Here is a 105,796-nt window from a genome sequence, read left to right on the forward strand (position 1 = left end):
GCACGGTCGGGGTGGCCAGCGTGGCGCCCTGCGCGGGCAGTGCGACCGCCCCGGCGACCAGCTCGCCGGAGCTCCCGTTGTGCTCCCAGAGAGCTACGTGCACCGCCCAGTCCGTGCGTCCGAGTTCGGAGAACTCCCTCGTCCCGTCCAGCGGGTCGACGATCCAGACCCGCCGGGCGGACAACCTCACCGGATCGTCCACACCTTCTTCCGAAAGGACGGCGTCGTCCGGCCGTTCGGCGGTGAGCGCCGCCACCAGGAAGTCATGGGATTGCTTGTCACCGGCAGCTTTTCGCTCCTCGGCGGGAGCTCCGGCGAGCTCGCTGCGGACGTCGAGCAGCAGCTCGCCCGCCTCGGTCGCCAGCCGCGCCGCCAGCGCGTGGTCGTCGGTCAACGCTCCCGGCTTTCCAGCAGTTCGATCACGGCGTCGGCGTGTTCCTCCGGGGTCCGGTCCGGCGTCAGCCGCAGGTCCGGGTTCCTGGGCCGCTGATACGGGCTGTCGATGCCGGTGAAATGGGTGATCTCACCGGCGCGAGCCTTCGCGTACAGGCCCTTGGGATCCCGGCGCTCGCAGTCCTCCAGCGGGGTGTCACAGAAGACCTCGAAGAAGTCCAGCCCCTGATCGGTAGCCACCTTGCGGGCCAGTGCACGATGCTCGGCCAGCGGGCTGATCGCGGGAACCAGGACCACCTGGCCGGAATCGGCCAGAATGGACGCGACGTACGCCAGCCTGCGCTGGTTCTCGGCCCTGTCGGCCATCGAGAACCCGAGATCGGAGTTGAGACCGTGCCGCAGGTTGTCACCGTCGAGAACGTAGGCGGGAATGCCCTTTTCGAGGAGCTTTTGCTCGACCAGCATCGCCACCGAGGACTTGCCCGACCCGGACAATCCGGTGAACCACACCGTGCGGCCCTTCGTCAGGCGGTCCTCGGACGTGCACAGCGATTCGTGCCGCACCGTGTTCGGGCTGGCGGTCCGCGCCGACACGAAGGGCAGGATCATGCCCGCCGCAACCGTGCCGTTGGTGTTCGGGTCGATCAGGATGAACGAGCCCGTCGCCGAGTTTCGGCTGTATTCGTCGAGCAGTAGCGGCACCTGGCTGCGCAGCGAGATCCGGCCCAGCTCATTGAGTTTGAGTGCGGTCGCCGACTTGTCGCGGTGCAGGGTGTTGACGTCGAGCCGGTAGTCGAGGCCGGTGACCTTGACCCGCGTTGTGCGGGTGGTGTGTTTGATGACGTAATCGCGGCCCGGTTCCAGCGACTCCGCGTCCGCCATCCAGCAGACCGTGGCGTCGAAGTCCTGCGCGACCCGCGGCTGATTGTTCGGCCGGGCGATCATGTCACCGCGCGAGATGTCGATGTCGTCAGCCAGGCTCACCGACACCGCCATCGGCGGAAACGCCTCCTGCACCGCCCCGCTCGGACCTTCGATCTCCGTGATCCGGGACGTCTTGCCAGTGGGCAGCACGACGATCTCATCGCCGGGTCGCATCACACCGCTGGCCACGGTGCCCGCGTAGCTGCGATGGTCGGCGTGTTCGCGCGTCTGCGGCCGGATGACGTACTGCACGGGGAACCGGACGTCGACGAGGTTGCGGTCGCCGGCGATGTAGACCTCTTCGAGGTGGGCGAGCAGCGACGGCCCCTCGTACCACGGCGTGGCGGCCGACTTGGTGACGACGTTGTCGCCGTTGAGCGCCGACAGCGGGATCGTGGTGACGTCGTGCACGTCCAGGCGCGCGGCGAAGTCGTGAAAGTCGTCGCGGATCTTCTCGAAACGCTCTCTGTCCCAGTCGATCAGGTCCATCTTGTTGACCGCGAGCACGATGTGCCGGATGCCCAGCAGCGACGCCAGGAACGCATGGCGGCGGGATTGCTCCAGCAGCCCGTGGCGGGCGTCGACGAGCACGATGGCCAGCTGCGCAGTCGACGTGCCGGTGACCATGTTGCGGGTGTACTGGATGTGCCCCGGCGTGTCGGCGATGATGAATTTCCGCTTGGCCGTGGCGAAGTAGCGGTAGGCGACGTCGATCGTGATGCCCTGCTCACGCTCGGCGCGCAGGCCGTCGGTGACCAGGGCCAGGTCCGTGTAGTCGTGTCCGCGTTCCTTGGAGGTGCGTTCGACAGCGGCCAGCTGGTCCTCCATGACGGCCTTGGAGTCATAGAGCAGCCGGCCGATCAGCGTGGACTTGCCGTCGTCGACCGAGCCGGCGGTCGCGATGCGCAACAGTGTGGTGGACGCGCTCATATTATTTACCCCGTCGCTTCGCTCGCCCCGTGTCAATCCCCCGTCGCTTCGCTCGCCCCGTCATCAGAAGTACCCCTCGCGCTTGCGGTCTTCCATCCCCGCCTCGGAGATGCGGTCGTCGGCGCGGGTGGCGCCACGCTCGGTGAGCCGCGAGATCGCGGTCTCGGCGATGACCTCCGACACCGTCGCCGCGGTGGACTCCACACAACCGGTGCACGTCACGTCGCCGACGGTGCGGAACCGCACGGACTTCTCGATGATCGGTTCGTCCTTGCGCGGCTGGAGGTGCTTGTGCACCGCGAGCAGCATGCCGTCACGCTCGAACACCTTGCGCTGATGCGCGTAGTAGATGGACGGTAGCTTGATCTTCTCGGCGCCGATGTAGGACCAGATGTCGAACTCGGTCCAGTTCGACAGAGGGAACGCGCGGATGTGCTCACCTTTGCGGTGCCTGCCGTTGTACAGGTTCCACAGCTCCGGACGCTGGTTCTTCGGGTCCCACTGGCCGAACTCGTCGCGGAAGCTGAACACCCGCTCCTTGGCGCGCGCTTTCTCCTCGTCGCGGCGGGCACCACCGAAGGCGGCGTCGAATTTGTTCTCCCGGATCGCACGCAGGAGCGTGAACGTCTGCATCGGATTGCGCGACGGGATGGTCTCGACCACGCGGCCGGCGTCGATGTCGTCCTGCACCTTGGCCACCACCAGCCGCACCCCGGACTCGGCGACGAGTTCGTCGCGCGCGGCCAGCACCTCTTCGAAGTTGTGGCCGGTGTCGACGTGCATGACCGGGAACGGCAGCCGGCCCGGCCGGAACGCCTTGATCGCCAGGTGCAGCATCACGATGGAGTCCTTGCCGCCGGAGAACAGCAGCACCGGGCGCTCGAACTCGGCGGCCACCTCCCTGATGATGTGGATCGCCTCGGCCTCCAGCGCCCGCAGGTGGCTCAGCTCGTAGCGCCCCGCGTTCTGGGTGAGCTCGTCGGTCGCGGTCATTGATTCCCCGTAAAGTTGGTAGATTTGACCATATTTATGGGCATAACCGGGAATTGTGCCGGAAACCCGTGCGGGCTGTCAACGAACAGTCGCCGAAATTGCATTCCAGCAGCGATCGTGCGGTCAGACTCAATCGGTCGCTGCAACACCTGATTGGTTTAGGGGTGTTGTTCGATGGGGTTTCGCAAGCGTGGCAGCAACGACGTTCCGGATGGGGCTCGTGAGGTCTTCCTGGAGGCGTTGGGGTCGGGGTTGTCGCAATCGGCGGCGGCAACGGTGGCTGGGGTTTCTCACACGACGGGCTGTAGTTGGGCCAAGGCTGCCGGAGTGCCCGCGAATCTGAAGCACCGCGGTATCCGGTATCCCTTGGCGATCCGCGACTCGTTCTGGGCGGCGATGCAGGCGGGAGCCTCACCGACGCAGGCAGCGGTGATCGCCGGCGTGTCGGAGAACATGGGTCAGATCTGGGTGAACCAGGCTGGTTATGTGCCCAGAACCCAGGCCCCCGATGCTCTCCCGTCCGATGAGATCGCGCCCCCGCGGCCGCGAACGCCACTGACGTTCACCGAGCGTTGGCGGCTTGAGGAACTCTTGGAAACCGGCCACCTGCCAGCGCAGGCTGCTGCGGCGTTGGGGCGCCACAAGGACACCATCAACCGAGAGATCGAGCGGGGTCAAACCTGCTCGGGGTACCGCGCTCGGGTGGGCCAGGACGTCGCCGAGGCCCGTCGCAAGCGGCCTAAGGACCGCAAATTGCAGGCCAACCCTGTCTTGCTGACCGAGGTGGTGGCACGCTTGGAAAAGCACGACAGTCCCGAGCAGATCGCGGGTCGGTTGCGTCTCGATTTCCCCGATGATCCGGAGATGTGGGTGTCACACGAAACGATCTACCAGGCCCTCTACGTCCAGCCCCGCGGAGAGCTGGCCCGACTGGTCAAAAAAGCTTTACGCACTGGACGTGTGCACCGTAAGGCGCAGGGCCGCAACACTATTGACCGCAACAGGTTCAAAGACGGGATGATCGGTATCGCTGAACGTCCCGCCGAAGCTGACGACCGTGCGATCCCGGGTCACTGGGAAGGCGATCTGATCCTGGGCAGCACCGCCTCAGCCTCGGCGATCGGCACCCTCGTCGAGCGCACCACCGGGTTCGTGGTGCTGCTGCACCTGCCCGAGGACCGCACCGCGGCCACCCTCGCCGAGGCCATGTCGATCAAGGTCCCCGAAATCCCCGAGATCCTGCGCCGCTCGCTGACCTGGGACCAGGGCAGCGAGATGGCTCTACACACCAAGATCACCGAAGCCACCGGGCTGCCGATCTACTTCTGCGACCCACACAGCCCCTGGCAGCGCGGCACCAACGAGAACACCAACGGCCTGCTCCGTCAGTACTTCCCCAAAGGCACCGACCTGTCGTTCTACGGCCCGGGCTGGCTCGACCAAGTCGCCGCCGAACTCAACGCCCGACCCCGCAAACGACTCGGCTGGCGCACACCCGCCGAAGAACTCGACCGACTACTGTCAGACCCGTCCACATTCGTTGCAGCCACCGCTTGAATCCAAGGCGAGTGAGGACCTGCTGGAATGCAATTTCGGCGGATTACGGCGTGACCTCGTTGAGCCTGCCGGTGGCGACGTCGAAGACGAACCCGCGCAGCGACTCGTGCTTGGTGACGAACGGGCTGGCGTCGATACGCCGCAGTGACTGCCGGACGTCCTCGTCCGGATCCTGGAACGCCTCGGCGGCCCACTCGGGTTTGATGCCGATCTCGTCCTGGATCTGCTGCTTGAAGCCGTCATCGGTGAACGTCAGCATTCCGCAGTCGGTGTGGTGGATCAGGATGATCTCCCTGGTGCCGAGCAACCGCTGGCTGATGGCCAGTGAGCGGATCTCGTCATCGGTCACCACGCCGCCGGCGTTGCGGATCACGTGCGCCTCGCCGTCCTTGAGGCCGAGGATCCGGTAGACGTCGAGCCGCGCATCCATGCACGCCACCACGGCCACGTGCCTGCTCGGCGGCAGCGGCAACGGCCCGGAGAAGGTCTTGGCGTACTCCTCGTTGTTCTTCAGGTACTCATCTGTGACCGACATGGCGCGAAGCTAACAGCACGCCCGCCCGAAGTCACGGTTCAGAATCATGCAGATTGTGCACCGCCGAAACTGAGCTTGTGCGCGATCCTCCTGCCATCTGTGACACACAACCTCAGTCTCGACGGCGGATCAGCGCTGCAGGTCGTAGACGGTCGTCCCGCCGACGTCCATCGGGGCGAAGTTCTGCTCCACCCATGCGGTGATGTCGCCCGCCGACCCGGAGTTCCGTCCCGGCCCGCCGTGTCCCCCGGCGATGAAGTAGCGGACCTGACGGTCAGCCACGTAATCCTGGAACTGTTGCAGGGTCGGCGAGTTGTCGCCGCCGGTGAACCCACCGATGGCCATCACCGACGTGCCCGTCTGCAACTCCAGCTCGCCCGCAACCATCGAGCCGACACTGGCCGCCGCCCAACGACTGTCGGTCGCCTGGACAAGGTGCTGCAGTTCGGTGTTGTCCGCCACCGATGCGCCGGGCCCGCCGGGCCCGGGCGGTCCGCCGAGGTCGACGTCGGTTCTGGCCGGCCCCGACATCGCCACCGGACCGTCGTGTGCGTTGCCCGCGGTCTCGATCGCGTACGCCGCGGGCGCTGCGGCGCCGAACAGGATGGCCGCGGCGGCCACCGCCGCGGTGGCGCGGCCCAACCGGTGCGCACCGACCGCGATGACGGCAGCAGCCACAATCGAGCCGATGAGCACGACCCAGCGCAACCACGGCTGCCAGTCCGGGGTGCGGTCGAGCAGGATGAACGCCCACACACCCGTCCCGGCGGACATCACCGCCAGGGTGGTCCGTGGCGCGAAATGACGCCTGCCGCGCCACAATTCGACCACGCAGATGCCGATCAGCGCCGCGATCCCCGGCGCCAGCGCCACCGTGTAGTACGGATGGATGATGCCGTCCATGAAGCTGAAGACGACACCTGTGACGAGCACCCAGCCACCCCACAGCAGCAGGCTCGCCCGCACGGCGCAGGTGCGCGGCGCACGGCGGGTGAACCACAGACCCGCGACGAGGCCGATCAGCGCAGCGGGCAGCAGCCACGAGGCCTCGGCACCCATCGAGGCGCCGAAGAGCCTGCCGAGTCCGGGGTCACCGCCGAAGAACAGGTTGGCTCCCCCGCCCGGACCGCCGGGGCCGCCCGGAGGAGCACCCGCTCCGCCGCCGGGGCCGCCCTCACCGCCCATCACGCGTTGAATCCCGTTGTAGCCCAAGGCGAGCTGCAGCAGGCTGTTGTCGGTGGAGCCGCCGATGTAGGGGCGCGAATCGGCGGGCCACAGACTGACCATGGCCAGGAACGAGCCTGCCGTTGCGACCATGGCGAGCGCGCCGGTCAACAGTGTGCCGATCCGCCGCCACAGCCCGACCGGCGCGGCGACGAGGAAGGCCAGCGCGAGCCCCGGCATGACCAGGAACGCCTGCAGCATCTTCGTCAGGAACGCGAAGCCGAGGACGATACCGACCAGGACCATCCATCGGGTGCCACCGGTCTGGATGGCCCGGACCGTGAGATAGGCGGCCACCACCAACAGCAGCACCAACAGCGCGTCGGGGTTGTTGTAGCGGAACATCAACGCGGCCACCGGCGTGACGGCCAGCGCCGCACCGGCGATCAGGCCTGCGCCGGGCCCGCTGACACGGCGCACCGCCGCGAACAGCACCGCCACCGAGGCGACCCCCATCAGCGCCTGCGGCAGCAGCATCGTGAACGGACTGAAGCCGAACAGCCGACCCGACAATGCCATCACCCACAGCGCGGCGGGCGGCTTGTCGACGGTGATCGCGTTGCCGGCGTCCAGTGAGCCGAACAGCCACGCCTTCCAGTCCTGGGTGCCCGCCTGCGCGGCGGCGGCGTAGTACTGATTGGCCCAGCCCGCGGACCCGAGCCCCCAGAGGTAGAGCACCGCGGTGGCGCCCAGCAGCGCCAGCAGCGCGGGCCACATCCAGCGCGGCCGCTCGGTCGCGACGGGCTCGGCGTCCGCGGTGGTGCGCGGCGCCAGGTCAGCGGTGGCAGTCATTGTGTGGATCCTTCGGTATGGGTGCGGCGGGGATGGAACACCCAGCCGCGCAACAGGACAAAGCGCACCACTGTGGCGAGCAGATTGGCCGTCACGAGAACACCGAGTTCGACCAGGTGGTGCGGGGATGCGGTGGCGGCGTGCAGCAGGCCGAGAGCGCCGCTGGTGATCGCCAAGGCGATACCGAAGACGATCAGGCCCTCGACGTGGTTGCGGGCCAGATGCGGGCGGCCACCGATACCGAACGTGAAACGCCGGTTGGCCGCGGTGTTGCCGATCGCGGTGAGCAGCAACGCGATCAGGTTGGCCAGCTGCGCACCGGCCCAACCCTGCAGCAGCATGAACAGCAGGATGTACGCGAGGGTGGACGCGATTCCGACGGTGCCGAACCGCACCGCCTGGCGCAGCAGCGACCGCGGTGGGGCCGCGGCACGCGAGTTGCCCAGCTGAGCCGCGATCGCGTTGACCGGGATGGCGCCGCTGGCGAAACCACGCAGCAGCCGGCCGATACCCTTCAGGTCCGCGGCGGCGGTGGCCACGATGTCGACCCGGCTGTCGGGGTCGTCGACCCAGTCGACCGGGACCTCGTGGATGCGCAGACCGCTACGCTCGGCCAGCACCAGCAGTTCGGTGTCGAAGAACCATCCGGTGTCCTCGACGTACGGGAGCAGCTGCGCCGCGACGTCGGCGCGGATCGCCTTGAAACCGCACTGGGCATCGGAGAAGCCCGCCGAGAGCGTGGATTTCAGGATCAGGTTGTAGCAGCGGGAGATGATCTCGCGCTTCGGCCCGCGCCGCACCCGGGCGCCGCGAGCCAGCCGGGTGCCGATCGCGAGATCGGAGTGGCCGGAGATCAGCGGCGCCACCAGTGGCGCGAGCGCGGCCAGGTCGGTCGACAGGTCGACGTCCATGTAGACGAGCACCGCGGCGTCCGATTCCGCCCACACCTGGTGCAGAGCACGTCCGCGCCCTTTCTCCTCGAGCCGCACCACGCGCACACCGGACAGCTCGGCAGCGAGCTCCGCGGCGATGCGGGGCGTGTCGTCGACGCTGGCGTTGTCGGCGATGGTGATCCGGGCCGGGAACGGCACGGACTCGCTCAGGTAGCGGTGCAGGCGGTGCACCGAATCGGCGAGCGCGGCCTGCTCGTTGTAGACGGGGACGACGACGTCGAGCACAGGTGCGCCCGTCGCACGCGCCACCAGGGCGGCGTTGGGGCGGGCTCCGAAAGGGCGTTCCGCGCAGCGGAGCCCGGACTGCAGGGCGAGGTCTGTCATGGCATCCATGGTGTTTTCCGGACGTGTGCTCATCGTGGGCCGCAGCTATGCGCCGCCTGTGAGATTTCCGGCCCCCTGGGTGAGGTCGTAGACGACGGTGCCGTCGACGGTCAGCTCCAGGTAGCGCGCCTCGACCCAGTCCCGGATCGCGGCCGATTCCGTGGTTTCGGTTCCGCTCCGGCCCATCATCAGGCGGGGACCGACGACGAAGTAGTGGATGCGTCCGGCCTGGACGTCGGCGACGAACTGCTCGAGTGTCGGCGACGGGTCGGTGCCGTTGAAGCCGCCGACGGCCATCACAGGCGCGCCGGAGGCGAGCTGATATCCCGCCGCGTTGTTCGACCCGACTACCGCTGCGGCCCAGGTGAATTGACCCGCATCGGTGGTCAGCAGCCGGATCAGGTCGGGGTGCGGGTTCGGTGAGCTCAGCAATCCTCCGCCGGGGAAGCCGCCGGGGGGACCGCCGTGTCGCGACGGCCCCACCGAGGGAAGGGCCCCGCTGTGCGGCGAGGCCGCGGTGGCGACGGAGAACGCGGCCGGCCCGGCCAGACACGACGTGACCGCGAGCGCGGCAACCAGGCGGGCCGCGCGGCGGTGCAGTCGGCCCACGACGAGCAGTAATACCGTGGCGCCCACTCCCCCGACGGCGACGGCGGCCCGCAGCCACGGCATCCAATCGCTGTGCCGGGCCAACAGCACGGCCGCGAGGACCGTCGTGACGAGCACCGCACCGGCCATCGCGGTGGCGGACCGCACGTCACGGCGGTTCTGCCACAACAGGTTTGAGCCGATTCCGATCCCGGCTCCGATCGCGGGCGCGAGCGCGACCGTGTAGTAGGGGTGGACGATGCCGTTCATGTAGCTGAACACCAGCGCGGTGACCACCAACCAGCCGGCCCAGAGGATCAGCGACGCGCGGGTGCGATCGGTCCGGGGCCGTCCGCGGGTGAGGACGAATCCGGCGGCGAGACAGATCACCGCGGCGGGCAGCAGCCATGCGATGTCGGCTCCCATGCCGAAGCCGAACAGCCGGCCCCAGCCGACGTCGTGGTTGAGGTTGCCGAGCCCGCCGGGTTCGTTTCCGGTCAGCCTGCCGATACCGTTGTAGCCCAGGGTCAGTTCGGTGATGCTGTTGGTCTGCGAACCTCCGATGTAGGGCCGCGACTCCTTCGGCCACAGCTCGACGAGCAGCAGATACCACCCGGCCGACACCACGGCGGCGCCGGCCGCGGTGAGCGCGTCGAGGATCCGGCGGCCCACCGGGCGGTGCCCGGCGAGGAGATAGGCCGCCGCGAACGCGGGAAGCACCAGCAGCGCCTGCAACATCTTGGTGAGGAAGCCGAACCCGATCGCGACCCCTGCGGCGATCAGCCACCACCTGCTTGCGCCCTTCTCGCAGGCGCGTTGCGTGCAGTACTCCGCGATGACGAGCAACAGCACCAGTAGCGCGTCGGGGTTGTTGAACCGGAACATCAACGCCGCCACCGGCGTCAGGGCGAGTACGGCGCCGGCGAGCAGCCCGGCGCCGGGGCCGCTCGCGCGGCGCACCGCGGCGTAGAGCACCGCCACCGCCGCCACCCCCATCAGGGCCTGCGGAACGAGCACACTCCACGGGTTGAAGCCGAACAGGCGCGCCGAGAGGTCCATCACCCACAACGCGGCGGGCGGCTTGTCCACTGTGATCGCGTTGGCGGCGTCGCTGGAGCCGAACAGCATCGCCGTCCAGTTCTGGGAACCCGCCTGTACCGCCGCGGAGTAGTACGCGTTGGCCCATCCGCTGGCGCCGAGGTTCCACAGGTACAGCACCCCGGTCGCGACCAGCAGCCCGCCGAGGGCCATCACCTGTCGCGAGAAGACGTGAAATCGCGTGCCGTGGCGCTGTTGCGTGCGAGTTTGTGTCTTCTCGGCAGGGGTCAGCAGGGTCACTCACCCGATCATGGGTGCGTCGGCTAGGCGTCCGATTGGCCGGAGCTGTGTCCCGGCTGTGAATCGCCGGGCAGCGTGACGACGAATTCCGTTCGGCCAGGGACGCTGTGCACATCGATGGTGCCGCCATGCGCACGCACGACCGCGGCCACGATGGCCAGGCCGAGCCCGGTACTTCCACCGCCCCGGGAGCGCGACGTGTCTCCGCGCCGGGAGCGCGACGTGTCACCGCGGGCGAACCGCTCGAACACCTCGGGTTGCAGCCCGTCCGGGATCCCGGGGCCGTCGTCGAGCACCGTGAGCACCGCCGATCCGCCGTCTCCTACTCCGAGCGAGGTCGTCACGACGGTGCCCGCGGGAGTGTGGATCCGGGCGTTGGCCAGCAGGTTGGCCAACACCTGGTGCAGCCGCGCCTCGTCTCCCTGAACCGTCACCGGTTCGTCGGGCAGGTCGAGCTCCCAGGCGTGATCGGGTCCGGCGACGTGCGCGTCGCTGACCGCGTCGACGACAAGGCGGGTCAGGTCCACCGTCTCGCGATCCAGCGGGCGGCCGCTGTCCAGGCGGGCCAGCAGCAGCATGTCCTCGACCAGCTGGGTCATCCGCTCGGTCTCGGACTCCACGCGGTTCATGGCGTGGGCCACGTCCTCGGGCAGCTGCGCCTGCTTGCGCTGCGCCAGCTCGGTGTACCCGCGGATGGCGGCCAGCGGGGTGCGTAGTTCGTGGCTGGCGTCGGCGACGAACTGCCGCACCCGCGTCTCGCTGGCGTGCCGCGCCGACAACGCGCCGGCGATCCTGTCGAGCATCCGGTTCAGCGCGGTGCCGAGCTGGCCCACCTCGGTGTGCTCGGCCGCGGGGTCGACCTTGACGATCGGCGTCGGCAGGTTCACCTCGCCGCGGTCGAGCTCGAGGTCGGCCACCTGCCGCGCGGCCGCGGAAACCCTTGCCAGAGGCGCGAGTTGGCGCCGGACGATGACGATGCCGGCCGTACCCGCAGCGACCAGCGCGACCGCCCCGACGGCGCCGAAGATCACTGCCACCCAGAACAGCGTGTCGTCGACGTCGCCGGTCGGCAGCCCGGCGACCACGACCTGTCCGGGGATGTGCGCGGGAAACGCGACCACGCGGTAGCGGCCCAGCCCGTCGAGGTCGACGGTGTGCGGACGCTCGTCCACGGCGACGGCAGCCAGCTGCCCGGCAGCCGTGGCCGACACCTGGGCGCGCGAGCCGTCGGCGGTGATCACGCCGGCTTCCTCGACCTGTCCCGCCGACACCAGCGCACCGACGGTGTAGATGGCCTGACCGGGAGCGTTCAGGAACGCCGGCCCCGGCCCCTGGTCGTCGCGGATCACGATGCGGTGACCCTGCCCCGGCGGTGGCGGCGCCACCATCGCGCCGGGCGGTGGCATCGGCGGCGGACGCATACCGGGCGGTGGTGGCGGGCCGAGCTCGAAGATCACCGACGACCGCCTGCCAGCCTCCACCACCTGCTCGTCGAGCTGATTCATCAGAAAGCGTTGCAGCGCAAACTCGGTCGCGACGGCTATGCCGGCACACGCCGCTGCCAACAGCAGCACCTGGATGACGATCAGGCGGCTGCGCAGTGACCAGCTGCGTGGGGAGCGGAACACCGACCCCCGGCGCTCAGCGCGCGGGTTTGAGGACATATCCGGCGCCGCGCAGCGTGTGGATCATCGGTTCCCGCCCACTGTCGATCTTCTTCCGAAGGTAGGACACGTACAGCTCCACGATGTTGGACCGGCCGCCGAAGTCGTAACTCCACACCCGGTCCAGGATCTGCGTCTTGCTCAGCACCCGCTTGGCGTTGCGCATCATGAACCGAAGCAGCTCGAACTCTGTTGCGGTGAGCGTGATCGGGTCGCCGCCGCGGGTCACCTCGTGGCTGTCCTCGTCGAGCACGAGGTCCCCGACGACGATCTTGGCCCCACTGGTGTCGGTGCTGACCCCGGTGCGCCGCAACAGTGCGCGCAACCGCAGCACGACCTCCTCGATGCTGAACGGTTTGGTCACGTAGTCGTCGCCGCCGGCGGTCAGACCGGCGATACGGTCCTCCACCGAGTCCTTGGCGGTGAGCAGCAGCAGCGGCAGGCCGGGAATCTGCTCCCGCAGCTTGCGCAACACCTCCAGTCCGCTCATGTCGGGCAGCATCACGTCGAGCACGACCACGTCGGGCGGGTTGTCACGGGCGATCGCAATGGCGGTGGCCCCGTCGCCGGCGGTGGAGATCTCCCAGCCCTCGTAGCGCAGCGCCATCGACACCAACTCGGCCAGCACGGGTTCGTCGTCGACGACGAGCACGTGGATCGGGCTGCCGTCGGCGCGGCGCATCTCGACCCGCGCGGGGTCGTCCCCGTGCGCACTCTGCGGGTTGGCCATTGCTCCATTATCGAACCGTGCGCTAGGCGCCGACTGTGCCGTTCCTATGTGCGCGCTGTGAAGTGCACGTGACAGCCGGGGCTGACCGGGCGCACAGCGGATACACATCGACGGGGGCCAGTCTGGTGGCATGAGCACCGAGAATCTGCGCTCCGACGACGCCGTCTGGGGCAGCCCCGACCCTGAGCCCCGCCCCTGGGGTGTTCGGGAGACACTGATGGCCGCCGGCATCGCCGCCGTCATCGCCGCACTGGGCGGCGCCGCGATATACGCGGCGACGGGGCACTCGTCGCCGCAGTTCACCGCCCCTCCCGGGCACCATGCAGAAGGCCCGCCGGCGACGGCGTGATGGTCCGGGGCGCGCAGGACGGGACGACGGCCATGGGCACCGAGGTGCTCGACCCGCTGCGCGCGCCCCACTGATCGACGGCACGTCAGCCACGCCGAAGCCGCATCGCCGGGCTGTAGCACCACATATCTCCTAACCTGGGGCGCATGCAGCCCCGCGGTGGACGTCCCGGATGACCCGCTTCCTCGCGCGGCGACTGCTCAACTACGTCGTGCTGCTGGGGCTGGCGTCGTTTCTGACGTTCACCCTGACCTCGATGACGTTCTCGCCGCTCGACAGCCTGCTCGAACGCAATCCGCGGCCGCCGCAGGCCGTCATCGACGCCAAGGCCGCCGAGCTGAACCTCGACAAGCCGATACCGGTTCGCTACGGCGACTGGGTGGCCGGGGCGGTCCGCGGCGACTTCGGCACCACCGTCGGTGGCCAGCCGGTGACCGACGAGCTGTGGCGGCGCATCGGCGTGAGCCTGCGGCTGGTGATCATCGGCTCGATCGTCGGCACCTTCCTGGGCGTCGTGGCCGGCGCGTGGGGCGCGGTCAGGCAGTATCGGCTCTCGGATCGCGTCATCACGACGTTGGCGCTGCTCACCTTGAGCGCGCCGACCTTCGTGATCGCCAACCTGCTGATCCTGGCGGCGCTGAACGTGAACTCCTTCCTCGGGTTGCAGGTGTTCGAATACACCGGGGAGACGTCCTCGGATGCGGTCGGTGGCGGCTGGAACCAGTTCGTCGACCGGCTGCAGCACCTGGTGCTGCCCACCTTCACGCTGGCGCTGGGGGCGATCGCCGGGTTCAGCCGGTACCAGCGCAACGCGATGCTCGACGTGCTCAGCCAGGACTTCATCCGCACAGCGCGGGCCAAGGGGCTGACCCGGCGGCGGGCGCTGTTCAAGCACGGGCTGCGGACCGCGCTGATCCCGATGGCCACGCTGTTCGCCTACGGCGTGGGTGGGTTGTTCACCGGCGCGGTGTTCGTCGAGAAGATCTTCGGCTGGCACGGGATCGGTGAGTGGTTCGTGCAGGGCATCGGCAGCCAGGACACGAACATCGTCGTCGCGATCACCGTGTTCACCGGGGTGACCGTGCTGCTGGCCGGGTTGTTGTCCGATGTGCTGTACGCGGCGCTGGATCCGCGGGTGCGTGTGTCGTGACCGTCAGCGCACCGCAGGAGTTCGTGTCGCGCCGCACGCTGGTGTGGCGCCGGTTCCTGCGCAACCGGGCGGCGGTGCTGTCGTTGTTCGTGCTGGCCGCGCTGTTCATCGGCTGCTATGCGCTGCCGCCGCTGCTCCCCTACTCGCACACCGATCTGGACTATTACGCGCTGCAGCAGCCGCCGTCGACCACGCACTGGTTCGGCACCAATGCGCTGGGCCAGGATCTGTTGGCGCAGACCTTGCGCGGCATGCAGAAGTCGATGCTGATCGGCGTCTGCGTGGCGTTCCTGTCGACGGCGATCGCGGCGACCGTCGGCGCCGTCGCCGGCTACTTCGGCGCCTGGCGCAGTGCCGCCCTGATGTGGATCGTCGACCTGCTGCTGGTCGTGCCGAGCTTCCTGCTCATCGCGATCGTCACGCCACGCACCCGCGAATCCGGGACCATTCTGTGGCTGATCCTGCTGCTGTCCGCGTTCAGCTGGATGATCAGCGCGCGCATCGTCCGGGGGATGACGATGAGCCTGCGTGAACGTGAATTCGTCACGGCTGCAAGGTATATGGGGGTGAGCAACCGGCGGATCATCGTCCGGCACATCCTCCCGAACGTGGCCTCGATCCTGATCATCGACACCGCTTTGAACGTCGGCCTTGCGGTACTGGCCGAAACCAGCCTGAGTTTCCTCGGTTTCGGGGTGCAGCCACCGGACGTGTCGCTGGGCACGCTGATCGCCGACGGGACCCGGTCGGTGACGACGTTCCCGTGGGTGTTCCTGTTCCCGGCCGGGGTGCTGGTGCTGATCGTGTTCTGCGCCAACCTCGTCGGAGACGGGTTGCGTGACGCACTGGATCCCGGGGTGCGGCCCGCGCGACGTAAGAGAGACAGCCACCGATGAGCGCTCGCGCGAAGAGAGACAGCCAACGATGAGCCTGCTCGAGGTCCGCGGTCTCACCGTCACCTTCCCCACCGACACCGATCCCGTGCCCGCGGTGCGCGGCCTGGACTATCACGTCGAGGCCGGTGAGGTCGTCGCGCTGGTGGGGGAATCCGGCGCTGGCAAGTCGGCCGGGGCGATGGCCGTCGTCGGACTGCTCCCCGAGTACGCCGAGGTGTCGGGTTCGGTGCGGCTGCACGGCAAGGAGCTGCTCGGCCTGACCGACCGGCAGATGTCGCAGGTGCGCGGCGCCAACATCGGCACGGTGTTCCAGGACCCGATGTCGGCACTGACGCCGGTCTACACCGTCGGCGACCAGATCGCCGAGGCCGTCCGGATCCACCGCCGCGACATCGACAAGGGAGCCGCGCGGAAACGCGCCGTCGAACTACTCGAACTGGTCGGCATCGCGCAGCCCGCGCGACGGGCCAGGGCTTTCCCACACGAACTGTCCGGCGGCGAGCGCCAGCGCGTGGTGATCGCGATCGCGATCGCCAACGACCCCGACCTGCTGATCTGCGACGAACCGACCACCGCGCTCGACGTCACCGTGCAGGCACAGATCCTCGACGTGCTGCGCACGGCACGCGACGTCACCGGCGCCGGGGTGCTGATCATCACCCACGACCTCGGTGTGGTCGCCGAGTTCGCCGACCGGGCACTGGTCATGTACGCCGGACGCGCCGTGGAGACCGCGCCGGTCGCGGAGCTGTACCGCGCTCGCCGCATGCCGTACACGGCCGGGCTGCTGGGTTCGGTACCGCGGCTGGACGCGCACCAGGGCAGCCGGTTGGTGCCCATCCCGGGAGCGCCGCCGTCGGTGACCGCGTTACCGCCGGGCTGCCCGTTCGCGCCGCGGTGTCCGCTGGCCATCGACGAATGCGACGCCGCCGAACCGGACCTGCAGCCGGTGGGCCCGGACCATCGGGTGGCCTGCATCCGCAACGAGCTCGTCGCCGGCCGCAGCGCCGCCGACCTCTACGGCGTGTCGATGACGCCGCCGACCGAGGTAGCGCGGCCCGACGACGCCGTCGCGCTTCGCGTCACCGATCTGACCAAGACGTATCCGTTGACCAAAGGTGTGGTTCTGCGGCGCCGGATCGGCGAGGTCCGCGCCGTCGACGGCATCAGCTTCGAGCTGCAGCAGGGCCGCACGCTGGGCATCGTGGGAGAGTCAGGGTCGGGCAAATCCACCACGCTGCACCAGATTCTGGACCTGAGGACTCCGCAGGCAGGCACCGTCGAGGTGCTCGGGCGGAATGTCGCCACACTGGACCGGCGGTCCCGGCGGGCGCTGCGCGCAGATCTGCAGGTGGTATTCCAGGATCCGGTGGCCTCGCTGGATCCGCGCCTGCCTGTTTTCGATGTTCTTGCAGAACCGTTGCAGGCCAACGATTTCGACAGGAACGCCGTCCGTGACCGGGTCGCCGAACTGCTCGCGGTAGTGGGGCTGCGCCGCGAGGACGCCGGCCGGTATCCGGCCGAGTTCTCCGGCGGGCAGAAACAACGCATCGGCATCGCCAGGGCGCTGGCGCTGCGCCCGAAGATCCTCGCCCTCGACGAACCGGTGAGCGCGCTGGACGTGTCGATCCAGGCGGGCATCATCAACCTGCTCCTCGACCTGCAAGATCGGTTCGGGCTGGCCTACCTGTTCGTCTCCCACGACCTGTCGGTGGTCCGGCACCTGGCCCACCGGGTGGCGGTGATGCACAAGGGCGTGATCGTCGAGCAGGGCGACGGCGACCAGGTGTTCGACAGCCCGCAGCACGAGTACACCCGGCAGCTGCTTGCGGCGGTCCCTCGCGCGCAGGCCGATCGCCGTTAGAGTCTGTCGGCATGACCTACTTGAGGCCGCGGGCTGGGCGCGCCATTGCGCCGCGAGCAGGGGGCGCCATTGCGCCGCGAGCAGGGGGCGCCATTGCGCCGCGAGCAGACACAAACTCGCACGCTTCGCCACTGAAAAGTGCGACTTTGCGTCTGCTCGCGGTGGGATCGGTGGTGGCGCTGTTGGTCAGTGGGTGCTCCAGCGGCCAGAACGACGTCCCGTCCACCGGCGGTAGCGCCGAGCTGGGCGCCACCGCCGACATCAACCCGCAGGACCCGGCCACGCTGCAGCAGGGCGGCAACCTACGGCTGGCGCTGACCGGCTTTCCGTCGAACTTCAACAACCTGCACATCGACGGCAACCTCGGCGAGATCGGTCGCATGTACCGGCCCACGCTTCCCCGCGCGTTCTTCATCAAGCCCGACGGAGAGATGACGGTCAACAGCGACTACTTCACCGACGTCGAGCTGACCAGCACCGACCCCCAGGTAGTCACCTACACCATCAACCCGAATGCGGTGTGGACCAACGAACGACCAGTGACCTGGGAGGACATCGCCGCTCAGATCAACGCCACCAGCGGCAAGGACAAGCGGTTCCTGTTCGCGTCCCCGAACGGAAGTGAGCGGGTCGCGTCGGTCACCAGGGGTGTCGACGACCGGCAGGCGGTGGTCACTTTCGCCAAGCACTACGCCGACTGGCGAGGGATGTTCGCCGGGAACGGGATGCTGTACCCGAAAGAGATCACGCAGGATCCCGAGGCGTTCAACAAGGGCTTTCTCACCGGTCCCGGCCCGTCGGCGGGGCCTTTCATGATCACCACGGTCGACCGCGGCGCCCAGCGAATCACCTTGGAGCGCAACCCGAAGTGGTGGGGCACGCCTCCCGTGCTGGACCGCATCACCTACACCGTGCTCGATGACGCCGCGATGCTGCCCGCACTGGAGAACAACGCGCTGGACTCGATCGGCCTGGGGACTCTGGACGATCTCGAACGTGCCCGTCGCGCCCAGGGTGTCACGATCCGCCGTGCCCCGGCCCCGAACTGGTATCACCTGACCCTCAACGGCGCCGAGGGCGCGTTGCTGTCCGATCCGGCGCTGCGGGCGGCGATCACCAAGGGCATCGACCGGCAGGCCATCACTGCGGTGTCGCAGCGCGGACTGACCGATGATCCGGCCGCGCTGAACAACCACATCTACCTGGCGGGCCAGGAGGGCTACCAGGACAACAGCATCGGCTTCGACCCTGAGGCCGCCAAGCGCGAACTCGACGCGCTCGGCTGGACACTCAACGGCCAGTTCCGGGAGAAGGACGGGAAACCGCTGACGCTGCGCGACGTGTTCTACGACGGCGCCAGCACCCGCGCCATCGCCCAGGTCGCGCAGAACCAGCTCGCGCAGATCGGCGTCAACCTGGAGTTGGTGCCCGCCGCGGGCGGTTCGTTGTTCCCCGACTACATCACGCCGGGTAACTTCGACATCGCCCAATTCGCCTGGGGTGGAGACGCTTTCCCACTGGGCGGGTTGACCCAGATCTACGCCTCGAACGGTGAGAGCAACTACGGCAAGATCGGCAGCCCGCAGGTCGACGCCAAGATCGAGGAGACGCTCTCCGAGCTGGATCCCGCCAAGGCACGCACGCTGGCCAACGAACTCGACAAGATGATCTGGGAGATCGGGCACAGCCTGCCGCTGTTCCAGGCGCCCGGCAACGTGGCCGTGCGCAGCAATCTCGCCAACTACGGTCCTGCCGGCATCGGGGACATCAACTACTCGGCGATCGGCTTCATGAAGTAGCGAGTTGGCGCACCACCCGCGGGATCGCGCCCGGCACCGCCGACTCCGCGCGGGCGGCCACCGTGATCGCACGGACCAGCAGCCGCACCGTCAGGTTGGCCGGAAGAGCATCCAGTTCTGTTGACCGCGAAGGTAAGTCGTGCGACTGCCCGGCCTGGACCGCCTCGCAGATCCGCAGCGCTGCATGCTCGCGGGTGTCGAGGATGCTGTGGCCGGCGGTGGGCAGCTCGAGGAGCGCCGCATCGGGAATCAGGTCGGCGATGCGGCGCGCCACCTCCGGTGGGGTCGTCAGGTCCCGGCCCCCCGACACCACCACCGTGGGCCACGCGAACCCGGGCATCTCCGAAGTGAGATCGTAGGGCTCGGCCACGAAATCGACGTCCCCGGTGGCCATCTGGCGCAGCGCCACCGAGGGGTCGAGCGGGCCGCCGTCGGGGACGGCGCCGTAGTTCAGCTCCCGGTAGGCGATGCGCTCGACGAGGTCGGGCTCGTGGCGGTACGCGGTTTTGCGTTCCGTCACCAGCTTGGTGACGGACTCGGCGACCCTCCACAGCCAGTCACGGCGGGCCAGCAGCAGGTCGAGCTGGCGGCCCAATCCCTCGGGGCCGGCGAGTTCGTACAACCCGATGGCCAGCAGCACGTCCTCGGAGCGCAGGACACCGTCGGCGGCCAGCCGCCGCATCCGCGGTGCCAGGTCCGCGCCGTCCCAGAGCACCCGGCGCGTCTGCGCCCGTACCGCATCGATGTCGTCGGCCGAGAGCAGCGGCGAGTCGAGCACCATGGACTGCACCCGTCCCGGGTGCCGCACCCCGACCCCGGCGGCCAGATAGGAGCCGTAGGAGGTGCCATACACCGAGGCGCGCTCGACCTGCGCGTCGTCAAGCACCGCCGCGATGTCGTCGACGGCGGCGTCGACGGTCAGCGCTTCCGGAGGCAGGTCGGCGCCTGAATCATCGTGGCGGGACAAGCCGACACCACGGTGTTCCACCATGATGACGTCCAGCCCGGCCACGGCGGCGCGGCGGCGGAACGCCCGGTACAGCGCGATGGAGGCGGCTCCGGGTCCGCCGGGGATGATGACCAGCGGATGTGCCGACTTGCGGCCGGTCCGCACGTAATACACGTCGAACTTCTCGTCAGCGTCCCCCACGCCGGGGCGGACGGGCCGACGGACCGGACGCACCCCGGGCAGCGCGGCGAGTTTGTCGTGCGCCCGGCGACGTCTGCCGTTCATCGTCATCACTCTCATTGTGCCCCGCACGCGGGGCTCAGGCGCGGCGCAGGCTATCCCGCGATCAGCTCGATGTGCTGGGCGGTTCGCACACCGGCATACCGTTGCGGGCTGCACGTCAGGATGATGACCTGGCCGTCTCCGGCGACCGCGTCGAACACCTCGGCCATCTTCGTCAGCCGTTCGGTGTCGGTGAAGCCGAGCGCGTCGTCGATCACGACCGGCACGCTGTCCTCCTTGGCGACCAGCGCCGCACCCGCCAGCCGCGCGACGATACCCAACTGCTCCTTGGCCCCGCCGGACAACGATTCGTAGGGCACGGTTCGCCCGGACAGGGTGCGGTTGCCGATGCACAGCGAGCTGTCGACGTCCACCTCGAAGCTGTCCCCGAACACGATGCGGCCCAGGCGTTCCACCTCGCCGCGGAACGGGTCGACGTAACGCTGCCGCATCGCGTCGCGGTGCCTGCCCATGACGGACCTGAGCAGCTCGGCGGCCCGCGCCCGGCGCTGCACGCGCACGAACTCGGCCTCGGCGCGGCCACGTTCGGTCTCGGCCGCGTCGAGGCCACCCTTGCGACCCTCGGTTCCGTACACCTTCAGCTGCGCGGCGATCTCGCGCAGCGCCTCGCCGACCTCGTGGTGACGTGCGCCGACCTCGGCGGCGGCGCGCTCTGCGTCGACGAGGGCCGCCGCGACGGCCTCCGGCTCGTGGCCGGCCAACTCCGCGCCGACCCGTGCGACGGCGGCCTCGGCGGCGGCCGCCGCCTCGGCGTCCGCTTCTGCCTTGACGGCCAGCTCGTCATCGCTTGTCGCCGCCCGCTGTTCGGCCAGCCGCGCGCCCGCAGCGGCCAGCTCGGCCTGGGCGGCCTGCAGCTTCTCCAGCAGCCGCGCCGCATGCAACCCCCGCTTGGCGGACAGCTTGGCCGCCTCCTCGGCGACTTTCCGGTGCGTCTCGCAGTCGCGGATGGCCTGCTGATGGGCCGCGGTGGCCTCGACGAGCTCCAACCGCTGCGCCGCAGGATCCAGCGATCCCCTGGTGTCAGTGTCGAAAAGCCCCTCCTCGGCGGGTGTCCGGGCCTGCAGGTCGGCCAGCCGTGCGCGCAGCTGGTCGACGGAGTCGTCGGCGGCCAGCGCCTCAAGGATGGCGCGGATCTGCCGGCCGGCGGCGCTCAGCTCGTGGCGGCGGCGATCGAGTGCGCGCGCCGCCTCGACGTCGTCGACGCCGGCCGCCCGCAGCGCGTCGGCCAGCCGGGCCGCCGCGGTGTCCAGCGCCGCCGCGGTGGCGGCCGCCGAGGCTCCGGGAATCACCTGCACGGACAGCACACCGGGAAGGTCGATGCCGGTGGCTGTCCCGACCGCCGCGGCCCAGGTGTCGCCTGCACGCAATGTCATGTCCGCGTCGCCGATGCGAACCTCGACGTCGGCGGCGGCGGTTACCTCGATGTGGGCCGAGGTCTGCTCGACGGCCGCGGTGGCCCGCTCCACGGCTGCTGCCGCGGTTTCGATGTCGGCCAGCAGCGCGTCGGTGAGCGTGATCGCCGTCAGATCGCGCTGCACCGCCTCGAGTTCGCGCCCGTGCCGCTCGATCGTGGCGATCCGGCCGGTGAGACGATCGGCCTCTTCCCGATCGGCCAGCCGCTGCACCGCGACACGGGCCGCGTCGACACGCTCCTGGCAGGCGGCGAGCGCCGACCGCGCCTTTCCGGCCGCTTCCTCGGCCGCCACCTGCATCTCGTTGGCGGTGTCCAACTCGTCGGCGGCGGTATCGGATTCGGTCTGCAGAGAAGTCACCGTCGCGCTGCGCTCGTCGAGGTCGGCGCGGGCGCGCCGCCGCTGCGCCAGCGCCGCCTTGGAGGCCGCATGCACCGATCGGGCCGCCTCGGCACGCGCCGTCGCCTGGTCGAGCTCACCCTGGAGCACCGCCACCGCCGCAGCGGCGTTCCGGGCGGATTGGAGTCGTTCTGCGGCAGAAGCGGTTTCGACTGCCAACTGCGCCATGTCAGTGGTGAGCGCGGCATGCCTGCGCACCGCTTCGTCGACCTCGGCCATCGCCGCAGCGCAGCGCGCCACCTCCTCGTCGGCGGCGCGCAGCCGTGCGGTGGCGGCCGCCCATTCACCGGTGGCGCGGCCGGTGGAGGTGAAGTACCGCCGGTACTCCTCCTCCACCCGGTCGACCAGCAGGCTCTCGACATTCCCTGCGCCTGTCGCAGAGACGTCGTCGACCTCGCCGGCCACCACGTCGAGCGCGCGGGACAGCGCATTGCACCCGGACAGGTCCGCCGCCGACGTCGGCGCCGACTGCAGCACCCGCTGCGCCTGCCACAGATCCAGGTCGACGGATTCCGCGAGGATGGCCCGCACCCGCTCGTGCGCCTCGTCCCCGGTGAGCTGCTCACGCCGGGGCGTCAGCACCGTCAGCTCCGTCTCGGGGCGCTTGTGGAACCGCTTGCGGTACACGAACCGGTAAGGGCCGGCGGAGATCTCGGCCGTCACCTCCGCACCGACATCGGCATGGGTGGGCTTGACCTGCTTGACCTCTTTCTTGCTGGAGCGGTCCTTGGATTCCAGCAGCAGGTCGAGCGCTTCGAGCATCGAGGACTTGCCCGCCTCGTTGGGGCCGCTGACCACCACCACACCGCGGTCGGGAAACTCGATGTCGCGGTGGGTGATTCCGCGATAGTTGGTCAGAGCCAGCCGGTGCAGCTTCACGCCGCGCCCCCTTCCACCAGGCGCAGCAACAGCGCCAGCGCCGCACGGGCGTCCTCGGCGTCCTCACCGGCGGACCGCGCCGCGACCACCAGCTCGTCGACCGCGGCGGCGGCAAAGCCACCGATCCCCAGGTCGTCGAACTCGCCGTCGGCGGGCATCACGGCGATGTCGGTCTGGTTGTCCCACGGCACCAGCGCGGCGAACAGCCGCGCATAGCGGTCCAGGCAGGCGTCGAGCGCGGCCTTGTCGGTGACCGTCAGCGATCCGGTGAGACCCAGCCGGATGACCGTGCGCTCCTTGTCGGGCATCTGGTCGAGGTTGATGTCGAGGTCGGCCACATCCCGTTTGTCGTCCACGGCGTGGCGCAGCGACATGAACCGCCAGGTGCCGACGCGGTGCGCGTCCACCTGAACCGGCCGACTCGCGTCGGCCTCGTCGATCTCCACGACGAGCACCTGTCCGGGGTCGGGTTCGATGTCGTCGTAGTTGGTGACCTCTGGTGAGCCCGAATACCAGATCCGCCCGGTCGAGCCGACGCTCATCCGGGAGTGCTTGTCCCCCAACGCAACATAGTGGACGGCGCCGCGCGCGATCGCCGCCTCCACACCGGCGAGCGCGATCAGCGACGCCCGGTCCTTGTCGGGTACCAGGATGTCGACGGCGCCGTGGCCGACCACGACGCGCGTCACCGCGGGTGAGGCGTCGAGTCCGTCGAGCACCGCACCGACCAGGTCGGTGGTGGGGGCCTTCGAGGACCAGGGCGCGGCGACCAGCTCCAGCCCCGGCCGGACCTCGTACACGCCGGGCCGGTCGAGCACCACCACGTTGTCGGGCTTCTCGGACCGCAACAGCGCGCTGGTGTACACCGACGACGCGTCGAGCGGGTCGTGGTTTCCGGGCAGCAGATAGACCGGAACCGGGATTGCGCGCATCGCTTCGAGCGCGGTGCTGACCTCACGCGGGGCCAGCTGGTTGTGCTCGAACACGTCCCCGGCCACGACGACGAACTCTGCGCCCACGTCGGCGGCCAGCGGACCCAACGCGGCCACCGCGGCGCGCCGGGACGCCGAATAGCGCGGCTGCGCATCGCCGTTGAGGTAGTGCCGGGTCATCCCGAGCTGCCAGTCAGCTGTGTGCAGAAATCGCATCTCGACCCGCCCCTTCCGCATCGTCGCCGGCTGTATCTCTCATGGCACCGCTACTGTAGGGCCGGCCTCCGACAAGTCCGTGGACGCGCACCGGCATGGCCTACGGTTAATGGATGAGCGACCGACATCGCACGCTTGTCTTGCTCCGCCACGCCAAGTCGGACTATCCGGACGGGGTGGTCGACCACGACCGTCCGCTGGCGCCGCGCGGTGTGCGCGAGGGCGCGCTGGCCGGTGAATGGATCAGAGCGAACGTGGGTGCGGTGGACGCGGTGCTGTGCTCGACGGCGACGCGCACCCGGCAGACGCTGGAGCGCACCGGCATCACCGCGCCGGTGCAGTACGTGGACCGGATCTACGACGCGACGCCCGGCATCGTGATCGAGGAGATCAACGACGTGCAGTCCCGGTTCGGCGAAGTGGTATCCACCCTGCTCGTCATCGGGCACGAGCCGGTGATGTCGGCGCTGGCGCTGAGCCTGGCCGACGAGCCGAGCAGCGACACCCCTGCCTACCAGCAGATCTCGGCGAAGTTCCCGACCTCGGCGGTAGCGGTGCTGCGCACCGCGACACCGTGGGCAAGCCTCGCGCTGCGGGGTGCGGAGTTGGTCGACTTCCACGTCCCCCGCTGAGCGCGCGACCCCGTCAGGCGCGGGTGGCCAGCGTCAACTCCATGAGTTTTATCGCCATCCCGCAGGCATCCATGCCGGGGGTCTGCGGATTCACCCACCAGCCGACGACACCGGCGGCGTCGCTGGCGACCCCGCACGCTCCGTTGGGATCGTTGGGCCGCATCACAAATGACTGGATGCCGGCGACCGACCGGTTCTCGATCTGGTACTCCAGCTGTTCGGCCACGCTGCGCTCGTTGTCGAGGCTGCCGGTCTCGAACCAGAAGCGGGTGATGTCGACCAGCCCGGCCGGGTTGGCGGCCTGCCAGCGGCAGATCGCCCCCACGAACGTGCTCTGGATGTCCAGGGGGTCGGCACCGACCGTCTCGGCGAGGATGTCCTCGGTGAGAACCTCACACTCCTTGAGCAGGTTCGGGTACTTGCGCTCGGAGTTGTCGTTGCGGGGCACGTCGCCGCTGCCGGACTTGGCGGCGGTACCGGCGACCGTCTGGCTGCAGCCGGTCAGCATGACCAGTGATGCGAGCGCGGCGATCGCTCCTGTGAGCACACGTCGGGTCATTTCGAGTTCACAATCGACTGGCGGGTGAGTTCCTTGGCCACCTCGCAGGCGTCCGGGAACGGCGGCTGCGCGTAGCTGATCGACCATTCGATGAAGTCGTCGTTGAACTGGATACCGACCTCGCACAGATTGACGCCGATCTTCGGGTCGGGGTCCTCGTTGATTCCGATGAAGCCGTCGTGGCCCTCGATGTTGATGTCCTCGACGCTGGTGCGCGACAGCTCCATCGTCTTGCGTTCCCGGCCGATCGGGCTGCCGCGGAACCAGGAGAACGAGAAGTGCGGACCCAGGATCGAGCCCCCGGACAGCCACTGGCACCCGACGGACGTCTTGGCGGTGTTCACCAGGCCCGGGACCTCGGTCAGCTGGGCGATCGTCTCGTCGCTGATCCCGCCGCACTCGGGGAAGAACGGTCCGTGCGAAACGCTCTGTTGCGGCGCCTCGGTCGACGGCACCACCGGGCCCGTGGGCTCGGAGTCGGAGCACGCGCCGAGCACCGGGATCATGGCCGCGGCAGCGACGGCCAGGGCCTTCACCGGTCGACGATGTCCGCGGAAGCTGGGGGTCACGCCATGCACTGTAGCGGCAGCCCTGGGGGTCAACCACCGACATGCCGACTGACCAGCCCATTTATCGGATTCTCAGGTGCGCCATCCGAACAGCGGCACCGCCCGCCGGGTGTGCGACAGTAGCGGGATGCTCTGGGGGCTGCTCCGACGGTATGCCTGGCCGTACCGTCGCCTGCTGTCGGTGGTGGCGGCACTGCAGGTGATCAGCACGCTCGCGACGCTGTATCTGCCCACGGTCAACGCCGCGATCATCGATGACGGTGTGACGCAGGGCGACCTCCGGCGCATCGTCGAACTCGGCGCGGTGATGCTCGCCGTGACCGCGCTGCAGGTGGCGTGCGCGGTCGGCGCCGTCTACTTCGGGTCCCGCGCCAGCATGGGGGTGGGCCGCGACCTGCGCTCGACGCTGTTTCACCACATCACCGGCTTCTCGGCCGAGGAGACCGCGCGGTTCGGCGCCCCGTCCCTGCTGACCCGTACCACCAACGACGTGCAGCAGATCCAGTTGCTGGTCCAGCTGACGTGCACGATGCTCATCACCGCCCCGATCATGTGCGTCGGCGGCATCTTCATGGCCGTCCACCAGGACGCCGGCCTGTCCTGGCTGTTGCTCGTCAGCGTGCCGCTGCTGGCGTTGACCAACTACTGGATCGTGTCGCACCTGCTGCCGATCTTCCGGCGGGTCCAGCGTCAGATCGACGGGATCAACCGGGTGATGCGCGAACAGCTCACCGGACTGCGGGTGGTCCGCGCGTTCGCGCGTGAACCGTTCGAGCGCAACCGTTTCGCCGAGGCCAACACGGCGTTGGCGGGCAGCGCGCTGGAAGCCGGCCGCTGGCAGGCGCTGATGCTTCCGGCGACCACGCTGGTGATCAACGTGTCCAGCGTGGCGCTGATCTGGTTCGGCGGGATGCGCATCGACACCGGCCACATGCAGGTCGGCTCGCTGATCGCGTTCCTGTCGTACTTCATGCAGATCCTGGTCGCGGTGTTGATGGCGACGTTCATCCTGGTGATCATCCCGCGCGCTTCGGTGTGCGCGGAGCGGATCACCGAGGTGCTGGCGACCGAACCTGCGATCACCAACTCCCCCGCGGCGGTGTCACCGTCGACCGTCGGCGGCGAGATCCGGTTCGACGGCGCGACATTCAGCTACGCCGGCGCCGACCGGCCCGTGCTGCAGGATGTTTCCTTCACCGCACGCCCGGGCACCACCACAGCGATCGTCGGGTCCACCGGGTCGGGGAAATCCACGCTCGTTTCGCTGGTCTGCCGGCTCTACGACGTCACCGGCGGTGCGGTGAGCGTGGACGGAGTCGACGTGCGCGACTGGGACATCGAGCGACTGTGGGGCGCGATCGGGCTGGTGCCGCAACGCGGTTACCTTTTCGCCGGGACGGTCGCCGACAATCTGCGCTACGGCAAGTCCGATGCGAGTGACGAACAGATGTGGGAGGCACTGCGCGTGGCGTGCGCCGACGACTTCGTCCGCGCGCACCCCGAGGGCCTGTCGATGCGGGTGGCTCAGGGCGGCATGAACTTCTCCGGCGGCCAGCGCCAGCGGTTGGCCATCGCCCGCGCGGTCATCAGCGACCCGGTGATCTACCTTTTCGACGACTCGTTCTCCGCACTCGACGTGCACACCGACGCCCGCGTCCGCGAGCGCCTGCGCGAGGCTTCCGCCGACGCCACCGTGATCATTGTGTCGCAGCGGATTTCGACCGTCGCCGGCGCCGACCTGATCGTGGTCGTCGACGACGGTCGGGTGGTCGGGTCGGGCGTGCACGGCGAGCTCGTGCAGACCTGCGAGACGTACCGGGAGTTCGCCGACTCCCAGTCGGTGTCGGCGGGAGAGCGATGACCGGGCCACTGGCGCGCTCGATGCGGATGGCCGAACCACCCCAGACCCGCTCGCGTGACTTCACGGGGTCGGCGCTGCGGCTCTTCAGAAGGCTCACCCCACAACGGGGAATGACCGTCGCGGTGATGCTGCTCGGCGTCGGCGGCATCGCGATCGGTGTGATCGGCCCTCGCATCCTCGGGCACGCGACCGACCTGCTGTTCAACGGCGTCATCGGCCGTCAACTGCCCGCGGGCCTGACCAAGGAGCAGGCCGTCGAGGCGGCCAGGGCCCGGGGTGACGGCACCTTCGCCGACCTGTTGTCCGGTATGGACGTGGTCCCCGGCCAAGGGGTGGACTTCGGCGCGGTGGGCCGCACCCTGGCGCTGGCGTTGGCCCTGTATCTGGTTGCGGCGCTGATGGTCTGGCTGCAGGCACTGCTGCTCAACATCGTCGTGCAACGGACCATGGTGGCCCTGCGCGCCGACGTCGAGGACAAGGTGCACCGGCTGCCGCTGCGCTACTTCGACTCTCGCCAGCGCGGCGAGGTGCTCAGCCGGGTCACCAACGACGTCGACAATCTCCAGCAGTCGCTGTCGATGTCGATCACCCAGCTGCTGACCTCGGTGCTGACCGTGATCGCGGTGCTGGTGATGATGTTGACGATCTCGCCGCTGCTGACCCTGCTCACCGTGGTCACGGTGCCGCTGTCGCTGTGGGTCACCCGCTCGATCGCCAAGCGCTCCCGCACGCTGTTTGTCGCCCAGTGGACCAACACCGGCAGACTCAACGCCCACATCGAGGAGACCTACAGCGGGTTCACCGTCGTCAAGACATTCGGCCACCGCGCCCACGCCGAGGATCAGTTCCGTCAACTCAACGACGACGTCTACCACGCCAGCTTCGGCGCCCAGTTCCTGTCCGGGCTGGTCTCCCCGGCGACGATCTTCATCGGCAACCTCAGCTATGCCGCGGTCGCGGTGGTGGGTGGCCTGCAGGTGGCGACCGGACAGATCACCCTCGGCAGCATCCAGGCGTTCATCCAGTACGTCCGCCAGTTCAACCAGCCGCTCACCCAGATCGCCGGGATGTACAACACGATGCAGTCCGGGATCGCCAGCGCCGAGCGGGTCTTCGACCTTCTCGACGCCGAGGAGGAGCCGTCGGAGGCTGATCGGCGGCTCGCCGCCGACAGCCCCGCCGTCCTGCCTGCGCGCGACGGCCGGCCGGGCGGCCGTGTGGAGTTCGATCGGGTGTGGTTCGGCTACGAGCACGGAGCACCGGTGATCGAGGATCTCTCGCTGGTCGCCGAACCCGGCACCACGGTCGCGATTGTCGGACCGACCGGCGCGGGCAAGACGACGCTGGTGAATCTGCTGATGCGGTTCTACGACGTCGACTCCGGCCGGATCCTTCTCGACGGCGTGGACATCTCGACGGTGAGCCGCGCCTCGCTGCGCTCGCGCATCGGGATGGTGCTGCAGGACACGTGGCTGTTCGCGGGCACGGTGTACGAGAACATCGCCTACGGGCGGCCTGAGGCCGGACGCGACGAGGTGATCGACGCGGCCAAGGCGGCGTACGTGGACCGCTTCGTGCACACCCTGCCCGACGGGTACGAGACCCGTATCGACGACGGTGGCACGAACATCAGCGCCGGCGAGAAGCAGCTCATCACGATCGCCCGCGCGGTGCTTGCGCAGCCGCAGCTGTTGATCCTCGACGAGGCCACCAGCTCGGTGGACACCCGCACCGAGGTGCTGATCCAGCACGCGATGGGGCGGCTGCGCCGCGAACGCACGAGTTTCATCATCGCGCACCGGCTTTCGACGATCCGTGATGCCGACCTGATTCTGGTGATGCAGGCGGGCAGGATCGTCGAGCGCGGCACCCACGAGGAGCTGCTGGCGCGGGGTGGCGAGTACGCGGCGATGGTCAACCGGTGATGACACGGCGGCGAGCCGCCAATCAGGCACCGCGGCGAGCCGCCGATCAGGCACCGCGGCGAGCCGCCAATCAGGCACCGCGGCGAGCCGCCGATTAGGCACTCTGCTCAATTGAATTCGCCGGACGGCAGCCCGCAGCTCGGGGCACCATGACGCCATGAGCCGGACCGTGCACACGTTCTGCCGGTACTGCCTGGCCGCGTGTGGTGTCGAGGTGACGGTCGAGGGCAACCGCGTGGTGAAGATCTCGGCCGACAAGCAGAACCCGCACAGCTGGCGGGACTTCTGCGCGAAGGGCCGCACCGCGCACCAGGTGGTCGAGCATCCCCGCCGGATCGTCGCCCCGATGAAGCGGGTGGGCGATCGCTACATCGAGACGAGTTGGGACGAGGCGATCGACGACATCGCCGCGCGCCTGAACGCCGCCATCGATGCCGACGGACCGGATGCCGTCGGCGCGTATTACGGCAACCCGGCCGGCTACTCGTCGTCGAACCTGATGTTCATGAACGGCTGGCTCGACGCCGTCGGGACCTTCAACCGGTACGCGGTGGGGTCGGTCGACCAGAACGCCATGCACGTCGTCGCGGAGAAGATGTACGGGTCCGCGTTGCTGGCGCCGGTCTCCGATGTGGACAACTGTGACTTCTTCCTGTTGATAGGTGCGAATCCGGCTGTCAGCGCGTGGAATTGGCTGGAATCGGTGCCTGGCGGGTGGCGCCGCGCCCTGGCCCGACAGCAGCAGGGCGCCACGATCGTCGTCGCCGACCCGCTGCGCACCGAGTCCGCCGGGAAGGCCGATGTGCACGTGGCGGTGCGGCCGGGACAGGACTGGGCGCTGCTGCTCGCCATGATCAAGGTCATCCTGGACGGGGGTCTGGAACATCGCGGCGACTGCAGCGACCTGGCAGTCGGCGTCGACAGGTTGCGCACGCTGGTCGCCGAGGTCGACCTCGACGATCTCGCCATGCGCTGCGATGTTCCGCGCACCCAGATCATCGACGTGGCAACGGCGTTCGCGACATCGCCGCGGGCGATGGTGGTGACGCGGACCGGGGTTTCGCTACATCTCGCCGGTACGGTCGCCGAATGGCTCGGCCATGTCCTCAACGTCATCACCGGCCGGATGGACCGTCCAGGCGGACGACGGTTCGAGCCGGGTTACGTCGACGCGCTGCGACTCGCCGAACTGGCCGGTACGAAACCGCACACCAGCCGGCTGCGCGGACGGCCGCTGGTGGCAGGCGCGCACGCGTTGAGCGAGCTGCCCGACGAGATCACCACCCCCGGCCGCGGGCAGATCCGCGCGCTGATCGTCAACAGCGGTAATCCGGTGATCTCCGGACCCGACGGCGCCAAGCTGGATCACGCACTGTCGCAACTGGATCTGCTGGTGGCGATCGATTTCGTGCAGCGCGAGAGCCACCGCCACGCACACTGGCTGCTGCCCGCCGTGCACTGGCTGGAGCGTGACGACCTGCTCGCATTCACCAGCAGTCTTCACGACGAGCCGTACCTGCACTACGGTGTCCGCGCGGTCGACCCGCCCGCACAGGCCAGGCAGGAGTGGCGCATCTTCGTCGACCTCGCGTTGGCGATGAACCGGCCGCTGTTCGGGGTGCCCGGGCTCAACCGGTTTGTCCGCGCCAGCAGGCGGCTGGCGCGCCTGACGCGCAGGCCCGGCCTCGAGTTCGGGCCACGGTGGGTCGACCGGTTGATTGTGGCCACGGGGCGAAAGGTCAACGGACGCAGGATCAGGTGGCGTGACATCCTGGGTCATCCGCACGGCTGGGTGCTCGGGCCGCGGGAGTTCGGACACTTCCGCGAGGCGTTGCGCACTCCCGACAAATTGGTGCACGTCGCGCCGCCCGAGTTCCTGGCACGCGCGCGCGAGTTGCTCGCCGAACCGGTGCCGCAGCCACCGCCGGGTTACCCGTTCCAGCTTGCCAACCGCCGGAACCGGCATTCGATGAACTCGTGGCTCAACGACCTGCCCGGGCTGCATCCGTCGGGCAAGGGCAGCGAGGTCGTCATCCATCCCGACGACGCGGCGCGACTCGGCATCCGGGACGGCGACCGGGTCAGGGTCTCCTCCCCCGTCGGCGCGGTCGAACTCGGCGCCTCGGTCAGCGACCAGCCGCGGCCCGGTGTGGTGGTCATCGACCACGGCTGGGGATCAAGGGTTTTCGACCCGCGCGGCGGAGCGGACGCGCAGGGCTACGGGGTCAACCGCAACCTGCTCGTCGACGGCGGCCCGGTGGACCCGCTGTCCCAGACCGCGGCGCTGAACTCGAGCTACGTGGCGGTCACCCGGGTCTAGAGCTGCGGCCCCGCCGAGCGCAGGTCATCGACCTCGCGCATGGCCTCGCGCAGCTTGCCGAGCCATTCGTCGGCGTGTTCGCCGACCAGCCGCACCGACCAGACGAGGGCGTCGGAGCGGGACCGGGCAACGCCCGCGTCGACGAGCGTGTCGAGCACCTGCCGCTCCGGTTGCCGCAGCCGGGTCATCACCGGGACCGCCAGGTGGGTGAACAGGATGCGTTCCGTTTGACCGTCGCTGTGGACCTCGACCCCCCACGCCACCTTTCGGCCGTAGCGGGCCTCGGCTTCGTCGGCGATCTGCATGCGCTCCGAGCGCGTCTGTTCACGGAAGCGGGCAGCCCGGCCGGAGGCACGAGCCTCGCTTTCGGGGTTGTCGGCCTCGGGGAGACGACCGATGACGGTGATCTCTTCGCGGTCGACGATGACCTCCGGGTCACCGGCGAACCAGCCCTCGGGCAGGCGACCGGCGAACCAGTCGGCGGCGTCGGCCGCATCGGGTTGATCGGCCTGCTGCCAGCCGCCGGGGCGGCTGGAGCGTCGGCCATGAGGATGATGTCGCATGATTACATGCTTACACCGTTACAAGCCTGACAGGCCGGCGTTCACCCAGGGCTGAACCACCAGCTCAGTTCCGCTTCAGCACCACAGCAGCGCCGCCGGCGACGACCATCACGACCAACAGCACCACCGCCCAGCCCGCGCCCAACAGCCACCAGACGAGTCCGAGTGCGATCAGCGCCGGGGACAATGCGAACAACACCATCGCGGGATGCTGCTTGATGACGGCCAGGGCGCCCTGGGCGCGCTGACGGTCGATTTCCTTGGCCATATCCCCAGAATGCCAGCTGACCCGCGGGGTGACCGCGCATAGGGTTGACCTGACACAACCTCGAGGAGGAGACGGTGACAGGACCCGGACAAGGTAGTTGGCAGCCCGACCCCGAGGGTCGCTTCGACTACCGGTGGCATGACGGACAGCAGTGGACCGACCAGGTGTCCCACCAGGGACAGGTCCACCGGGCACCGTTCGGCGGCGCGCCCACCCCGCAGGCACAGCAACAGGCGCCGCAGCATCAGGCGCCGCAGCATCAAGCGGCGCAGTATCAAGCTCAGCCGGTCCCCGGCGGCGGGGACGGATTCGCCGGTATCAGCGGCGAACTCGTCGACGGACGCTTCAGCGAAAAGGAAGCCAAACCGATCGCGAACCAGAACTCGAAGCTGCTCCGGGTGCGCCTGGGCGAGCCGTTCATGGCCAGGCAGGGCTCGATGGTGGCCTATCAGGGCAATGTCGATTTCGCCTTCGAGGGTGGCGGCGCGTCGAAATTCATCAAGAAGGCGCTCACCGGCGAAGGACTGCCGTTGATGCGCTGCGCCGGCCAGGGCGACGTGTTCCTCGCCGAACGGGCCTACGACGTGCACCTGCTCAACCTGACCAACTCCGGGCTGTCGATCAGCGGCAAGAACGTGTTGGCGTTCTCGTCGAGCCTCGACTGGAACATCGAACGGGTCAAGGGCGGCAGCATGGTCGCCGGCGGGCTGTTCAACACCACATTGCGCGGTACCGGCTGGGTCGCGCTGACGACCGACGGCCCACCGGTGGTGCTCAACGCCGCCGAGGCGCCGACGTTCGCCGACACCAACGCGGTGGTGGCCTGGTCGGCGAACCTGCAGACGCAGCTGAAGACCAGCTTCAAGGCAGGCGCGCTGATCGGTCGCGGCTCGGGTGAGGCGATGCAGGTGTCGTTCTACGGCGAAGGATTCGTGATCGTCCAACCCTCCGAAGGGATTCAGGTCACCACGGCCGGTTAGGTCAGAGCTCGAGCAAGACGGTGACCGGGCCGTCGTTGACGAGCTCAACCCTCATGTCGGCACCGAAGACGCCGGTCTGCACGTCCGCGCCGAGGCGGCCAAGTGCGGCGGCGAACGCGTCGACCAACGGTTCGGCCACCGCGCCGGGCGCCGCGGCGTTCCATGTCGGCCGCCGCCCCTTGGCGGTGTTGCCGTACAGGGTGAACTGGCTGACCACCAGGATCGGCGCGCCGATATCGCCGGCCGACTTCTCGTCGTCGAGAATCCTCAATTGCCAGAGCTTTTCGGCCATCCGCTGGGCCTTGGCGTCGTCGTCGTCGTGCGTCACCCCGACGAACGCGAGCAGCCCCTGACTCTGGGGGCGGATCTCACCGACCGTCTCGCCCGCCACCGTGACGCGCGCCGAGGCCACCCGCTGCACCAGAACGCGCATCGGCTACAGCGACCCGAGTATCTGCTTCATCGCGTCGATCTCACGCTGCTGGGTATCGATGATCTCGTGGGCCAGGTGTACAGCCTCCCGGTCCCGACCGGTGTCGACCTCGGTCTGCGCCATCGTGACCGCGCCCTCGTGGTGGGCGATCATCCCGGTCAGGAACAAGCGAGCGGCCTCGACCCCCTCTGCCCGGCGGAGCTGCTCGAGCTGTTCCTCGGTCATCATGCCCATCGCCGCGTGTGCCGACGGGTCGCCGCCCATACCGTGCCCTTCGTGGCCAGACGGCGCGCCAGTACCCCACTTGGCGAGCCACTGCTGCATCGTCGCGATCTCCGGGCCCTGCGCGGCCTTGATCTGGTTGGCCAACTCGGTCACGCGGGGGTCGATGTCGCGCTTGGCCAGGATGATGTCACTCATCACGATGGCCTGCTCGTGGTGCGGGACCATGTCGCGGGCGAAGGCGATGTCGGCGTCGGTGTGTGCGCCACCGGCCGGCATCGTCTCGTGCTCGGCCTCATGCTGGTGGGTGGTGTGGTCGTGATCGGCCGACTGGGTCCCCACGTCGCTGCATCCGGACAGCAGCAGCGCGAAGGTGGCGCCGACGGCGCCCGCTCCCATCAGCAGACCGCGTTTCGACGACAAGCTCGTGCTCCCTCCAGTCAATTTACATACCCTAGGGGGGTATGCTACAGATAGGTAATGCAGCCGCGAGGAGGAGCCCGATGAGCACCACCATCACCGTCGAGGGTATGAGCTGCGCCGGATGCGCGAATTCGGTGCGCGCCGAGCTCACCCACATCCCCGGTGTTCGCGAGGTCGATGTCGACATCTCCAACGGTACGGTGACGATCGACAGCGACAACCCCGTCGACCCCGCGGCCATCCGCGAAGCGGTCGAAGAGGCCGGCTACACGCTGGCGGGATGACCGACATGGCCGCCCCGGTGAAGATCGCCGCGTTCCTCGCCATGCTCGCCGTGGTGTTCGCGGCGTCGCTGTGGGTCGGCCACGCCCTCGGACCCGCACCCGACGCCGCAGTGCCCGCGACAAGCGAGCCCCATCTCCATGGAGGCGAGCATCAATGAACACCATCGAACTGTCCATCGGGGGAATGACGTGCGCGTCGTGCGCGGCGCGGGTCGAGAAGAAGCTCAACAAACTCGACGGCGTGACCGCCACGGTGAACTTCGCGACCGAGAAGGCCCGCGTGGCCTTCGGCGACGAGGTCTCCCCCGGGCAGCTGGTGTCGGCTGTCGAGTCGGCCGGCTACCAGGCGGAACTGCCGGAGCGCCCGGACGAGCCTGCCGAACCCACCGATGATCCGACCGCGGCGCTGAAGCGGCGATTACTGATCTGCGTGGCGTTGTCGGTGCCGGTGATCGCCATGGCGATGGTCCCGGTGCTGCAGTTCACGTACTGGCAGTGGCTCTCACTGACGCTGGCCGCGCCGGTAGTGGTGTGGGGCGCGTGGCCGTTCCATCAGGCGGCGTGGACAAACCTTCGCCACGGCACCGCCACCATGGACACGCTGATCTCGATCGGCACGCTCGCGGCGCTCGGCTGGTCGATCTACGCGCTGTTCTGGGGCACGGCGGGCATACCGGGGATGACACATCCGTTCGAGCTGACCATCGCCCGCACCGACGGCACCTCCAACATCTACCTCGAAGCGGCCGCCGGCGTGACGACGTTCATTCTGGCCGGACGGTACTTCGAAGCGCGGGCCAAGCGGCGGGCCGGCGCTGCGCTGCGCGCGCTGCTGGAACTGGGCGCCCGCGAAGTGACCGTACGCAGAGGCGGTGCGGAACAACGTATTCCGATCGAGCAGTTGGTGATCGGCGACGAGTTCGTGGTGCGTCCGGGCGAGAAGATCGCCGCAGACGGCACGGTGGTGGAGGGCGCCTCGGCAGTCGACGCGTCGATGCTCACCGGCGAGTCCGTGCCCGAGGAAGTGCAGCCGGGCGATCAGGTTGTCGGTGCGACGGTGAATGTCGACGGCCGGCTGGTGGTTCGCGCCGACCGCGTGGGTTCCGACACGCAGCTGGCGCAGATGGCTCGCATGGTCGAGGACGCGCAGAACGGAAAGGCTCAGGCGCAACGGCTGGCCGACCGGATCTCCGGTGTCTTCGTCCCGATCGTGATCGCGTTGTCGGTGGCCACGCTGGGGTTCTGGATCGGTAGCGGATTCCCTGTCGCGGCGGCGTTCACAGCGGCGGTGGCGGTGTTGATCATCGCCTGCCCCTGCGCGCTGGGCTTGGCCACGCCGACGGCGCTGATGGTCGGGACAGGCCGCGGCGCACAGCTGGGCATCCTGATCAAGGGACCCGAGGTGCTGGAGGACACGCGACGGGTGGACACGGTGATCCTCGACAAGACCGGCACCGTGACCACCGGGAGCATGACGCTGGTCGACGTTTTCGCGGCCGAAGGCGAACAGCCCGACGAGGTCTTGCGGGTCGCCGGCGCAGTGGAGAGTTCGTCGGAGCATCCGATCGCCCGCGCCATCGCCGCGGGCGCACAGGAGAAGTTCGGCGAGTTGCCCGCGGTTACGGCCTTCACCAACCTGCGCGGGCTCGGCGTGTCGGGCCAGGTGGACGGACGCGCGGTGCTACTGGGCCGCCTCCGCCTGCTGGCCGACCGGTCGCACGAAATCCCAAGCGAGCTCGAGGTGGCGGTGGCCCGGGCCGAATCCGACGGCAGGACCGCGGTCGTCGTGGGCTGGGACGGACAGGCCCGTGGCGTGCTGATGGTGGCCGATGCGGTGAAACCGACTTCAGCCGAGGCGATTTCCCTGCTGAAGAGGCTCGGTCTGACGCCGATCATGGTGACCGGCGACAACGAGGCAGTGGCTCGCGCGGTCGCCGCTGAGGTCGGTATCGACGAGGTGATCGCCGGGGTGCTGCCGCAGGACAAGGTCGACACGGTCAAGCGGCTGCAGCGCGACGGCAAGGTGGTGGCGATGGTCGGTGACGGCGTCAACGATGCCGCCGCGCTGGCGCAGGCCGACCTCGGGTTGGCGATGGGCAGCGGTACCGACGTCGCGATCGAAGCCAGCGATCTGACGCTGGTCAGCAACGACCTGCGGGCGGTACCGGACGCGATCCGGCTGTCCCGCAAGACGTTGAGCACGATCAAAGGCAACCTGTTCTGGGCGTTCGCCTACAACGTCGCGGCGCTGCCGCTGGCCGCAGCCGGACTACTCAACCCGATGATCGCCGGCGCTGCAATGGCTTTCAGCTCGGTGTTCGTGGTGAGCAACAGCCTGCGCCTGCGCGCGTTCACGCCGTCGCGCTGACTACGGGGCCGCCTCAGCTGTCGTCGCAGTCAGAGACGCTCAGGGGTCGAGAAACCTCATAGGACGTTCGGCGATCCGGAAGACTCGACGCAACAGTGGTTGCCCGTTAATGAGGTGACGCACGGCGCCGTCCAAGCTAGGTTGACGCTCATCTCGACCTCGGGGGTGGGTGATGGCTAAAGACTCGGATAGCAATTTCGGAGAGCCGCTGTTCGCAGCATTTCCAGAGTGGCGTGCACTCGCTCGGCGAGAAGTGAACGGCTGTGGCGAGGAGATGGTTGTCATCGATGTGAGTGCGCCGGCTGCCGCGGACGTCGGCGAGGGTTTGTGGATCACATGGGGCGACGGGGAAATCACCGTCGGACTCGGCGACTATCACCAGCACTTCGGTGGATGGCCGGGCGAAAACTTCTGGCTCGGCGAGGACGGCGCCCTGGAATTTGTGCAGGGAATCGTCGATGAACGGCTCGCGTTCGCAACGCTGTTCAACGATGACGAGGCTGTCGCCTACACGATGATGGAGACCGGCGAGCTGGGCCGGCCCGTGGTGAGCGACCGTCCCTACAATCGCATGCGGGTGCGCTCGTGGAATGGCACGTTCGACGCAGACCCCTGACGACAAGCCACATCGCCGCGAGTGCTGATCTTGTGCGTGACACGGTATTTGCGTGGCAATTTCGGGTGACCGCGTCCCACGTCACGGGCCCCCCGGGGTTCATGGTCCTTGGCCGTCTTCGGGGAGGTCGTCTTCGGGGAGGTCGTCTTCGGGGAGGTCGTCTTCGGGGAGGCCGTCTTCGGGGAGTAGGTGGCGTTCGGGGTGGTGGTAGCCGTTGACGCGGTGTTGGCCTGTGTCGAGGTCCGGTGGCGGGAGCCATTCGGTCTGATTCTTGCCGTTTTTGCGGGTGCGCCAGCCGGTGTTGTCGAGCATGCGGTGATCGCACGGGCATGCCAGGGTCAGGTCGTCGATGTTGGTCAGTCCGCCGTCGACGAAATCGGCGCTGGCGTGGTGGGCCTGGCACCAGTACCCGGGTGCGGTGCAGCCCGGTCGCGTACACCCGCGGTCGCGGGCGTGCAGCACGATCCGCTGCGCGGCGTTGGCCAACCGTTTGGCCCGGCCCAGGTAGAGGGACTGGCCGCTGTGTTGGTCGTAGACGTACAGGTAGTGGTGGGCCCGGGCGGCCAGCCGGATCAGATCCGGCATCGGCAACAGCGATCCGCCGCCGGTGACCGCCACCCCTGCGCCTTTCTCCAGCTCCTGCAGCGTCGTGGAGACGATCACCGTCACCGGTAACCCGTTGTGGGTGCCCAGTTCTCCGGATTCCAGCAGGCGGCGCCCGACGGCCAGGAAGGCGTCGTGGTTGCGCTGAGCCTGGGTACGGGTATCAGAGCCCCGCCGTTCGGGCTGTGGATCGTGGTCCTCAGCCGGCGCGTCGCCACCATCATCACCTGACGTGTTGCCGTGACCCGCCGTGCTGCTGGGGGCCACGCCATCACCTGACGTCTCGCCGTCACCCGATGCGTCGGCGTGGTCCGAGGTTTCGGTGTCGCGCGGCGTGCCGCCGGATGTGCTGTCCTCGGTGTGTTCAGACTCGGGCAGGTTGGCTCCGGGGGCGGCTTCTTTGGCGAAGATCGCCTGCCAGACGGCCAGAGCTTCGGGGGTCAGGGTGCCCGAGATGGTGGCGGTGCCGTCGGAATGTTGCTTGCTGATCCGGATGCCGCGTTTGCGGGCCCGCTCTTTGTCGCAGGGTTCGGGGCCGTCCTGGTCGATCATCATCATCAACCGCCCCGCTGCCTCGTCGAGTTCCTCGGGCCCGAGTCCGGCGCCCTTGCGGGCCAGCTGCCGATCGGCTTCGGCGCGGGTGTCGACATCGACCCAGGCCGGCAGGTCTTTGTGGAACTTCGCGATGATCGCCACGTGCTCCTCACCAAGCAGGCCCTGGGCCTGCGCAGCAGCAGTGGACTCCCACAACGGCGGCAACGGCGTCCCGGTCAGTCCGCGCCGCGGACCCAGGGTCTTGGCCCGCCTCAACCGTCGGCCCGCGTCAGCACCACTGACCCGCAACGCCGTGATCAGCACCTTTTTCCAGCTGCCCTCACCGAGACGGGCCGGTTCAGTCTCGGCGATCACCGAGGCGATCAACGCCTGTTCGGCCACCGGCAGCCGGCGCAGGTTGCGTTCCAGCCGGGCATCCAGACCCACCCGCTCGGCCGCACTGAGCGCGTCGTAGTCCAACGCCAGGATCGACTCCACGACCGTATCGAGGGCATCGAAAGCCCCCAACACGTCCTCCCGCGAACAACCCATACATCGAACACTAGTTCGAAGATCTGACAGCACCACCCGGAAATGTGACCAAAGAAACCACAGTGACCAAAGAAATTTCAGAGGTTGGTGGTTCGGCGTGCCCGGAAGGTCTTCACATCAGACTTGAAGCCTTTCAGGTGCTTGCCGCCGGCGAACGACCATGTGAAGCGTTCGTCCTCACCGACCGCCTCGCGCGTCGCCTCGGCCACCAGGACCGAGCCGGGACGCGCCGCCCCCGTCACGCGGGCCGCGAGGTTCACCGGGCTGCCGAACCAGTCCCCTGCCCGACTCACCGCCAAACCGGTGGCAACCCCGGCACGTAACCGGGGGAAGTCGTCGTCGTCCTCGGTTTCGTCGACCAGGCGCAGAAGGGTGTCGAGCAGCGGCGCAGGCTCCGGACTGACCAGCATCACCTCGTCGCCGATGGTCTTGATGAATCGCACTGGCGCGACAGCGAACTCGCGGGTCATATCCGCCAGCCGCTTCGACAACTGCTCGAGGTCTTCGGGCGGGACCGCCTCCCCGAGACGGGTGAACCCGACGAGGTCGGCGAAACCGATCGTCACCAGCCGCGCGCCGGGGAGGTGCTGCCCCTCGGCCCGTTCGGTCGCATTGACCGCCTCGGTCTCGATGGCGTGGCGCAGTTGCAGCAGCAGCACCTCCTGGATCATCGGTCCCAGCAGCGGCGCCAGGCCAGCGACGAGCGCCTCGGATTGCTGAGCGATCTCCAATTCCGTTGCGCCCGGGCGTATCACAGCGGCCAGCGCGGCATAGCGCATCGCCTCGGCCGCACGCGACAACCCGTCGCCCAGGAGGCGGGTGATCTGCACGAGCTCGTCGGGGTCGATTCCGGCGTCGAGGAAGTCACGGGTGAACTTGGCGGCCTCGGCGTCGGCGCGCAGAAACACCTGAGCATCCGCGTCATCGACCCGCGGCAGCCCCATCGCGCGCTGAATCCGCTCGAACAACTCCAGGTCGACACCGGCATCGGCCGCAGCCTGCCGCGCCGACACGTACTGCCCGTCGTCGCCGATGACCCGTCGCGACGCCAGCAGCATCGGGGCCGGGTTGCCGCTGATCTGGTCGATGCCGACGCCCCGTCCGATCAACCAGCGGATCAGCTCCGCGCGCTCGCTGCGCGCATCACCTTCGAGCCCGTCGAGCAGCTCCGATGTCTCCAGATCGAGGTCTTCGGCCACGGGCCCAACGTATACGGAATAGTTCAGAGGCATGGCGCCCCCGACGCTGCAGAGCTTCCCGCCGCTCGTGGCTCCCGGCGCGCGGATACTCATCCTCGGCAACATGCCCGGTGTCGCATCATTGCAGGCGCAGCGCTACTACGCCCACACCCGCAATGCGTTCTGGGGCATCACCGGCGAGCTCTTCGGGTTCGATCCGGCCGCCCCGTACGACCACCGCGTCGCCGTGCTGACCGCCGCCGGCGTCGCGGTGTGGGACGTACTGAGGCACTGCCGCAGAGCCGGCAGCCTCGATTCTGCGGTCGAGCCGGACAGCATGGTGCCCAACGACTTTGCCGCGTTCTTCGCCGACCATCCAGCGATCATCCATGTGTACTTCAACGGCGCAGCCGCCGAGAAGAACTATGGCCGCCTCGTCACCGCGCCGGCCACCGTGAGCTACACCCGGCTGCCGTCGACCAGCCCGGCGCACACGATGTCCTTCGACCGGAAGCTGGCGGCGTGGCGGCAGATCACGGCCGCCGTCCGTGCGTAGCGGCATACTCCCCCGGTGTGCTGCCCAGCATCGCCCGGAAATCGTTGATTAAATGCGCCTGGTCGTACCACCCCAGCCGGACCGCGAGGTCGGCGAAATCCACAGCAGGATCGGTCTCGATCTCCAGCGCCGCGTTCTGGAGGCGGTACCGGCACAGCACCCATTTGACGGATACACCGACGTAGCGGCGGAACACGCGCTGAGTGGTCCGCACGCTCCACGGCGAGTGGCTCATCACCTGCTCCACCCGGTGGATCCCGCTGTCGTCCCGGATCCGGTCCACCACGGCGGCCAGCGCCCGATACGTGTCGTCAGGTTCCGCGCCGTGGGCGATCAGCCGGTCGAACTCGGCCGCCGCGGCGTCGACGTCATCCGGCACAAGGACCGGCCCGCCGAACAAGTCGTCCACCGGCTGTATCCGGCCGGTCATCGTCGACGCGTCACCGCCGAACCTCGCGGTGAACCCCCCTGGCCGAAACCGTGCCCCGACCACCCATCCCCGCTCGCTGATGGTGGTGCGAAAGACCTGCTCGACGACACCGTGAACGAGGGTGTTCGGCAGCGGAAAGCCATGCCGGGCACCGTCTTCGCCCCACTCGCGGGTGATGTGCATGGCCGGAAACGTGATGACCGAGGTGTCGAAGGGGTCGCGTCCGCGCAGGTCCCACGCGACAGACCAGAAGTGTTCGACGTACCGCCCGGTCCGGCCGTCGGCGGCCCACCGCCGCAGGTCGAACACCGACGAACTGGCCGGGCGCCCGACCACACCGCGCAACGGCTCGCCGGCTGTCGCGTTTTTCCAAGCACCCACGGCATCGAGGCTACGAAACTCGGTCGCATGACTGTCTCACCCATCCCCGCCGGCTACACCAGCCTGACCCCGTTCCTCTGTGTCGACGGCGCGTCCACGGCGATCGACTTCTACACCGAGGTGTTCGGCGCGGCCCTTGTCGAGAAGATGGACGGCCCCGACGGCACCGTCGCGCACGCCGAACTGGACTTAGGCACCGGACGTCTGCAGCTCGGCGACCCGGCGGACGCGTACGGCATCGCCGCACCCGACACCAGCTCCGACACCGTCACCTTCTCGATCGCGCTGTACTGCCCCGACGTCGACGACGTGGTCGCCAGGGCCGCGAAGGCCGGCGCGACCGTCCGGGAGGCGCCGCAGAACTTCGCCACCGGGGACCGCTTCGCGTCGATCCGCGATCCGTTCGGTGTCCGCTGGACCGTGATGACCCGGGTCGAGGACCTCTCGGCCGAGGAGCGGGACCGCCGTCTGGGCGAATGGGCGGCCCAGAACGTGTAGGCGCTAGCCTCACGGCATGTCCTGCGTGTTCTGCGCCATCGTCGCCGGCGAAGCTCCTGCCATCCGGATCCACGAGGACGACGACTACCTCGCCATCCTCGACATCCGCCCGTTCACGCGGGGGCACACGCTGGTGCTTCCGAAGGTGCACACCGTCGACCTGACCGACACGCCCGCGCAGACCCTGGCAGGCATGACGGCCCTCGGCCAGCGCATCGCCAAGGCCGCCCGCACCTCCGGACTGCACGCCGACGGCAACAACATCGCCGTCAACGACGGCAAGGCCGCATTCCAGTCGGTGTTCCACGTCCACCTGCACGTGGTGCCGCGCCAGGCCGGCGACAAACTGTCGTTCGCGAAGGGCATCCTGCTGCGTCGCGACCCCGACCGCGAGGAAACCGGACGGCTGCTGCGTGAGGGTCTGGCGCAACTGGACGCCGCCGAGCAGGATTGACCGCATGGGCGTCGCACTGTGGGTCGAACAGAACATCGGGACTCGGCTGCTGATGTTGCACGACAAGCTCTACAAGAGCACCGGCGGACGCATCGGGCACCGCATTCCGTTACCAGGCGTCGCACCGTCGCTGCTGCTGCACACCGTGGGCGCCAAGACGGGAAAGCAGCGGACCAACACGCTCTCGTACTTCCCGGACGGCGGCAGCTACTACGTCGTCGCGTCCAAGGGCGGTGACCCGAAGGCGCCCGGCTGGTACCACAACCTCAAGGCCCACCCCGACATCGAAATCAACATCGGGCCAAAGCGATTCGCGGTCACAGCCACCCCGGTGACCGCCGGCGATCCTGACTATCCGCGGCTGTGGAAGATGGTCAACGACGGCAACTCCCACCGCTACGACGGTTACCAGAAGCGGACGTCGCGCAAGATCCCGCTGGTCCGGCTGACACCCAAGCCCTAGAAGATCTCCTTGGCCAGCAGTTCCAGCGTGGCCTCGCGCGCCGGCGCGGTGGCCGGGTCCACGCCGCGGAACGCCGACGCCACCGGATGCACCATCACCTCGTCGACGCCGAACTTCTCGGCCAGAGCCCGCAGTTGGTCGCCCGCCTCCGCGGGAGAACCCACGACGGCCTGACGCAACCCGGCGTCGATGACCGCCTGGGCGCGGGGGCTGACGTCCTGCGCCTCGGCATCCTCGACGAGGTCGAGCGGCACCATCGGCTGGCCGGTCCGCAGCCGGGCCATCATCTGCAGGTTCGGCAGGATCAGACGCATTGCGTCGTCACGGGTTTCGGCGACGGCGGCGTTGACGGTCAGGAACGTCACCGGCTCCGGTGTCAGATCGCTGGGCCGGAAGTTGTCGCGGTAGTACTGCAACGCCTCCTCGGTGCCCTGACCCGCGAAGTGGTGGGCGAACACATACGGCAGCCCTTTGGCCGCGGCCAGCTGCGCGGAGTACATCGAGGAACCCAGCAGCCACAGCCTCGGCTCGGTGACCGCGGCCGGGGTGGCCTTGAGGATGTAATTGTCGCGCATCAGGTCCCGCGGTAGCGGCACCCGCACACCCTTGCTGCTCATCAGCGCGACCACGTCGTCGAGGTACTGCGGGAAGGCCTCGATGTCGCGCTCGTCGCGGCCCGCCGCACCACGCAACGCCAGCGAGGTCACCGGGTCCGAGCCCGGGGCGCGCCCGATGCCCAGGTCGATGCGCCCGGGGTGCGCCGCCTCCAGCAGCGCGAACTGCTCGGCGACGGCCAGCGGCGCGTGATTGGGCAGCATCACCCCACCGGAACCGACTCGCATGGATGCGGTGTGCGCGGCCAGGTGGGCGATCAGCACCGGCGGGCTGGTGGCCGCGACCGAGGGCATGTTGTGGTGCTCGGCGACCCAGTAGCGGGTGTATCCCAGCCGGTCAGCGGTCTGTGCGAGCAACGTCGATGCGGCGATCGCATCGGAGGTGCTCTGGTCGGAGCGCACAGGGACGAGGTCGAGGACAGAGAGACGCATCATCGGATCAACGCCACGCGACGCCGTTCCGTTCCCTCACTCCGCCCGCGAGATCGCGAGGGCCGTGGCGAAGATGTCGTCCATCATCGCCGGGGTGAGCCTGCCGGTGAAAGTGTTCTGCTGGCTGGGGTGATAGCAGCCCAGCAACGTGACGTCTCCCGCAGGGGTCTGCAGCGTGGCCGTGACACCGTGCCCGAACTTCGGCGCGGGTGCGCCCACCGCACCACCCGCCCGGCGGATCATCGCCAGCGCCACCTGCCAGGCGAAGCCGCCCAGCGCCACGATGACGCGCACATGGCCGGCCGTGAGCCGCCACTCGGCGTCCAGCCACGGCGCGCACGTGCTGCGCTCGGCCGGCGTCGGCGCGTTGCCCGGCGGCGCGCAACGCACCGCCGCGGCGACCCGGATGTCGTTGAGCACCAAGCCATCCGCGCTGTCGGTAACCGTCTGCTGGTTCGCCAGCCCGGTACGGTACAACGACCCGAACAGGAAGTCGCCCGAGCGGTCGCCGGTGAACACCCGGCCGGTGCGGTTGGCGCCGTGCGCGGCCGGGGCGAGGCCGACGACGAAGATGCGGGGCCGCGGCGAACCGAACCCCGGCGCGGGCCTGCCCCAGTACGGCTGGTCGGCGTAGGACCTGCGCTTCTCGACTGCCACGTCTTCGCGCCACTGCACCAGCCGCGGGCAGGCCCGGCAGACGGAGATCTCGGCGTCGAGTTGACTGAGACTCTTGGCCGCCGCCGCCATCGTCACCACGTCGGCGGAGGTGGCCGCCACCGCAGTCCGCCGGGTCGCCGGGTCGCCGGGCCAGCCGCTGCCCGGCCGCACCGGCGAGGTGAACAGATCACCGGTGCGGGGGTGCGGCAGCTGCCTGTGCGAGGGACGCATCATTCGTTACCAGAAAGCACCGTTCATCGTTATCACGAAACGCCGTTTCCCTCACGTGTGGGGTGGCGCCGCTACCTCACCATTGATTGATCGCTGAGCACTTCCGATGGGGGGAGACACATATGCGACGAAAGACGGTGGCGATCCTGGGAATCTGCATTCTGGTCACCGGATGCGCCGACACGATAAGCAGCGCCGATGCGGCCGGGTCCGCCAGACCCACCCGGACGATGATCCCGCGTCCCCTGGTGGAACGGGAACTGTCCGAGCTGCTGCTGAGTCCCGAGCGCGCCGCGGCGGAGATGGGGGTGCCGGCGATGACGGTCATCGAATCGCAGACGACGATGTCCGACCACAGCGCCATCATGGAACCACCCGAATGCCTCGCCATCGACGGCGCCGCCGAGCTGTCCGTCTACGCCGGCACCGGTTACCGGGCCGAGCGCGATCAGAGCCTCAACGACGGCGAAGGCTGGAAGCACTACCTCAAACAGTCCGTCGTGTTGTTCCCGTACCAGGAGAAGGCCGGTGAGTTCTTCGACGCTTCAGTCCGGCAGTGGCCTGCCTGCCACCGGTACACCCACACCCAGAGCGGGTCGCAATGGACGGTCGGTGAGATCACGGTGGACGGCGGCATGCTCAGTACGGTCGCCATACAGCAGGACGCGGCCGCACCGGGCTGGGGATGTGGCCGCGCGCTGGCGCGCCGCAACAACGTGATCGTCGACGTCAACACCTGCAGCGCCGAACCGGGCGACTCTGCGGTGCGGATCGCACGACAGATCACCGCCAATGTCGACGCTCAGTGGTAGCACACTGAAAATCCGGTCTCGGCAACAAAATCCGTAGCACGTCGGGGGCCGCACTGTTACATTCCCGGCGATATCCCATGACGCCCAATGAAGCGCCCCGCAGGCGCGGCCCGCTGCTGCTGATCCTGTTCGCCGCGTTGATGGCGGGAGCGGGCAACGGCATCTCGCTCGTCGCGTTCCCGTGGCTGGTCCTGCAGCGCACCGGTTCCGCGCTGGACGCCTCGATCGTCGCGATGGCGGGCACCCTGCCGCTGCTGGCCGCGACGCTGATCGCCGGTGCTGCCGTCGACTTCCTCGGCCGCAGACGCGTCTCGATGATCTCCGATGCGCTGTCGGCGCTGTCGGTGGCGACGGTGCCGGTGCTCGCTCTGGCGTTCGGCACGGACGTCATCAACGTCGCGGTGCTCGCCGGGTTGGCGGCGCTGGGCGCGGTCTTCGACCCCGCCGGGATGACGGCCCGCGAGACGATGCTGCCCGAGGCCGCCAACCGGGCCGGGTGGACACTCGACCACGCCAACAGCGTCTTCGAGGCGATCTTCAACCTGGCCTACATCGTGGGTCCCGGTATCGGCGGCCTGCTGATCGCGACGCTCGGCGGCATCGACACCATGTGGGTGACCGCGGGCGCCTTCGGGCTTTCGATCTTCGCGATCGCGGCACTGAAACTGGAGGGCGCGGGCAGACCGGATCCGACGGCGATGTCCGACGGGGTGTGGGCGGGCATCATCGAAGGCCTGCGCTTCGTGTGGCGCAACAAGGTGCTGCGCACGCTGGCCCTCGTGGACCTGGTCGCCACCGGCCTGTATGTGCCGATGGAGTCAGTTCTGTTCCCCAAGTACTTCACCGACCGCAACGAACCGGCGCAGCTGGGCTGGGTGCTGATGGCGCTGAGCATCGGCGGGCTCATCGGCGCGCTCGGCTACGCGGTCATGTCGCGATACATGAAGCGGCGCACGGTGATGCTGACGGCGGTGCTGACGCTCGGGGTGGCCATGACCGTCATCGCGTTCCTGCCGCCACTGCCGATCATCCTCGTGCTGTGCGCGATCGTCGGCTTCGTCTACGGCCCGATCGCGCCGATCTACAACTACGTCATGCAGACCCGCGCCCCACAGCACCTGCGGGGCCGGGTGGTTGGCGTGATGGGATCGCTGGCCTACGCCGCAGGCCCGCTCGGACTGATCCTGGCCGGGCCGCTGGCCGACGCCACCGGCCTGCGCACCACGTTCCTGGCGCTGTCGCTGCCGATGCTCGCGCTGGGGATCGTCGCGGTGTTCCTGCCGGCGCTGCGCGACCTGGACAGGCCGGCCGCCGGGCCGTAGCCGTCGCCCCGGAATCCGCCGACGACCTGCGCTTCGAGGACTCTCCTGAGAGGATCGCGGCAGGGCTGCGAAGGGAGTGACCGTGAGCGATAGCGCGCAGCCGAGCACGCCACCGCCTCAGAGACAGGACGGGTCCCGCAGCAGGTGGACCCACCCCCTGACACTCGCCATCATCCCGGCCGTCGCCTCGGTGATCGTCGGAGTCTTCGCCATCTTCCCGAGGCCCGATCCGGCCCCTCCTGACGAAAGTTCGTCGGCGGCCGCCACCCACGAGGACGGCATCAGCTTCCGGCTCGAACCCGACCTCGAGGAGTACAGCGGCGGCTGGCAAGTCGTGTTCGACGGCCCGCTCCCCTCGACCGACGACTATCCGCCGGGTAAGCCCCGGTACGCCGACGTGTACAGCTGGGCGAAGACCAGAGGTGCCATCGATGTCGACGAGTCTCATCTGCGACTGCTGTTGCAGAACGACGGCGCCGAGCGCGTCACCATACGGTCGATCAACGCAGTGGTGACGAGCCGCAAGGCCCCGCTTCTCACCACCTACGTGATGTCGCCCGGGGCCGGGACGAACGAGATCGTCGCACTCGGCTTCAACCTCGACGACGGAGACCTGGTATCTGCGCAGCCCGATGTCGAGCCCAAGAGCGCCGAGGCCGAAGCTGATCTGCCGTTCTTCTCGACCAAGAACATCACGCTGGACCCGGGCGAATCCACGGACGTCAAGATCACGACCCGAACCACCGAATGCCTGTGCCTGTACAAGTTCGAGATCGAGGTGGTGAAACCGGACTCCACGGCCACCCTCGAAATCGGCGACGAGAGCGGCGGACCGTTGGCCATCTCGGCTCACGTGCCCCGATACGCGAACAGGTACGAGAACGGAATGTTGGCCTGTGGCGAGTACGGCCTGTTCTACGTCGAGGCCACTTCTTCCGGTCGAATGGCCGACTGCAGCAGGCCGGCGTAGCGGTTCATACCGGAAGCAGGTGCTCCCTGAAGAACCGGCTGACCGCACGCAGCCAGCGACCGCGGGCGGGACGTCCCAGGCGCTCCACCAGGTCGAGGTCGGCGATGACGTAACCGTCGCAGGCCCGGTACCACAGACCGGCCATGCACAGCTCCACCGCGGCCATCGTGGTGATCCGGCCCGGGGCGATGGCGTCGAGGCGTTCGTCGGGGATGAACGCCGGGAACTTCGAACCGGTCCGATCGGCCACCGACCGCACATGGATCTCCAGCGCGCCGGTCGACAGCAGCGCCGTCCTGCGCATGCCCTGCAATGTCTTCACCTGGGCGAAGACCACACTGTCTCGCATGGGTCGAACGATAGCCGTAACACGCCCTTAACCTCACATCGGCCGGTCCTACACTGGCGGCTGTGCAACCGCTGGCCAGCCTGATCGCCGAACTGCCCGACGGCACGGTCGTCACCGATCCCGACATCGTGGCGTCCTACCGGCAGGACCGCGCCGCCGACCCCAGCGCGGGCACGCCGATCGCGGTGGTTCGGCCGCGCCGCACCGAAGAGGTACAGGCGACCCTGCGGTGGGCCACCGCCCACCGGATTGCCGTCGTCCCGCGCGGAATGGGCACCGGATTATCCGGCGGTGCAACGGCTTTGGACGGTGGCATCGTGTTGTCCACCGAGAAGATGCGCGACATCACAGTCGACCCCGTGACCCGCACCGCGGTCGCGCAGCCCGGCCTGCTCAACGCCGAAGTGAAGAAGGCCGTCGCCGAGTACGGGCTCTGGTATCCGCCGGACCCGTCGTCGTTCGAGATCTGCAGCATCGGCGGCAACATCGCCACCAACGCCGGCGGTCTGTGCTGCGTCAAGTACGGCGTCACCACCGACTACGTGCTGGGCCTGCAGGTGGTGCTCGCAGACGGTACCGCGGTGCGACTCGGCGGGCCGCGCCTGAAGGACGTCGCGGGACTGTCGCTGACCAAACTGTTCGTCGGCAGCGAGGGCACACTCGGTGTCGTCACCGAGGTCACGCTCAAGCTGCTGCCCGCGCAGAGCGGCGCCTGCACCGTGGTGGCCACGTTCGACTCGGTGGAGGACGCCGCCAACGCCGTCGTCACCATCACCGGCAAGATCCGGCCGTCGATGCTGGAGTTCATGGACTCTGCGGCGATCAACGCCGTCGAGGACAAGCTGAAGATGGGCCTGGACCGCAGCGCGGCGGCGATGATGGTCGCGGCCAGCGACGACCGCGGCCCCTCCGGCGCCCAGGACGCGGAGTTCATGGCCGGGGTGTTCACCGAACACGGGGCCAAGGAAGTGTTTTCGACGTCGGATCCCGACGAGGGCGAGGCGTTCGTCGCGGCGAGGCGCTTCGCGATCCCCGCGGTCGAGGCCAGGGGCGCGCTGCTGCTCGAGGATGTCGGCGTCCCGCTGCCCGCGCTGGCCGAACTGGTCGGCGGCGTCGAGAAGATCGCGGGCCACCACGAACTGATGATCTCGGTCATCGCACACGCCGGCGACGGCAACACCCACCCGCTGATCGTGTTCGACCCCGACGACCCGGACATGGAACGGCGGGCCCAGCAGGCGTTCGGCGAGATCATGGATCTGGCGATCGGGCTGGGCGGCACCATCACCGGCGAGCACGGCGTGGGCCGACTGAAGCGGCCGTGGCTGGCCGGCCAGCTCGGCCCCGAGGCGATGGAGCTCAACCGCCGGATCAAACGGGCGCTCGACCCCGACGGCATCCTCAATCCGGGGGCGGCGATCTGAGGCGCAGCCGTTGACAATCAGACCTGATTGTCGTACGACTAAGACATGACGGCAGTTTTGTCTCACGGTTCGCCTGTTCACTTCGCGCTCGCCGACGCGTCTACCTGGGCCGACCCGTGGCCGATGTACCGGGCGCTGCGCGACCACGACCCAGTGCACCACGTGGTGCCCGAGGACCGGCCAGAGCACGACTACTACGTGCTGTCCCGGCACGCCGACATCTGGGCCGCGGCCCGCGACCACCAGACCTTCTCCTCGGCGCTCGGGCTGACGGTCAACTACGGAGAGCTGGACCTGATCGGGCTGGCCGACAACCCGCCCATGGTCATGCAGGACCCTCCGGTGCACACCGAATTCCGCAAGCTGGTCGCGCGCGGGTTCACCCCGCGCCAGGTGGAGGCGGTCGAGCCCAAGGTCCGCGACTTCGTCGTCGACCGGATCGAGCGCATCAGGGCCAACGGAGGCGGCGACATCGTCGCCGAGCTGTTCAAGCCCCTGCCGTCGATGGTCGTCGCCCACTATCTCGGTGTGCCGGAAGAAGATCGGGGCAAGTTCGACGGCTGGACCGATGCCATCGTGGCCGCCAACACCAGCGCGGGCGGGCTCGGCGGCGCGCTCGACACCCTGGGGGATGCACTCGGCGAGATGATGTCCTACTTCACCGCGCTCATCGAGCGCAGGCGGACCGAGCCCGAAGACGACACCATTTCCCATCTGGTGGCCGCGGGCGTCGGCGCGGACGGCGACATCTCCGGCGTGCTGTCGATCCTGGCGTTCACGTTCACGATGGTCACCGGCGGCAACGACACGACCACCGGCATGCTCGGCGGGTCGGTGCAGCTGCTGCACCGACGCGAGGACCAGCGCACGATGCTCGCCGAGAACCTCGACCTGATTCCGGACGCCGTCGACGAGTTCCTCCGGCTGACCTCACCGGTACAGATGTTGGGCCGGACGGTGACTCGCGACGTGACGATCGGCGGCGTGACGATCCCGGAGGGCCGTCGCGTGATGTTCCTCTACGGATCCGGCAACCGGGACGAACGCCAGTACGGCGACGACGCGGGCGAACTCGACGTCACCCGCAAGCCCCGCAACATTCTGACGTTCAGCCACGGCGCACACCACTGCCTGGGCGCCGCCGCGGCGCGGATGCAGTCGCGCGTCGCACTGACCGAGCTACTGACCCGCATTCCGGACTTCGAGGTCGACGAGTCCGGAATCGCCTGGGCCGGAGGCAGTTACGTACGCCGCCCGGTTTCGGTTCCGTTCACGGTGACGCACTGATGGCGGGAGACTGGCTGGCGGCCCGCCGCACCGAGGTGGCCGCCGACCGCATCCTGGACGCCGCGGGCGAACTGTTCGCCGCGCAACCGGCGGCCACCGTCGGCATGCACGAGATCGCCTCGGCCGCTGGGTGTTCGCGTGCCACCCTGTACCGCTACTTCGAGAACCGGGAGGCGCTCTACACCGCCTATGTGCACCGGGAGGCCTACCGGCTCTATGTCGAGATGACCGACCAGATCACGTCCATCGCCGACCCGAGAGAGCGGCTGATCGAGGGCATGCTTGCGTCGCTGCGCAATGTCCGGGAGAGTCCGGCCCTGGCCTCATGGTTCGCCACCACCCAACGCCCGATCGGGGCCGAGATGGCCGAAGAATCCGAGGTCATCAAGGCCCTCACCGAGGCGTTCGTCATCTCGCTGGGGCCCGACGATGCGGCTCTGGTCGCCCACCGGGCCCGATGGCTGGTCCGGGTGATGACGTCGCTGATGCTCTTCCCCGGCCACGACGAAACCGACGAACGCGCAATGATCGAAGAGTTCGTCGTCCCCACCGTGTTGCCGAGCCGCCACGCGGCCCGGTAAGGCCGTTACTGCCGCGCCATCGAGATGTTGAACCTGTCCTGCGGGGTGATGAGGTGCTCGTGATCGTCGGTGCTGATGTCGATCTTCACCCACTCGATCCGGCCGTTGAACCCATTGCCGTGCGGTCCGTAATCCGGCGAGGTCGGTGAGCCGGTGTCTGACCCGACGTCGCAGGCCTCGTCGGCCGAGAACGCCATGGGTTCGGTTCGCTCAACGCGCCCGGTGCCGATCGGCTCTCCGTCGCAGTAGAGCGTGACGGTACCGCCCTTGCCGAGACCTCCACCGTCGTAAGCGAACTCGAAACCGACGAGGTGCTGCCCGGAGGGCACCGGCGCATCAGCGGTGACGTAGCTGTACTCGATGCCGAAGAAGTTGTAGCAGTACTTCAGCCTGTTCTCGTGGGCGTACATGCACCAACCGCCCACTCCACCACCCTGACTGACGATGACGCCCTGCGCGCCGTTGTCGGGCGCCGAGATCAGCGCGCTCACCGCATGCGATCTGTTCTTGATGTTCAGCACACAGTTCTCCAGCAGCCTCATGCCGGAGAACAGGGTCTGGGTGGTCCCTTTGATCAGCTGCGGCCGGCCGGCGATGTCGGGATTGAATCGTTCGAAGGACCGGTCGTCGAGGGGCACCACGTTGTACTTGACGGCTTCGATCAACCAAAGGCGCTGAAGCGCGGCCAGTCTCTCCGGCTGCTCCGCCGCGAGGTCGTGGGCCTGCGTCCAGTCGTCGGGTGCATAGAGCTCCCAGACGTCCTCGTCGAGCGGCGGTTGGTCGGTGATCCACGGTGTCCGGTGTTTGGTGACCGCCGTCCAGCCCTTGTGATAGATCCCGCGGTTGCCGAACATCTCGAAGTACTGCACGGTGTGCGTCTCGTCCGCGTCGCGGTCACGCAGGGTGGACATCATGCTGACACCCTCCAGTGGTGCCTGCTGGATGCTGTTCACGACCGTCGGCGCAGGAAGCTTCGCGGCCTCCAGGATGGTCGGCACGACGTCGATCACATGATGGAACTGGTTCCGGGTTTCGCCCTTTGCGGCAATCCCGTTCGGCCAGTGCACGATCGTTCCGTTTCGGGTGCCGCCCCAGTGGGACGCGACCTGCTTGGTCCATTGATACGGTCCGCACAGCGCGTGCGCCCAACCGACGGCGTAGTGGTTGTACGCGTTGGGGGTTCCGAAGTCGTCGATCTTGGACAGCAGGAACTCCGGTGTCTCGATGCCCGCCAGCCCGTTCAGCGTGCACATCTCGTTGAAGCAGCCGATCGGTGTGCCCTCGGCCGAGGCCCCGTTGTCGCCGATGATGTAGTAGATCAACGTGTTGTCGAGCGCACCGAGGTCGTCGATCGCGTCGACCAGCCGGCCGATCTCGTGGTCGGTCTGTTCGAGGAAGCCGGCATAGATCTCCATCTGCCGCGCAAGCACCGGCTTGAGCAAATCGGGCATGTCGTCCCACGCCGGTATCTCGTCGTGGCGCGCGGTCAACTGCGCATCCTCGGGGACGACACCGAGCGCCTTCTGTTTGTCGAGCATGTTCTCCCGCAACACGTCCCAGCCGTCGTCGAACTTTCCGCGGTACTTGTCGGACCACTGTTTGGGGACGTGGTGCGGGGCGTGCGTGGCGCCGGGCGCGAAGTACATGAAGAACGGCTTGTCCGGTGTCAGCGCCTGCTGCTGACGCACCCAGGTGATCGCGCGATCGGCCAGGTCCTCGGTGAGGGTGTAGCCCTCCTCCGGCGTCTTCTCCGGCTCCACCGGCTTGGTGCCCTCGTACAGGCCGGGATAGTACTGGTTGGCCTCTCCCCCGATGAAGCCGTAGAAGTGCTCGAACCCCGAACCCGTCGGCCACTGACCGAACGGTCCGACGGGCGACACCTCCCACACCGGCACTTCGTGACACTTGCCGAACTGGCTTGTCGAGTACCCGTTGAGGCGAAGGGTCTCCGCGACCGGCGCCTTGTCCTTGGGCCGGATGCTGGAGTAGCCCGGCGCCGACGTGGCGATCTCGGTGACGCCACCCATTCCCACTGAGTGGTGGTTCCGGCCGGTGAGCAACGCCTGACGCGTCGGAGAGCAGAGCGCCGTGGTGTGGAACCTGTTGAGCTTGAGCCCGTTCGCGGCCAGGCGTTCCGCGGTCGGGGTGGCGCAGGGTCCGCCGAAGGCCGAGCTCGCGCCGAAGCCGACGTCGTCGAGCAGGACGATCAGGACGTTGGGCGCACCCTGCGGCGGGCGCAGCGGAGTGATGGGCGGGTAGGTGGTGTCGGGGTCCTTGGCGTCATATGTCGTCAGTCCGACGTGCTGGGGATCCGGAATCGGCAGGATGTCCCGCCGCACCGCATCCGACCCCACCGGTGTCTGTCCGTGCACTGATGAATCGGACAAGTCAGTCCTCTCGGCCTAGAACCACACTTCTCGGGTTCTGCGTGGGCCAGCGTATGCCGCCCTGCCGGTTGGTGCCGGGTATTGACGAGTCGGTCGACGGCGCGTCACCGGGAGGTCATTCCGGGGCTACGCCACCCAATAGGCCTGTGCCTTGACGGATTTGCGTGGGATCTTGTAGTCCTCCCGCAGCAGCTTGGCCACCGCGCGCGTGGTGCGGTTGTCGCAAGCCACCCACCCGAAGTGGTCGGCGGCGTCGAACGCCGCGGACGCCACGGCCGACACCAACGCCTCGCCGGCGTTCTTGCGGTCCACCCACGTCACGTCGGCGGTGCGCCGCACGGGCAGCTGTTTGTCGTCGTCGTGGGCGGCCTCCAGGAAGATCCGTGCGGGAGCATCGCCGATCGCGTCGAGCAGCGAGTTCACGGCAGGCAGCGAGGCCGTGTCACCGACGATGACGTAGCCGGCGGGCCGCGGCTCGGGCAGGGCGAAGTTGCTGCCGAGGACGGTCACCTCGATGGTGTCGCCGGGGCGGGCCTGCTGTGCCCACCGCGATGCGACCCCGTCGTGCAGAGCGAACTCGACGTCGACGGTGTCGCCGACCGGATCCGGATTGACCAGCGTGTAGCCGCGCTGGTGGAGCTTCTCGCCGTCGGTGAACCACATCCGGATCCACATCGTCGGGTGCAGCGCGCGATCCCGCAGCAGACCGCCGGCCTGGAAGCTCAGCCGCAGGTAGTGCGGGCTGACCTCGGTCCGGCCGGTGACCGTGAGCTCGTAGTCACCGGCGCGCAGCAGCTTGAGCACAGCGCCGGCGAACCCGCGCGACATCTTGGTGTCCGTCATGGACTCACCACCCCTTGATGCAAGTTAGTCAGGTAAGCGTAACCTAACTTCTTGGTGGGTGGATGGCGCCCCGCTTCAGCTCCGGACCCGGGTGAACCGGTGCAGCAGCCACGCCGGCGGGATCGTCACCACGAGCGTGCCGAAGAACAACTGCCAGACCGAACCGGTGTAGACCGGGGACCGCAGGATCTCCACCATCACGAGTTCCATCGTGACCAGGTGGATCAGGAAGATCTCGTAGGAGATCTCGCCGAGGAACACCATCGGGCGGCTTGCCATGAACCGCGAGTACAGGCCCGTGTCCCCCAGCGCAAGCGGCGCGACCACCAGCGTGGCGATGACCGCGTAGAACGCGGTCTTGGCCAACGCCTCCCGCAGTTCCGCGGGCGAGGTCGTCGGCTCGCCGGCGATCGGGGTGGACACGATGAAGTAGCTGACCAGCGCCAGCGGTACGCACGCCAGCGCGTAGGCGCGAACCCCCAACGGCCGCAACGCCGCCAGCACCATGCCACCGACGAACCACGCCAGATAGCCCGGCAACCACAGCTTCGCGCCGTCGGGCAGGAAAGTGGTGTTGTGTACCAGCCACATCCACGCCGGTGACACCGCCGCCAGCACCGCGAGCCCGGCCAGCAGCAGTCCCGGACGCCAGCGCCGCCGGCACAGCACCACCAGCAGCAGGTAGGCGAGCACCGGAAGCGCCACATAGAACGCCACCTCGACCGCCAGGCTCCACATCTGGGTAAGCCCTTGGTGCAGAAAGGAATACAGATAGTTGTCGGTGTAGATCTGGGTCAGGGTGAGATTGCGGAACAGGCCTTCCCACGTGTGACCGGGATTCGGGCCTGCCGTGCGGAAGTGGTAGACGAGGTAGGCCGCGACGACGGTCACGACGTAGGCCGGCATGATGCGGCGCACCCGGTGCCAGGCATAGCGGCGCACCGACGGCGGCGGTCCACCGGCCGCAGCGGCCGACACCCAGGGCAGGAAGAGCAGAAAACCCGACAGCACGAAGAAGATCGGCACGCCAATCTCCATCCGCGAATACACCAGGCCCACATAGCCCTGCGGATACTTGCCCGTGGTGTAGGCGGCGTGGGTGAGCACCACCAGCAGGGCGGCGACAGCCCGGATCCCGGTCAGGGACGCGACGCGGCCGGTGCTGACCGACTCGAGTCCGCCCCCGAGGTCCGTCCGGTCAGGGAACCAGGGGCGGTCCGCGTGGTCGGACAAGCTCACTTCGACTGGGGCCGACCCCGGTGCGGTTTCGACCCGCGATCGGGTTCCAGGTGGATCAGCTGACCCTGAATCCTGGTGTTCTCCAGGGCCTTCAACGTCTTGTGCGACAGCTTCGCGGGCAGTTCCACCAGCGAGTAGTCGACCTTGATCGTGATGTGGCCGAAGTCGCTCCGGTGCAGGCCTCCCTCGTTGGCGATGGCACCCACGATGGCGCCGGGCGCGACCTTGTGCCGCTTACCGACCGCGATCCGATACGTCGCGAGATCGCTGCGGCGCTCGCGCGGCTTGCGCGGTCCCCGGTCATCCCCTTCGCGGCCATCGCGTTCCCGACGCTCGCGGCGCTTCTCCGGCGGCGGTTCCGTCATCAGGAACTCCTCGCCGTTACGGCTCTGCAGTGCCAGCGCCGCAGCGATGTCGGCCATCGGGACGTCGTGGTCGCGCTCGTAACCCTCGATCAGCGTGCGGAACAGGTCGATGCCCGGCTTCTCCAGCGCGTCGGTGATCGAGTCGCGGAACTTGGCCACCCGCTTCTCGTTGACGTCCTCGACCGACGGCAGTTCGGACTCGACCAGCTTCTGCCGGGTCACGCGCTCGATCGCACCGAGCAGGTGGCGTTCGCGCGGCGTCACGAAAAGCAGCGCGGTGCCCGACCGGCCTGCGCGTCCGGTGCGCCCGATGCGGTGCACATAGGACTCCGGGTCATGGGGGATGTCGAAGTTCACCACGTGCGAGATGCGCTCGACGTCGAGGCCGCGGGCCGCGACGTCGGTGGCGACCAGGATGTCGATGGTCCCGTCCTTGAGCTGCGAGATGGTGCGCTCGCGGACCGCCTGCGGGATGTCGCCGTTGATGGCCGCCGCGGCGAACCCCCTCGAGCGCAGCTTCTCGGCGACCTCCTCGGTGGCCTGCTTGGTGCGGACGAACACGATCATCGCGTCGCCCTGCTCGACTTCGAGCAGCCGGGTCAGCGCGTCCATCTTGCGCGGATACGACACCAGGAAGTAGCGCTGGGTGATGTTCTCGGCGGTCTGCGTCTTGGACTTGACCGTCACTTCCACCGGGTCGTGCAGGTACTTGGCGGTGATCTTCTTGATCGCGGGTGGCATCGTCGCCGAGAACAGCGCGACCTGCTTGTACTCGGGGGTGTCGGCGAGGATCCGCTCGACGTCCTCGGCGAACCCCATCTGCAGCATCTCGTCGGCCTCGTCGAGCACCAGGTAGTCCAGGTGCGAGAGGTCGAGGCTGCCCTTCTCCAGGTGGTCGATCACCCGCCCCGGGGTGCCGACCACGACCTGCGCACCGCGCTTGAGCCCGGACAGCTGCGGGACGTAGGACGCTCCACCGTAGATCGGCAGCACGTTGACGCGCAGGTGGGCGCCGTAGCGCCCGAAGGCCTCCGCGACCTGCAGCGCGAGCTCGCGGGTCGGCGCCAGCACCAGCGCCTGGGTGTTACGGCTGTCGGTGTCGATCTTGGACAGGATCGGGATCGCGAAAGCCGCGGTCTTGCCGGTTCCGGTCTGCGCGAGCCCGACGACGTCGGAGCCGTCCAGGATCGCCGGGATGGTCGCCGCCTGGATGGGTGAGGGCGTTTCGTAGCCGACGTCGGCCACGGCCTGCAGCACCGCGGGGTGGATCTGCAGGTCCGCAAAAGTGAGATCAGCGGACTCTGTTTCCGCATTCGAGGAGGTCATCGTGGTAGAAGTCTAGTGCCAGTCGGCGGCTGCCCCCGCCCTGCCGCCGAGGCGGGCCCTGCGCGCCTTCACCGGCCCGGTCCGCGGTGACGGTACGGTGCGCAACTGTGAAACGGGCGGCGACCATCGGCTGTGTGCTGGGCGCGGCGATTCTGACGGCCACGGCGTGCAGCCCCGGCGACTCGACGGTGTCCAAAACCCCCGATCAGACCACCCCCGCCGCGGCCGCTCCCGCCGGTCCGCAACCTCCCGCACCTGCAGGTCCGCTGCCCGGGCCCGCGCCGGTCGACGATCCGTGCGACATCGACCTGGCCGCGCCGGAGGTGGCAAGAGCGGTCTCCGAACTCCCCCGCGACCCGCGCAGCAACCAGGGCTGGAACCCCGAGCCGCTGGCAGGCAACTACAACGAGTGCGCCCAGTTGTCGGCGGTGATCGTCAAGGCCAACACGAACTCGGAGAACCCGAACACCCGCGCGGTGCTTTTCCACCAGGGCAAGTTCATCCCGACGGGCGTGCCCGACACCTACGGCTTCAACGGGTTGGACAGCACGCAGACCACCGGTGACACCGTCGCGCTGAAGTACTCCGGGGGTGTGCCCGGCCTGGACAGCATCGTGAAGTTCCGCTGGAACGGCAGCGGCGTGGAGTTGATCGGCAACACGGCCCGCTGAGGTCGGCCGCGATCTCGACTCTCGTTTCGCGAACGTGCACTCAGCGTCGTGAATCTGCGTTGCCGACTACCGTGATTGCACTTTCGCGAAGCCGCGCGCTGTCGGTGGGTTCGCCTACAGTGGCTGCGTGTTCGTCGCCTCCGACGCCGACGACGTTCGGGTCATCTACAGCGCCTCCGACCTCGCCGCCGCGGCGCGCTGCGAGTACGCGCTGCTGCGCTCCTTCGATGCCCGGCTGGGCTGGGGTCCCGCCGTCTCGGCCGACGACGAACTACTGGCCCGCACCGCGACGCTCGGCGACGAACACGAACAGCGCCACCTCGACGAACTGCGGCACGACACCGAGGTCGCAGTCATCGGCCGTCCCCGGTACTCCGTCGCGGGTCTGACCGCGGCGGCCGAGCAGACGCTGCGCGCGATCGAGCGGCGCGTCCCCGTCGTCTACCAGGCGGCGATGTTCGACGGCCGCTTCGCCGGGTTCGCCGACTTCCTGATCCTGGAGGACTCCCCCGACGGCCCGCGTTACCGGCTGCGCGACACCAAGCTGGCCCGCTCGGTCAAGGTCGAGGCGCTGCTGCAGATGGCGGCCTACGTCGAAACACTCACCGCCGCAGGCGTTCCGGTGGGCCCCGAAGTCGACCTGGTCTTGGGTGACGGCACGGCGGTCAGCTATCCCGTCGACGAGCTGCTGCCGGTGTACCGTCCGCGACGGGCCGCGCTGCAGCGGCTCCTCGACGAGCATTTCGCCGGCGGCCGCGCGGTGGCGTGGGAGGACGAGCACGTGCGCGCCTGCTTCCGGTGCGCCGAATGCGACAAGCAGGTCCGCGCGCACGACGACCTGTTGCTCGTCGCCGGAATGCGGGTCAGCCAGCGGGCCCGGCTGCTCGACGCGGGCATCACCACCGTGCAGGAGCTGGCCGCCCATGACGGACCGGTACCGGAGCTGTCGACGCGCGCCGTCACGGCGTTGAAGTCACAGGCCCGGCTGCAACTCGCCGACCGGGTCATCGAGAACGGCAACGTGAAACCGCCCTACGAGCTCGTGGACCCGCAACCGCTGATGGTGCTGCCCGACGTGGACAAGGGTGACCTGTTCTTCGACTTCGAGGGCGACCCGCTGTGGACCACGGACGGCCGCGAGTGGGGGCTGGAATACCTGTGGGGCGTGCTGAGCGTCGCCGACGACTTCGAGCCGCTGTGGGCGCACAACCGGAGCGAGGAACGCCAGGCGCTCAAAGACTTCCTCGCGCTGGTGCGCAAACGCAGACGCCGCTACCCCGGCATGCACGTCTACCACTACGCGGCCTACGAGAAGAGCGCACTGCTGCGGCTGGCCGGCCGCTACGGCGAGGGTGAGCACGAGGTCGACGAGCTGCTGCGCGACGGCGTGCTCGTCGACCTGTATCCCCTTGTGCGCAAGAGCATCCGGGTCGGCACCGAGAACTACAGCATCAAATCGCTCGAACCGCTGTACATGGGCAACGAGTTGCGTGACGGTGAGGTCACCACGGCCACCGCGTCGATCACCGAATACGCCCGCTACTGCGCCCTGCGCGACGAGGATCGCACCGACGAGGCCGCCACGGTCCTCAAGGAGATCGAGGAGTACAACCGCTACGACTGCCGCTCGACCCGACGGCTGCGGGACTGGTTGATGGCCCGCGCGATCGAATGCGGGGTCCCGCCGCGTGGCCCGGTCCCGGTCACGGCCGGCCGGGAAAGGGCCGCCGCCGACTCCCCCGACCCGGTCGACCGCAAGCTGTCGAAGTTCGCCGGCGACGGCATCGAACCCCGCACTCCGGAACAGACCGCGGTCGCAATGCTGGCTGCCGCCAAGGGTTTTCACAAACGCGAGGACAAGCCGTACTGGTGGGGCCACTTCGACCGGGTCAACAACCCTGTCGACGAATGGGCCGACGACGGCGGCGTGTTCGTCGCCGAGCGGCACGAGGTCGTCGCCGACTGGCACCGGCCGCCACGGGCGCGCAAGCCGCAGCGCCACCTCCGGCTGTTCGGCGAGATCGCCACGGGCGAGCTGGGCCGCGAGATGTACGCGCTCTACGACCCGCCCTCACCCGCCGGGCTGTCCGACGATCCGGACCGGCGGGCGTTCGGCTCGGTGACCGTGACCGAGTGCGACGACCCCGAGGCGCCCACCGAAGTCGTCATCGTCGAGCGGCAACCCAAAGGTGGAGACGTCTTCGCGCAGGCGCCGTTCGCGCTGACGCCGGGCCCGCCGATCAGCACCGCCCAACTCCAGGACGCCATCGCCGACACCGCCGCGCTGGTGGCCGCCGGGCTGCCGAACCTGCCCGCCGACGGGCTGACCGACATCCTGCTGCGACGCCCGCCCCGCACCCGCAGCGGCGGCCCCCTGCCCCGCACCGGCGACGCCGTCGCCGACATCACCGCCGCGCTGCTGGATCTGGACTCGTCGTATCTGGCCGTGCACGGGCCACCCGGCACCGGCAAGACCCACACCTCGGCACAGGTGATCGCCACCCTCGTCGGCAGGCACGGGTGGACGGTCGGCGTGGTGGCGCAATCGCACGCGGTGGTGGAGAACCTGTTCACCGACGTGATGCGGGCCGGGGTGGACGGCACACGCATCGGCAAGAAGGCGCACGCGGCGCACACGGTCAACGGCGGCTGGACCGAACTCGACCGCGACGACTATGCCGAGTTCCTCTGCCAGGACGGCTGCGTCGTCGGCGGAACGGCATGGGATTTCGCCAACGACAACAAGTTCACCCGCGGCTGTCTCGACCTTCTGGTGATCGAGGAGGCGGGCCAGTTCAGCCTGGCCAACACCGTGGCGGTGTCGCGGGCTGCGCGCAACCTGCTGCTGCTGGGCGACCCGCAGCAACTGCCCCAGGTCAGCCAGGGCACCCATCCCGAACCCGTCGACGGCTCGGCGCTCGGCTGGCTCGTCGACGGCCACCACACGCTGCCGCCCGAGCGCGGGTACTTCCTGGACCGCTCCTACCGCATGCATCCCGACGTGTGCCGGGCGGTGTCCCGGTTGTCCTACGACGGGCGGCTGCTGTCCAACGAGCACGTCACCGCCGCCCGCCGCCTCGACGGCGTCACCCCCGGGGTGCGGACGCTGGAGGTCGATCACCTCGGCAACGCCACCGAAAGCCCGGAGGAGGCCGACGCGATCGTCACCGCGATCACCGGCCTGCTCGCAACGCCGTGGACCGACGAGGGCGGCACCCGACCGCTGGCCCAGCGCGACGTGCTCATCGTGACCCCGTACAACGCGCAGGTGGTGCTGGTTCGGCGCCGCCTCGACGCGGCGGGGCTGACCGAGGTGCGGGCGGGCACCGTCGACAAGTTCCAGGGACAGCAGGCGCCCGTGGTGTTCGTGTCGATGACGGCATCCTCGATCGACGACGTGCCCCGCGGAATCGCCTTCCTGCTCAACAGAAACCGCCTCAACGTGGCGGTGAGCCGGGCCAAGTACCTGGCCGTGATCGTGCGTTCACAGCATCTGACCGACTACCTGCCCGGAACCCCGGACGGGTTGGTGCAGCTGGGCGCGTTCCTGTCCCTGGCCGCATGTGATACACCCACGGAGTGACCGAAGCGCTGATCGACCGGCTCGCCGCCATCGTCGGAGCCACCCAGGTGACCACCGACGCCGACGTGCTCGAAGGCCGCAGCGTCGACCACACCGGGCGCTACCGGGGGCACGCATCGGCGCTGGTGCGGCCGGGTTCCGCGGACGAGGTGGCGGCGGTGCTGCGGGTGTGTCGCGACGCCGGCGTGAACGTCACCGTGCAAGGCGGACGCACCTCCCTGGTGGCGGGCACGGTGCCCGAACACGACGACGTCCTGCTGTCGACCGAACGCCTCCGCGACGTGGGCGAAGTCGACGTGGTGGAACGCCGGATCCGCGTCGGCGCGGGGGCGACGCTGGCCGAGGTGCAGCGGGCCGCCGCCGCGGCAGGCCTGGTCTTCGGAGTCGACCTCGCCGCCCGCGACTCGGCCACCGTCGGCGGTATGGCCTCCACGAACGCCGGAGGCCTGCGCACTGTCTGCTACGGCAACATGGGCGAGCAGGTCATCGGGCTCGACGTGGTGCTGCCCGACGGCTCGGTGGTGCACCGCCACAGCCAGGTGCGCAGCGACAACACCGGATACGACCTCGCCTCACTGTTCGTCGGCGCCGAGGGCACACTCGGGGTGATCACCACGCTCGACCTGCGCCTACACCCCACCCCACGCCAACGGGTCACGGCGATCTGCGGTTTCGCCGACCTGGATGCGCTCATCGAGACCGGCCGGGTGTTCCGCGACATGGAAGGCATCGCCGCGCTGGAGCTCATCGACGCCAGGGCCAGCGCACTGACCGCTGAGCACGCCGGGGTTGCCGCCCCGGTCCAGGGCGCATGGCAGCTACTCATCGAGCTGGCAGGGGAAACCGACCTGACCGACCGGCTGGCCGAGGCGCTGGAGAGCGCCGAGCTGACCGACGAGCCGGCGGTCGGTGTGGACGCCAATGCCCAGCAGCGGCTGTGGCAGGTCCGCGAAGCGGTGGCCGAAGTACTCGGGGTGTACGGCCCTCCGCTGAAATTCGATGTGTCGCTGCCCCTTTCGGCAATCCGCGGGTTCGCCGAGGACGCCGCAGCCCTGGTCGCCGAGCACGCCCCGGACGCCATCCCGGTGCTGTTCGGTCACGTCGGCGAAGGCAACCTGCACCTGAACATCCTGCGCTGCGACCTCACCGGCGAGCGCGGCCTGTACTCGGCGATGATGGCGTTGATCGCGCGCCACGGCGGCAACGTCAGTTCCGAGCACGGGGTGGGCACCCGCAAGCGTGACTATCTGTCGATGGCGCGCACCGAGGCCGACATCGCCGCGATGCGGACGGTGAAGGCGGCGTTCGACCCGACCGGCTATCTCAACCGTGCGGTGCTGTTCGGCTGACGCTAGTCGCGCGAATGCCTGCCCCGCGAGACGCCGCGACCGTCCTCGCTGGGGGTGACGTGAAAGCCGTTGCGGCCCTGCCCTGTCGGGTCGTCCGACGGCTTCGGCGGGTCGAGCAGTTGATCGAGGATGCTGCGCCATTCCCGGTCGGGATGCGATGTCGGATCGGCGTGATCCCGCCGCGGCGCTGACTCCGGCGCCGGATACCCGCCGCCGTCGTGCATGGGTTCGGTGACCGGGTCGAGCACGTCGGTGTCGGCCGCCGCGTCGACGGTGTCGGCCTCCTGCGCCGGCCTGCGCGGTTCCGCGCCGTCGTCCCAGGGCACCTCGTACTCGACGTACTCGTCCTCCCCGTCGGCCCAGTAGAGCTCATCGTCGGAGTCGAACGCCGGCACCGGTTCGGCCGTCTCCTGCGGCCGCCGCGGGGGTGCCGGGAGCCGGTCCCCCAGGCCCATCAGGAACAGCGCGGCGATGACGCCGAACAACGCCACGAAGGCCGGCAGCAGCATCGCCTGCGACATCGCCGCGGCGAACGGCGCGTGCAGGAATGCCGGCAGCTGCCCGGCCTGACCCTCCACCGGTACCGGCGCCTCACCCGGGATCTTCGCCGAGAGCTGCGAGGCCAGCAGTGCCGCCATGGCCGCGCTGCCGAGCACCGACCCCACCTGCCTGGTGGTGTTGTAGACGCCGGAGCCCGCCCCCGCCAGCTGCGGCGGCAGATTCCTGGTGGCGGTGGCCGCCAGCGGCGACCAGATGAACGCCATCGCCACACCCATCGCCGTCAACGGCACCACCAGACGCCAGATCGGCGTGGACGGCGTCATCTCGATCGAGAGCCACGTCAGGCCGATCGCCATCAGCGCGAAACCGAACCCGACCACCGACCGGGGATGTGAACGGTCGACGAGCTTTCCGACCAACGGCGCCAACACCCCGGTCGCCACCGCCATCGGCGCGGTCAGCAGCGCGGCCTGCGTCGGGGTGAGCCCGCAGACGGACTGGGCGTAGAACATCAGCGGCAGGATCATCCCGGTCGCGACGAACCCGATCGTCGCCACCCCGAGGTTCGACATCGAGAAGTTGCGGTCTCCGAAGATGATCAGCGGGATCAGCGGCTCGCCGGTGTTGACCGACTGCCAGTACAGGAAGGCCGCCATCACCGCGATGCCGATCCCGATCGTCGCCCAGATCCACGGTGCCCAATCGTGCGACTGGCCCTCCTGCAACGCGAACACGATCAGGAACAACGCGACGCCGGACAGCACCACACCCGGAAGGTCGAAACGCTGCGCCCGCGCAGTGGGCAGCGACGGCACCAGCCAGACCGCCAGCGCGAAGCCGAGCACCCCGACGGGCAGGTTGACGATGAAGATCCACTGCCAGCCCAGGCTGTCCACCAGTACACCGCCGGCCAGCGGCCCGGCCAGCGTCGCCACGCCCGCGGTGGCGCCCCACACGCTCATCGCCACTCCACGGTTGTGCGCCGGGAACGTACGGGTGATCACCGTCAGCGTCTGCGGGGTGAGCAGCGCGGCCCCCACACCCTGGAGCACACGGGCGGCGACCAGCATGCCGATGCTGTCGGAAAGGCCACACCACAGCGATGCGGCGGTGAACACCGCCAGACCGACGAGGTACACCGTCTTGAGCCCGTATCTGTCCCCGAGCCGGCCCGACACCAGCAGCGGAACGGCGTAGGCGAGGAGGTAGGCGCTCGTCACCCAGATCACCGCGTCGTAGTCAGCGCCCAGCTGCGCCATGATCGCGGGATTGGCGACGGGCACGATCGTGGCGTCGACCAGGATCATGAAGAACCCGATCAGCAGCGCCCACAGGGCGGGCCAGGGGTCGGCGCCCCGGACACGGGCCGTCACGGTCTCGAACATGGTGGGATTCAGCCAGAAGTCAATCGGGAGAAGAACAGTTCGGCCCGACGCTACGGTCCGGCGGTGGTCCCGACAAGTCCGCAGCCGCGCCCGCGCGCCGTCATGCAGGTTCGGCGACGGCCTCACCAGGCACTGCGGCGGGCGCAGTGTTGCGATGCACACCGGTGACCAGAAGCGCGGTCAGCGCGACGATGACGCCGGCGGCCATCACGACCGCCATCGCGAGTTCGTCGTTACCCAGCACACCGACCACGGGGGCGATCGCCGCGCCCATCCCGAACTGCACCGCGCCCAGCAACGCGGCCGCGGTGCCGGCCGCGTCCGGGTGGCGGGTCAGTGCGACCGCCGGGGCGTTGGGGATCACCAGGCCCATCGCGGCCAGGATGGCCCACACCGGGATCACGAAACCCCACAGTCCACCGATGTGGGCAGCCGCCAGCGCCACGAAGACGGCGCCGGACACCGATGCCGCGACCAGCGCCCACACCATGATCTGCTGGGGCGCGAACCGCTTCAGCAGCACCACGTTGAACTGAGTCGTGCCGATCAGCGCGATCGCCCCCGCGCCGAACACCAGCGCGAACGCCGTCTGGTCCAGGCCGAACCGGCCCTGCAGCACGAACGAGGCGCCCGCGATGTAGGCGAACAGGCCCGACATGCCCAGCGCTCCGACGAACACCAGGATCACGAACCGGACGTCACGCAGAAGCTCGAGATAGGTCAGCGCGATACCGCGCGCCTCCAAAGGACGCCGGTGGTCGGCGGGCAGGGTCTCGGGAAGCGCCAGGACGGACATCACGAGCAGCGCCGCCGCGACCACGACGAGCGCGGCGAACACCCAGTGCCAGGACCCGTGCAGCAGCACCGCCGCCCCGAACGAGGGCGCGAGCACCGGCGCGACGCCGAGCACCAACATGAGCCGCGACATGACCGTCGCCGCGACGTTGTCCTTGTACAGGTCACCGACGACGGCGATGGCCACCACCATCCCCGCGGCCGCACCCATGCCCTGCAGGCCGCGGGCGACGCCGAGCACCGTGATGTTCGGCGCGAACAGGCAGAGCAGCGACGCCAGCATGTGCAGCACGATCCCCGCGAACAACGGCCTGCGGCGGCCCAACGAATCCGACAGCGGCCCGATGACCAGCTGACCGATGGCCAGTCCGGCCAATGTCCCGGTCAGCGTGAGCTGCGCGACCGACGAGGACACCGAGAGTTCCTCGGCGATCTTCGGCAGCGCGGGCAGATACATGTCGATGGTCAGCGGGCCCAGCGCCACCAGAAGTCCGAGTACCAGGATCATCCGGGTACGGCCGGGCGGCGCCACGAGTCCCGGTTGCCTCACATCCACGTCAGGGGATATTGCCATGCAAATGGTTAGCGACGCTTCCCAATAAATCCTTCCCCGAATCGCCAACCGTGACCGCGATCACGTCCGGGCACGTGGCGGGCACCGCCGTTCGTTGCACAGAAGCTAGCCTGAGATCAGGTTCACACCGGGAGGAAGCACCCATGTTTGCCAGGTCACGCGGGAAGCGTCAGCCGCCCGCCGTCGTCGACGAGGATCCGGGCGCCGCCGCCAAGGTGCTCTCCCAGATCATCGAGCGCGGCGCACGCGTGCAGGGTCCCGCCGTCAAGGCCTATGTGGAGCGTCTGCGTGACAACAACCCCGGCGCCACACCGGCCGAGATCATCGACAAGCTGGACAAGAAGTACCTGGCCGCGGTGATGGCCAGCGGCGCGGCGGTCGGGTCGACCGCCGCCTACCCCGGCATCGGCACGCTGGTGGCGATGTCGGCCGTCGCCGGCGAGACGGTCGTGTTCCTGGAGGCGACGGCGCTCTACGTGCTCGCCATCGCCGAGGTGCACGGCATCCCCGCCGAGCACCGCGAGCGTCGCCGCGCCCTGGTGCTGTCGGTCCTCGTCGGTGAGGACAGCAAGCGTGCCGTGGCCGACCTGCTCGGTTCCGGACGCACCAGCGGAGCGTGGGTGTCCGACGGGGCGGCCACGCTGCCGCTGCCCGCGCTGTCGCAGCTGAACTCGCGACTGCTGAGGTACTTCGTCAAGCGGTACACGCTCAAGCGCGGTGCGCTGGCGTTCGGCAAGATGCTGCCGGTCGGGATCGGCGCGGTCGTCGGTGGCGTCGGCAACCGGTTCATGGGCAAGAAGATCATCGCCAACGCGCACAACGCGTTCGGCGCCGCGCCGGCGCGCTGGCCCTCGCCGCTGCACCTGCTGCCCGCGCCGCGACCGTAGCCCGCCGGGGGCGCCCGTGCCGTGGTCGGCCCGGCAGTTCGACAGGTGACCTCAATGACCATAACCACGTTGCCTGGTCGCCTCGGAGACCGAAGCGCTAGCCTTTAGAAGGCGGAACGCGGGGTAACCGCACACCGGGTCGAAAAGGGGTGGCCGGCTGCCGCGGGGTGCTGGCCCGAAGCGAAGAATTGAGGCGAAAAGCAGCCGTGAACTCACCTTCACCATTCGGTCAGAACGAGTGGTTGGTCGAAGAGATGTACCGCAAGTTCCGCGAGGATCCGTCGTCGGTCGACCCGAGTTGGCACGAGTTCCTCGTCGACTACTCCCCCGAACCCACCAATGACGCCCCCGCAGGCAACGGCAAGCCGGCCGCTGCGCCCACCGCACCGCCGGAACCCGCTTCGGCTCCGGCCCCCAAACCCGCGAGCACCAACGGTGGCGCCCCGCCCGCCAAGGCCGACACGTCGACCACCCGGGCCCCCGAGAAGAAGCCGGAGGAGAAGACCTCGCCGGCACCCAAGGCCAAGACCGCCGCACCGGCCGGCGTGTCCGACGACGACGAGACCCAGGTGCTGCGCGGCGCCGCTGCCGCCGTGGTCAAGAACATGTCCGCCTCGCTGGACGTGCCGACCGCGACGAGCGTGCGTGCCATCCCGGCCAAGGCGATGATCGACAACCGGATCGTCATCAACAACCACCTCAAGCGCACCCGGGGCGGCAAGATCTCGTTCACCCACCTGCTGGGGTACGCGATCGTGCAGGCGGTCAAGAAGTTCCCCAACATGAACCGGCACTTCGCCGAGATCGACGGCAAGCCGGTTGCGGTCACACCAGCCCACACGAACCTGGGCCTGGCGATCGACCTGCCCGGCAAGGACGGGAAGCGCTCGCTGGTGGTCGCCGCGATCAAGAACTGCGAGACCATGCACTTCGGTCAGTTCATCGCGGCCTACGAGGACATCGTGCGTCGCGCCCGCGACGGCAAACTGACCGCCGAAGACTTTGCGGGCGTGACGATTTCGCTGACCAACCCCGGCACCATCGGCACCGTCCACTCGGTACCGCGGCTGATGCAGGGCCAGGGCGCGATCGTCGGTGCCGGCGCGATGGAGTACCCGGCGGAGTTCCAGGGCGCCAGCGAGGAGCGCATCGCCGAACTCGGCGTGGGCAAGCTGATCACGCTGACGTCGACCTACGACCACCGCCTCATTCAGGGCGCGGAGTCCGGCGATTTCCTGCGCACCATTCACACCCTGCTGCTCGACGACGAGTTCTACGACGAGATCTTCCGCGAACTGGGCATCCCCTACGAGCCGGTGCGCTGGCGCATCGACAACCCGGATTCCATCGAGGACAAGAACGCCCGCGTCATCGAGCTCATCGCCGCCTACCGCAACCGTGGCCACCTGATGGCCGACATCGACCCGCTGCGGCTGGACAAGACCCGCTTCCGCAGCCACCCCGACCTCGACGTCAACACCCACGGGCTGACGCTGTGGGACCTCGACCGCGAGTTCAAGGTCAACGGTTTCGCCGGCAAGACCCACAAGAAGCTGCGCGACATCCTGGGTCTGCTGCGCGACGCGTACTGCCGCCACATCGGCGTGGAGTACACCCACATCCTCGAGCCCGAGCAACAGCAGTGGCTGCAGGAGCGCATCGAGGTCAAGCACGAGAAGCCCACGGTCGCCGAGCAGAAGTACATCTTGAGCAAGCTCAACGCCGCCGAGGCGTTCGAGACCTTCCTGCAGACCAAATACGTTGGGCAGAAACGGTTCTCACTCGAAGGAGCGGAGACCGTCATCCCGATGATGGACGCCGCGATCGACCAGTGCGCCGAACACGGTCTCGATGAGGTCGTCATCGGGATGCCGCACCGCGGCCGGCTCAACGTGCTGGCCAACATCGTCGGCAAGCCGTACTCGCAGATCTTCACCGAGTTCGAGGGCAACCTGAACCCGTCGCAGGCCCACGGCTCCGGTGACGTGAAGTACCACCTGGGCGCCAACGGCACCTACATCCAGATGTTCGGCGACAACGACATCGACGTGTCGCTGGTCGCCAACCCCAGCCACCTCGAGGCCGTCGACCCGGTGCTGGAAGGACTGGTCCGCGCCAAGCAGGACATCCTGGACAAGGGCAACGGCCCAGACGGCTTCACCGTCGTGCCGATGATGCTGCACGGTGACGCGGCGTTCGCCGGACAGGGTGTGGTCGCCGAAACACTGAACCTGGCCCTGCTGCGCGGCTACCGCACCGGCGGGACGATCCACATCATCGTCAACAACCAGATCGGCTTCACCACGTCCCCGTACGACTCGCGGTCGTCGGAGTACTGCACCGACGTCGCCAAGATGATCGGCGCCCCGATCTTCCACGTCAACGGCGACGACCCCGAAGCCTGCGTCTGGGTGGCCAAGCTGGCCGTCGACTTCCGGCAGAAGTTCAAGAAGGACGTCGTCATCGACATGCTCTGCTACCGCAGGCGCGGCCACAACGAGGGCGACGACCCGTCGATGACGCAGCCGACCATGTACGACGTCATCGACACCAAGCGCGGCGTGCGCAAGAGCTACACCGAGGCGCTGATCGGTCGCGGCGACATCTCGATGAAGGAAGCCGAAGACGCGCTGCGCGACTACCAGGGCCAGCTCGAGCGGGTGTTCAACGAGGTACGCGAGCTGGAGAAGCACGCGATCGCACCCAGTTCGTCGGTGGAGTCCGACCAGATGGTCCCTGCCGGCATGAGCACCGCGGTCGACAAGTCGCTGCTGGCCCGCATCGGTGACGCGCACCTGGGCTACCCCGACGACTTCAACGTCCACCCGCGCGTCAAGCCGGTGCTGGAGAAGCGCCGAGAGATGGCCTACGAGGGCAAGGTCGACTGGGCCTTCGCCGAACTGCTGGCCCTCGGCACGTTCCTCGCCGAAGGCAAGACGATCCGCTTCACCGGGCAGGACACCAGGCGCGGCACGTTCACCCAGCGGCATTCGGTGATCATCGACCGCCAGACCGGGCGCGAGTTCACCCCGCTGGACCTGCTCACCGTCGACTCCGACGGCAACCCGACCGGCGGCAAGTTCATGGCGTACGACTCGGCGCTGTCGGAGTTCGCGGCGGTCGGCTTCGAGTACGGCTACTCGGTCGGCAACCCGAACGCATTGGTGTTGTGGGAGGCGCAGTTCGGTGACTTCGTCAACGGCGCGCAGTCGATCATCGACGAGTTCATCAGCTCCGGTGAGGCCAAGTGGGGCCAGCTCTCCGACGTGGTGCTGCTGTTGCCGCACGGCCACGAGGGCCAGGGCCCGGACCACACGTCGGGCCGCATCGAGCGGTTCCTGCTGTTGTGGGCCGAGGGCTCGATGACCATCGCGATGCCGTCCACGCCGGCGAACTACTTCCATCTGCTGCGCCGCCACGGGCTCGACGGAATCCACCGGCCGCTGATCGTGTTCACGCCGAAGTCGATGCTGCGCAACAAGGCTGCGGTCAGCGATCTGAAGGACTTCACCGAGATGAAGTTCCGGTCGGTGCTGGAGGAGCCCACCTACACCGAGGGCACCGGAGACCGGAGCAAGGCCAAGCGGATCCTGCTGACCAGCGGCAAGCTGTACTACGAGCTGGCGGCGCGCAAGAGCAAGGAGGGTCGCGACGATGTGGCGATCCTGCGGCTGGAACAGTTGGCCCCGCTGCCGAAGCGTCGGCTCGCCGCGACGCTGGACGAGTACCCGAACGCCGAACAGTACTTCTGGGTGCAGGAGGAGCCGGCGAACCAGGGGGCGTGGCCGACGCTGGGGTTGACGTTGCCCGAAGTGCTTCCGGAGAAGCTTGCGGGCATCAAGCGGATCTCGCGGCGCGCGATGTCGGCCCCGTCGTCGGGCTCGTCGAAGGTGCACGCCGTCGAGCAGCAGGAGATCATCGACGAAGCCTTCGGCTGACGTCCGCACCGCGAACGCGCGGGCACGGCCGTCGGGCGGCGGCGGTCAGCGCAAGAACGAGAACGGGACGCCGTCGGTCATGGCGCTGACCGCGCGCGGGCAGAAGATCGAGATGGCAAGGCCGGTGAACATCGTCGCCGGCCCGAGCGGGCGCCCGAGCGCGTCGGCGACATCGGCGGCGACGTTGGCCGCGTTCTGCCCCGGTTCGGACAGCATCGGGCACACGGTCTGGCCGACCCGCATCGCCGTCGCCGGATCGATGTCGCCGAGTCGATAGTGCTGCAGCGTCGCGATGAACGCATCGGTCGTCGGGTCGGCTTGTGCGGGGGCCGCCGACATCGTCGCGGCCACCGTGGCCGCGACGACCAGCGCGGCGACGACCGGGTACGTCAACTTCATGCACTTACTGTCGCGGAAGTCGGCTCCGGCATTACCGCGGCGCGACCTTCGCCGCCCTCACCTGGACGGGACCGCGGGTACCGGTAGGCTGGCACTCACTCAACACGCGTACAACAACACCAGGGAGTGGCTATGGAGGGATTCGCGGGCAAGGTGGCTGTCGTCACCGGCGCCGGTTCGGGCATCGGTCAGGCGCTGGCGATCGAGCTGGGCCGGTCCGGAGCTCGCGTCGCGATCAGCGACGTCGACACCGAGGGGCTCGCCGTCACCGAGGAACGCCTCAAGGCCATCGGCGCCCAGGTGAAGTCCGACCGCCTCGACGTCACCGAACGCGAGACCTTCCTGCTCTACGCCGACGACGTCGCCGAGCACTTCGGCAGCGTCAACCAGATCTACAACAACGCCGGAATCGCGTTCACCGGCGATATCGAGATCACCCAGTTCAAGGACATCGAGCGCGTGATGGACGTCGACTACTGGGGTGTCGTCAACGGCACCAAGGCATTCCTGCCGCATCTGATCGCCTCCGGCGACGGCCACGTCGTCAACGTCTCCAGCGTGTTCGGCCTCTTCTCGGTGCCGGGGCAGGCCGCCTACAACTCGGCGAAGTTCGCCGTCCGCGGTTTCACCGAGGCGCTCCGGCAGGAGATGGCGCTCGCCGGCCACCCCGTGAAGGTCTCCTGCGTACACCCCGGCGGCATCAAGACCGCGATCGCGCGCAACGCTTCCGCCGCAGAGGGGCTCGACGCCGAAGAACTCGCCAAGGCCTTCGACAAGAAGCTCGCCAGCACCACCCCGGAGAAGGCCGCCAAGATCATCCTCGACGGCGTCCGCAAGAACAGGGCCCGCATACTGGTCGGCAACGACGCCAAGGTGTTCGACGTCGTCGTCCGCGTCCTCGGCGCGGGATACCAGAGCCTGTTCCCCAAGGCGGTCGCCCGGCTGACACCGCCGGCCAAATAGGGTCGCGGCCCCGCGCCGCTCTAGTTGCCGACGCCGAGCGGGTGTTCGTCCAGCCACTGCCCCGCCACAAGGCCGGGCTCGACGCCCTCGGCGACCTGCCGCCGCATGTCGGCCAACGACCCGGTGTCCAGGACACCGGCGATCTCGTTGAGCGCGAGCACCTGCGACTCGGTCAGCTCGTTGCGCCGATACAGCGGGACCAGGTTCTCGGCGCGGATCAGTGCCGTCTTATCCGACAGCACCACCACCTCCGAGGGCACATCGGGGGCCGCGGTCGTCGTCCACGCCACATCGAGCTGCCCGGCGCGCAGGGCCTCGAACATCGCCTCGGCGTCGGCGAATCGGCGTGCCTCCGGCAACCTGCACGTCCCGACCGACAACGGGTGCGCCGTGGACCCCACGGCGCCGACCGAGACGTCGTCGCACCGTCGGGTCACCGCGATGACGTCACGACCGCCCCACTCGTCGGCGGTCCGCTCGGTGACCGCCACCGCGGGTTTGTCCTCGGCGGCGGTGGTGTAGTCACCGGCCGCGACACCTTCGGGCAACACCGACAGCAGCGCCCGGTAGACCTGCACATCGGCGCGCGCGGACGCATCGGGGGCGAAGCGTTGCAGCAGTTGGCCGGTGAAGCCGGGCACCACCCGGATCTCCCCCGCGTCGAGCAGATCGAGCGGAGCATCCGTCACCTGCACGTGCGCCGGATTTCCGTAGAAGCGCAGGGCCGCCGCGTACAGGTGGGCGATCAGTTGCGACTCCGGATCGGCCGGGGCGCCGACCGGGATCGAGGGCGGCGGCGACTGACCACCGCACCCGGCCGCGATCGCCGCGGCCACCAGCACGCAAACCAGCCGTAGCCAGCCGCCCCGAAACCGCTTGCGGCTCAGTCGACTATTCCTCGGACGCTGCGGCGACCGCCGCCGCCACCGCGGGACCCACCCGCGGATCCAACGCACTCGGCACGATGTGGTCGACCGCGAGGTCGTCACCAACGACGGAGAAAATCGCTTCTGCCGCAGCAACTTTCATCTTCTCAGTGATCCGACGGGCGCCGGCGTCCAGTGCGCCGCGGAACACGCCGGGGAACGCCAACACGTTGTTGATCTGGTTCGGGAAGTCGCTGCGCCCGGTCGCCACCACCGCCGCGTACTTGCGCGCCGCATCGGGGTGGATCTCGGGGTCGGGGTTCGACAGCGCGAACACGATGCCGCCCGGCGCCATCGTCGCGATGATCTCCTCCGGAACGAGGCCCGCGGACACTCCGAGGAACATGTCGGCGCCGTCGAGCGCCTCGGCGATGCCGCCGGTGCGGCCCGCGGGGTTGGTGCGCTCGGCGAGTTCGGCCTTGAACGGGTTCAGGTCGCTGCGGCCGGTGTGGACGATGCCCTTGGAATCCAGCACCGTGACGTCGGGGATCCCCTTGGCCAGCAGGATGTTGGCACAGGCCACACCGGCGGCCCCGGCGCCGGAGATCACCACGCGCAGCGAGTGCATGTCGCGACCCAGCGCCTTGGCCGCACCGTGCAACGCCGCGAGCACGACGATCGCGGTGCCGTGCTGGTCGTCATGCATCACCGGGCAGTCGAGGGCTTCGATGACGCGCCGCTCGATCTCGAAGCACCGCGGCGCGGAGATGTCCTCCAGGTTGACCGCCCCGAAGGTCGGGCGCAACCGGATCAGGGTCTCGACGATCTCGTCGGGGTCGTTGGTATCGAGCACGATCGGGATCGAGTCCAACCCACCGAATGTCTTGAACAGCGCGCTCTTGCCCTCCATCACGGGCAGCGACGCCGCCGCGCCGATGTCACCGAGGCCGAGCACCGCGCTGCCGTCGCTGACGACGGCGACGAGTCGGTGCGCCCAGGTGTACCTGGCGGCCAGCGTCTTGTCCGCGGCGATGGCGCGGCTGACCTGCGCCACCCCCGGGGTGTAGGCGATCGACAACGCCCGCTGGGTGTCCAGCGGCGAGTTCAGTGCAACCGAGAGCTTGCCGCCCTCGTGGGCCTCGAAAATCTCGGCATCCTCGATAACGACCTGGGGCGTACGCACGGTTTCCACCACGGGCGTCAGGGTAACCGACCCCACAATCTCACAGGAACGGGTTCCCCCTTCGTGAGAAGAACAGGCCCGGTTGGGCGCGTACGATTTTCCGGTGCCCGCAGGGCATGCTTCAGCCGTACGCCCTGGAGAGGGGAGGTGACGCCCATGCCCTCGTTCCGCGCACTGCCGCCGTCCCTGGTCCGGCAGGCCTCGAAGTCGCGAACCGCCGGCCAGCCCAACCCCCCGATTCCGGACGCCAGGCGCATCCACGTCCCGGTTTCCCAGGCGATGGTCGACTGCGGCGTCTATTGCGAAGGGCAGCGGTTACCGGGCAAGTACACCCACGCCGCGGCGCTGGCCAAAGTCCACGAGCTCGAGGCCGACGGCAGGAAAGCGTTCGTCTGGATCGGCCTGCACGAACCCGACGAACACCAGATGCAGACCGTCGCCGACGTGTTCGGCCTGCACCAACTCGCCGTCGAGGACGCTGTGCACGCCCACCAGCGGCCCAAACTCGAGCGCTACGACAAGATGCTGTTCCTCGTGCTCAAGACCGTGACCTACGTGGAGCACGATTCGATTGCCAAGGTCCGCGAGATCGTCGAGACCGGCGAGATCATGATCTTCGTCGGCAGCGACTACGTCGTCACCGTGCGTCATGGTGAACACGGCGGGCTCGCCGGTGTACGCAAGCGGCTGGAGGCCTCGCCGGCGAACCTGCAACTGGGTCCCTACTCGGTGATGCACGCGATCGCCGACCATGTCGTGGACACCTACCTCGACGTCACCGATCTGATCGAAACCGACATCGACGCCATGGAGGAGGAGATCTTCTCCCCCCTGACAGCGACCAACATCGAGTCCATCTATCTGCTCAAACGTGAGGTGGTGGAACTGCGCCGGGCCGTCGGCCCACTGGCGACCGACCTGCAACGCATCGGAGCCGACCACGACGACCTGATCAACGTCGAGATCCGCCGGTACATGCGCGACGTACACGACCACACCATCAAGGCCTCGGAACGAATCGCCAGCTACGACGAACTGCTCAGCTCACTGGTGCAGGCGGCGCTCGGCAAGGTTGCGATGCAGCAGAACGTCGACATGCGCAAGATCTCGGCCTGGGTGGCGATCGCCGCCGTCCCGACCGCGATGGCAGGCATCTACGGGATGAACTTCGACCACATGCCCGAACTGCACTGGACCTTCGGATACCCCGCGGTCCTGATGGTCATGATCTCGGTGTGTCTGCTGCTGTATCGCAACTTCCGGCGCAACAACTGGCTCTGAGAAGTCGCAGCCGCGGGAGCAAGGCGTTCCGGCCGAACGAGCACTCCACGCGGTCTTTCACAGGATTTGGCGTACGGAATGCAACTTCGGCGCTGACGGCGGCCCGCCGCTCACGACGGACTGGCGGCCCGCCGCTCACGACGGACTGGCGGCCCGCCGCTCACGACGGACTGGCGGCCCGCCGCTCACGACGGACTGGCGGCCCGCCGCTCACGACGGACTGGCGGCCCGCCGCCGTGGGTCCGTGGGGTCGACCCCGTCCTGAACCCACGCCTCCCGCATCGCCTCGGCCCCCTTGAGCCGCACCCAGGCCGCCTCCGTCGCCGTGATCGGCACCGCCGAAAGCACCACGACGGGCGACAGCGGGTCAGGCAGGACGACGTCCTCGATGTCGCTGCGGCCCAACAGAAACGCCGTGAAGGGCGCACCCTCCCACAGCGGCATCTCCAGGTCCACCAGCGCATCGGGTGCCAGCACCAGACCCTCGACCGCCGGAGCCGCCGCGACGACCGCCACCGACCGCGACAATCCCGCCGGCGAAGGCCCCCGCAGCGCGACGACCACCTCCGCCCTGGGACCCTGCACAGGATCGGCGACCATCTCCGTCGGGTCCACCATCGGATACCGTGAGCATCCGAGCGAAACATAGTGCACCGCAACGTCTCCCGGCCCCGCGAAGCGCATCACGTCGATCCGGTCGGCACCCAGGAACGTGACGCTGGCCGTGTCCGGCTCGGCCGTGATGCCGTTGCGCACGAAGTGCTCCCGCACGTGCGCGCGGACCACGCCGAGGATGTCGCTCACGCACCGACCGCCGGAAGCGAGAGGTTGGCACCCGTGCGCGGATCGAAAAGCAGGACGTTGTCGGGATTCAGGGCCAGCTGCAGCGTCCGCCCCACCGCCGCACCGGACTGCGCCGGAACCCGTGCGACAAACTCGTTCTCACCGACCGTCGACTCAGCGGCGACCTCCGTGAGCTGCACCGCCTCGGCGCCGGGGCCGTCGACACCGAAATACACGTACTTGTCGGCGCCCAGCGACTCCACCATCTCGACCGTCACGTCGAAGACGAGCGCGCCGATCCTGGCATACGCGTCGATCACCGCGGCGTCCTCGAGGTGCTCAGGGCGGATCCCGGCGATCAGGTCATCGCAGGTCCGGTGACCCTTGAGTCGTTCGTACACCTGCCCGGTCAGCGGGATCTCGCCGAACGGCAGCCGAACACCGATCTCGGTCAGGGCTGCGGGAAAGAAGTTCATCGCCGGGGAGCCGATGAAGCCAGCGACGAACAGATTCGCAGGGCCGCGGTACAACTCGTCAGGTGTACCGATCTGCTGGACGGCACCGCCCAGCATCACCACCACGCGATCGCCGAGAGTCATCGCCTCCGTCTGGTCGTGGGTGACGTAGACGGTCGTCGTCCCGACTCTCTTCTGCAGCCGGGCGATCTCGCCGCGCATCTGGACCCGCAGCTTGGCGTCGAGATTGGACAGCGGCTCATCCATCAGGAACGCCTTCGGGTTTCGCACGATGGCGCGGCCCATCGCGACCCGCTGGCGCTGCCCGCCGGAAAGCTGGTCGGGTTTGCGGTCCAGAAGATCGGTCAGGTCAAGAGTTTTCGCGGTCTGCTCGACCTTCTCGGCGATCTCCTGCCTACTCAGCTTGGCCAGGGTCAGCGGGAACCCGATGTTCTGCCGCACAGTCATATGCGGGTAGAGCGCGTAGGACTGGAACACCATCGCGATGTCCCGGTCCTTCGTCGACCGCTCGTTGACCCGCTCGCCGTCGATGCGCAATTCACCGGACGTGATCTCCTCGAGCCCGGCGATCATGTTGAGCGTGGTGGATTTACCGCACCCCGACGGGCCGACCAGGATGACGAACTCGCCGTCGGCGACTGTGATCGACAGGTCCTTGACGGCCGCCGTACCGTCCGCATAGCTCTTGGTCACCCTGTCCAGAACGATCTCAGCCATCGAGCGCAAACCGTAGAGCGAAGAGAGTGCGACGCGCAACATTCTCCGTACGGGCGAGCGTGCGCAAAGTACGGATATCCACCGGCGTGGCGCCCGCAGACACGCACGCTCGCGGGGAGTTAGATGGTCAGTCGCGCGAGCAGATCCCGGCCACGCTCGGCGCTGCCCGGATCGCACAGCACGTCGTAACGTCCGGCGACCAGCTGCATCGTCGAGCTGAAATCTCTTGTGCCGCGAGCCATCGCGTAAGGGATCGCCGAGGTGATCAACCCGAAGAACACACCGGCGACCAGACCCGTGATGAGCGCACTCCACGGGTTGGGGCTGAAAAAGCCCAGAACGAGGCCGATGAACAGGCCCAGCCATGCACCGGTGAGCACCCCACCGCCGAGCACCTTCGGCCAGGTCAACCTGCCCGTCACCCGCTCGACCTGCATCAGGTCGACACCCACGATCGTGACGTGTTCGACCGGGAACTGTTGGTCCGACAGGTGATCGACCGCACGCTGCGCCTCGGCGTAGGTGGGGTAGGACCCGATCGGCCAGCCCTTCGGCGGAGTCGGCAAGCCCACCGGGCGACCCCGTCCCGCCGCCGGGCCACCGGCCGCCGCAGCGGGATTCTGTCCTGGCTGGAACGGACTGGTCATCGTCTCTGCACTCCTTCGGTACGTCCCATGCAAACGCTAGTCCTCTTGATCAACGCGCGGCACCCATTGAAGGTGCCCCGAGCCGGGTTCACCTCGGGTTACCTGCGCTTAGGCTAGGTTGATCAGCATGACAAGTTCGGACAACGACGCAGGCCGGGGCGAATCTTCGGATTCCACCGCAAGTGGGTCCGAGCCGTCCGCGGCCGGTTACGAACCGCCCCCCATCGAGCAGACGCAGAGCGCCCCGCCACCGGCCCAGGACTACCTCCCGCCGCCGGCCTACGACGCGCCGCCCGCCTACCCGCCGAGCCCCGGGTACGAACAGCAGCCCGGCTATCCGCCGTCGGGCGGTTTCGCGGCACCGGACTATCCGCCACCGCCCGCCGGCTATCCGCCGCCCTACCCCGACGCCGGACCGCCCCCGCCCTACCCGGGCTACGGCGCTCCCGGATACGGTGCGCCGTCCTATCCGCCCCCGCCGCCGTACGGGACGATGCCCGGCGGATACCCGCCTGCCGGTGGCTATCCGGATGCGGGCTACGGATACGGCGCGCCCGCCCCGCAGGGCACCAACTCGCTGGCGATCGCGTCGCTGGTGGCCTCATGCGTCGGCCTGTTCTGCTGTATCGGTTCGATCGCCGGCATCGCGATGGGCGTCATCGCGCTCAGCCAGATCAAACAGACCCGCGCCGAAGGCCAGGGTCTGGCCGTCGCCGGCATCATCGTCGGTGTCATCACCCTGCTGATCAGCGGCATCGCCACCGTTGCCGTGATGGCTTCCTGACCGGTCAGCTGGGCGGCCGGAACCCCTCGCCCGTGCGCTGCATCCCCGCGGCGCGCCCCTTGCCTGCGATCACGAGCGCCATCTTGCGGCTGGCTTCGTCGATCATCTCGTCGCCCAGCATCACCGCGCCCCTGGCGCCACCGGCCTGCGAGGTGTGCCACTCGTAGGCCTCCAGGATCAGTTCGGCGTGGTCGTACGCCTGCTGACGCGGGCTGAAGATCTCGTTGCCCGCCTCGATCTGGTCGGGGTGCAGCACCCACTTTCCGTCGTATCCGAGCGCTGCCGAGCGCCCGGCCACCCGGCGGAACGACGCGACATCGCGCACCTTCAGATACGGGCCGTCGATCGCGGCGATCCCGTTGGCTCTGGCCGCGACCAGAATGCGCATCAGCACGTGGTGATAGGCGTCGCCCTCGGTGTAGCCCTCCGGTTGTTCACCGACCTCCAGCGTGCGCATGTTCAGGCTCGCCATCAGGTCGGCGGGGCCGAGCACCAGGGCCTGCACCCGCGGGGCGGAGGCGATGGCGTCGACGTTCGTCAACCCCTTGGCATCCTCGATCTGCGCCTCGATGCCGATGCGCCCCAACGGGAGACCGTGCGTCGCCTCCAGTTGGCTGAGCAGCAGATCCAGCGCGTGCACGTGCGACACGTCGGTCACCTTGGGCAGCACCACGATGTCCAGCGACGCGCCGGCCCTGGCAACCACCTCGATGATGTCGGCGTGGGTCCACGGCGTGGTCCAGTCGTTGACGCGCACACCGCGCAACTGTCCGGCCCAGCCCGGCTCCGCGAGCGCCGCGGCGACCTGACCCCGCGCTTGCTCTTTCGCGCCGGGCGCCACGGCGTCTTCGAGGTCGAGGAACACCTCGTCGGCGGGAAGGGTCTTGGCCTTCTGGATCATCTTCGCGCTGCTGCCCGGCACGGACAGGCACGTCCGACGGGGTCGATACCGGTTTTCCACAACAACACTCTCTACCCTTTACAACCATGGTGTCGGTCAACAGGGTCTACGCGGCTCGGCTCGCGGGCATGGTCGTGCTGGGTCCCGACGGCGAATCCATCGGCCGCGTCCGCGATGTGGTCATCGGTATCAGCCTCGTCCGCCACCAGCCGCGGGTGCTCGGGCTGGTCATCGAATTGATGACCCGCAGAAGGATTTTCGTGCCGATCCTGCGGGTCACGGCGATCGAGCCGGGCGCGGTGACGTTGTCGACCGGCAACGTGTCGTTGCGGCGCTTCTCCCAGCGTCCCGGCGAGGTTCTGGTGTTGGGTCAGGTCATCGAGACCCGGGTCCGGGTCGACGACCCGGACCTGCCGCAGCTGGCCGGCGTCGATGTCGTCGTGGTCGATCTGGCGATCGAGCAGACCCGGGCCCGTGACTGGATGGTCACCAAGGTGGCCGTCCGCCAGCAGCGGCGGCTGGGTCGGCGGAGCAACGTCTACACCGTCGAGTGGCAGAACGTGCAAGGTCTCACGCCGTCCGGTCTGGCGATGCCCGACCAGGGGGTGGCGCAGCTGCTCGAGCAGTTCGAGGGTCAGCGCGCCGTCGAGGTGGCCGACGCGATCCGGGAGCTGCCGAACAAGCGGCGCTACGAGGTCGTCAACGCGCTCGACGACGAACGCCTGGCCGACGTGCTGCAGGAACTGCCCGAGGATCAGCAGGTGGCCCTGCTGCGGCAACTGAAGACCGACCGCGCCGCCGACGTGCTCGAGGCTATGGACCCCGACGACGCCGCCGACCTGCTGGGCACGATGACGCCGGCGGACGCCGAGCAGTTCCTGCGCCGGATGGATCCGGAGGACTCCGAGGACGTGCGCCGCCTGCTCAGTCACTCGCCGGACACCGCGGGCGGCCTGATGACCTCGGAGCCGGTGGTGCTCGCACCGGACACCACTGTCGCCGAAGCCCTTGCGCGAGTGCGTGATCCGGACCTGACCCCGGCGCTGGCCTCGGTGGTGTTCGTGGTGCGGCCACCGACGTCCACCCCGACCGGCCGCTACCTGGGCTGCGTGCACCTGCAGCGACTGCTGCGTGAACCTCCCGCCGGTCTGGTCAGCGGCATCGTCGACACCGACCTGCCCAGCCTGCGCCCCGAGGACTCGCTCGGCGCCCTGACACGCTACTTCGCCGCCTACAACCTGGTGTGCGGACCGGTGGTCGACGAGGAGAGCCACCTGCTCGGCGCGGTCTCGGTCGACGACGTGCTCGACCATCTGCTGCCCGACGACTGGCGTGACCGCGAAGCCGAGCCGGTGATCGTGACCGCGGAGAAGGCGACATGAGCGACGCGTCGTCGCGGCAGCGCCTCGACACGCCCAGGGTTTCCCGGGGCCTGGCACCCCGACTCGACATCGAGGCGGTGGGCCGGTTCAGCGAACGCATCGCGCGGTTCCTCGGCACCGGCCGCTACCTGGCGATCCAGACGATCCTCGTCATCGTGTGGGTGCTGCTCAACCTGGGCGCGTTCGCCTGGCAGTGGGATCCCTACCCGTTCATCCTGCTCAACCTCGCGTTCTCCACGCAGGCGGCCTACGCGGCGCCGCTGATCCTGCTCGCGCAGAACCGCCAGGAGAACCGCGACCGCGTCGCGCTCGAGGAAGACCGCAGGCGCGCCGAACAGACCAAGGCCGACACCGAATTCCTGGCCCGCGAGCTGGCGGCGCTTCGACTGGCCGTCGGCGAGGTCGCCACCCGCGACTACCTGCGCCGCGAGTTGGAGGAGATCCGGGAACTGATCCAGGAACTGCACTCCCGGGATCGCGCCGAAACCGGTGGCGCGAGCAAACGAGACGCGGGTGAGCGCAAGTCGAAGAAATCGGGCTGAGGCAGCGCAGCGATTGCTGTAACACCGGCGTTGCCGAATAGGTATGGTGACTTGATTCACAGACGCTCTAACAGCTAGGACGGTCGAGTGCATATACGGGGAGGAGCGGCCCTCGTAGCGGCGCGGCAGCGAACTGGGCACTTCATCCGGATGCCGGCGTTCGGCGTCGCCGCCGTCCTCACCCCACTCGTACTGGCCGGCGCCGTCGGCGCCGCCGCCCCGTCGACGACCACGCCGACACGCGATTCCGCGGTGATGCCGCTCGCCGCGGTCGCACCGTCGGCCGACGACCGGTCCGGCCCGTCCGTGGTCGCCGTGGCCAAGGCACCGGCACCGTTGCGCACCGTGGCCAGCACAGCGACGGCGCCGCCGCCCCCGATGATTCTCAATTCCCCAGGCACCCTGCGCATTCCGTCGATGGCGCTGGCCGCCTACCGCAATGCCGAGACGACGATGGCGGCGGCCCAACCGGGCTGCGGGTTGAGCTGGAACCTGCTGGCCGGCATCGGCCGCATCGAGTCCATGCACGCCTACGGCGGCGCCACCGACTCCCGCGGCACCGCGGTGCGCCCGATCTACGGACCCGCGCTGGACGGCACCCTGCCCGGCAACGAGGTCATCGTGCAGAGCCGGGCGGCCGACCGGGTCGTCTACGCCCGCGCCATGGGCCCGATGCAGTTCCTGCCCGGAACCTGGTCGCGGTACGCCTCCGACGGCGACGGCGACGGCAAGGCGGACGTGCAGAACCTGTTCGACGCGACACTGGCGGCGGCCCGCTACCTGTGCAGCGGCGGCATGAACCTGCGCAACCAGCCCGACGTGATCGCCGCGATCCTGCGCTACAACAACTCGATGGCGTACACCCAGAACGTCCTGAGCTGGGCTGCCGCGTACGCGACGGGGGTCGTGCCCGTCGACCTGCCGCCGATCACCGGTGAGGTTCCCGCGCTGGGCACGATCGGCGACAGCCACCTGGACCGGCCCGAAGGCATCGGCCCGGGCCTGCCGCTGAATGCCACCGGCCTGCCCGCCAACGACCCGCTTTCGCTGATCCCGCTGATGACCCGCACGGATGTGGCCAGCCAGATCAATACGAACCTGCCCGGCTTCGTGCCCGGCCAGACGCTCGGCCCCCTGCCCGGACCCGCGCCTGCTCCCCTGGCGGTACCCGAACCGGTCGCCCCACCTCCGCCCGCCTGGGTGCCGCCGTGGATGCAGCAGCCTCAGCAGCAGCCGGAGTGTGCGGTGTTCTGCATCAAGGATCTACCGCCTGCCGCGCCCGCACCTGCGCCGGCGCCCGCCGGCCCCCTGGGGTTGCCGCCTGCACCTGGCCCGGCCCCGCTGCTTCCCGCAGGCCCGCCGCCACCACCGGCGCCCGCGCTGCCGGGCATGCCTCCCGCTCCGGGACCCGCTCCCGGCCCCGTGGGCTGAATCCCGCCGTCGCCCGCATGCGGGCCCACGGAGGTCGGCGGCCTAGACTCGCCGGTGATGACATCAACTCCGACTGACCTGGAAGCGGCCGTCCGCGCCGCACTCACCAAGGTGATCGACCCCGAGCTTCGGCGGCCGATCACCGAAGTGGGCATGGTCAAGAACGTCACGGTCGACGCCGACGCCTCGGTTCACGTCGAGGTGTATCTGACCACCGCCGCGTGCCCGAAGAAGACCGAGATCTCCGACCGCGTGACCCGCGCGGTGCAGGACGTGCCCGGGACCGGCGCCGTCAAGGTCAGCCTCGACGTGATGAACGACGAACAGCGCGCCGAGCTGCGCAAGCAGCTGCGTGGCGATTCCCGCGAACCGGTGATCCCGTTCGCCCAGCCGGGGTCGCTGACCCGGGTGTACGCCGTGGCGTCGGGCAAGGGCGGCGTCGGTAAGTCCAGCATCACGGTGAACCTGGCCGCCGCGATGGCCGCCCGCGGACTGTCGGTCGGGCTCCTGGACGCCGACATCTACGGCCACTCCGTACCCAGGATGATGGGCACGACCGACCGACCGACCCAGGTCGACTCGATGATCCTGCCGCCCGTCGCGCACGACGTGCGGGTGATCTCCATCGCGATGTTCACCCAAGGCAACACGCCTGTGGTGTGGCGCGGGCCGATGCTGCATCGCGCCCTGCAGCAGTTCCTCGCCGACGTGTACTGGGGGGACCTCGACGTGCTGCTCCTCGACCTGCCGCCGGGCACCGGCGACATCGCGATCTCGGTGGCCCAGCTGATTCCCGGCGCCGAGATACTCGTCGTCACGACCCCGCAGCTGGCTGCCGCGGAAGTCGCCGAGCGGGCCGGGGCGATCGCGCTGCAGACCCGTCAGCGCATCGCCGGTGTGGTGGAGAACATGGTCGACGGACCCGTCATCAAGATGTTCGGGGAGGGCGGTGGGCGCCAGGTCGCCGAGAGCCTGTCCCGGGCCGTCGGCGCCGACGTACCGCTGCTGGGCCAGGTACCCCTGGATCCGGAACTGGTGGCCGCCGGCGACTCCGGTGTGCCGCTGGTGCTCAGCGCGCCGGACTCACCCGCAGGCAGGGAACTGGGCAAGATCGCCGACGCGCTGTCGAGCCGCAAACGCGGTCTGGCCGGGATGTCGCTGGGTCTGGATCCCGCCGGCCGCTGACCCGGCCTCCGCGGTCAGGTCGCGTCGGTGTCGTACGGCGTCGAACCCGACGGCCCACCGGCCGGCTGCTGATCCGGCACCGCCGCGGCGGGCCCCGGCGCCGACTGTGGCTTCTCCGGCTTCTGCTCTGGCTTCTCGGACTTGCCGTTCTGGTCGAACTTGCCGGTGAAGATCGAATCATCGCCGTCGAGAAGGTGTTTGGTCAGCGCCGCGCGCGGGGTCATACCGCGCAGCCTCTGCAGCTCCGAGAGCGGCTCCCGCAGATCGTCGAAGTCGGTGCCGAGCTCCTCACGAAGCTGGCTGGTGGCACCGGTGACGTAGTCGCGCGCCTGGCGCACCGCCCCGGCGGTCCAGCGGATGGCCCCGGGCAGCCGTTCCGGCCCCAGGATCACCAGACCGGCGATCACCAGGACCAGCATCTCGCCCCAGCCGACATTGGCGAACATGTCTACGTGCTGTCGTCGCCGTTGGGAGTCACCGTGAGAACCACGGGGCGCCCGTCACGCAGGACCTCGATGGGAGCCGGCTGACCGATGGCGAGCTGCCGCACGGCGACGATGAACTCGTCGGCGTCTGCCACCTTACGGTCACCCACCTTGACGACGACGTCGTTCTCCAGGATGCCCGCCCGCTCGGCCGGGCTGTTCGGCGAGATGTCGGCGATCTGTGCGCCCTTGGCCAGGTCGTTGCTCACCGACCGCGCCGTCAGCCCCAGCGTCGGGTGCGCGATCTTGCCGTTCTTGATCAACGTCTCGACGACCCGCTTGACCTCGTTGACCGGGATCGCGAAACCGAGGCCGCTGGCACTGTCGGACAACGACTTACCGGCGGTGTTGATGCCGATCACCTCGGAGTTCATGTTGATCAGCGGGCCGCCGGAGTTGCCGTGGTTGATCGACGCATCGGTCTGCACGCCGTCGATGACGGTGTCGGTGTCCGACCCGTCACCCGACAGCGGCACGGGCCGGTGCAGTGCGCTGATGATGCCGTGCGTGACGGTGCTCCTGAGCCCGAGCGGGGCGCCGGCGGCGATGACCTCTTCGCCCACGCGCAGCTTCTCGGAGTCACCCATCCGCGCGACGGAAAGGTTGTCGACGTTGTCGACCTTGAGCACCGCGAGGTCGGTCTTGGGATCACGGCCGACGAGGTTCGCGGGCACCTCGGTGCCGTCGTTGAACACCACCGACATCTTGAACTCGCTGGGGTTGGTGGCGGCCTCGGAGATCACGTGATTGTTGGTGACGATGTAGCCGCGACCATCGACGACCACACCGGAACCCTGCGAACCCTCCGTCTTGCTGGTCGCCTCGATCGTCACCACCGAATCCGCAACCGCGGCAGCAACTTTAGCGAACTGACCCTGGGCTTCATCGCCTCCGCCGCCGCCGGTCTGCAACGTGACCTTCGAGGTGGTGAACGCCGAGACCACCTCCGCGGTGGTGCGGCCCACCCAGCCACCGGCGACACCGATGACGAGCGCGACGAGCGCGAGCACCACGAGGGCGACGTAGGACACCTTGCCGCCGAACAACACGTCCCGAACTCCGAGCTTTCCCACGGGCGCGGCGGCCTGGGTGGGGCCGGTCGGGGCGAGCGCGGGCGTGCCCAGTGCGGCCGCGGCGCCCGGGTTGCGCCACGGGTCGTCGAGCTCGTCGGCATCACCGTCACGCTCGGCGTCGAGGGCGCCGGCGTCGGTCGGATGGCGCTGCAGCGAGTCGCCGCCCTGATACGGACGGCCGAAGGCCTCCGCGAGCACCGGATCGGGCGCCTGATCCTTCGGGGTGTACTCCCCCTGGTCGTGATGCTGGTCGGCACCCAGGAACGAGCCGTTCACTCCGGTGGGCCGGCCGAAGGCGCGCTGGGCCGCCGGATCAACCGGCGGACGCGACACCGGCCGCGGCTCGAGGCGTTCCCGACCGGTCTGGTCCAGATTCGTCACCCGTATATCGCCCTTCCATGCCCTTCCATCACCCCACGGTCGGGGTGCCGGCAATGACCGACCACGTCGGTGGTCGGCTTCGCATCTACCCTACCGGCGCTTGCGACGGGACCGCTGAGCCCCGTCAGCTAACTGCGGTGAATCAGCAGGCTCCGCCGCTTCGGCAGGAGTGTGGTTCGGGATCTGGGACAACAGTCCCAGCAAAGAACTCGGCATGGCGACCGGTCGCGATTCCCGCAACGCCTCCCGCGCCTGCCGCTGAGCATCGACCTCAAGCGCACATTCCGGACACAGGGACAGGTGGTGGGCGGCGCGCAGGTGAGCCGACATGCGCAGCTCACCGTCGACGAACGCGGCCACCGCCTCGATCGACAGATGCTCGGTCGACCCGAACTGCCTCGGCCCGACCGGGTCGTCGCTCTGGGAAGCCAGCTGGGAGGGGAGCCAGGAGAAGGCGCGGCGGAACGCATGTCCGGGATCGAACACCACCTGAGCTCCTCTCAGCCTGCCGTCGGCCGGCATGCCCGGTCGAAATACCTACTTCGAATGTAGCGCGGCACGCTGCGCGGTATCGGCCGAACGTCAGGCGGATCTGGCCGTGTCCCGTCCTGCGCCGGCGTCGGAATGGCGTGCCAGATACTCGCGCAACGCCTGCCGGCCCCGGTGAATCCTGCTTCGCACGGTTCCCAGCTTGACGCCCAGCGTGGCGCCGATCTCCTCGTAGGAGAGGCCTTCGATGTCACACAGGACGACCGCGGCGCGGAACTCCGGAGCCAGCGAGTCCAGCGCGGCCTGAAGGTCCGGGCCGAGGCGGGAGTCGTGGTAGATCTGCTCGGGGTTCGGCTCGTCGGCGGGCACCCGGTCGTAATCCTCGGGCAGCGCCTCCATGCGGATCCGGCCGCGGCGGCGGACCATGTCGAGGAACAGGTTGGTCGTGATGCGGTGCAACCAGCCTTCGAAGGTGCCCGGCTGGTAGTTCTGCACCGACCGGAAGACGCGGATGAACGTCTCCTGGGTCAGATCCTCGGCGTCGTGCTGGTTGCCGGACAGGCGGTAGGCGAGCCGGTACACCCGGTCGGCGTGCTGACGGACCAGCTCGTCCCAGCTCGGCATCGCGGCCTTGTCACCGGTGGCGTCGAACACCGCGGTGCCGGTCAACTCATCTGCCGGTTCCACCCACGCGGCATCGGTGAACTGCTCAAGGTGCGCCATGGTCACCGGGGCGGCCACGGGAGCGGCGGTCGGCGCCTGTGTGGTGGTCGTCGGATCCTCCGTTTCGAGATGGGTGCGGTCACCGGTAGACGACCGCTCAAAGTCGACAACGCGGCCTGCCGGGATGTTGTTCCCGTCACGCGCGTGGTCGGGGCGTGCGCTGAATGCGCCGTCTGTCATGCGTTCACCGTCTCGTGTCGGGGTGTGCCAGGCATATGAGCAAACTGAACATTTCCTGAGAAAGATCTCTACCCCTTTTTTCACCAGCGGAAACGACGGCGTACGGAGCCGGTTTCCGCGCCGCGGACCGGGCGTGTCGGTGTCGCGGCAGTCCCCGCTTTGGCCCTACGCTGCGGGCATGGCCAGCACTGACGAGCCCGGGGTGGGCTCCGGCGATCCCACCGCGCGGGCACGTCAGGCCGAGGCGATCGTCAACCACGCCGAGCACTCGATCTCCGAGGACGCCATCGTCGCCGCGGCCCGGGAGCGCGCGGTCGACATCGGTGCAGGCGCGGTCAGTCCTGCGGTCGGGGCGCTGCTGTGCGTACTGGCGAAGCTGACCGGCGCCCGCGCGGTGGTCGAGGTCGGCACCGGGGCCGGCGTCAGCGGCCTGTGGTTGCTGTCGGGCATGCGCGAGGACGGTGTGCTGACCACGATCGACGTCGAACCCGAGCATCAGCGCATCGCCAAGCAGGCCTTCAGCGAGGCCGGCGTGGGTCCGGGACGGACCCGGCTGATCAGCGGACGCGCCCAGGAAGTGCTCACCCGGTTGGCCGACGAGTCCTATGACCTCGTCTTCATCGATGCCGTACCGGCCGACCAGCCACATTTCGTCACCGAGGGCGTCCGGTTGCTGCGGCCCGGCGGCGCGATCGTCGTGCATCGTGCCGCGCTCGGCGGCCGGGCCGGGGACGCCACGGCCAAAGACAGCGAAGTCGCCGCGGTGCGCGAGGCGGCGCGGCTGATCGCCGAGGACGACCGGCTGACGCCCGTGCTCATACCCCTCGGCGACGGGCTTCTCGCCGCGGCCCGCGACTGATTCTTCCCGCCTTGCCCGCGGAATAGAGTTCCTGGCTGCGCGCCGCCCCCTCCGCGACCAGGACTGCTATTCCGCGGATGCATCTTGACGACTTTTTGACGCGGTCGAGTGTTGACGCTCGACTGAACGCATGTTTAGCGTACTAAACATGCGTTCAGCCGATGACCTGACCGCGGCAGCCCGGATCCGCGATGCCGCCATCGACCTGTTCGGCCGCGACGGATTCGCCGTCGGGGTGCGATCCATCGCCTCCGCCGCGGACGTCAGCCCCGGCCTGGTGATTCACCACTTCGGCTCCAAGGACGGCCTGCGCAAGGCGTGTGACGACTTCGTCGCCGAGACGGTGCGGGCCAGCAAGAGCGAGGCGATCCAGTCCTCCGATCCGGCGACGTGGCTTGCCCAGATGGCCGAGATCGAGGAGTACGCCCCACTGATGGCCTACCTGGTGCGTACCCTGCAGACCGGCGGCGAGCTGGCAAAGATGTTGTGGCAGAACATGATCGACAATACCGAGCAGTACATCGAAGAAGGTGTGCGGGCCGGCACCGTAAAGCCCGGCGCGGACCCGAGGGGCCGGGCGCGCTTCCTGGCGATGGCCGGCGGCGGCGGTTTCCTGCTGTACCTGCAGATGCACGACAACCCGACCGATCTGCGGGCGGTCCTGCGCGACTACAGCGAGGAGATGGTGCTGCCCGCCCTGGAGCTCTACACCAACGGACTGATGACCGACTCGACGATGTACGACGCCTTCGTCGCCAGACGCGCGCAGGGCATTCCGTTCACTTCGACAGAAGGAGCGCACGATGACTGACACCGGGTTCGCGGTCGACATTCACGGACTGCGAAAGTCCTTCGGCCACACCAAGGCTCTCGACGGGCTGGACCTCACCGTCGCCCCTGGCGATGTGGCCGGATTCCTCGGCCCCAACGGGGCAGGCAAGTCCACCACCATCCGGGTGCTGCTCGGGCTGCTGCGCGCCGACGGTGGCACCGTCCGGTTGCTGGGCCGCGACCCGTGGCGCGACGCCGTGGATCTGCACCGCCGGATCGCCTACGTGCCCGGCGATGTGACCCTGTGGCCGAACCTCACCGGGATGCAGGCCATCGACTTCCTGGCTGCGCTGCGCGGCGACGGCACCGTCGACACGCGGCGCCGCGACCAACTGATCGAACGCTTCGAACTGGACCCGCACAAGAAGGCACGCACCTACTCCAAGGGTAACCGGCAGAAGGTCGCGATCGTCGCCGCGTTCAGCACCCGCAGCGAGCTCTTCGTCCTCGACGAACCGACCTCGGGCCTGGATCCGTTGATGGAGCAAGCCTTTCAGCAGTGTGTGCACGAGGTGGCCGGGCAGGGCGCGGCGGTGTTGCTGTCCAGCCACATCCTCGCCGAGGTCGAAAAGCTCTGCGACACGGTCACGATCGTGCGTGCCGGCCGCACGGTCCGGTCCGGCGCACTGGCGCAGATGCGGCATCTGATGCGCACCACCGTCACCGCCCGCACGCGCGGCGACGGCGAGCACTTGCGGCAGGCGCCCTACGTCCACGACCTCCGCTCCGATGACGGCCACCTGCGCTTCTCGGTGGACCGCGACGACCTCGACCGCGTAATGGCCGACCTCAGCGGCCTGGGCATCGACGAGCTGACGGTGGCACCGGCGTCGCTGGAGGACATGTTCCTGCGCGAGTACCAGGGCGCCGGCCGATGAGCACCACCGCCGAGCTGCCGACCCGGGGCCGGCACGCGGCCCCGGCCGCGAGGTCACCGTGGACGGGCACCGGTGATCTGATCGGGCTGGCGTTGCGCCGCGACCGGGTCCGGCTGTCCGTCTGGATCGCCGCGCTCACGGCAATGACGGCCTACGCTCCCGGTGCCATCGAGCTCGCCTACCCGGAGGAGGCCCAGCGTCAGGCGCGGGTAGACCTGCTCAAGACGCCCGCCGGGATGATGTTGGGCGGACCCATGTTCGGCGGCAACGAGACCGATCTGGGCGCGATGATGGCCAACGAGTTGATGCTCACGATGATCATCGCCACGTCGATCCTGGCTATTCTCACCGTGATCCGGCACACCCGCGCCGAGGAGGAAAGCGGCGCCGCCGAACTGGCGCTGGCTTCGGTGGTCGGCCGATATGCCCGCACCACTGCTGCGTTGATCCTCGTGGCGGCCGTCAATGTCGTGCTGGCCGTGACGACGACGGCGGCGATGGCCGCCGGCGGGTTGGGCGTCGTCGACTCCGCCGCGATGTGCGTCGGGGTCACGGCGGTGGCCATGGTGTTCGGTGCCGTCGCCGCTGTCACCGCCCAGATGTGGCGGGCGGCGCGCGCCGCGACGGGCGCGGCGATGGCCACCCTCGCGCTGGCCGCCCTGGTCCGCGGCATCGGAGACGTGATCGACAACTCGGGCAGCGTGCTGAGCTGGTTCTCCCCCATCGCATGGGGCCAACAGATGCGCCCCTTCGTCGAGCTGCGCTGGTGGCCGCTGGCGCTCCTGTCGGCGTTGTCGCTGACGCTGGTCGCGATCGCCGCGGCCCTCGAAGTGCAGCGCGAGTACGACGACGCCACCATCGTGTCCAGTGGAGAGAGCCCCAACGCCCGCCCGATCCGCGGAGTGCTGGCCCTGCATCTGAGGCTGCAGCGCGGGCAGACCCTCGGCTGGTCGGTCGGTCTGTTCGCGGCCGGACTGGCCTTCGGCTCGATGACGAAGTCGCTGCTGGAGGCCGCACACGACAACGAGTTGCTGGCCCGCATCGTGTCGAGCCAGGGCCTGGACGGCGTGTACACCACGATGACGCAGTTCCTCGCGGCCGCGGCGGGCGCATACGTGGTGTCCGCGGTGTTGCGGGTGTTTGCCGACGAGCAGTCCGGTCTCGGCGAAGCCGTGCTGGCCGGTGCGGTGTCACGACCGCGCTGGCTGTCCACGGCGGTGCTGTCGGCCGTTCTGGGGGCAAGCGTGCTGATGTTCTTCGCGGGTCTGGGCAACGGTCTCGGCGCCGGGGTGACGTTGGGCGAACCGGCAACGGTGCTCAGGCTGACGTTGGCCGGGCTGGCCTTCGTGCCGGCACTTGCGGTGCTAGCCGGGGTCGCGGCGCTCGCCGTCGCGCTTCGCCAGCGTTGGATCGGTTGGCTGGCGGTGACTTTCGTTGTCGCGTCGCTCTACCTCGGCGCACTGCTTCGACTGCCCGGCTGGCTGCTCGACCTGTCGCCGGTGGCGCAGACCAGCTACCCCGCCGATGTCCCCGCCCTCGGCTGGTTTGTGATGTGCTGTGCGGCAGCAGCTTTGACCGTGGTTGCTGCCGTGAGGTATCGACACCGCGACGCGGTCTGAAACGACAGGAGTCCGCCGTGAAGCTCGTTGCCCAGACGCTGGCATCGTCGGTGCTCGGCGCTGCGTACTTCGTCGCGGTGCTCTTCTGGCCCGCAGGAACCTTCGACTACTGGCAGGCCTGGGTCTTCCTGGCGGTGTTCATCGTGACGACGCTGGGACCCACCTTCTTCCTGGTGGTGCGCCACCCCGATGCGCTGGCGCGCCGAATGAAGGCCGGCCCGACCGCGGAAACCCGTCCGGCGCAACGGCTCATCATCACACTGACCGTGGTGCTGGTGACCGCGACCTTCGTGTTGTCCGCGCTCGACCATCGCTTCGGTTGGTCGTCGGCGCCTGCGTGGGTCGTCGTCGTGGGCAACACGCTGGTCGCGCTCGGCCTGAGCGGAGCCCAGCTGGTGGTCGTGCAGAACCACTATGCGGCGGCAACCGTCCGGGTCGAGGCCGGCCAACCGCTGGTCTCGACCGGGCTGTACGGGCTGGTGCGCCACCCGATGTACACGGGCACGGTGGTGATGATGCTCGGCACGCCTCTGGCGCTGGGCTCGCTGTGGGGGCTGCTCGGTGTGGCGGCGTCGGCGCCGGTGCTGGTGGCCCGCATCCTCGACGAGGAGAAGATGCTGACCGCCGAGCTCGCCGGGTACCGCGAGTACCGCCGGCAGGTGCGCTACCGACTCGTCCCCGGGGTGTGGTGACCCGCCGCATACTGATCGCATGGAGTTGCTCACCGGGTTCGGACTGGCGACAGCGGCGGGACTGAACGCCTACATCCCGCTGCTGACGCTCGGCCTGCTGGCCCGGTTCACCGACCTCGTCACCCTGCCGGCCGGCTGGGCATGGCTGGAGAACGGCTGGGTGATGGCCATCGTGGCGGTGCTGCTGGTCGTGGAGGTCGTCGCCGACAAGGTCCCCGCCCTTGACAGCGTCAACGACGTCATCCAGACCTTCGTGCGGCCCACCGCCGGCGGCATCGTGTTCGGGTCGGGCACCGCCGCACAGACCGCGGCGGTCACCGACCCTGGCGCGTTCGCGCAGACGGGCCAGTGGGTCCCGGTCGTCATCGGTGTCGTCGTCGCGCTGGTGGTCTCGCTGACGAAGTCGACGGTGCGGCCCGCGGCCAACGTCGCAACGGCCGGTGTCGCCGCCCCGGTGCTGAGCACTGTGGAAGACATCGTCAGCGTCGCGCTGGTTTTCGTCGCGATCCTGTTGCCGGTGCTCGTCCTGGTGGTGGCCGGCGCGCTGGCGTGGGCCGCCGTCCGGCTGATCCGACGGCGCCGCGCCAGGCAGGCCACATAAACCGTCCGGCTAACCCAGATTGCCGAACTCTCCCCCGCAAGCGGGAGGTGCCCCCTCAACGCGGCTCGTCCCTCGCCGCTTGATCGTCGTCCGGCTAAATCCACACGCCCTTGCCGACGGCGACCACTCCGCCCGCACTGATCGAGAACCGCTCGCGGTCCTTGTCCAGATCCACCCCGACCATCTCGCCGGGACCGACGACGACGTTCTTGTCCAGGATCGCGTGACGCACCACGGCGCCGCGCCCGATGCGGGCGCCCGGCATGATCACACTACCCTCGACGATCGCGCCGTCGTCGATGACCACGTTCGACGACAGCACCGAATTGCGCACTGACGCAGCCGAAATGATGCTACCCGCGCCGACCACCGACTCCTGCGCAGAGCCACCGTTGACGAACTTCGCCGGCGCCAGGTTCTCCGCTCCACCGCGGATCGGCCAGCGCTTGTTGTACAAGTTGAACACCGGGTGAACCGACACCAGGTCCATGTGCGCGTCGTAGAACGCGTCCAGCGTCCCGACGTCGCGCCAGTACCCGTGGTCGCGCTCGGTGGCGCCCGGCACCTCGTTGTCGTTGAAGTCGTACACCGCCGCCATGCCGTCGGCCACCAAACGCGGAATGATGTCGCCACCCATGTCGTGATCGGAATCGTCGTCCTCGGCATCGGCGCGGATGGCGTCGATGAGCACCTTGGTGGTGAAGATGTAGTTGCCCATCGAGACGAAGGTCTGCTCGGGGTCGTCGGGGGTGCCGGGCGGATCGGCCGGCTTCTCGATGAACCCGCGGATACGACCAGAGTCGTCGGAGTCGATGCAGCCGAACGCACTGGCCTCGGCACGCGGCACCCGGATACCGGCGACGGTCGCCCCGGCGCCGCTCTCGATGTGCTGCTGGACCATCTGCTCGGGATCCATCCGGTACACGTGGTCCGCGCCGAAGATCACGATGTAGTCGGGGTCCTCGTCGTAGATCAGGTTCATCGACTGGTAGATCGCGTCGGCGGAGCCGGTGTACCAGCGCGGGCCGAGCCGCTGCTGCGCCGGGACCGGGGTGATGTACTCGCCGGCAAGCCCCGAAAGCCGCCAGTTCTGCGAGATGTGGCGGTCCAGCGAATGCGACTTGTATTGCGTCAGCACGCAGATCCGAAGGAATCGGGCGTTGACGAGATTGGAGAGCACGAAGTCGATGAGCCGGTAGCCGCCCCCGAAGGGCACCGCCGGCTTGGCGCGGTCGGCAGTCAGCGGATACAGCCGCTTGCCCTCCCCGCCTGCGAGGACGATGCCCAACACATGTGGCGCTTCCCTCATGTTTCCAACCTATCCGCACGCCGGGATGGCGGCTAGCCATTCGCGCTATTGTTGGCGCTTCCGCGCGCCGTGCCACGAACCACGACGGCGGGTTCTCGGATTGTCCATCAAGACAATTGGGGATGCGAAGCGACGCGTCGCGAAGTTGGATACGGTCACAGCATGCGGGTGGCGATGATGACTCGGGAGTACCCACCCGAGGTTTACGGCGGTGCTGGTGTCCACGTCACGGAACTGGTCGCCCAGTTGCGCCACCTTTGCGAGGTCGACGTGCACTGCATGGGCACCCCGCGGCCAGGGGTGACGGTTGCCCAACCCGATGCCGCCCTCGTCGGCGCCAACCCGGCCCTGGCGACGCTGTCGGCCGATTTGAACATGGTCAACTCGGCGTCGGCGGCCACGGTGGTGCACTCCCACACGTGGTACGCCGGGATGGCCGGACATCTGGCCGCCCTGCTGTACGGAGTCCCGCATGTGCTCACCGCGCACTCGCTGGAACCGATGCGGCCGTGGAAGGCCGAACAGCTCGGCGGTGGTTACCGGATCTCGTCGTGGGTGGAGAAGACGGCCGTGGAGGCGGCCGACGCCGTGATCGCGGTGAGTTCGGGAATGCGTGCGGACGTGTTGCGCACGTATCCGGCCCTGGACCCCGAGCGAATACACGTGGTGCGCAACGGCATCGATACCGAGGTCTGGTACCCCGCCGAACCGGACACCGACGAGTCCGTGCTGGCCAAGCTCGGCGTCGACCCCACACGTCCGGTGGTCGCGTTCGTCGGCAGGATCACCCGGCAGAAGGGGGTCGCCCACCTCGTGGCGGCCGCGCACCACTTCGCCCCCGAGGTGCAGCTTGTGCTGTGCGCGGGCGCCCCGGACACCCCGGAGATCGCCGAGGAGGTGGCCTCCGCGGTGCAGGCCCTGTCGCAGGCCCGCACGGGCGTGTTCTGGGTCCGCGAGATGCTGCCCACCCCGAAAATCCGTGAAATCCTCTCGGCGGCAACAACGTTCGTATGCCCGTCGGTCTACGAGCCGTTGGGCATCGTGAACCTGGAGGCGATGGCGTGCGCGACGGCGGTGGTGGCCTCCGACGTCGGCGGAATCCCCGAGGTGGTGGTCGACCAGCGCACCGGCCTGCTCGTGCACTACGACCCCGACGACACCGCATCATTCGAGCGCGGCTTGGCGGAGGCGGTCAATTCCCTCGTCGCCGATCCGCAGCGGGCGCGCCGGTACGGGGTCGACGGACGTCAACGGTGCATCGACGAATTCTCCTGGGCGCACATCGCCGAGCAGACCCTGCAGATCTACCGCAAGGTCTTGAACTAGTCTGCGACCGCGCTAGCTGGTCACGCCCTTGAGTTCGTCGCCGAGCGCGGCGGCCTCTTCGGGAGTCAGTTCCACGACAAGCCGGCCACCGCCTTCCAGTGGTACCCGCATCACGATGCCTCGCCCCTCCTTGGTTGCTTCCAGTGGACCGTCTCCGGTCCGGGGCTTCATCGCCGCCATCGAGTGCTCCCTCCACATGGGCGTGCCCGTCAGGGCCCGGTCTGTCCGTGAGAGCCGGAGCTTCGCGCCCTATGACGTGAGCTGACAGCGCCCGGCTCTGAACTGCTACAGACCTCCATTGTTCCCTATCCCGGCCAACTCGTGTGCGAAGACCCGGCTATAGCTGCCCGAACGAGTCGTCGGAGGCCTGTCAGCCGCCGTCGGCGCGCGGCACCCAGCAGTTGGCAACGTGATCGTCGACCATGCCGGTGGCCTGCATCAGCGCATAGGCCGTCGTCGGTCCGACGAAACGGAAACCGCGCTTCTTGAGTTCCTTGGCCATCGCCTTGGACTCGGGCGTCACCGCCGCGATCTCCGACATGCTGGCCGGCCGCACCCGCGTGACACGGTCCGGCGGCGCGAACGACCACAGCAACTCCCCCAGATCGTCACCGGCGTCGGCCATGTCCGCGGCCACCCGTGCATTGGCGATGGTGGCGTCGATCTTGGCGCGGTTGCGCACGATCCCGGGATCGGCCATCAGCCGTTCCACGTCGCGGTCGGTGTAGCGGGCGATACGTTCGACTTCGAACCCGTCGAACGCAGCGCGGAAGTTGTCCCGCTTGCGAAGGATGATCAGCCAGGACAGCCCGCTCTGGAACGCTTCGAGGCTGACCCGCTCGAACAAGGCCGCCGAGTCCCGCAGGGGCCGCCCCCACTCGGTGTCGTGGTAGTCCCGGTACAGCTCGAAATCTGCTGCCGACAACCGTGATTGATCGATCCAGCCGCAGCGGACCCGTGGGTCGGCGGGCGCCGCGGTCACGCGTCGCCCCTGGTCTGCTCTGCCGGCAGCGCATGCGCGCCGTCCGGTCCGTCGCCCTCGGCGGGGCCGTCGAGACCATGCGCGGCGCGCACCGTGGCGAGTTCGCCTCGCAGCATGTCGAGTTCGCGGCCCAACCGGTCGAGCACCCAGTCGACCTCGCTGGTCTTGTAGCCGCGCAGCACCTGGGTGAACTTCACCGCCTCGACGTCGGCGCCGGTGACTCCGGATGCCGGCAGCACGGTGGCGGTGGTGGCCTGCGGCAGCGGCGGCAGCACCTCACCGCGGCCGAAGAGCACGCTGCCCACGGCGAACAGGACGATGCCGACGAGCACGAGCACCACGAGGTACAGCAGGACGAGGGTCACCCCTCGATATTGCCTCACGGCACCGACAACAGCGGCGCCGAGTCACCCGGGCTACCGGGGGCGCAGCGTGATCATCGGTGGACGGTCGGTCAGCGAGACCGACGAGGTGCGTGGCGTGTAGTCCAGGCCGTCGGCGAAGAATTGGGTGAGCCCGACACCGGAGTCCGGGATGCCGCACCTCGACAGCAGCGTGGCGATGACCTGCCTGCTCATCGAGGCCAGCTCGGTCAGCGGGCGGTTGCGGTGGGTGCGGACACCGAGATTGACCTGGGCGATCGCATCGAGTCCGAGCCGGTCGTAGGTGTCGACCAGCAATCCGATCTCCACGCCGTAGCCCGGCGCGAACGGCACCGAGGTCAACAGCTCCCGGGTGCCGGCGTACTCACCGCCCAGCGGCTGGTACAGGCACATCAGCTCGGGACGCAGCGAGGCCAGCAGGGGCCGCGCCACCAGTTCGGTGACCCGGCCTCCGCCGTTGGCGTCCTCTTTGCCGCTGACCTTCAGTGGCCGCCGGTAGAAACCCTTCACCAGGTGCACGTCCTCGGCCGTCAGCAGCGGGCCCAGCAGCTTCGGCACGAACATCGGATCGGGGTCGAGCAGGTCGGAATCGACGAAGGCGACGATGTCGCCGGTGGTCGCGGCCAGCGAGCGCCACAACACCTCGCCCTTGCCGGGCTGCGGGGGCACCTCGGGCAGCGCGACCTCCCGGCTGATCACGCGGGCACCCGCGGCGACGGCGCGGATCTCGGTGTCGTCGGTGGACCCCGAGTCCAGCACGATCAGCTCGTCCACCAGCCCGCCCAGCAGCGGGGTGATGGTCTCGACGACTCCCGCGACGGTCTCTTCTTCGTTGAGCGCCGGCAGCACCACTGACACGGTGCGGCCCTTCTTGGCAGCCTCGAGTTCGGCCACCGTCCAGTTCGGCCGGCACCAGCTCCGGTCGGTCAGCCACCGGTGTTCGGCAACGCCGTAGGTGGCCAGCTCGTCTACGCGGTCAGACAACACAGTCATGCCAATCCCCTCACCGTGTGTTTCGGCGGACGGGCGCCTTGGATTGACGCAACCATCTCGAGTACCCGACGTGTGGGCCCCACCTCGTGCACCCGAAACATCGCGGCACCGTCGGCGGCCGCAAGAGCGGTCGCTGCCAGGGTGCCTTCGAGGCGTTCGGTTAGGCCCACACCCAGAGTTTCCCCGACGAAATCCTTGTTGCTCAGCGCCATCAGGACCGGCCATCCAGTGTTAACAAGGTCTTTTACGTGGCGCAACAAACTAAGACCGTGGTAAGTGTTCTTGCCGAAATCGTGGGTCGGATCGATCAGGATGCCGTCTCTGCGCACCCCGAGCGCGACTGCGCGCTCGGCGGCCGAGGTGACTTCGGCGATGACGTCGTCGACGACGCCACGCTCGGAGAGCCCGTAGTTGACCCGGAACGGGCGCGTGCGCGGCACCGCACCCCCGGTGTGCGAACACACCAGGCCGGCGCCGAACTCCGCGGCCACCCCCGCCAGATCGGGGTCGGCCCCGCCCCAGGTGTCGTTGATCAGGTCGGCACCGGCCGCGCAGGCCTGCTTGGCCACCTCGGCGCGCCAGGTGTCGACGCTGATCACCCGGTCGGGGAAGGTCGCGCGCAACCATTCGATGAACGGCACGACGCGCGCGATCTCCTCGTCGACGTCCACGATCGCGCCGGGACCCGCTTTGACGCCGCCGACGTCGATGATGTCGGCGCCGTCCTCGACGACGCGGTGGGCCGCCTCCTTGGTGGCGTCGTCGGTGAACGTCGCGCCGCGGTCGTAGAACGAGTCCGGCGTGCGGTTCACGATCGCCATGATCAGCGCACGATCCCCGGCCACCGGGTGTCCCAGAAACGTCGACTGCACGTTTCCAGGCTACGTTTCCCCCGACACCGAGCGATTTCGGCGTGTCCGGCGACAGTCAGGGTGCCTGCGCGGGCCCGATCCGCGGGCTACTTGGGTTTCTTGCCCTCACGGACCTCGTGGGGGTACTCGTCGTAGAACGGCACGTAACCCTCCTCGCGGCCGGAGAGCACGTAGAGCGGGTCGTCGATCTTGACGTCGTCGTCGCCGCCCTCGCCGCTGCTGCCGCCGTAACCCTCCTTGCGCAGGTCGCCCTTCTGACTCTTGAACGTCGACGTGTGCGCCAACTCCTGCACCACACGGACGAACAACGGCACCGCGTACGAGGGGAGTTTTTCGAACACCGCCTTGGCCAGGGACTGACCGTCGAGCTCGTGACCCTCCTTGAGCTGGATCGCCACCATTCCGGCCCGGCCGCCGGTGTCGGGGACCTCCACGCCGAAGACGGTGCACTCCTCGATCTGGTGATGGGTGGACACGGCCGCCTCGACCTCTGTCGTTGCGACGTTCTCGCCCTTCCACCGGAACGTGTCGCCGAGCCGGTCGGTGAACGCGGCGTGTCCCAGGCCCTGCGCGCGCATCAGGTCGCCGGTGTTGAACCACACGTCGCCCTCCTTGAAGGCGTCGCGCACGAGCTTCTTCTCCGACTCCTTCTTGTCGGTGTAGCCGTCGAACGGCTGGTAGTTGCTCACCTTCGACAGCAACAGGCCGGGTTCACCCTTCTTGACCCTGCGGACCCGGCCCTGCTCGTCGCGCACCGGCTCGCCGGTGTTCTCGTCGTACTCGACGAACGCGATCGGCGTCGGGCAGATCCCGGTGGTCTTGTCGATGTTGAGGACGTTGACGAACGCGGTGTTGCCCTCGCTGGCGGCGTAGAACTCGCACACCCGCTTGATGCCGAACCGCTCGGTGAACGCGTCCCAGATGGCCGGGCGCAGACCGTTTCCGCAGATGACCCGCACCTTGTGCCGGCGATCGGTCGGCTTCTCCGGCTGGTTGAGCAGATAGGTGCAGATCTCGCCGATGTAGACGAACGCGGTGGCGTCGTAGCGGATCACGTCGTCCCAGAACCTCGACGCCGAGAACGACTTGCCCAGTGCCAGGGTGGCGCCCGAGTTGATCACCGACGACAACGCGACCGTCAGCGCATTGTTGTGATAGAGCGGCAGGCAGCAGTACAGCGTGTCACTGCTGTTCAGTCGCAGACCCAGCCCGCCGAACCCGGCCAGCGCACGCAGCCAACGGTAGTGCGTCATCACGCTGGCCTTCGGCATGCCGGTGGTGCCGGAGGTGAAGATGTAGAACGCCTTGTCCTTGGCAAGTACCGCCGAGGTGGTGGCCGGGTTGGTCGTCGGCGCGGTCTCGGCGAGCTGCTTGAGCTCGTCGAGGGTGATCAACCCGTCGGTGTCGGCCCCGGATTCGGTGATGGCCTCGACGAACTCGGTCTCGGCGACGACGACCGCCGCCGACAGCAGACCGAGGCTGTGCTTGAGTACCTCGTCACGCTGGTGGTAGTTGAGCATCCCGGAGATCGCACCGCACTTGACGGCGGCGAGCATCAGCAGAATCGGTTCGGGCGAGTTGCGCATCATGATGCCCACGACGTCACCGTGCCCGACACCCTTGGCCGCGAGCACCGCGGCGTAGCGGTTGACGGTGTCGTTGGCCTCGCGGTAGGTGATCTCGCGGTCCTCGAACTTCAGGAACACGTTGTTCGGGTACTGGGCCGCACGGTCCTGGAAGACCTTGCCGATCGACGTCTTGGCGGTGGGGCGGGCCCCGAACCCGGTGACCACGCCGCGCACGATCGTCGGCGCGTCCTTCAGCAGACCCGGTACCTGCTTGGCGATGTCGAGCAGCCCCACGCTGCTCCGGGTCCCCGACCTGTTCGTCATGTTTGCCGCTCTTCCTCCGCTGTCGATTTGTGGGCCACCCTAGCCGGGCGCGCACGCGGCCAGAGCGGCATCTACGTCGTCGACGACGATGAGGCGGCCCATGGCATCCTCGGCGACGTATCCGGTTCGGACCAGCCCGCGCAACCAGGCCAGCAGACCGTCGTAGTGCCCGAGGGTGTCGAGCATCACGATCGGTTTGGTGTGCATACCCAAATAGCCCGCTGTCCAGGCTTCGAAGAATTCCTCCAGGGTGCCGATGCCGCCGGGCAGCGCGATGAACGCGTCGGCGCGATCCTCCATCACCTGTTTGCGTTCCCGCATCGTGTCGGTGACGACCAGTTCGTCGGCTTCGGTGTCGGCGACCTCGCGGTGGACGAGTCGCTTCGGGATGACCCCGACGGTGTAGCCGCCGCGCGACCGGGCGGCGTCGGCCACGACTCCCATCGCCGACACGTTGCCGCCGCCGGATACCAGCGTCCAGCCCCGCTCGGCGATGCCCTCGCCGACTTTGCGGGCGAGCTCCAACAGTTCGGGATGCAGCGGGCCCGAGGCACAGTAGACACAAACAGCCCACTCACGGTCTGGATCTCGGGACACAGCACCAACCTAGCCACATAGACTCCGCCATGTGCCTCCGCCTCGGCCTCTCGGATGGGTGACCGCACCGCCCGAGCCCGCCCTCGAACAGCTCCTGGCCGGGGTGCGCATGCGTGCCGGGGCGGTGTTGATCGGCCCCGCCGGCGTCGGCAAGACCACACTGGCACGCTCGGCCGCCGACCGCCTCGGCGCCGAATTTCCCCGCGTGGACTGGCTGTTCGCGACGGCGTCGCGGCAGACCGTCCCGTTCGCCGCGTTCGAGCCGCTCTGGGACGTACCCGAGACAGGCACCAGCACAACGGTTCTGCGCGCGGCCCTGGAGTCGCTCGGCGACGGCCGGCTCCTCGTCGTCGACGATGCGCATCTGCTGGACCCGATGTCCGCCGCGCTGATCTGCCAACTCGCACTCAGCCGCTCGGCGCGGTTGCTGATCACCGCAACCCTCGGCGACGCGCCGGTGCCCGCCGAGATCGCCGCCCTGTGGCGCGACGGCCTGGTGGCGCGAATCGACCTGAAGCCACCCGGCCACGACGACGCCAGGCTGATGACCCAGATCAAAGAGTTCGCCGAGGCACTGCCCGCTCCCGCGCACCGGATCCTGGAACTGCTGACAGTGTCGGACCCGTTGAGCCGGGCGGACGCGGAAGCGCTCACCGACCTCGACGCAGTCGAAGCGGCGTTGCGCAGCGGGGCGGTCGTCGTCGAGGGCGACGAGCTGCGCCCGGCGCATCCGCTGTTCCTCGACGCGATCCGTGACGCGCTCGGCGGCCCTGATCTGCGCCGGCTGCGCACCACGATGGTCGCGCAGATCTCCAGGGGCAGTGTCGGGGTGGTGGGCCGGCTTCGGCTGGCCGCGCTGGCGTTGGACAGCGACCGCCCGCTGCCGGTTCCCGACACGTGCGCGGCCGCGTCGGACGCGTTGCGGCTGGGCGATCTGGAGCTCAGCGAACGGCTGGGCCGGGCGGCGCTCGGCAAGACCCCCGACCTCGGCGCCCGCCTGACCGTCGGGTACTCACTGGCCTGGCAGGGCAGGGGCCGGGAGGCCGACGCGGTACTCGCCGAGATCGACCCGGCTGCGCTGACCGAGGACGAGCTGATGGCGTGGGCGCTGCCGACGGCCGCCAACCAGTTCTGGATGCTGTCCGAGCCGGAGCGTGCCACGGCCTTCCTGCGCGCCACCCGCAGCAAGGTGACCTCCCCCGCCGCCCGCGTCACGCTCGACGCACTGTCGGCGACGTTCACCATGAACGCCGGAAGCCTCGGCAAGGCAACCGAACTCGCCGATGCAGTGCTGGCGTCGCCGGACGCCGACGACACCGCGGTCGGGTGGGCGGCGTCGGCGGCCGCGCTGAGCTCGGCGCGCATGGGCCGGTTCACCGACGTCGACGCGCTGGCGGAGCGGGCGCTGGCCGCGGGGCAGCCGGGCCTGCTGCGGTTCACCAGCGGACTGGGCCAGACGACCGCCCTGTTGATGACCGGCCGACCGGAGGAGGCGCTTGAGCTGGCACTGCGGATCACCGACTTCGCCCAGCGGCGCCAGCCGGCCCGGGCGATCGGCGAGGTGTTGGTCGCCGACGTGCTGATCGCGACCGGTGAGCTGTCGCGCGCGGTGTCGCTGCTCCGCGAGGCCGCCACCACGTTGGCGCCCACGGGGTATTCCTGGGGGCCGCTGGCGTGGATGCTGTTGGCACAGGCGCTCGGCCGACTCGATCAGACCGTCGACGCAGGAAAGGCGTTGTCGCGCGCAGAATCCCGGCACGGTCTCAAATCGATGCTGTTCGCCCCCGAGCTGGCACTGGCCCGCGCCTGGACGACGGCGGCCCGGCACGACACGCACGGCGCCGTCGCGGCCGCCCGGGAGGCGGTGAAGGCTGCCGAACGCGGCGGCCAGCGCGCTGTCGCCCTGAGGGCCGCGCTGGACGGCGCCCGGCTGGGGGACGCCCGCGCCCTCGACACGTTGTCGCGGTTGGCCGCAGATGTCGACTGTGCATTCGGCCGGGCCGCCCTGGCCGAGGCGGGCAGCCCCGCCTGAGCCCGCAATTTTGCCGTCATCGGGCCCACGGGAGCGCCCCTAGAATCAGATCCGACTGATCTGGAGGTGCGCGATGACCGAGCCCCTGTCGGTGGACGCCGACGGAGTCCGTTCCCTCGGGGAGATCCACAACCGCGTCGCCGCCGGTCTCGGTTCGTTGGCCGCCGCCTCACCCGGTCCTGCCGCGGTCGCGGGGTCGCACGGCACCATCGCCGCGGCCGTCGACACGGCGCTGACCGGCGCCCTCGGCAGCAGGTCCGGCACCCTGGCCGGCACCCGGACCGCCGGTGACACGATCTCCGAACTGCTGCACCAGGCGGCCCTGGCCTACGAGCGTGGAGACCATCGTGGGGCCGAGGCCATCCGCACCGCCGCCGACCAGATGGCGCACGGGCCGACGCAGGCCGGGGCCGCCGGCGCGGCGCCGCCGGCCGGGGGCACACCCACAGGCGGCGGGGCCGACGCACTGGGCCAGGCCGCCGGCCAACTTGGGCAGCTCGCCCAGATGGGGCAGCAGCTGGGCGCGCCGCTGGCCGCCCTCGCCCAGCTCCCCCAGTTGCTCACGCAGGGTCTTGCGCAGCTGGCCCAAAGCTCTTCGGCGGAAACAGGATCGGGCGAGGCCGAGATCCCGGACGTCGGCGACCGGACACCGGGACGGGAGCCCGACGAGGAGCCGACCGCCGACGACGACCAACCGGCCGCCGAAGACAAGGAGCCCGAGGCGCCATCGGACGCGGGTGCCGCACCGGGCACGCCGCCCGGTCCCGGCCCC

General features: G+C 68.7%; 95 protein-coding genes. 46 read left to right on the forward strand and 49 right to left on the reverse strand.

Annotated elements, in window-relative coordinates:
• The 3 genes from BN976_RS10525 to cysD all read right to left on the reverse strand — a co-directional run.
• The coding region (locus BN976_RS10525; RefSeq protein ID WP_036370626.1) for an inositol monophosphatase family protein at nucleotides 1-394 on the reverse strand (394 nt) is incomplete at its 3' end.
• Complete coding sequence (cysN, locus tag BN976_RS10530) at nucleotides 391-2,247, reverse strand: sulfate adenylyltransferase subunit CysN (RefSeq protein ID WP_011781576.1); 1,857 nt, start codon at nucleotides 2,245-2,247, stop codon at nucleotides 391-393. The genes BN976_RS10525 and cysN, both read right to left, overlap by 4 nt.
• 63 nt (nucleotides 2,248-2,310) lie before the next feature.
• Entirely contained in the window at nucleotides 2,311-3,240 is a 930-nt protein-coding gene (cysD, locus tag BN976_RS10535; protein ID WP_011781577.1) for a sulfate adenylyltransferase subunit CysD, read from the reverse strand.
• Between the two features lie 396 nt (nucleotides 3,241-3,636).
• Between cysD and BN976_RS10540 the strand changes: the two genes are divergently transcribed.
• Nucleotides 3,637-4,797, forward strand: a complete 1,161-nt coding sequence (locus BN976_RS10540; RefSeq protein ID WP_457920257.1) for an IS30 family transposase — start codon at nucleotides 3,637-3,639, stop codon at nucleotides 4,795-4,797.
• Nucleotides 4,798-4,840: 43 nt separating this feature from the next.
• Here BN976_RS10540 and BN976_RS10545 read toward each other — a convergent pair whose 3' ends face one another.
• From BN976_RS10545 to BN976_RS10570, 6 genes are all read right to left on the reverse strand, one after another.
• Nucleotides 4,841-5,332, reverse strand: a complete 492-nt coding sequence (locus tag BN976_RS10545) for a beta-class carbonic anhydrase (protein ID WP_011781578.1) — start codon at nucleotides 5,330-5,332, stop codon at nucleotides 4,841-4,843.
• Between the two features lie 129 nt (nucleotides 5,333-5,461).
• Entirely contained in the window at nucleotides 5,462-7,348 is a 1,887-nt protein-coding gene (locus BN976_RS10550) for a glycosyltransferase family 39 protein (protein ID WP_011781579.1), read from the reverse strand.
• Nucleotides 7,345-8,634: a bifunctional glycosyltransferase family 2/GtrA family protein gene (locus BN976_RS10555; protein ID WP_036370629.1), complete on the reverse strand. Its 1,290-nt coding sequence runs from the start codon at nucleotides 8,632-8,634 to the stop codon at nucleotides 7,345-7,347. The genes BN976_RS10550 and BN976_RS10555 overlap by 4 nt, the downstream gene beginning before the upstream one ends.
• Before the next feature lie 36 nt (nucleotides 8,635-8,670).
• Nucleotides 8,671-10,464: a glycosyltransferase family 39 protein gene (locus BN976_RS10560; protein ID WP_083767366.1), complete on the reverse strand. Its 1,794-nt coding sequence runs from the start codon at nucleotides 10,462-10,464 to the stop codon at nucleotides 8,671-8,673.
• A 110-nt stretch (nucleotides 10,465-10,574) separates the two neighbouring features.
• Entirely contained in the window at nucleotides 10,575-12,215 is a 1,641-nt protein-coding gene (locus tag BN976_RS10565) for a sensor histidine kinase (protein WP_036370631.1), read from the reverse strand.
• Nucleotides 12,193-12,897, reverse strand: a complete 705-nt coding sequence (locus BN976_RS10570; RefSeq protein WP_036371308.1) for a response regulator transcription factor — start codon at nucleotides 12,895-12,897, stop codon at nucleotides 12,193-12,195. Before BN976_RS10570 ends, BN976_RS10565 begins: the two co-directional genes overlap by 23 nt.
• Nucleotides 12,898-13,075: 178 nt before the next feature.
• On the opposite strand from BN976_RS10570, the gene BN976_RS10575 reads away from it, so the two are divergent.
• The 5 genes from BN976_RS10575 to BN976_RS10595 all read left to right on the forward strand — a co-directional run bounded on the left by BN976_RS10575 (nucleotide 13,076) and on the right by BN976_RS10595 (nucleotide 19,003).
• Nucleotides 13,076-13,294, forward strand: a complete 219-nt coding sequence (locus BN976_RS10575; protein ID WP_036370633.1) for a hypothetical protein — start codon at nucleotides 13,076-13,078, stop codon at nucleotides 13,292-13,294.
• A 172-nt stretch (nucleotides 13,295-13,466) separates the two neighbouring features.
• On the forward strand, nucleotides 13,467-14,444 hold the full coding sequence (locus BN976_RS10580) for an oligopeptide ABC transporter permease OppB (protein ID WP_011781584.1): 978 nt from the start codon (nucleotides 13,467-13,469) through the stop codon (nucleotides 14,442-14,444).
• A complete protein-coding gene (locus BN976_RS10585) occupies nucleotides 14,441-15,340 on the forward strand; it encodes an oligopeptide ABC transporter permease OppC (RefSeq protein ID WP_011781585.1) in 900 nt (299 codons plus the stop codon). Before BN976_RS10580 ends, BN976_RS10585 begins: the two co-directional genes overlap by 4 nt.
• A 28-nt stretch (nucleotides 15,341-15,368) precedes the next feature.
• Nucleotides 15,369-17,204 (forward strand): oligopeptide ABC transporter ATP-binding protein OppD, encoded by a 1,836-nt coding sequence (locus BN976_RS10590; protein ID WP_011781586.1) that lies wholly within the window; start codon nucleotides 15,369-15,371, stop codon nucleotides 17,202-17,204.
• An 11-nt stretch (nucleotides 17,205-17,215) separates the two neighbouring features.
• The gene (locus BN976_RS10595; RefSeq protein WP_370499780.1) at nucleotides 17,216-19,003 is read left to right on the forward strand and encodes an oligopeptide ABC transporter substrate-binding protein OppA; all 1,788 of its coding nucleotides are present in this window, start codon (nucleotides 17,216-17,218) and stop codon (nucleotides 19,001-19,003) included.
• Here BN976_RS10595 and BN976_RS10600 read toward each other — a convergent pair.
• From BN976_RS10600 to BN976_RS10610, 3 genes are read right to left on the reverse strand one after another with little or no spacing between them, the layout of a single operon-like run.
• On the reverse strand, nucleotides 18,993-20,243 hold the full coding sequence (locus tag BN976_RS10600; protein WP_036370635.1) for an alpha/beta fold hydrolase: 1,251 nt from the start codon (nucleotides 20,241-20,243) through the stop codon (nucleotides 18,993-18,995). The two genes, BN976_RS10595 and BN976_RS10600, sit on opposite strands and share 11 nt — an antisense overlap.
• A gap of 44 nt (nucleotides 20,244-20,287) precedes the next feature.
• Entirely contained in the window at nucleotides 20,288-22,945 is a 2,658-nt protein-coding gene (locus BN976_RS10605; RefSeq protein WP_011781589.1) for an AAA family ATPase, read from the reverse strand.
• Nucleotides 22,942-24,093, reverse strand: a complete 1,152-nt coding sequence (locus BN976_RS10610; protein WP_036371313.1) for a metallophosphoesterase family protein — start codon at nucleotides 24,091-24,093, stop codon at nucleotides 22,942-22,944. The genes BN976_RS10605 and BN976_RS10610 overlap by 4 nt, the downstream gene beginning before the upstream one ends.
• Before the next feature lie 113 nt (nucleotides 24,094-24,206).
• Between BN976_RS10610 and BN976_RS10615 the strand changes: the two genes are divergently transcribed.
• Entirely contained in the window at nucleotides 24,207-24,725 is a 519-nt protein-coding gene (locus tag BN976_RS10615; protein WP_011781591.1) for a SixA phosphatase family protein, read from the forward strand.
• 13 nt (nucleotides 24,726-24,738) lie between these two features.
• On the opposite strand, the gene BN976_RS10620 is transcribed toward BN976_RS10615, so the two are convergent.
• The gene (locus BN976_RS10620) at nucleotides 24,739-25,284 is read right to left on the reverse strand and encodes a DUF3558 domain-containing protein (RefSeq protein WP_011781592.1); all 546 of its coding nucleotides are present in this window, start codon (nucleotides 25,282-25,284) and stop codon (nucleotides 24,739-24,741) included.
• Nucleotides 25,281-25,862, reverse strand: a complete 582-nt coding sequence (locus BN976_RS10625; RefSeq protein ID WP_011781593.1) for a DUF3558 domain-containing protein — start codon at nucleotides 25,860-25,862, stop codon at nucleotides 25,281-25,283. The genes BN976_RS10620 and BN976_RS10625 overlap by 4 nt, the downstream gene beginning before the upstream one ends.
• 118 nt (nucleotides 25,863-25,980) lie before the next feature.
• On the opposite strand from BN976_RS10625, the gene BN976_RS10630 reads away from it, so the two are divergent.
• From BN976_RS10630 to BN976_RS10640, 3 genes are all read left to right on the forward strand, one after another.
• Nucleotides 25,981-27,714 carry an ABC transporter ATP-binding protein gene (locus tag BN976_RS10630; RefSeq protein ID WP_049778256.1) on the forward strand — a complete coding sequence of 578 codons (1,734 nt, stop codon included), beginning with the start codon at nucleotides 25,981-25,983 and terminating at the stop codon, nucleotides 27,712-27,714.
• On the forward strand, nucleotides 27,711-29,639 hold the full coding sequence (locus tag BN976_RS10635) for an ABC transporter ATP-binding protein (protein ID WP_036370637.1): 1,929 nt from the start codon (nucleotides 27,711-27,713) through the stop codon (nucleotides 29,637-29,639). The genes BN976_RS10630 and BN976_RS10635 overlap by 4 nt, the downstream gene beginning before the upstream one ends.
• Before the next feature lie 157 nt (nucleotides 29,640-29,796).
• Nucleotides 29,797-31,959: a molybdopterin-containing oxidoreductase family protein gene (locus tag BN976_RS10640; RefSeq protein ID WP_036370639.1), complete on the forward strand. Its 2,163-nt coding sequence runs from the start codon at nucleotides 29,797-29,799 to the stop codon at nucleotides 31,957-31,959.
• Here the strand turns inward: BN976_RS10640 and BN976_RS10645 are convergent.
• Complete coding sequence (locus tag BN976_RS10645) at nucleotides 31,956-32,522, reverse strand: ATP-binding transcription factor AbmR (protein ID WP_036370642.1); 567 nt, start codon at nucleotides 32,520-32,522, stop codon at nucleotides 31,956-31,958. The two genes, BN976_RS10640 and BN976_RS10645, sit on opposite strands and share 4 nt — an antisense overlap.
• Before the next feature lie 64 nt (nucleotides 32,523-32,586).
• Complete coding sequence (locus BN976_RS10650) at nucleotides 32,587-32,790, reverse strand: hypothetical protein (protein ID WP_036370644.1); 204 nt, start codon at nucleotides 32,788-32,790, stop codon at nucleotides 32,587-32,589.
• Nucleotides 32,791-32,864: 74 nt separating this feature from the next.
• Between BN976_RS10650 and BN976_RS10655 the strand changes: the two genes are divergently transcribed.
• On the forward strand, nucleotides 32,865-33,770 hold the full coding sequence (locus BN976_RS10655) for an AIM24 family protein (protein ID WP_036370646.1): 906 nt from the start codon (nucleotides 32,865-32,867) through the stop codon (nucleotides 33,768-33,770).
• A gap of 1 nt (nucleotide 33,771) precedes the next feature.
• On the opposite strand, the gene dtd is transcribed toward BN976_RS10655, so the two are convergent.
• Nucleotides 33,772-34,203 (reverse strand): D-aminoacyl-tRNA deacylase, encoded by a 432-nt coding sequence (dtd, locus tag BN976_RS10660; protein WP_036370648.1) that lies wholly within the window; start codon nucleotides 34,201-34,203, stop codon nucleotides 33,772-33,774.
• A gap of 3 nt (nucleotides 34,204-34,206) precedes the next feature.
• Nucleotides 34,207-34,848 carry a DUF305 domain-containing protein gene (locus BN976_RS10665; protein ID WP_036370650.1) on the reverse strand — a complete coding sequence of 214 codons (642 nt, stop codon included), beginning with the start codon at nucleotides 34,846-34,848 and terminating at the stop codon, nucleotides 34,207-34,209.
• Between the two features lie 80 nt (nucleotides 34,849-34,928).
• Between BN976_RS10665 and BN976_RS10670 the strand changes: the two genes are divergently transcribed.
• The 4 genes from BN976_RS10670 to BN976_RS10680 all read left to right on the forward strand — a co-directional run bounded on the left by BN976_RS10670 (nucleotide 34,929) and on the right by BN976_RS10680 (nucleotide 38,116).
• On the forward strand, nucleotides 34,929-35,132 hold the full coding sequence (locus tag BN976_RS10670; protein WP_011781601.1) for a heavy-metal-associated domain-containing protein: 204 nt from the start codon (nucleotides 34,929-34,931) through the stop codon (nucleotides 35,130-35,132).
• Nucleotides 35,129-35,290 (forward strand): hypothetical protein, encoded by a 162-nt coding sequence (locus tag BN976_RS33775; RefSeq protein WP_158498018.1) that lies wholly within the window; start codon nucleotides 35,129-35,131, stop codon nucleotides 35,288-35,290. Before BN976_RS10670 ends, BN976_RS33775 begins: the two co-directional genes overlap by 4 nt.
• Nucleotides 35,287-37,500, forward strand: coding sequence for a heavy metal translocating P-type ATPase (locus BN976_RS10675; protein WP_011781602.1), 2,214 nt, complete (start codon nucleotides 35,287-35,289; stop codon nucleotides 37,498-37,500). Before BN976_RS33775 ends, BN976_RS10675 begins: the two co-directional genes overlap by 4 nt.
• Before the next feature lie 172 nt (nucleotides 37,501-37,672).
• Nucleotides 37,673-38,116, forward strand: a complete 444-nt coding sequence (locus BN976_RS10680; protein WP_036370652.1) for a hypothetical protein — start codon at nucleotides 37,673-37,675, stop codon at nucleotides 38,114-38,116.
• 99 nt (nucleotides 38,117-38,215) lie between these two features.
• Here BN976_RS10680 and BN976_RS10685 read toward each other — a convergent pair whose 3' ends face one another.
• Nucleotides 38,216-39,805: an HNH endonuclease signature motif containing protein gene (locus tag BN976_RS10685; protein ID WP_036370653.1), complete on the reverse strand. Its 1,590-nt coding sequence runs from the start codon at nucleotides 39,803-39,805 to the stop codon at nucleotides 38,216-38,218.
• A gap of 77 nt (nucleotides 39,806-39,882) precedes the next feature.
• On the reverse strand, nucleotides 39,883-41,004 hold the full coding sequence (locus BN976_RS10690; protein WP_036370655.1) for an adenylate/guanylate cyclase domain-containing protein: 1,122 nt from the start codon (nucleotides 41,002-41,004) through the stop codon (nucleotides 39,883-39,885).
• A gap of 31 nt (nucleotides 41,005-41,035) precedes the next feature.
• Here BN976_RS10690 and BN976_RS10695 point away from each other — a divergent pair, with 31 nt between their 5' ends.
• Nucleotides 41,036-41,539 (forward strand): DNA-deoxyinosine glycosylase, encoded by a 504-nt coding sequence (locus BN976_RS10695; protein WP_036370657.1) that lies wholly within the window; start codon nucleotides 41,036-41,038, stop codon nucleotides 41,537-41,539.
• Here the strand turns inward: BN976_RS10695 and BN976_RS10700 are convergent.
• Nucleotides 41,517-42,350, reverse strand: a complete 834-nt coding sequence (locus BN976_RS10700; protein WP_036370659.1) for an AraC family transcriptional regulator — start codon at nucleotides 42,348-42,350, stop codon at nucleotides 41,517-41,519. The genes BN976_RS10695 and BN976_RS10700 overlap by 23 nt on opposite strands.
• A 27-nt stretch (nucleotides 42,351-42,377) precedes the next feature.
• On the opposite strand from BN976_RS10700, the gene BN976_RS10705 reads away from it, so the two are divergent.
• From BN976_RS10705 to BN976_RS10715, 3 genes are read left to right on the forward strand one after another with little or no spacing between them, the layout of a single operon-like run.
• Nucleotides 42,378-42,848, forward strand: a complete 471-nt coding sequence (locus BN976_RS10705; protein WP_036370661.1) for a VOC family protein — start codon at nucleotides 42,378-42,380, stop codon at nucleotides 42,846-42,848.
• Nucleotides 42,849-42,864: 16 nt separating this feature from the next.
• Nucleotides 42,865-43,302: an HIT family protein gene (locus BN976_RS10710; RefSeq protein ID WP_011781609.1), complete on the forward strand. Its 438-nt coding sequence runs from the start codon at nucleotides 42,865-42,867 to the stop codon at nucleotides 43,300-43,302.
• Nucleotides 43,303-43,306: 4 nt separating this feature from the next.
• A complete protein-coding gene (locus tag BN976_RS10715) occupies nucleotides 43,307-43,765 on the forward strand; it encodes a nitroreductase family deazaflavin-dependent oxidoreductase (protein ID WP_011781610.1) in 459 nt (152 codons plus the stop codon).
• On the opposite strand, the gene BN976_RS10720 is transcribed toward BN976_RS10715, so the two are convergent.
• Nucleotides 43,762-44,811, reverse strand: a complete 1,050-nt coding sequence (locus tag BN976_RS10720; protein ID WP_036371317.1) for an LLM class flavin-dependent oxidoreductase — start codon at nucleotides 44,809-44,811, stop codon at nucleotides 43,762-43,764. The two genes, BN976_RS10715 and BN976_RS10720, sit on opposite strands and share 4 nt — an antisense overlap.
• 36 nt (nucleotides 44,812-44,847) lie before the next feature.
• Nucleotides 44,848-45,702, reverse strand: a complete 855-nt coding sequence (locus BN976_RS10725; protein ID WP_036370663.1) for a uracil-DNA glycosylase — start codon at nucleotides 45,700-45,702, stop codon at nucleotides 44,848-44,850.
• Nucleotides 45,703-45,821: 119 nt separating this feature from the next.
• Between BN976_RS10725 and BN976_RS10730 the strand changes: the two genes are divergently transcribed.
• The 3 genes from BN976_RS10730 to BN976_RS10740 all read left to right on the forward strand — a co-directional run bounded on the left by BN976_RS10730 (nucleotide 45,822) and on the right by BN976_RS10740 (nucleotide 48,803).
• The gene (locus BN976_RS10730; protein WP_036370665.1) at nucleotides 45,822-46,511 is read left to right on the forward strand and encodes a sensor domain-containing protein; all 690 of its coding nucleotides are present in this window, start codon (nucleotides 45,822-45,824) and stop codon (nucleotides 46,509-46,511) included.
• A gap of 77 nt (nucleotides 46,512-46,588) precedes the next feature.
• Nucleotides 46,589-47,833: a multidrug efflux MFS transporter Tap gene (locus BN976_RS10735; RefSeq protein WP_036370667.1), complete on the forward strand. Its 1,245-nt coding sequence runs from the start codon at nucleotides 46,589-46,591 to the stop codon at nucleotides 47,831-47,833.
• 82 nt (nucleotides 47,834-47,915) lie between these two features.
• A complete protein-coding gene (locus tag BN976_RS10740) occupies nucleotides 47,916-48,803 on the forward strand; it encodes a hypothetical protein (RefSeq protein WP_133167717.1) in 888 nt (295 codons plus the stop codon).
• A 4-nt stretch (nucleotides 48,804-48,807) separates the two neighbouring features.
• Here BN976_RS10740 and BN976_RS10745 read toward each other — a convergent pair whose 3' ends face one another.
• Nucleotides 48,808-49,152, reverse strand: coding sequence for a hypothetical protein (locus BN976_RS10745; RefSeq protein WP_011781616.1), 345 nt, complete (start codon nucleotides 49,150-49,152; stop codon nucleotides 48,808-48,810).
• Nucleotides 49,153-49,214: 62 nt separating this feature from the next.
• On the opposite strand from BN976_RS10745, the gene BN976_RS10750 reads away from it, so the two are divergent.
• The 3 genes from BN976_RS10750 to BN976_RS10760 are packed head-to-tail and all read left to right on the forward strand — an operon-like array spanning nucleotide 49,215 to nucleotide 52,444.
• A complete protein-coding gene (locus tag BN976_RS10750; protein ID WP_036370671.1) occupies nucleotides 49,215-50,576 on the forward strand; it encodes an FAD-binding oxidoreductase in 1,362 nt (453 codons plus the stop codon).
• Between the two features lie 45 nt (nucleotides 50,577-50,621).
• Nucleotides 50,622-51,863 carry a cytochrome P450 gene (locus BN976_RS10755; protein ID WP_036370672.1) on the forward strand — a complete coding sequence of 414 codons (1,242 nt, stop codon included), beginning with the start codon at nucleotides 50,622-50,624 and terminating at the stop codon, nucleotides 51,861-51,863.
• Nucleotides 51,863-52,444: a TetR/AcrR family transcriptional regulator gene (locus tag BN976_RS10760; RefSeq protein WP_036370674.1), complete on the forward strand. Its 582-nt coding sequence runs from the start codon at nucleotides 51,863-51,865 to the stop codon at nucleotides 52,442-52,444. Before BN976_RS10755 ends, BN976_RS10760 begins: the two co-directional genes overlap by 1 nt.
• Nucleotides 52,445-52,449: 5 nt before the next feature.
• Here the strand turns inward: BN976_RS10760 and BN976_RS10765 are convergent, their stop codons facing one another.
• The 4 genes from BN976_RS10765 to BN976_RS10780 form a co-directional block, all read right to left on the reverse strand.
• Nucleotides 52,450-54,831, reverse strand: a complete 2,382-nt coding sequence (locus BN976_RS10765) for an arylsulfatase (protein ID WP_084182278.1) — start codon at nucleotides 54,829-54,831, stop codon at nucleotides 52,450-52,452.
• Between the two features lie 126 nt (nucleotides 54,832-54,957).
• The gene (locus BN976_RS10770) at nucleotides 54,958-55,674 is read right to left on the reverse strand and encodes a siderophore-interacting protein (protein ID WP_036370678.1); all 717 of its coding nucleotides are present in this window, start codon (nucleotides 55,672-55,674) and stop codon (nucleotides 54,958-54,960) included.
• Between the two features lie 75 nt (nucleotides 55,675-55,749).
• Nucleotides 55,750-56,913: an acyltransferase family protein gene (locus tag BN976_RS10775; RefSeq protein WP_011781622.1), complete on the reverse strand. Its 1,164-nt coding sequence runs from the start codon at nucleotides 56,911-56,913 to the stop codon at nucleotides 55,750-55,752.
• Nucleotides 56,910-58,604 (reverse strand): DEAD/DEAH box helicase, encoded by a 1,695-nt coding sequence (locus BN976_RS10780; RefSeq protein WP_036370680.1) that lies wholly within the window; start codon nucleotides 58,602-58,604, stop codon nucleotides 56,910-56,912. Before BN976_RS10780 ends, BN976_RS10775 begins: the two co-directional genes overlap by 4 nt.
• A gap of 107 nt (nucleotides 58,605-58,711) precedes the next feature.
• Between BN976_RS10780 and BN976_RS10785 the strand changes: the two genes are divergently transcribed.
• The 3 genes from BN976_RS10785 to BN976_RS10795 all read left to right on the forward strand — a co-directional run bounded on the left by BN976_RS10785 (nucleotide 58,712) and on the right by BN976_RS10795 (nucleotide 64,207).
• Complete coding sequence (locus BN976_RS10785) at nucleotides 58,712-59,275, forward strand: LppP/LprE family lipoprotein (protein ID WP_084182279.1); 564 nt, start codon at nucleotides 58,712-58,714, stop codon at nucleotides 59,273-59,275.
• 127 nt (nucleotides 59,276-59,402) lie between these two features.
• A complete protein-coding gene (locus tag BN976_RS10790; RefSeq protein ID WP_036370682.1) occupies nucleotides 59,403-62,858 on the forward strand; it encodes a TM0106 family RecB-like putative nuclease in 3,456 nt (1,151 codons plus the stop codon).
• A complete protein-coding gene (locus BN976_RS10795; RefSeq protein WP_036370684.1) occupies nucleotides 62,855-64,207 on the forward strand; it encodes an FAD-binding oxidoreductase in 1,353 nt (450 codons plus the stop codon). The genes BN976_RS10790 and BN976_RS10795 overlap by 4 nt, the downstream gene beginning before the upstream one ends.
• A 2-nt stretch (nucleotides 64,208-64,209) precedes the next feature.
• Here the strand turns inward: BN976_RS10795 and BN976_RS10800 are convergent, their stop codons facing one another.
• Both BN976_RS10800 and BN976_RS10805 read right to left on the reverse strand, forming a co-directional pair.
• The gene (locus BN976_RS10800) at nucleotides 64,210-66,093 is read right to left on the reverse strand and encodes an MFS transporter (protein WP_036370687.1); all 1,884 of its coding nucleotides are present in this window, start codon (nucleotides 66,091-66,093) and stop codon (nucleotides 64,210-64,212) included.
• Between the two features lie 100 nt (nucleotides 66,094-66,193).
• Complete coding sequence (locus tag BN976_RS10805) at nucleotides 66,194-67,462, reverse strand: multidrug effflux MFS transporter (protein WP_036370690.1); 1,269 nt, start codon at nucleotides 67,460-67,462, stop codon at nucleotides 66,194-66,196.
• A 143-nt stretch (nucleotides 67,463-67,605) separates the two neighbouring features.
• Between BN976_RS10805 and BN976_RS10810 the strand changes: the two genes are divergently transcribed.
• Complete coding sequence (locus BN976_RS10810; RefSeq protein ID WP_036370692.1) at nucleotides 67,606-68,349, forward strand: hypothetical protein; 744 nt, start codon at nucleotides 67,606-67,608, stop codon at nucleotides 68,347-68,349.
• A 254-nt stretch (nucleotides 68,350-68,603) separates the two neighbouring features.
• Nucleotides 68,604-72,287, forward strand: coding sequence for a multifunctional oxoglutarate decarboxylase/oxoglutarate dehydrogenase thiamine pyrophosphate-binding subunit/dihydrolipoyllysine-residue succinyltransferase subunit (locus BN976_RS10815; protein WP_235622048.1), 3,684 nt, complete (start codon nucleotides 68,604-68,606; stop codon nucleotides 72,285-72,287).
• Between the two features lie 45 nt (nucleotides 72,288-72,332).
• Here BN976_RS10815 and BN976_RS10820 read toward each other — a convergent pair whose 3' ends face one another.
• Complete coding sequence (locus tag BN976_RS10820; protein WP_036370696.1) at nucleotides 72,333-72,686, reverse strand: DUF732 domain-containing protein; 354 nt, start codon at nucleotides 72,684-72,686, stop codon at nucleotides 72,333-72,335.
• Between the two features lie 132 nt (nucleotides 72,687-72,818).
• Between BN976_RS10820 and BN976_RS10825 the strand changes: the two genes are divergently transcribed.
• Nucleotides 72,819-73,649: an SDR family NAD(P)-dependent oxidoreductase gene (locus BN976_RS10825; protein WP_011781632.1), complete on the forward strand. Its 831-nt coding sequence runs from the start codon at nucleotides 72,819-72,821 to the stop codon at nucleotides 73,647-73,649.
• Between the two features lie 20 nt (nucleotides 73,650-73,669).
• On the opposite strand, the gene BN976_RS10830 is transcribed toward BN976_RS10825, so the two are convergent.
• Together BN976_RS10830 and BN976_RS10835 are read right to left on the reverse strand one after the other, a co-directional pair.
• Entirely contained in the window at nucleotides 73,670-74,491 is an 822-nt protein-coding gene (locus BN976_RS10830) for a glycine betaine ABC transporter substrate-binding protein (protein ID WP_084182280.1), read from the reverse strand.
• 49 nt (nucleotides 74,492-74,540) lie between these two features.
• The gene (locus BN976_RS10835; protein WP_036370699.1) at nucleotides 74,541-75,710 is read right to left on the reverse strand and encodes an NAD(P)-dependent malic enzyme; all 1,170 of its coding nucleotides are present in this window, start codon (nucleotides 75,708-75,710) and stop codon (nucleotides 74,541-74,543) included.
• A 144-nt stretch (nucleotides 75,711-75,854) separates the two neighbouring features.
• On the opposite strand from BN976_RS10835, the gene corA reads away from it, so the two are divergent.
• On the forward strand, nucleotides 75,855-76,979 hold the full coding sequence (gene corA, locus BN976_RS10840; RefSeq protein WP_036370701.1) for a magnesium/cobalt transporter CorA: 1,125 nt from the start codon (nucleotides 75,855-75,857) through the stop codon (nucleotides 76,977-76,979).
• Between the two features lie 210 nt (nucleotides 76,980-77,189).
• On the opposite strand, the gene BN976_RS10845 is transcribed toward corA, so the two are convergent.
• The 3 genes from BN976_RS10845 to BN976_RS10855 all read right to left on the reverse strand — a co-directional run bounded on the left by BN976_RS10845 (nucleotide 77,190) and on the right by BN976_RS10855 (nucleotide 79,602).
• Nucleotides 77,190-77,783 carry a suppressor of fused domain protein gene (locus tag BN976_RS10845; protein ID WP_036370703.1) on the reverse strand — a complete coding sequence of 198 codons (594 nt, stop codon included), beginning with the start codon at nucleotides 77,781-77,783 and terminating at the stop codon, nucleotides 77,190-77,192.
• Nucleotides 77,780-78,955: an ABC transporter ATP-binding protein gene (locus BN976_RS10850; RefSeq protein WP_036371323.1), complete on the reverse strand. Its 1,176-nt coding sequence runs from the start codon at nucleotides 78,953-78,955 to the stop codon at nucleotides 77,780-77,782. Before BN976_RS10850 ends, BN976_RS10845 begins: the two co-directional genes overlap by 4 nt.
• Nucleotides 78,956-79,074: 119 nt before the next feature.
• Entirely contained in the window at nucleotides 79,075-79,602 is a 528-nt protein-coding gene (locus tag BN976_RS10855; protein WP_036370705.1) for a YflT domain-containing protein, read from the reverse strand.
• Between the two features lie 127 nt (nucleotides 79,603-79,729).
• On the opposite strand from BN976_RS10855, the gene BN976_RS10860 reads away from it, so the two are divergent.
• Nucleotides 79,730-80,386 carry a DUF4190 domain-containing protein gene (locus BN976_RS10860; RefSeq protein ID WP_036370708.1) on the forward strand — a complete coding sequence of 219 codons (657 nt, stop codon included), beginning with the start codon at nucleotides 79,730-79,732 and terminating at the stop codon, nucleotides 80,384-80,386.
• Between the two features lie 4 nt (nucleotides 80,387-80,390).
• Here BN976_RS10860 and BN976_RS10865 read toward each other — a convergent pair whose 3' ends face one another.
• The gene (locus BN976_RS10865; protein ID WP_036370710.1) at nucleotides 80,391-81,347 is read right to left on the reverse strand and encodes an HpcH/HpaI aldolase/citrate lyase family protein; all 957 of its coding nucleotides are present in this window, start codon (nucleotides 81,345-81,347) and stop codon (nucleotides 80,391-80,393) included.
• Between the two features lie 26 nt (nucleotides 81,348-81,373).
• Between BN976_RS10865 and BN976_RS10870 the strand changes: the two genes are divergently transcribed.
• From BN976_RS10870 to BN976_RS10885, 4 genes are all read left to right on the forward strand, one after another.
• On the forward strand, nucleotides 81,374-82,669 hold the full coding sequence (locus BN976_RS10870; RefSeq protein ID WP_011781641.1) for a magnesium transporter MgtE N-terminal domain-containing protein: 1,296 nt from the start codon (nucleotides 81,374-81,376) through the stop codon (nucleotides 82,667-82,669).
• Nucleotides 82,666-83,211 (forward strand): DUF1003 domain-containing protein, encoded by a 546-nt coding sequence (locus BN976_RS10875; protein WP_011781642.1) that lies wholly within the window; start codon nucleotides 82,666-82,668, stop codon nucleotides 83,209-83,211. The genes BN976_RS10870 and BN976_RS10875 overlap by 4 nt, the downstream gene beginning before the upstream one ends.
• An 87-nt stretch (nucleotides 83,212-83,298) precedes the next feature.
• Nucleotides 83,299-84,642, forward strand: coding sequence for a lytic transglycosylase domain-containing protein (locus BN976_RS10880; RefSeq protein WP_036370713.1), 1,344 nt, complete (start codon nucleotides 83,299-83,301; stop codon nucleotides 84,640-84,642).
• A 57-nt stretch (nucleotides 84,643-84,699) separates the two neighbouring features.
• Nucleotides 84,700-85,827 carry an Mrp/NBP35 family ATP-binding protein gene (locus BN976_RS10885; protein WP_036370715.1) on the forward strand — a complete coding sequence of 376 codons (1,128 nt, stop codon included), beginning with the start codon at nucleotides 84,700-84,702 and terminating at the stop codon, nucleotides 85,825-85,827.
• A 14-nt stretch (nucleotides 85,828-85,841) separates the two neighbouring features.
• Here the strand turns inward: BN976_RS10885 and tatB are convergent, their stop codons facing one another.
• From tatB to sigE, 4 genes are all read right to left on the reverse strand, one after another.
• A complete protein-coding gene (tatB, locus tag BN976_RS10890; RefSeq protein ID WP_036370717.1) occupies nucleotides 85,842-86,273 on the reverse strand; it encodes a Sec-independent protein translocase protein TatB in 432 nt (143 codons plus the stop codon).
• Nucleotides 86,274-86,275: 2 nt separating this feature from the next.
• The gene (htrA, locus tag BN976_RS10895; RefSeq protein ID WP_036370719.1) at nucleotides 86,276-87,766 is read right to left on the reverse strand and encodes a serine protease HtrA; all 1,491 of its coding nucleotides are present in this window, start codon (nucleotides 87,764-87,766) and stop codon (nucleotides 86,276-86,278) included.
• A 90-nt stretch (nucleotides 87,767-87,856) separates the two neighbouring features.
• On the reverse strand, nucleotides 87,857-88,252 hold the full coding sequence (gene rseA / locus BN976_RS10900) for an anti-sigma E factor RseA (protein WP_036371325.1): 396 nt from the start codon (nucleotides 88,250-88,252) through the stop codon (nucleotides 87,857-87,859).
• Between the two features lie 96 nt (nucleotides 88,253-88,348).
• Nucleotides 88,349-89,158 (reverse strand): RNA polymerase sigma factor SigE, encoded by an 810-nt coding sequence (sigE, locus tag BN976_RS10905; RefSeq protein WP_036370721.1) that lies wholly within the window; start codon nucleotides 89,156-89,158, stop codon nucleotides 88,349-88,351.
• 178 nt (nucleotides 89,159-89,336) lie between these two features.
• Between sigE and BN976_RS10910 the strand changes: the two genes are divergently transcribed.
• The 6 genes from BN976_RS10910 (at nucleotide 89,337) to BN976_RS10935 (ending at nucleotide 94,638) form a co-directional block, all read left to right on the forward strand.
• Entirely contained in the window at nucleotides 89,337-90,017 is a 681-nt protein-coding gene (locus BN976_RS10910; RefSeq protein ID WP_036370724.1) for an O-methyltransferase, read from the forward strand.
• A gap of 148 nt (nucleotides 90,018-90,165) precedes the next feature.
• A complete protein-coding gene (locus BN976_RS10915; RefSeq protein WP_036370725.1) occupies nucleotides 90,166-90,828 on the forward strand; it encodes a TetR/AcrR family transcriptional regulator in 663 nt (220 codons plus the stop codon).
• A complete protein-coding gene (locus BN976_RS10920) occupies nucleotides 90,821-91,726 on the forward strand; it encodes an ABC transporter ATP-binding protein (RefSeq protein ID WP_011781652.1) in 906 nt (301 codons plus the stop codon). The genes BN976_RS10915 and BN976_RS10920 overlap by 8 nt, the downstream gene beginning before the upstream one ends.
• On the forward strand, nucleotides 91,723-93,345 hold the full coding sequence (locus tag BN976_RS10925; RefSeq protein ID WP_036370726.1) for an ABC transporter permease: 1,623 nt from the start codon (nucleotides 91,723-91,725) through the stop codon (nucleotides 93,343-93,345). The genes BN976_RS10920 and BN976_RS10925 overlap by 4 nt, the downstream gene beginning before the upstream one ends.
• Before the next feature lie 17 nt (nucleotides 93,346-93,362).
• Nucleotides 93,363-94,037, forward strand: a complete 675-nt coding sequence (locus tag BN976_RS10930; protein ID WP_036370727.1) for a methyltransferase family protein — start codon at nucleotides 93,363-93,365, stop codon at nucleotides 94,035-94,037.
• Between the two features lie 19 nt (nucleotides 94,038-94,056).
• On the forward strand, nucleotides 94,057-94,638 hold the full coding sequence (locus BN976_RS10935) for a DUF4126 domain-containing protein (protein ID WP_036370728.1): 582 nt from the start codon (nucleotides 94,057-94,059) through the stop codon (nucleotides 94,636-94,638).
• Between the two features lie 94 nt (nucleotides 94,639-94,732).
• Here the strand turns inward: BN976_RS10935 and glgC are convergent, their stop codons facing one another.
• The gene (glgC, locus tag BN976_RS10940) at nucleotides 94,733-95,947 is read right to left on the reverse strand and encodes a glucose-1-phosphate adenylyltransferase (RefSeq protein ID WP_011781656.1); all 1,215 of its coding nucleotides are present in this window, start codon (nucleotides 95,945-95,947) and stop codon (nucleotides 94,733-94,735) included.
• 162 nt (nucleotides 95,948-96,109) lie between these two features.
• Between glgC and glgA the strand changes: the two genes are divergently transcribed.
• Nucleotides 96,110-97,273: a glycogen synthase gene (glgA, locus tag BN976_RS10945; RefSeq protein WP_109489592.1), complete on the forward strand. Its 1,164-nt coding sequence runs from the start codon at nucleotides 96,110-96,112 to the stop codon at nucleotides 97,271-97,273.
• A gap of 12 nt (nucleotides 97,274-97,285) precedes the next feature.
• Here glgA and BN976_RS32575 read toward each other — a convergent pair whose 3' ends face one another.
• The 7 genes from BN976_RS32575 to BN976_RS10975 form a co-directional block, all read right to left on the reverse strand.
• Nucleotides 97,286-97,453 carry a DUF3117 domain-containing protein gene (locus BN976_RS32575; protein WP_003931055.1) on the reverse strand — a complete coding sequence of 56 codons (168 nt, stop codon included), beginning with the start codon at nucleotides 97,451-97,453 and terminating at the stop codon, nucleotides 97,286-97,288.
• A 190-nt stretch (nucleotides 97,454-97,643) separates the two neighbouring features.
• Nucleotides 97,644-98,255: a DNA-3-methyladenine glycosylase I gene (locus BN976_RS10950; RefSeq protein WP_036370729.1), complete on the reverse strand. Its 612-nt coding sequence runs from the start codon at nucleotides 98,253-98,255 to the stop codon at nucleotides 97,644-97,646.
• Nucleotides 98,252-98,620, reverse strand: coding sequence for a DivIVA domain-containing protein (locus BN976_RS10955; protein ID WP_036370731.1), 369 nt, complete (start codon nucleotides 98,618-98,620; stop codon nucleotides 98,252-98,254). Before BN976_RS10955 ends, BN976_RS10950 begins: the two co-directional genes overlap by 4 nt.
• Before the next feature lie 51 nt (nucleotides 98,621-98,671).
• Nucleotides 98,672-99,631, reverse strand: a complete 960-nt coding sequence (locus BN976_RS10960) for a glucosyl-3-phosphoglycerate synthase (protein ID WP_011781660.1) — start codon at nucleotides 99,629-99,631, stop codon at nucleotides 98,672-98,674.
• The gene (gene folP, locus BN976_RS10965; RefSeq protein ID WP_036370733.1) at nucleotides 99,628-100,503 is read right to left on the reverse strand and encodes a dihydropteroate synthase; all 876 of its coding nucleotides are present in this window, start codon (nucleotides 100,501-100,503) and stop codon (nucleotides 99,628-99,630) included. The genes BN976_RS10960 and folP overlap by 4 nt, the downstream gene beginning before the upstream one ends.
• An 86-nt stretch (nucleotides 100,504-100,589) precedes the next feature.
• On the reverse strand, nucleotides 100,590-102,395 hold the full coding sequence (gene fadD6, locus BN976_RS10970; protein WP_011781662.1) for a long-chain-acyl-CoA synthetase FadD6: 1,806 nt from the start codon (nucleotides 102,393-102,395) through the stop codon (nucleotides 100,590-100,592).
• A 39-nt stretch (nucleotides 102,396-102,434) separates the two neighbouring features.
• Nucleotides 102,435-102,992 carry a cytokinin riboside 5'-monophosphate phosphoribohydrolase gene (locus BN976_RS10975; protein ID WP_011781663.1) on the reverse strand — a complete coding sequence of 186 codons (558 nt, stop codon included), beginning with the start codon at nucleotides 102,990-102,992 and terminating at the stop codon, nucleotides 102,435-102,437.
• A 58-nt stretch (nucleotides 102,993-103,050) separates the two neighbouring features.
• Between BN976_RS10975 and BN976_RS10980 the strand changes: the two genes are divergently transcribed.
• Together BN976_RS10980 and BN976_RS10985 are read left to right on the forward strand one after the other, a co-directional pair.
• Entirely contained in the window at nucleotides 103,051-105,024 is a 1,974-nt protein-coding gene (locus BN976_RS10980) for an ATP-binding protein (RefSeq protein ID WP_051558396.1), read from the forward strand.
• A 73-nt stretch (nucleotides 105,025-105,097) separates the two neighbouring features.
• On the forward strand, nucleotides 105,098-105,796 hold a 699-nt coding region (locus BN976_RS10985), incomplete at its 3' end, for an ESX-1 secretion-associated protein (RefSeq protein WP_051558397.1).

The sequence above is a fragment of the Mycolicibacterium austroafricanum genome (assembly GCF_000612725.1).
Taxonomy (GTDB): Bacteria; Actinomycetota; Actinomycetes; order Mycobacteriales; family Mycobacteriaceae; genus Mycobacterium; species Mycobacterium austroafricanum.

Bases quoted from the DNA above. Each gene is read 5' to 3' on its own strand.
- cysN (WP_011781576.1), bottom strand. From the start codon at position 2,247: ATGAGCGCGTCCACCACACTGTTGCGCATCGCGACCGCCGGCTCGGTC.
- cysD (WP_011781577.1), bottom strand. From the start codon at position 3,240: ATGACCGCGACCGACGAGCTCACCCAGAACGCGGGGCGCTACGAGCTG.
- BN976_RS10540 (WP_457920257.1), top strand. From the start codon at position 3,637: ATGCAGGCGGGAGCCTCACCGACGCAGGCAGCGGTGATCGCCGGCGTG.
- BN976_RS10545 (WP_011781578.1), bottom strand. From the start codon at position 5,332: ATGTCGGTCACAGATGAGTACCTGAAGAACAACGAGGAGTACGCCAAG.
- BN976_RS10550 (WP_011781579.1), bottom strand. From the start codon at position 7,348: ATGACTGCCACCGCTGACCTGGCGCCGCGCACCACCGCGGACGCCGAG.
- BN976_RS10555 (WP_036370629.1), bottom strand. From the start codon at position 8,634: ATGGATGCCATGACAGACCTCGCCCTGCAGTCCGGGCTCCGCTGCGCG.
- BN976_RS10560 (WP_083767366.1), bottom strand. From the start codon at position 10,464: ATGGCCCTCGGCGGGCTGCTGGTCGCGACCGGGGTGCTGTACCTGTGG.
- BN976_RS10565 (WP_036370631.1), bottom strand. From the start codon at position 12,215: ATGTCCTCAAACCCGCGCGCTGAGCGCCGGGGGTCGGTGTTCCGCTCC.
- BN976_RS10570 (WP_036371308.1), bottom strand. From the start codon at position 12,897: ATGCGCCGCGCCGACGGCAGCCCGATCCACGTGCTCGTCGTCGACGAC.
- BN976_RS10575 (WP_036370633.1), top strand. From the start codon at position 13,076: ATGAGCACCGAGAATCTGCGCTCCGACGACGCCGTCTGGGGCAGCCCC.
- BN976_RS10580 (WP_011781584.1), top strand. From the start codon at position 13,467: ATGACCCGCTTCCTCGCGCGGCGACTGCTCAACTACGTCGTGCTGCTG.
- BN976_RS10590 (WP_011781586.1), top strand. From the start codon at position 15,369: ATGAGCCTGCTCGAGGTCCGCGGTCTCACCGTCACCTTCCCCACCGAC.
- BN976_RS10595 (WP_370499780.1), top strand. From the start codon at position 17,216: ATGACCTACTTGAGGCCGCGGGCTGGGCGCGCCATTGCGCCGCGAGCA.
- BN976_RS10600 (WP_036370635.1), bottom strand. From the start codon at position 20,243: ATGACGATGAACGGCAGACGTCGCCGGGCGCACGACAAACTCGCCGCG.
- BN976_RS10610 (WP_036371313.1), bottom strand. From the start codon at position 24,093: ATGCGATTTCTGCACACAGCTGACTGGCAGCTCGGGATGACCCGGCAC.
- BN976_RS10615 (WP_011781591.1), top strand. From the start codon at position 24,207: ATGAGCGACCGACATCGCACGCTTGTCTTGCTCCGCCACGCCAAGTCG.
- BN976_RS10620 (WP_011781592.1), bottom strand. From the start codon at position 25,284: ATGACCCGACGTGTGCTCACAGGAGCGATCGCCGCGCTCGCATCACTG.
- BN976_RS10630 (WP_049778256.1), top strand. From the start codon at position 25,981: ATGCTCTGGGGGCTGCTCCGACGGTATGCCTGGCCGTACCGTCGCCTG.
- BN976_RS10635 (WP_036370637.1), top strand. From the start codon at position 27,711: ATGACCGGGCCACTGGCGCGCTCGATGCGGATGGCCGAACCACCCCAG.
- BN976_RS10640 (WP_036370639.1), top strand. From the start codon at position 29,797: ATGAGCCGGACCGTGCACACGTTCTGCCGGTACTGCCTGGCCGCGTGT.
- BN976_RS10645 (WP_036370642.1), bottom strand. From the start codon at position 32,522: ATGCGACATCATCCTCATGGCCGACGCTCCAGCCGCCCCGGCGGCTGG.
- BN976_RS10650 (WP_036370644.1), bottom strand. From the start codon at position 32,790: ATGGCCAAGGAAATCGACCGTCAGCGCGCCCAGGGCGCCCTGGCCGTC.
- dtd (WP_036370648.1), bottom strand. From the start codon at position 34,203: ATGCGCGTTCTGGTGCAGCGGGTGGCCTCGGCGCGCGTCACGGTGGCG.
- BN976_RS10670 (WP_011781601.1), top strand. From the start codon at position 34,929: ATGAGCACCACCATCACCGTCGAGGGTATGAGCTGCGCCGGATGCGCG.
- BN976_RS33775 (WP_158498018.1), top strand. From the start codon at position 35,129: ATGACCGACATGGCCGCCCCGGTGAAGATCGCCGCGTTCCTCGCCATG.
- BN976_RS10675 (WP_011781602.1), top strand. From the start codon at position 35,287: ATGAACACCATCGAACTGTCCATCGGGGGAATGACGTGCGCGTCGTGC.
- BN976_RS10680 (WP_036370652.1), top strand. From the start codon at position 37,673: ATGGCTAAAGACTCGGATAGCAATTTCGGAGAGCCGCTGTTCGCAGCA.
- BN976_RS10685 (WP_036370653.1), bottom strand. From the start codon at position 39,805: ATGGGTTGTTCGCGGGAGGACGTGTTGGGGGCTTTCGATGCCCTCGAT.
- BN976_RS10695 (WP_036370657.1), top strand. From the start codon at position 41,036: ATGGCGCCCCCGACGCTGCAGAGCTTCCCGCCGCTCGTGGCTCCCGGC.
- BN976_RS10705 (WP_036370661.1), top strand. From the start codon at position 42,378: ATGACTGTCTCACCCATCCCCGCCGGCTACACCAGCCTGACCCCGTTC.
- BN976_RS10710 (WP_011781609.1), top strand. From the start codon at position 42,865: ATGTCCTGCGTGTTCTGCGCCATCGTCGCCGGCGAAGCTCCTGCCATC.
- BN976_RS10715 (WP_011781610.1), top strand. From the start codon at position 43,307: ATGGGCGTCGCACTGTGGGTCGAACAGAACATCGGGACTCGGCTGCTG.
- BN976_RS10720 (WP_036371317.1), bottom strand. From the start codon at position 44,811: ATGCGTCTCTCTGTCCTCGACCTCGTCCCTGTGCGCTCCGACCAGAGC.
- BN976_RS10725 (WP_036370663.1), bottom strand. From the start codon at position 45,702: ATGATGCGTCCCTCGCACAGGCAGCTGCCGCACCCCCGCACCGGTGAT.
- BN976_RS10730 (WP_036370665.1), top strand. From the start codon at position 45,822: ATGCGACGAAAGACGGTGGCGATCCTGGGAATCTGCATTCTGGTCACC.
- BN976_RS10735 (WP_036370667.1), top strand. From the start codon at position 46,589: ATGACGCCCAATGAAGCGCCCCGCAGGCGCGGCCCGCTGCTGCTGATC.
- BN976_RS10745 (WP_011781616.1), bottom strand. From the start codon at position 49,152: ATGCGAGACAGTGTGGTCTTCGCCCAGGTGAAGACATTGCAGGGCATG.
- BN976_RS10755 (WP_036370672.1), top strand. From the start codon at position 50,622: ATGACGGCAGTTTTGTCTCACGGTTCGCCTGTTCACTTCGCGCTCGCC.
- BN976_RS10760 (WP_036370674.1), top strand. From the start codon at position 51,863: ATGGCGGGAGACTGGCTGGCGGCCCGCCGCACCGAGGTGGCCGCCGAC.
- BN976_RS10770 (WP_036370678.1), bottom strand. From the start codon at position 55,674: ATGACGGACACCAAGATGTCGCGCGGGTTCGCCGGCGCTGTGCTCAAG.
- BN976_RS10780 (WP_036370680.1), bottom strand. From the start codon at position 58,604: ATGACCTCCTCGAATGCGGAAACAGAGTCCGCTGATCTCACTTTTGCG.
- BN976_RS10800 (WP_036370687.1), bottom strand. From the start codon at position 66,093: ATGTTCGAGACCGTGACGGCCCGTGTCCGGGGCGCCGACCCCTGGCCC.
- BN976_RS10805 (WP_036370690.1), bottom strand. From the start codon at position 67,462: ATGGCAATATCCCCTGACGTGGATGTGAGGCAACCGGGACTCGTGGCG.
- BN976_RS10810 (WP_036370692.1), top strand. From the start codon at position 67,606: ATGTTTGCCAGGTCACGCGGGAAGCGTCAGCCGCCCGCCGTCGTCGAC.
- BN976_RS10815 (WP_235622048.1), top strand. From the start codon at position 68,604: ATGTACCGCAAGTTCCGCGAGGATCCGTCGTCGGTCGACCCGAGTTGG.
- BN976_RS10820 (WP_036370696.1), bottom strand. From the start codon at position 72,686: ATGAAGTTGACGTACCCGGTCGTCGCCGCGCTGGTCGTCGCGGCCACG.
- BN976_RS10825 (WP_011781632.1), top strand. From the start codon at position 72,819: ATGGAGGGATTCGCGGGCAAGGTGGCTGTCGTCACCGGCGCCGGTTCG.
- corA (WP_036370701.1), top strand. From the start codon at position 75,855: ATGCCCTCGTTCCGCGCACTGCCGCCGTCCCTGGTCCGGCAGGCCTCG.
- BN976_RS10850 (WP_036371323.1), bottom strand. From the start codon at position 78,955: ATGGCTGAGATCGTTCTGGACAGGGTGACCAAGAGCTATGCGGACGGT.
- BN976_RS10855 (WP_036370705.1), bottom strand. From the start codon at position 79,602: ATGACCAGTCCGTTCCAGCCAGGACAGAATCCCGCTGCGGCGGCCGGT.
- BN976_RS10860 (WP_036370708.1), top strand. From the start codon at position 79,730: ATGACAAGTTCGGACAACGACGCAGGCCGGGGCGAATCTTCGGATTCC.
- BN976_RS10870 (WP_011781641.1), top strand. From the start codon at position 81,374: ATGGTGTCGGTCAACAGGGTCTACGCGGCTCGGCTCGCGGGCATGGTC.
- BN976_RS10875 (WP_011781642.1), top strand. From the start codon at position 82,666: ATGAGCGACGCGTCGTCGCGGCAGCGCCTCGACACGCCCAGGGTTTCC.
- BN976_RS10885 (WP_036370715.1), top strand. From the start codon at position 84,700: ATGACATCAACTCCGACTGACCTGGAAGCGGCCGTCCGCGCCGCACTC.
- tatB (WP_036370717.1), bottom strand. From the start codon at position 86,273: ATGTTCGCCAATGTCGGCTGGGGCGAGATGCTGGTCCTGGTGATCGCC.
- sigE (WP_036370721.1), bottom strand. From the start codon at position 89,158: ATGACAGACGGCGCATTCAGCGCACGCCCCGACCACGCGCGTGACGGG.
- BN976_RS10910 (WP_036370724.1), top strand. From the start codon at position 89,337: ATGGCCAGCACTGACGAGCCCGGGGTGGGCTCCGGCGATCCCACCGCG.
- BN976_RS10915 (WP_036370725.1), top strand. From the start codon at position 90,166: ATGCGTTCAGCCGATGACCTGACCGCGGCAGCCCGGATCCGCGATGCC.
- BN976_RS10920 (WP_011781652.1), top strand. From the start codon at position 90,821: ATGACTGACACCGGGTTCGCGGTCGACATTCACGGACTGCGAAAGTCC.
- BN976_RS10925 (WP_036370726.1), top strand. From the start codon at position 91,723: ATGAGCACCACCGCCGAGCTGCCGACCCGGGGCCGGCACGCGGCCCCG.
- BN976_RS10935 (WP_036370728.1), top strand. From the start codon at position 94,057: ATGGAGTTGCTCACCGGGTTCGGACTGGCGACAGCGGCGGGACTGAAC.
- glgC (WP_011781656.1), bottom strand. From the start codon at position 95,947: ATGAGGGAAGCGCCACATGTGTTGGGCATCGTCCTCGCAGGCGGGGAG.
- glgA (WP_109489592.1), top strand. From the start codon at position 96,110: ATGCGGGTGGCGATGATGACTCGGGAGTACCCACCCGAGGTTTACGGC.
- BN976_RS32575 (WP_003931055.1), bottom strand. From the start codon at position 97,453: ATGGCGGCGATGAAGCCCCGGACCGGAGACGGTCCACTGGAAGCAACC.
- BN976_RS10960 (WP_011781660.1), bottom strand. From the start codon at position 99,631: ATGACTGTGTTGTCTGACCGCGTAGACGAGCTGGCCACCTACGGCGTT.
- fadD6 (WP_011781662.1), bottom strand. From the start codon at position 102,395: ATGACGAACAGGTCGGGGACCCGGAGCAGCGTGGGGCTGCTCGACATC.